Annotated in this window: 99 protein-coding genes, 4 tRNA genes and 6 pseudogenes (2 of these 109 cut by a window edge); 54 read left to right on the top strand and 55 right to left on the bottom strand. The window is 68.2% G+C overall.

Going from position 1 to position 115,343, the window contains the following annotated elements; all coding sequences use genetic code 11:
• The 4 genes from K9U37_RS09740 to K9U37_RS09725 all read left to right on the top strand — a co-directional run.
• Positions 1-458, top strand: the end of a protein-coding gene (locus tag K9U37_RS09740) for a phospholipase C (RefSeq protein WP_243071516.1). The gene continues 1,126 nt to the left of window position 1, outside the view; 458 of the gene's 1,584 nt are visible here — the last part of the coding sequence; the start codon falls outside the window, past its left edge; its stop codon occupies positions 456-458.
• 345 nt (positions 459-803) lie between these two features.
• Entirely contained in the window at positions 804-1,088 is a 285-nt protein-coding gene (locus K9U37_RS09735) for a hypothetical protein (RefSeq protein ID WP_243071515.1), read from the top strand.
• 85 nt (positions 1,089-1,173) lie between these two features.
• Positions 1,174-1,247: transfer RNA gene (locus tag K9U37_RS09730), tRNA-Arg, on the top strand.
• A 341-nt stretch (positions 1,248-1,588) separates the two neighbouring features.
• On the top strand, positions 1,589-1,942 hold the full coding sequence (locus tag K9U37_RS09725) for a VOC family protein (protein ID WP_243073301.1): 354 nt from the start codon (positions 1,589-1,591) through the stop codon (positions 1,940-1,942).
• A gap of 107 nt (positions 1,943-2,049) precedes the next feature.
• On the opposite strand, the gene K9U37_RS09720 is transcribed toward K9U37_RS09725, so the two are convergent.
• The 9 genes from K9U37_RS09720 to K9U37_RS09680 form a co-directional block, all read right to left on the bottom strand.
• Entirely contained in the window at positions 2,050-3,333 is a 1,284-nt protein-coding gene (locus tag K9U37_RS09720) for an HNH endonuclease (RefSeq protein WP_243071514.1), read from the bottom strand.
• A 129-nt stretch (positions 3,334-3,462) separates the two neighbouring features.
• Positions 3,463-4,566, bottom strand: coding sequence for a dihydrolipoamide acetyltransferase family protein (locus K9U37_RS09715; RefSeq protein ID WP_243071513.1), 1,104 nt, complete (start codon positions 4,564-4,566; stop codon positions 3,463-3,465).
• Positions 4,563-5,579, bottom strand: a complete 1,017-nt coding sequence (locus K9U37_RS09710; protein WP_243071512.1) for an alpha-ketoacid dehydrogenase subunit beta — start codon at positions 5,577-5,579, stop codon at positions 4,563-4,565. Before K9U37_RS09710 ends, K9U37_RS09715 begins: the two co-directional genes overlap by 4 nt.
• Before the next feature lies 1 nt (position 5,580).
• Positions 5,581-6,633 carry a pyruvate dehydrogenase (acetyl-transferring) E1 component subunit alpha gene (pdhA, locus tag K9U37_RS09705; RefSeq protein WP_243071511.1) on the bottom strand — a complete coding sequence of 351 codons (1,053 nt, stop codon included), beginning with the start codon at positions 6,631-6,633 and terminating at the stop codon, positions 5,581-5,583.
• A gap of 104 nt (positions 6,634-6,737) precedes the next feature.
• Positions 6,738-7,556, bottom strand: coding sequence for an HpcH/HpaI aldolase/citrate lyase family protein (locus tag K9U37_RS09700; protein ID WP_243071510.1), 819 nt, complete (start codon positions 7,554-7,556; stop codon positions 6,738-6,740).
• Positions 7,556-8,044 carry a MaoC family dehydratase gene (locus tag K9U37_RS09695; RefSeq protein WP_243071509.1) on the bottom strand — a complete coding sequence of 163 codons (489 nt, stop codon included), beginning with the start codon at positions 8,042-8,044 and terminating at the stop codon, positions 7,556-7,558. The genes K9U37_RS09700 and K9U37_RS09695 overlap by 1 nt, the downstream gene beginning before the upstream one ends.
• Positions 8,041-9,204: an acyl-CoA dehydrogenase family protein gene (locus tag K9U37_RS09690; RefSeq protein WP_243071508.1), complete on the bottom strand. Its 1,164-nt coding sequence runs from the start codon at positions 9,202-9,204 to the stop codon at positions 8,041-8,043. Before K9U37_RS09690 ends, K9U37_RS09695 begins: the two co-directional genes overlap by 4 nt.
• On the bottom strand, positions 9,197-11,215 hold the full coding sequence (locus tag K9U37_RS09685) for an acetyl-CoA carboxylase biotin carboxylase subunit (protein WP_243071507.1): 2,019 nt from the start codon (positions 11,213-11,215) through the stop codon (positions 9,197-9,199). Before K9U37_RS09685 ends, K9U37_RS09690 begins: the two co-directional genes overlap by 8 nt.
• Positions 11,216-11,217: 2 nt before the next feature.
• Complete coding sequence (locus tag K9U37_RS09680) at positions 11,218-12,768, bottom strand: carboxyl transferase domain-containing protein (protein ID WP_243071506.1); 1,551 nt, start codon at positions 12,766-12,768, stop codon at positions 11,218-11,220.
• An 84-nt stretch (positions 12,769-12,852) separates the two neighbouring features.
• Here K9U37_RS09680 and K9U37_RS09675 point away from each other — a divergent pair, with 84 nt between their 5' ends.
• Together K9U37_RS09675 and K9U37_RS09670 are read left to right on the top strand one after the other, a co-directional pair.
• Complete coding sequence (locus tag K9U37_RS09675) at positions 12,853-13,491, top strand: SACE_7040 family transcriptional regulator (protein ID WP_243071505.1); 639 nt, start codon at positions 12,853-12,855, stop codon at positions 13,489-13,491.
• A gap of 205 nt (positions 13,492-13,696) precedes the next feature.
• The gene (locus K9U37_RS09670) at positions 13,697-14,437 is read left to right on the top strand and encodes an MmpS family transport accessory protein (RefSeq protein ID WP_243071504.1); all 741 of its coding nucleotides are present in this window, start codon (positions 13,697-13,699) and stop codon (positions 14,435-14,437) included.
• On the opposite strand, the gene K9U37_RS09665 is transcribed toward K9U37_RS09670, so the two are convergent.
• A complete protein-coding gene (locus K9U37_RS09665) occupies positions 14,434-15,738 on the bottom strand; it encodes an MFS transporter (protein ID WP_243071503.1) in 1,305 nt (434 codons plus the stop codon). The genes K9U37_RS09670 and K9U37_RS09665 overlap by 4 nt on opposite strands.
• Positions 15,739-15,774: 36 nt before the next feature.
• Between K9U37_RS09665 and cmrA the strand changes: the two genes are divergently transcribed.
• Entirely contained in the window at positions 15,775-16,581 is an 807-nt protein-coding gene (gene cmrA, locus K9U37_RS09660) for a mycolate reductase (protein ID WP_243071502.1), read from the top strand.
• Here cmrA and K9U37_RS09655 read toward each other — a convergent pair whose 3' ends face one another.
• Positions 16,582-18,162 carry a helicase HerA-like domain-containing protein gene (locus K9U37_RS09655; RefSeq protein ID WP_243071501.1) on the bottom strand — a complete coding sequence of 527 codons (1,581 nt, stop codon included), beginning with the start codon at positions 18,160-18,162 and terminating at the stop codon, positions 16,582-16,584.
• Positions 18,163-18,277: 115 nt separating this feature from the next.
• On the opposite strand from K9U37_RS09655, the gene orn reads away from it, so the two are divergent.
• Both orn and K9U37_RS09645 read left to right on the top strand, forming a co-directional pair.
• Positions 18,278-18,913, top strand: a complete 636-nt coding sequence (orn, locus tag K9U37_RS09650; RefSeq protein WP_243071500.1) for an oligoribonuclease — start codon at positions 18,278-18,280, stop codon at positions 18,911-18,913.
• Between the two features lie 26 nt (positions 18,914-18,939).
• A tRNA-His gene (locus K9U37_RS09645) sits at positions 18,940-19,012 on the top strand.
• 149 nt (positions 19,013-19,161) lie between these two features.
• Here the strand turns inward: K9U37_RS09645 and K9U37_RS09640 are convergent.
• Positions 19,162-19,890 (bottom strand): hypothetical protein, encoded by a 729-nt coding sequence (locus K9U37_RS09640; RefSeq protein ID WP_243071499.1) that lies wholly within the window; start codon positions 19,888-19,890, stop codon positions 19,162-19,164.
• Here K9U37_RS09640 and K9U37_RS09635 point away from each other — a divergent pair.
• Positions 19,885-20,166, top strand: coding sequence for a hypothetical protein (locus K9U37_RS09635; RefSeq protein ID WP_243071498.1), 282 nt, complete (start codon positions 19,885-19,887; stop codon positions 20,164-20,166). The two genes, K9U37_RS09640 and K9U37_RS09635, sit on opposite strands and share 6 nt — an antisense overlap.
• On the opposite strand, the gene K9U37_RS09630 is transcribed toward K9U37_RS09635, so the two are convergent.
• Positions 20,125-20,805 carry a cation diffusion facilitator family transporter gene (locus K9U37_RS09630; protein WP_243071497.1) on the bottom strand — a complete coding sequence of 227 codons (681 nt, stop codon included), beginning with the start codon at positions 20,803-20,805 and terminating at the stop codon, positions 20,125-20,127. The genes K9U37_RS09635 and K9U37_RS09630 overlap by 42 nt on opposite strands.
• A pseudogene (locus tag K9U37_RS09625) lies at positions 20,795-21,173 on the bottom strand (ArsR/SmtB family transcription factor). Before K9U37_RS09625 ends, K9U37_RS09630 begins: the two are co-directional and overlap by 11 nt.
• 119 nt (positions 21,174-21,292) lie before the next feature.
• Here K9U37_RS09625 and K9U37_RS09620 point away from each other — a divergent pair.
• Together K9U37_RS09620 and K9U37_RS09615 are read left to right on the top strand one after the other, a co-directional pair.
• On the top strand, positions 21,293-21,559 hold the full coding sequence (locus K9U37_RS09620; protein ID WP_243071496.1) for an SHOCT domain-containing protein: 267 nt from the start codon (positions 21,293-21,295) through the stop codon (positions 21,557-21,559).
• Positions 21,556-22,251, top strand: coding sequence for a sulfocyanin-like copper-binding protein (locus K9U37_RS09615; protein ID WP_243071495.1), 696 nt, complete (start codon positions 21,556-21,558; stop codon positions 22,249-22,251). Before K9U37_RS09620 ends, K9U37_RS09615 begins: the two co-directional genes overlap by 4 nt.
• A 548-nt stretch (positions 22,252-22,799) precedes the next feature.
• Here the strand turns inward: K9U37_RS09615 and K9U37_RS09610 are convergent.
• Positions 22,800-23,150 carry a heme-binding protein gene (locus K9U37_RS09610; protein ID WP_243071494.1) on the bottom strand — a complete coding sequence of 117 codons (351 nt, stop codon included), beginning with the start codon at positions 23,148-23,150 and terminating at the stop codon, positions 22,800-22,802.
• Positions 23,151-23,598: 448 nt separating this feature from the next.
• Here K9U37_RS09610 and K9U37_RS09600 point away from each other — a divergent pair, with 448 nt between their 5' ends.
• The 3 genes from K9U37_RS09600 to K9U37_RS09590 all read left to right on the top strand — a co-directional run bounded on the left by K9U37_RS09600 (position 23,599) and on the right by K9U37_RS09590 (position 25,337).
• Positions 23,599-23,829, top strand: a complete 231-nt coding sequence (locus K9U37_RS09600; protein ID WP_243071492.1) for a hypothetical protein — start codon at positions 23,599-23,601, stop codon at positions 23,827-23,829.
• 527 nt (positions 23,830-24,356) lie between these two features.
• Positions 24,357-24,782, top strand: a complete 426-nt coding sequence (locus tag K9U37_RS09595) for an MbcA/ParS/Xre antitoxin family protein (protein ID WP_243071491.1) — start codon at positions 24,357-24,359, stop codon at positions 24,780-24,782.
• Positions 24,783-25,337 carry an RES domain-containing protein gene (locus K9U37_RS09590; RefSeq protein ID WP_243071490.1) on the top strand — a complete coding sequence of 185 codons (555 nt, stop codon included), beginning with the start codon at positions 24,783-24,785 and terminating at the stop codon, positions 25,335-25,337.
• A gap of 15 nt (positions 25,338-25,352) precedes the next feature.
• Here K9U37_RS09590 and K9U37_RS09585 read toward each other — a convergent pair whose 3' ends face one another.
• Both K9U37_RS09585 and K9U37_RS09580 read right to left on the bottom strand, forming a co-directional pair.
• Positions 25,353-25,535 (bottom strand): hypothetical protein, encoded by a 183-nt coding sequence (locus K9U37_RS09585; protein WP_243071489.1) that lies wholly within the window; start codon positions 25,533-25,535, stop codon positions 25,353-25,355.
• A 114-nt stretch (positions 25,536-25,649) separates the two neighbouring features.
• Positions 25,650-26,867: a L,D-transpeptidase gene (locus K9U37_RS09580; protein WP_243071488.1), complete on the bottom strand. Its 1,218-nt coding sequence runs from the start codon at positions 26,865-26,867 to the stop codon at positions 25,650-25,652.
• Positions 26,868-26,998: 131 nt separating this feature from the next.
• Here K9U37_RS09580 and K9U37_RS09575 point away from each other — a divergent pair.
• The 3 genes and pseudogenes from K9U37_RS09575 to K9U37_RS09565 all read left to right on the top strand — a co-directional run bounded on the left by K9U37_RS09575 (position 26,999) and on the right by K9U37_RS09565 (position 29,534).
• Positions 26,999-27,071, top strand: a tRNA-Lys gene (locus K9U37_RS09575).
• Between the two features lie 148 nt (positions 27,072-27,219).
• Positions 27,220-28,320 carry a ferritin-like domain-containing protein gene (locus K9U37_RS09570; protein WP_243071487.1) on the top strand — a complete coding sequence of 367 codons (1,101 nt, stop codon included), beginning with the start codon at positions 27,220-27,222 and terminating at the stop codon, positions 28,318-28,320.
• Positions 28,321-28,404: 84 nt separating this feature from the next.
• Positions 28,405-29,534: pseudogene (locus tag K9U37_RS09565) on the top strand (APC family permease).
• A 249-nt stretch (positions 29,535-29,783) separates the two neighbouring features.
• On the opposite strand, the gene K9U37_RS09560 reads toward K9U37_RS09565, so the two are convergent.
• Complete coding sequence (locus K9U37_RS09560) at positions 29,784-30,062, bottom strand: hypothetical protein (protein WP_243071486.1); 279 nt, start codon at positions 30,060-30,062, stop codon at positions 29,784-29,786.
• Between the two features lie 101 nt (positions 30,063-30,163).
• Here K9U37_RS09560 and K9U37_RS09555 point away from each other — a divergent pair, with 101 nt between their 5' ends.
• Both K9U37_RS09555 and K9U37_RS09550 read left to right on the top strand, forming a co-directional pair.
• Positions 30,164-30,367, top strand: coding sequence for a hypothetical protein (locus tag K9U37_RS09555; RefSeq protein ID WP_243071485.1), 204 nt, complete (start codon positions 30,164-30,166; stop codon positions 30,365-30,367).
• 261 nt (positions 30,368-30,628) lie between these two features.
• On the top strand, positions 30,629-30,790 hold the full coding sequence (locus K9U37_RS09550) for a hypothetical protein (protein ID WP_243071484.1): 162 nt from the start codon (positions 30,629-30,631) through the stop codon (positions 30,788-30,790).
• A gap of 141 nt (positions 30,791-30,931) precedes the next feature.
• Here the strand turns inward: K9U37_RS09550 and K9U37_RS09545 are convergent, their stop codons facing one another.
• Positions 30,932-31,159 carry a DUF3618 domain-containing protein gene (locus tag K9U37_RS09545; RefSeq protein WP_243071483.1) on the bottom strand — a complete coding sequence of 76 codons (228 nt, stop codon included), beginning with the start codon at positions 31,157-31,159 and terminating at the stop codon, positions 30,932-30,934.
• A gap of 90 nt (positions 31,160-31,249) precedes the next feature.
• On the opposite strand from K9U37_RS09545, the gene bcp reads away from it, so the two are divergent.
• The 3 genes from bcp to K9U37_RS09530 all read left to right on the top strand — a co-directional run bounded on the left by bcp (position 31,250) and on the right by K9U37_RS09530 (position 32,297).
• Positions 31,250-31,723 (top strand): thioredoxin-dependent thiol peroxidase, encoded by a 474-nt coding sequence (bcp, locus tag K9U37_RS09540; RefSeq protein WP_243071482.1) that lies wholly within the window; start codon positions 31,250-31,252, stop codon positions 31,721-31,723.
• Between the two features lie 97 nt (positions 31,724-31,820).
• Positions 31,821-32,060 carry a hypothetical protein gene (locus K9U37_RS09535; protein ID WP_243071481.1) on the top strand — a complete coding sequence of 80 codons (240 nt, stop codon included), beginning with the start codon at positions 31,821-31,823 and terminating at the stop codon, positions 32,058-32,060.
• A 9-nt stretch (positions 32,061-32,069) separates the two neighbouring features.
• Positions 32,070-32,297: a hypothetical protein gene (locus K9U37_RS09530; RefSeq protein WP_243071480.1), complete on the top strand. Its 228-nt coding sequence runs from the start codon at positions 32,070-32,072 to the stop codon at positions 32,295-32,297.
• 3 nt (positions 32,298-32,300) lie between these two features.
• Here the strand turns inward: K9U37_RS09530 and K9U37_RS09525 are convergent, their stop codons facing one another.
• The 6 genes from K9U37_RS09525 to K9U37_RS09500 form a co-directional block, all read right to left on the bottom strand.
• Positions 32,301-33,674 (bottom strand): MBL fold metallo-hydrolase RNA specificity domain-containing protein, encoded by a 1,374-nt coding sequence (locus K9U37_RS09525; protein ID WP_243071479.1) that lies wholly within the window; start codon positions 33,672-33,674, stop codon positions 32,301-32,303.
• Positions 33,667-35,004 carry a dipeptidase gene (locus K9U37_RS09520; RefSeq protein ID WP_243071478.1) on the bottom strand — a complete coding sequence of 446 codons (1,338 nt, stop codon included), beginning with the start codon at positions 35,002-35,004 and terminating at the stop codon, positions 33,667-33,669. Before K9U37_RS09520 ends, K9U37_RS09525 begins: the two co-directional genes overlap by 8 nt.
• 58 nt (positions 35,005-35,062) lie before the next feature.
• Positions 35,063-36,826, bottom strand: coding sequence for a transposase (locus K9U37_RS09515; protein ID WP_243071477.1), 1,764 nt, complete (start codon positions 36,824-36,826; stop codon positions 35,063-35,065).
• 409 nt (positions 36,827-37,235) lie between these two features.
• Positions 37,236-37,628 (bottom strand): holo-ACP synthase AcpS, encoded by a 393-nt coding sequence (acpS, locus tag K9U37_RS09510; RefSeq protein ID WP_243071476.1) that lies wholly within the window; start codon positions 37,626-37,628, stop codon positions 37,236-37,238.
• 9 nt (positions 37,629-37,637) lie between these two features.
• Complete coding sequence (locus K9U37_RS09505; protein ID WP_243071475.1) at positions 37,638-46,916, bottom strand: type I polyketide synthase; 9,279 nt, start codon at positions 46,914-46,916, stop codon at positions 37,638-37,640.
• 478 nt (positions 46,917-47,394) lie between these two features.
• Positions 47,395-48,117 carry a glycoside hydrolase domain-containing protein gene (locus tag K9U37_RS09500; RefSeq protein WP_243071474.1) on the bottom strand — a complete coding sequence of 241 codons (723 nt, stop codon included), beginning with the start codon at positions 48,115-48,117 and terminating at the stop codon, positions 47,395-47,397.
• Positions 48,118-48,332: 215 nt separating this feature from the next.
• Here K9U37_RS09500 and K9U37_RS09495 point away from each other — a divergent pair, with 215 nt between their 5' ends.
• Together K9U37_RS09495 and K9U37_RS09490 are read left to right on the top strand one after the other, a co-directional pair.
• Positions 48,333-49,688 (top strand): MFS transporter, encoded by a 1,356-nt coding sequence (locus tag K9U37_RS09495; RefSeq protein WP_243071473.1) that lies wholly within the window; start codon positions 48,333-48,335, stop codon positions 49,686-49,688.
• Between the two features lie 29 nt (positions 49,689-49,717).
• The gene (locus K9U37_RS09490) at positions 49,718-51,130 is read left to right on the top strand and encodes a WS/DGAT/MGAT family O-acyltransferase (RefSeq protein WP_243071472.1); all 1,413 of its coding nucleotides are present in this window, start codon (positions 49,718-49,720) and stop codon (positions 51,128-51,130) included.
• Between the two features lie 10 nt (positions 51,131-51,140).
• Here the strand turns inward: K9U37_RS09490 and mgtA are convergent, their stop codons facing one another.
• The 3 genes from mgtA to K9U37_RS09475 are packed head-to-tail and all read right to left on the bottom strand — an operon-like array spanning position 51,141 to position 57,564.
• On the bottom strand, positions 51,141-53,753 hold the full coding sequence (mgtA, locus tag K9U37_RS09485) for a magnesium-translocating P-type ATPase (protein ID WP_243073300.1): 2,613 nt from the start codon (positions 53,751-53,753) through the stop codon (positions 51,141-51,143).
• Positions 53,743-56,034, bottom strand: a complete 2,292-nt coding sequence (ppsA, locus tag K9U37_RS09480) for a phosphoenolpyruvate synthase (RefSeq protein WP_243071471.1) — start codon at positions 56,032-56,034, stop codon at positions 53,743-53,745. Before ppsA ends, mgtA begins: the two co-directional genes overlap by 11 nt.
• A 30-nt stretch (positions 56,035-56,064) precedes the next feature.
• Positions 56,065-57,564 carry a bifunctional aminoglycoside phosphotransferase/ATP-binding protein gene (locus K9U37_RS09475; protein ID WP_243071470.1) on the bottom strand — a complete coding sequence of 500 codons (1,500 nt, stop codon included), beginning with the start codon at positions 57,562-57,564 and terminating at the stop codon, positions 56,065-56,067.
• A gap of 188 nt (positions 57,565-57,752) precedes the next feature.
• Between K9U37_RS09475 and K9U37_RS09470 the strand changes: the two genes are divergently transcribed.
• Positions 57,753-58,736 (top strand): Acg family FMN-binding oxidoreductase, encoded by a 984-nt coding sequence (locus K9U37_RS09470; protein ID WP_372489477.1) that lies wholly within the window; start codon positions 57,753-57,755, stop codon positions 58,734-58,736.
• On the opposite strand, the gene K9U37_RS09465 is transcribed toward K9U37_RS09470, so the two are convergent.
• Positions 58,733-59,368, bottom strand: coding sequence for an SRPBCC family protein (locus K9U37_RS09465; protein ID WP_243071468.1), 636 nt, complete (start codon positions 59,366-59,368; stop codon positions 58,733-58,735). The genes K9U37_RS09470 and K9U37_RS09465 overlap by 4 nt on opposite strands.
• A 121-nt stretch (positions 59,369-59,489) precedes the next feature.
• Here K9U37_RS09465 and K9U37_RS09460 point away from each other — a divergent pair, with 121 nt between their 5' ends.
• From K9U37_RS09460 to K9U37_RS09440, 5 genes are all read left to right on the top strand, one after another.
• Positions 59,490-61,529 (top strand): erythromycin esterase family protein, encoded by a 2,040-nt coding sequence (locus K9U37_RS09460; RefSeq protein WP_243071467.1) that lies wholly within the window; start codon positions 59,490-59,492, stop codon positions 61,527-61,529.
• Positions 61,530-61,542: 13 nt separating this feature from the next.
• On the top strand, positions 61,543-62,520 hold the full coding sequence (locus tag K9U37_RS09455) for a 1-phosphofructokinase family hexose kinase (protein WP_243071466.1): 978 nt from the start codon (positions 61,543-61,545) through the stop codon (positions 62,518-62,520).
• A gap of 119 nt (positions 62,521-62,639) precedes the next feature.
• Positions 62,640-63,506, top strand: coding sequence for a universal stress protein (locus tag K9U37_RS09450; RefSeq protein WP_243071465.1), 867 nt, complete (start codon positions 62,640-62,642; stop codon positions 63,504-63,506).
• Positions 63,507-63,591: 85 nt separating this feature from the next.
• The gene (dosR, locus tag K9U37_RS09445; RefSeq protein ID WP_243073299.1) at positions 63,592-64,239 is read left to right on the top strand and encodes a hypoxia response regulator transcription factor DosR/DevR; all 648 of its coding nucleotides are present in this window, start codon (positions 63,592-63,594) and stop codon (positions 64,237-64,239) included.
• 24 nt (positions 64,240-64,263) lie between these two features.
• Complete coding sequence (locus tag K9U37_RS09440) at positions 64,264-65,997, top strand: sensor histidine kinase (RefSeq protein WP_243071464.1); 1,734 nt, start codon at positions 64,264-64,266, stop codon at positions 65,995-65,997.
• A 4-nt stretch (positions 65,998-66,001) separates the two neighbouring features.
• Here the strand turns inward: K9U37_RS09440 and K9U37_RS09435 are convergent, their stop codons facing one another.
• On the bottom strand, positions 66,002-66,892 hold the full coding sequence (locus K9U37_RS09435) for a universal stress protein (protein WP_243071463.1): 891 nt from the start codon (positions 66,890-66,892) through the stop codon (positions 66,002-66,004).
• A 168-nt stretch (positions 66,893-67,060) separates the two neighbouring features.
• Here K9U37_RS09435 and otsB point away from each other — a divergent pair, with 168 nt between their 5' ends.
• Positions 67,061-71,071, top strand: coding sequence for a trehalose-phosphatase (gene otsB / locus K9U37_RS09430; protein ID WP_243071462.1), 4,011 nt, complete (start codon positions 67,061-67,063; stop codon positions 71,069-71,071).
• Between the two features lie 67 nt (positions 71,072-71,138).
• On the opposite strand, the gene K9U37_RS09425 is transcribed toward otsB, so the two are convergent.
• The 3 genes and pseudogenes from K9U37_RS09425 to K9U37_RS20465 all read right to left on the bottom strand — a co-directional run bounded on the left by K9U37_RS09425 (position 71,139) and on the right by K9U37_RS20465 (position 73,289).
• Positions 71,139-72,161 carry an Acg family FMN-binding oxidoreductase gene (locus K9U37_RS09425; RefSeq protein ID WP_243073298.1) on the bottom strand — a complete coding sequence of 341 codons (1,023 nt, stop codon included), beginning with the start codon at positions 72,159-72,161 and terminating at the stop codon, positions 71,139-71,141.
• Between the two features lie 230 nt (positions 72,162-72,391).
• Positions 72,392-72,946: an Rv1363c family protein gene (locus K9U37_RS09420; protein WP_243071461.1), complete on the bottom strand. Its 555-nt coding sequence runs from the start codon at positions 72,944-72,946 to the stop codon at positions 72,392-72,394.
• Positions 72,943-73,289: pseudogene (locus tag K9U37_RS20465) on the bottom strand (Rv1363c family protein). Before K9U37_RS20465 ends, K9U37_RS09420 begins: the two are co-directional and overlap by 4 nt.
• A gap of 329 nt (positions 73,290-73,618) precedes the next feature.
• On the opposite strand from K9U37_RS20465, the gene K9U37_RS09410 reads away from it, so the two are divergent.
• The 4 genes and pseudogenes from K9U37_RS09410 to K9U37_RS09395 all read left to right on the top strand — a co-directional run.
• The gene (locus K9U37_RS09410) at positions 73,619-74,275 is read left to right on the top strand and encodes a TetR/AcrR family transcriptional regulator (RefSeq protein ID WP_243071459.1); all 657 of its coding nucleotides are present in this window, start codon (positions 73,619-73,621) and stop codon (positions 74,273-74,275) included.
• A gap of 70 nt (positions 74,276-74,345) precedes the next feature.
• Positions 74,346-76,280 (top strand): acetoacetate--CoA ligase, encoded by a 1,935-nt coding sequence (locus tag K9U37_RS09405; RefSeq protein ID WP_243071458.1) that lies wholly within the window; start codon positions 74,346-74,348, stop codon positions 76,278-76,280.
• A 600-nt stretch (positions 76,281-76,880) separates the two neighbouring features.
• Positions 76,881-77,177: a hypothetical protein gene (locus K9U37_RS09400; protein ID WP_243071457.1), complete on the top strand. Its 297-nt coding sequence runs from the start codon at positions 76,881-76,883 to the stop codon at positions 77,175-77,177.
• A 466-nt stretch (positions 77,178-77,643) separates the two neighbouring features.
• Positions 77,644-78,831 (top strand): annotated as a pseudogene (locus K9U37_RS09395) (PE family protein); the annotation flags it as partial.
• A gap of 79 nt (positions 78,832-78,910) precedes the next feature.
• On the opposite strand, the gene K9U37_RS09390 reads toward K9U37_RS09395, so the two are convergent.
• Positions 78,911-79,483, bottom strand: coding sequence for an Rv2240c family protein (locus tag K9U37_RS09390; RefSeq protein ID WP_243071456.1), 573 nt, complete (start codon positions 79,481-79,483; stop codon positions 78,911-78,913).
• 385 nt (positions 79,484-79,868) lie between these two features.
• Here K9U37_RS09390 and K9U37_RS09385 point away from each other — a divergent pair, with 385 nt between their 5' ends.
• The 7 genes from K9U37_RS09385 to K9U37_RS09355 all read left to right on the top strand — a co-directional run bounded on the left by K9U37_RS09385 (position 79,869) and on the right by K9U37_RS09355 (position 86,689).
• Positions 79,869-80,567: an MspA family porin gene (locus tag K9U37_RS09385; protein ID WP_243071455.1), complete on the top strand. Its 699-nt coding sequence runs from the start codon at positions 79,869-79,871 to the stop codon at positions 80,565-80,567.
• A gap of 62 nt (positions 80,568-80,629) precedes the next feature.
• A complete protein-coding gene (locus K9U37_RS09380; protein ID WP_243071454.1) occupies positions 80,630-81,310 on the top strand; it encodes an MspA family porin in 681 nt (226 codons plus the stop codon).
• A gap of 82 nt (positions 81,311-81,392) precedes the next feature.
• Positions 81,393-81,965, top strand: coding sequence for a hypothetical protein (locus K9U37_RS09375; RefSeq protein WP_243071453.1), 573 nt, complete (start codon positions 81,393-81,395; stop codon positions 81,963-81,965).
• Between the two features lie 193 nt (positions 81,966-82,158).
• Positions 82,159-83,148, top strand: coding sequence for a phospholipase D-like domain-containing protein (locus tag K9U37_RS09370; RefSeq protein ID WP_243071452.1), 990 nt, complete (start codon positions 82,159-82,161; stop codon positions 83,146-83,148).
• A complete protein-coding gene (locus K9U37_RS09365) occupies positions 83,141-83,725 on the top strand; it encodes a chromate transporter (protein WP_243071451.1) in 585 nt (194 codons plus the stop codon). The genes K9U37_RS09370 and K9U37_RS09365 overlap by 8 nt, the downstream gene beginning before the upstream one ends.
• On the top strand, positions 83,722-84,267 hold the full coding sequence (locus tag K9U37_RS09360) for a chromate transporter (RefSeq protein ID WP_243071450.1): 546 nt from the start codon (positions 83,722-83,724) through the stop codon (positions 84,265-84,267). The genes K9U37_RS09365 and K9U37_RS09360 overlap by 4 nt, the downstream gene beginning before the upstream one ends.
• A 49-nt stretch (positions 84,268-84,316) precedes the next feature.
• On the top strand, positions 84,317-86,689 hold the full coding sequence (locus K9U37_RS09355; RefSeq protein ID WP_243071449.1) for a lysylphosphatidylglycerol synthase transmembrane domain-containing protein: 2,373 nt from the start codon (positions 84,317-84,319) through the stop codon (positions 86,687-86,689).
• Here the strand turns inward: K9U37_RS09355 and K9U37_RS09350 are convergent.
• The 4 genes and pseudogenes from K9U37_RS09350 to K9U37_RS09335 all read right to left on the bottom strand — a co-directional run.
• On the bottom strand, positions 86,655-87,686 hold the full coding sequence (locus K9U37_RS09350; RefSeq protein ID WP_243071448.1) for a hypothetical protein: 1,032 nt from the start codon (positions 87,684-87,686) through the stop codon (positions 86,655-86,657). The genes K9U37_RS09355 and K9U37_RS09350 overlap by 35 nt on opposite strands.
• 5 nt (positions 87,687-87,691) lie before the next feature.
• A complete protein-coding gene (locus K9U37_RS09345) occupies positions 87,692-88,402 on the bottom strand; it encodes a hypothetical protein (RefSeq protein ID WP_243071447.1) in 711 nt (236 codons plus the stop codon).
• Positions 88,402-88,896 (bottom strand): hypothetical protein, encoded by a 495-nt coding sequence (locus K9U37_RS09340; RefSeq protein WP_243071446.1) that lies wholly within the window; start codon positions 88,894-88,896, stop codon positions 88,402-88,404. The genes K9U37_RS09345 and K9U37_RS09340 overlap by 1 nt, the downstream gene beginning before the upstream one ends.
• A gap of 132 nt (positions 88,897-89,028) precedes the next feature.
• Positions 89,029-89,277, bottom strand: a pseudogene (locus K9U37_RS09335) (hypothetical protein); the annotation flags it as partial.
• Here K9U37_RS09335 and K9U37_RS09330 point away from each other — a divergent pair.
• From K9U37_RS09330 to K9U37_RS20180, 3 genes are all read left to right on the top strand, one after another.
• Positions 89,273-89,590, top strand: a complete 318-nt coding sequence (locus K9U37_RS09330) for a CdaR family protein (RefSeq protein ID WP_243071445.1) — start codon at positions 89,273-89,275, stop codon at positions 89,588-89,590. The pseudogene K9U37_RS09335 and the gene K9U37_RS09330 overlap by 5 nt on opposite strands.
• Before the next feature lie 202 nt (positions 89,591-89,792).
• Entirely contained in the window at positions 89,793-90,269 is a 477-nt protein-coding gene (locus K9U37_RS09325; RefSeq protein ID WP_243071444.1) for a TIGR03667 family PPOX class F420-dependent oxidoreductase, read from the top strand.
• Positions 90,270-90,402: 133 nt separating this feature from the next.
• Positions 90,403-91,548 carry an adenylate/guanylate cyclase domain-containing protein gene (locus K9U37_RS20180; RefSeq protein WP_243071443.1) on the top strand — a complete coding sequence of 382 codons (1,146 nt, stop codon included), beginning with the start codon at positions 90,403-90,405 and terminating at the stop codon, positions 91,546-91,548.
• A gap of 60 nt (positions 91,549-91,608) precedes the next feature.
• On the opposite strand, the gene K9U37_RS09315 is transcribed toward K9U37_RS20180, so the two are convergent.
• The 3 genes from K9U37_RS09315 to K9U37_RS09305 form a co-directional block, all read right to left on the bottom strand.
• On the bottom strand, positions 91,609-92,349 hold the full coding sequence (locus tag K9U37_RS09315; protein ID WP_243071442.1) for an aquaporin: 741 nt from the start codon (positions 92,347-92,349) through the stop codon (positions 91,609-91,611).
• A gap of 261 nt (positions 92,350-92,610) precedes the next feature.
• Positions 92,611-92,850 (bottom strand): hypothetical protein, encoded by a 240-nt coding sequence (locus K9U37_RS09310; RefSeq protein ID WP_243071441.1) that lies wholly within the window; start codon positions 92,848-92,850, stop codon positions 92,611-92,613.
• 115 nt (positions 92,851-92,965) lie between these two features.
• Positions 92,966-93,562, bottom strand: a complete 597-nt coding sequence (locus K9U37_RS09305; RefSeq protein ID WP_243071440.1) for a hypothetical protein — start codon at positions 93,560-93,562, stop codon at positions 92,966-92,968.
• 23 nt (positions 93,563-93,585) lie between these two features.
• Between K9U37_RS09305 and tnpA the strand changes: the two genes are divergently transcribed.
• Complete coding sequence (gene tnpA, locus K9U37_RS09300) at positions 93,586-93,999, top strand: IS200/IS605 family transposase (protein ID WP_243073297.1); 414 nt, start codon at positions 93,586-93,588, stop codon at positions 93,997-93,999.
• 163 nt (positions 94,000-94,162) lie between these two features.
• Here tnpA and phoU read toward each other — a convergent pair whose 3' ends face one another.
• Both phoU and K9U37_RS09290 read right to left on the bottom strand, forming a co-directional pair.
• Positions 94,163-94,828, bottom strand: a complete 666-nt coding sequence (phoU, locus tag K9U37_RS09295; protein WP_243071439.1) for a phosphate signaling complex protein PhoU — start codon at positions 94,826-94,828, stop codon at positions 94,163-94,165.
• Between the two features lie 356 nt (positions 94,829-95,184).
• A tRNA-Leu gene (locus K9U37_RS09290) sits at positions 95,185-95,268 on the bottom strand.
• 76 nt (positions 95,269-95,344) lie between these two features.
• Here K9U37_RS09290 and K9U37_RS09285 point away from each other — a divergent pair.
• Together K9U37_RS09285 and K9U37_RS09280 are read left to right on the top strand one after the other, a co-directional pair.
• Positions 95,345-95,740, top strand: coding sequence for a hypothetical protein (locus K9U37_RS09285; RefSeq protein WP_243071438.1), 396 nt, complete (start codon positions 95,345-95,347; stop codon positions 95,738-95,740).
• Complete coding sequence (locus tag K9U37_RS09280) at positions 95,737-96,096, top strand: DUF3817 domain-containing protein (RefSeq protein ID WP_243071437.1); 360 nt, start codon at positions 95,737-95,739, stop codon at positions 96,094-96,096. Before K9U37_RS09285 ends, K9U37_RS09280 begins: the two co-directional genes overlap by 4 nt.
• A gap of 70 nt (positions 96,097-96,166) precedes the next feature.
• Here K9U37_RS09280 and rdgB read toward each other — a convergent pair whose 3' ends face one another.
• The 10 genes and pseudogenes from rdgB to clpS all read right to left on the bottom strand — a co-directional run bounded on the left by rdgB (position 96,167) and on the right by clpS (position 102,696).
• Positions 96,167-96,778 carry an RdgB/HAM1 family non-canonical purine NTP pyrophosphatase gene (gene rdgB / locus K9U37_RS09275; RefSeq protein WP_243071436.1) on the bottom strand — a complete coding sequence of 204 codons (612 nt, stop codon included), beginning with the start codon at positions 96,776-96,778 and terminating at the stop codon, positions 96,167-96,169.
• 31 nt (positions 96,779-96,809) lie between these two features.
• Positions 96,810-97,589 (bottom strand): ribonuclease PH, encoded by a 780-nt coding sequence (rph, locus tag K9U37_RS09270; RefSeq protein WP_243071435.1) that lies wholly within the window; start codon positions 97,587-97,589, stop codon positions 96,810-96,812.
• Positions 97,590-97,610: 21 nt separating this feature from the next.
• The gene (locus tag K9U37_RS09265; protein WP_243071434.1) at positions 97,611-98,384 is read right to left on the bottom strand and encodes a cyclic nucleotide-degrading phosphodiesterase; all 774 of its coding nucleotides are present in this window, start codon (positions 98,382-98,384) and stop codon (positions 97,611-97,613) included.
• Between the two features lie 57 nt (positions 98,385-98,441).
• The gene (murI, locus tag K9U37_RS09260; protein WP_243071433.1) at positions 98,442-99,263 is read right to left on the bottom strand and encodes a glutamate racemase; all 822 of its coding nucleotides are present in this window, start codon (positions 99,261-99,263) and stop codon (positions 98,442-98,444) included.
• A complete protein-coding gene (locus tag K9U37_RS09255; protein WP_243071432.1) occupies positions 99,260-99,928 on the bottom strand; it encodes a rhomboid family intramembrane serine protease in 669 nt (222 codons plus the stop codon). Before K9U37_RS09255 ends, murI begins: the two co-directional genes overlap by 4 nt.
• A gap of 95 nt (positions 99,929-100,023) precedes the next feature.
• Positions 100,024-100,293: pseudogene (locus K9U37_RS09250) on the bottom strand (MoaD/ThiS family protein); the annotation flags it as partial.
• A complete protein-coding gene (locus tag K9U37_RS09245; protein WP_243071431.1) occupies positions 100,290-100,724 on the bottom strand; it encodes a M67 family metallopeptidase in 435 nt (144 codons plus the stop codon). The pseudogene K9U37_RS09250 and the gene K9U37_RS09245, both read right to left, overlap by 4 nt.
• 29 nt (positions 100,725-100,753) lie before the next feature.
• On the bottom strand, positions 100,754-101,791 hold the full coding sequence (locus K9U37_RS09240; RefSeq protein WP_243071430.1) for a P1 family peptidase: 1,038 nt from the start codon (positions 101,789-101,791) through the stop codon (positions 100,754-100,756).
• On the bottom strand, positions 101,788-102,375 hold the full coding sequence (aosR, locus tag K9U37_RS09235) for an oxidative stress transcriptional regulator AosR (RefSeq protein ID WP_243071429.1): 588 nt from the start codon (positions 102,373-102,375) through the stop codon (positions 101,788-101,790). Before aosR ends, K9U37_RS09240 begins: the two co-directional genes overlap by 4 nt.
• Positions 102,376-102,390: 15 nt before the next feature.
• A complete protein-coding gene (gene clpS, locus K9U37_RS09230; RefSeq protein ID WP_243071428.1) occupies positions 102,391-102,696 on the bottom strand; it encodes an ATP-dependent Clp protease adapter ClpS in 306 nt (101 codons plus the stop codon).
• A gap of 77 nt (positions 102,697-102,773) precedes the next feature.
• Between clpS and K9U37_RS09225 the strand changes: the two genes are divergently transcribed.
• The 3 genes from K9U37_RS09225 to K9U37_RS09215 all read left to right on the top strand — a co-directional run bounded on the left by K9U37_RS09225 (position 102,774) and on the right by K9U37_RS09215 (position 107,624).
• Entirely contained in the window at positions 102,774-104,069 is a 1,296-nt protein-coding gene (locus K9U37_RS09225; RefSeq protein ID WP_308197362.1) for a nicotinate phosphoribosyltransferase, read from the top strand.
• The gene (locus tag K9U37_RS09220; RefSeq protein ID WP_243071427.1) at positions 104,066-106,084 is read left to right on the top strand and encodes an ATP-dependent DNA helicase; all 2,019 of its coding nucleotides are present in this window, start codon (positions 104,066-104,068) and stop codon (positions 106,082-106,084) included. The genes K9U37_RS09225 and K9U37_RS09220 overlap by 4 nt, the downstream gene beginning before the upstream one ends.
• 97 nt (positions 106,085-106,181) lie before the next feature.
• Positions 106,182-107,624, top strand: coding sequence for a neutral zinc metallopeptidase (locus K9U37_RS09215; protein ID WP_243071426.1), 1,443 nt, complete (start codon positions 106,182-106,184; stop codon positions 107,622-107,624).
• Between the two features lie 11 nt (positions 107,625-107,635).
• Here K9U37_RS09215 and K9U37_RS09210 read toward each other — a convergent pair whose 3' ends face one another.
• Positions 107,636-108,361 carry an MspA family porin gene (locus K9U37_RS09210; protein WP_243071425.1) on the bottom strand — a complete coding sequence of 242 codons (726 nt, stop codon included), beginning with the start codon at positions 108,359-108,361 and terminating at the stop codon, positions 107,636-107,638.
• A gap of 121 nt (positions 108,362-108,482) precedes the next feature.
• Positions 108,483-111,065, bottom strand: a complete 2,583-nt coding sequence (glgP, locus tag K9U37_RS09205) for an alpha-glucan family phosphorylase (protein ID WP_243071424.1) — start codon at positions 111,063-111,065, stop codon at positions 108,483-108,485.
• Between the two features lie 181 nt (positions 111,066-111,246).
• Between glgP and K9U37_RS09200 the strand changes: the two genes are divergently transcribed.
• Both K9U37_RS09200 and glgB read left to right on the top strand, forming a co-directional pair.
• On the top strand, positions 111,247-113,334 hold the full coding sequence (locus K9U37_RS09200; protein ID WP_243071423.1) for an alpha-1,4-glucan--maltose-1-phosphate maltosyltransferase: 2,088 nt from the start codon (positions 111,247-111,249) through the stop codon (positions 113,332-113,334).
• A 27-nt stretch (positions 113,335-113,361) separates the two neighbouring features.
• Positions 113,362-115,343: the 5' portion of a 1,4-alpha-glucan branching protein GlgB gene (glgB, locus tag K9U37_RS09195; RefSeq protein WP_243071422.1), read on the top strand. The gene runs 226 nt beyond the window's last position; only the first 1,982 of its 2,208 coding nucleotides appear in the window; it begins with the start codon at positions 113,362-113,364; the stop codon falls past the right edge of the window.

Here is a 115,343-nt window from a genome sequence, read left to right as displayed (position 1 = left end):
TCGACGAACAGCGGTTCCTCGTCGACACGGTCAACCGCCTGCAGCGTCTGCCGGAGTGGAAGGACACCGCGATCGTCATCACCTACGACGACTCCGACGGCTGGTACGACCACAAGGCCGCACCGGTGGTGTCGGCGTCGACGACGTCCGCCGACGCGCTGACCGGCCCCGGGCTGTGCACCGCCCCGACGGCGGCGCCGATCGTCTACCAGGGACGCTGCGGGTACGGCCCGCGACTTCCGCTGCTGGTGATCTCGCCCTACGCGAGAGCCAATTTCGTCGATCACACCCAGACCGACCAGACCTCGATCCTGCGCTTCATCGAAGACAACTGGTCAACCGGTCGCATCGGCGACGACTCACTCGACGCCCGCGCCGGATCGCTGAACGGGATGTTCGACTTCAACCAGCCGCCGCAACCGCCGTTGTACCTCGACCCCCGCACCGGATCGGCGTGAGCCCTCAGGCCACGCAGAGCGGCGGCGGTGACCTGCTCGATCGGACTGCTCGTGCGCGGTGGGACTCCTTGACGCTTAGCCAAGCTAAGGCGTTTGCCCGGTTGGGGGCGGCCCGCGGGCCCTCCGTGTGTGCCGCCCGTCACAACCATAGCCAATTGCGGTCGAACCCAACGGGATTCTTCCGAGCCTTGACGCGCTGACCGCATCGTCACTGGCCGCGCGCCCGCAATTCGACACGAAACGAGGTAGCTCGGCTGCTGCAGCAAAGTGAACGCCGGATGTCCGCGGCATGCCTGCCCGCAACACTGTCAGGAAACTCCAGGTGGATCATCGGACGATTTGTGAATGCTTCTGGAGAATTGGCACCCAGTCGGGCGCAGGCTGAACCGGCTGGCACGCCCCTTCCATCCCAATGACGCCGCCCAGGCCAGGGTGTTTGCCGAGGTGATGAGGGCAGAGATCGCTGAACTCGAGGAGCTCATTGCCATGGCGCAGGTGCGCTGGGCCAACCGCCTGGACGCCGGCCGGGGCAGCTCGCGCACCCCCGAACCGGTGCTGCGGCTGCGGGAAAAGCGTAACGAGGTGCAACGACTGCTGGACGGATTGCAGGTCAGGTTCGCCGCCGTTTGAGGTTGGACTCAACCAGATGTGAAACCGCAAAGACCGCAGGTGCCCGGTTGTGGCTAATTCGCCCGACTAGAATTACCCCCGCGCTGCCTCCGTAGCTCAGTCGGATAGAGCAAGGGCCTTCTAATCCCTAGGTCGCAGGTTCGATTCCTGCCGGGGGCGCAAATTTCGTCGAGAACGCGCCACGGTCGCCCACCTACAAGGCGCTCACCCACAGTCTGGCCAATCGTGCGCCGGTCACCTTCGAGACGGTGTTCAAGCCCGGCTCAGACCCGCTGGTGGTACCGAACCCGGTAGTCCGCCAACAACTGCTGACCCATGTTCCGACGGCGGCTGCCGACGACCTCACTGCGCCTTCGTGCCAGCGGTTCGCGATCTCCGACGATGCGATCATCATCTTCTTCTTCAACCAGGATGGCCTGCTGACCCTGACCGCAGTCGCTACAATCGCGCTGCCAGCCAACCTGTCGGGGGCGCGCTGGCTTCAGCCACAGGAGGCACACGTGAGCGACCATGAAGTCAAGATGATCATCTTGTCCACCGATGACCTGGACGAGTCGATCCGGTTCTACAGCGAGACACTGGGGATGGCGCTGAAGTTCCGTGACGGAACACATTTCGCGGCCCTCGACGGCGGCCCGGTCACGCTCGCTCTCGCCACCGAGATCGACCATCCGATCCCGGGACAGGTCGTCGTCGGCATCAAGACCGCCGACGTCGACGCCGCAGCGAAGGCCGCGGAGGAAAGCGGCGGCGGCATCGTCAAGGGCCCGTACGACGACGCCCACGAGCGTCGCGCCGTCGTCTATGACAACAAGGGCAACGGCATCGTCTTCTACAGCCCGCTCAAGCCCTGAGCAACCGGGCTGCCGGTTGCGTTGCGCCCGAAGCGCCGCCCGCGGGCAGCGTCCATCGAATCACCGGAGTTCAAGGACCTGCTGGCCGCTGCCCAGAAGCGTTGGGGTCAGGCGGCGACGATTTTGAGTAGTTCGCCGTTGAGGTAAATCTCGATTTCGGTGGGCTGCTGGTGGGGTGTGCCCGGGGCCCGTGGGGCTCGGGAGTGGTAACGCGCCCCCGTGGGGGTGGTGAATTCGGTGGTGTGTGTACCGGTCTGATCGATGTCGGCGCTCACCTGCCAGCCGGGGGCTTCTTTGGTGTGGTTGCAGGCCTGGCACATTCCTGCCCCGTTGAGTGCATTGGTCGCACCGCCGAGGCGGTGTGGTGTGGTGTGGTCGGTGTGGCGGATCGGGGCGTCGCAGTAGGGTGTGCGGCAGCGTTGGTCGCGCAGTGCGACGAACTGCGCGAGGCCTTTGGGGAACAGTCGCGCGCGCGAGTCCATGGCCACCAGAGCTCCGCTGTCGGGTCGAGCGTACAGCCGGCGCAGGGTGGCCCGGGAACGCTCGTCAGTGACCGCGTCGCAGAGCATCTTCTGGGCGAGCGCGGAGGGCACCGACCCGTAGCCGGCGATCACCGCGGCAGCGTGTTCGGCCCCGAGGAGGGCTTGATCGGAGATCACCACGTTGACCGCGACTGGCACCGGCACATCAGCGGGGCGGCCGGTGATCCGCTCGAGGAGGGTGTCGGCCATGACCTGACCGCGCGAGCGGCCATCACAGCACAGATCGGCCTGGCGTTTGAGGGCGGCGTACACCGAGACTCCCTGGGCCACCGGCAGCAGCGCGGTCAGGTAGGTCATGGTGTCGGGGGCGGGCCGGATGGTGACGGTGCGCTCGCTGGCCGCTTTGGCGGCGCGCTCGACCACGGCGTGGGGATCGAGTCGGTAGGCGATCGCCTTGGCCGCGGCCACCAAGGCGGCATCCCCGAGACCCTCCAGACCGGCCGGATCGGCGCACAACTCAGCATCCAGACGTGTCCGGTCCTCGACGTCGAGGCAGGCCGACTCGCGCACCAGCAAGGTGGCCCGCCACTCGGAGAGCACCCCCGCCTCGAGCGCAGCCAACGTATGGGGCATCTCGTGCACCAAAGCCTTGGCGAACCCCAGATGCCGCCCACCGCGGGCCGGGCAATCCCGGCGGGCCAGGGCCACCTCGGTGGCTACCCCACGACCGCGCCGGGCAGCCGGCACCCCGGCCGCCGCCTCCGCCGCCCGGCGTGCGCTATCCAACGCCACCGCCAACCGGGCCTGGCCCGCCGCGGCGGCGGCCTTGAGCCGCTCCAACGCGGCAATGCGTTCGACCAGCGCGGACTCTTCCGCACCGGTATCGATCTCCACCGGTGATTCGAACATGTGTTCGACAGTACATCACGCGCCCGACAACTTGGTGGTCTCGCCCGACGTTCGTCGGCGGTCACGCCCAAGCGGTCGGGTCGCCCAGGCAGAGGCCGCAGGCGGCGCTACACGCCCTACCCACGCTCCCTAACAATCCAGCAGTGCGGTCTCCGGCGCCTCGATCAGACCGCGAAGATAGGTGAGGAACGAGGCGACCTGCGCGCCGTCGGCAATCCGGTGGTCGAAGGCGCACGTCAACGTCATCGTCGGCCGCGCCACCACCTCGTCGCCGACCACCACGGCCCGGGGCTTCAGTGAGCCCATACCCAGGATGGCCGCTTCCGGATAGTTGATCACCGGAACGCCTTCGTCGAGCCCGAGGGCCCCGAAGTTCGACACCGTGAACGTCGACCCGCCGAGTTCCGCAGGAGCCAACGTGCCGGCCCTGGCCCGCTCGACGAGGTCGTCGAGGACGGCTGCGAGCCGCCGCAGGGTGAGCGTGTGCGCGTCAGCAACGACCGGGACCACCAGACCCCGCTCGGTGGCCACCGCCACGCCCAGCCGGACCGCCTGATGCATCCGGATCTGCGGTCCGCCTTCGGATTCCATCCATGTGGCGTTGAGCAGCCGATGGCGCGCCAGCGCCAGCAGCAGCATCCGCAGCGTCAGCACGAAGGGAGTGACCTCCAGCCGGTCCCGCAGCCGTAGCAGCGCTGAGCAGTCCACCTGCATGCTGGCGTGGGCATCGGGAATTCGGCTGCGCGACAACGACATTTGAGTGGCCATCCGAGCCCGGACACCCTGTACCGCAATGGTTTCCGCCTCAGGGCCAGCAGCGGCCAGCACGTCCCGGGCAGTGATGATGCCCTCGGCTCCGGAGGGCGCAAGGCCGTGCAGATCCACGGCCAGGTCGGCGGCGAGCTTGCGCACCTTGGGCGCTGTGCGCGGCCGGCGGCTGCGGTCCATGCCGTTGTCGGTTCCGTAGCCGACCAGAACCGGCCTCCGCTGCTCGGCCGGGCCGGTGTCGATGCGCACCAACAGGGTTCCCACGGGCAGCGTTTCACCCTCCGCGCCACCGAGTGCCGCGATGCGGCCGACGTAGGGGCTGGGAATTTCGACCTCGGCCTTGTTGGTCTCGACGGTGCACAGGGTCTGGTTGAGTTCGACGACGTCACCCACCGCGACGGCCCAGTGGGTGATGGTGGCGTCCTGCAGGCCCTCACCGAGGTCGGGAACCAGGAAGTCGCTCATGGCCGTCGCATCACTTTCTCGACGCAGTCAAGCAGCCGGTCGACCCCGGGCAGCCAGATCTTCTCCATCCGCGCAGGCGGGTACGGCGTGTCAAATCCGGTGGCGCGCAACACCGGTGACTCCAGGTCGTAAAACAGTTCCTCGGAGATCCGCGCCGCCAGCTCGGCACCGAAGCCCAACGTGCGCGGCCCCTCATGCATAACCACCGCGCGGCCGGTCTTGCGGACTGATTCTGCGACAGTGTCGAAGTCCAGTGGGCTCAAGGAACGCAGGTCGATCACCTCGAGGTCGCAGTCCGCGACTTCGGCGGCATTGAGCGCGGTGGTGACCAGACCGCCATAGGTGAGCACCGTGACGTCGTCACCGGACCGACGAACCGCGGCCCGACCGATCGCCGGTGCCGGCTCGGCGAAGTCCACCACGTCACGCGCCCAGTAGCGACGCTTGGGCTCGAGATAGACCACTGGGTCGCGGGAGCTGATCGCATGGCGCAGCAGCCAGTACGCGTCCGAGGGAGTCGAGGGCACCACGACCTTCAGCCCGGCGGTGTGCACCCAGTACGTCTCGGTCGACTCCGAATGGTGCTCGACAGCGCCGATCCCGCCGAACGACGGAATCCGCACGGTCACCGGCATGTCGACCTCACCTCGGGTGCGCATCCGGTACTTGGCGAGGTGGCTGACCATCTGATCGAACGCCGGGTAGGAGAACCCGTCGAACTGGATCTCGGGCACCGGGACGAAACCGCGGATCGCCAGGCCGACGGCGATTCCGATGATGGCCGACTCCGCCAGCGGGGTGTCGAAACACCGTTGGGTACCGAAGGTTTCGGACAGCCCCTCGGTCACCCGGAACACCCCGCCCAGCGTGGCGACGTCCTCACCGAACACCAGCACACGATCGTCGGCTGCCATCGCGTCGTGCAGCGCGCGGTTGATCGCCTGGGCCATGGTCACGCTCGTGACCTCGGGCAGGTCGGTCAACTTCGGTGGCCGTTCGATGATCTGGGTCATCTCAGGTCTCCTTCGCCATCTCGGCGAGCAGCTGCTCGCGCTGGGCCGCCAGCAGCGGCGGGGTCTCGGCGTAGACGTGCTCGAAGAGCTCGGCCACGTCCGGGTCCGGGGCGTCGACCACCGCGTCGCGCAGCTCGGCCCGCAACCGTGCCGAGCGGGCGGCGACCCGCTGCTCCAACCGGTCGGTGAGCACGCCGAGGTCCTGTAAGTACTTGCGGTAGCGGGTGATCGGGTCGCGCGCGGCCCACTCGGCGAGCTCGTCGGCGGGTTGGTATCGGGTGGGATCGTCGGAGGTGGTGTGCGGCCCCATCCGGTAGGTGACGGCCTCGATCAGAGTGGGGCCCTCGCCGGCGCGGGCCCGGGCGGCTGCCTCGCTCATCACCGCGTAGCAGGCCAGGACGTCGTTGCCGTCCACCATGACTCCGGGCATCCCGTACCCGGAGGCGCGGTGCGCGATCGACACGGCCGCGTGCTGGCGGCTCACCGGCACCGAGATCGCCCACTGGTTGTTCTGGACGAAGAACACGCACGGCACCTTGTCCACGGCGGCGAGGTTCAGCGCCTCGTGGGCATCGCCCTCGCTGGTGGCGCCGTCGCCGAGGAAGGCCACGGTCACCGAATCCTCGCCGAGCCGCTGGGCGGCCATCGCGGCGCCGACGGCGTGCAGGGCGTGGGTGGCGATGGGAATGGCGATCGGAGCGCAGCATTTCCGGGTGAACTCCAGGCCGCCATGCCACGAACCGCGCCACACCGCGGCCATCTGCCCCGGCGCGATGCCGCGCACCAGGAAGGCGCCGAGCTCGCGATACTGCGGGAAGAGCCAGTCGGTCTTGCGCAGGCAGGCCGCCGCACCGACCTGGGCGGCCTCTTGACCGCGACACGATGCGTAGAGGGCCAGCTCACCCTGCCGTTGCAGGTTGACGAACTCGCCGTCGAGATCGCGGGCGATGACCAGGTTTTCGTAGAGCCAGGCCGAGGTTTCCGGCGGCAGGCGGTAGTCGGAGTCCACTGTCGCGGTTCCGTCCGGTGCGATGTGCTGCACCAACTGACCCATGCCGCCTCCTTGTGGCCACGTCGACGGCATGTTCGGCCGTCACGACCTCAGGTCTGCTCGGTGCGGAGGCGGTCAGAGCAAAATCCGTTGTGGCGGAGTGCCAGCTAACGGCCGGGATCGGCCGAGAGCTGGACGATGCGCTCTGCTCGCCGCAGCACCGGGGCATCTACCATTATGCCCTCGAACGCGAAGACGCCGCGCTCATCGCGGGCGGTGGCCAGCACGTGTCGCGCCCACTGCGCCTGTTCGGCGGTGGGTCGGTACCCCTCGCGGATGACCGCCACCTGGCTGGGATGGATGGCGACCTTGACGTCGAAGCCGACGGCGACGGCGTCGTCGACTTCGACGCGCAGGCCGTCGAGGTTCTTGATGTCGAGGAACACCGAGTCCAGTGCGAGCTTGCCGAATGCCTTCGCGGCCAGCAGGCTCTGCGACCGCACGTGCTGCGCTACCTCGCGATAGGTGCCGTCGGGGTAGCGGTTGCTGGTGCCGCCGGTCACGGCGAAGAGGTCCTCGGCACCCCACATCACCGCGTAGGTGTTGTCCACCCGGGCGGTGTCGGTCACCGCGAGCGCTCCCAGCGGGGTCTCGACGAGCACCACCACGTTCAGGGGCGCCAGCGCGGCCACGTGCTCGGCCGACTCGGTCTTGGCCAGCATCACCGTCGTGTACGCGGTGCGGGCGACGACCTCGAGGTCGCGCTTGTGGTCCTCGGTGGTGGAGGGGTTGACCCGCACCACCGTGCGGGCGGGGTCCAGCCGGGTGGTCAGCAGTGCTTCGCGCGCCGCTTCGCGGTCCTTGGCCGCCACCCCGTCCTCCAGGTCGAGGATGACGACATCGGCTGCGGCCGCGGCTTTTTCGAAACGGTCCGGACGGTCGGCCGGGCAGAACAGCCAGGCCGGGCCGGGGTCGACGAGGGCCATCAGGCGGGCTTCTTCCTTACCATGGTCTTGCGCGTTGCCGTTGCGACGATGTCGCCGTGCTGGTTTCGCGCGGTGTGGGCGAAGGTCACGATGCCCTCGCCCGGACGGCTCTTGGACTCGCGCTTGTCGATCACCACGGTTTCGGCGTACATGGTGTCGCCGTGGAACAGCGGCTTGGGAAAGGCGATCTCGGAGAACCCGAGGTTGCCGACGATGGTGCCCTGGGTCAGCTGGGCCACCGACAGACCCACCAGCGTGGACAGCGTGAACATCGAGTTGACCAGCCGCTGGTTGAAGGGCGGCAACGCGTCGGAGAACGCCGCATCCAGATGCAGCGCCTGGGTATTCATGGTCAGCGTGGTGAACAGCACGTTGTCGGCCTCGGTGACGGTCCGGCCTGGGCGGTGCAGGTAACGCACCCCGAGCTCGAACTCCTCGTACCACAGCCCGCGCTGCTCGACGACCTTCTCCTCGGTGGCCTCGCTCATGCGACGCCCAGCTCGCGCGCGATCAGCATCAGCTGCACTTCGGTTGTTCCTTCGCCGATTTCGAGGATCTTGCTGTCGCGGTAGTGCCGCGCCACGGTGTACTCGTTCATGAATCCGTACCCACCGTGGATCTGGGTGGCGTCGCGGGCGTTGTCCATGGCGGCCTCGCTGGCGATCATCTTCGCGATCGCGGCCTCCTTCTTGAACGGCTTGCCGGCCAGCATCAGAGCCGCGGCGTCGTAGTACGCGGTGCGGGCCACATGGGCGCGGGCCTCCATCCGGGCGATCTTGAACTCGATGGCCTGGAAGCGCCCGATCGGCTGGCCGAAGGCGGCGCGCTCCCTGGCGTACTTGACGCTCTCGTCGACGCAGCCCTGCGCCGCACCGGTGGCCAGCGCGGCAATCGCGATGCGTCCCTCGTCGAGGATGCGCAGGAAATTGGCGTAGCCGCGGCCCCGCTCACCGAGCAGGTTCTCCTCGGGGACCCGGACGTCGTCAAACGTGAGCGGATGGGTGTCGGAGGCATTCCAGCCGACCTTGTCGTAGGCCGGTTCGGCGGCGAATCCCGGTGTAGGAACCGGCACCAAAATCGAGGAGATCTCGCGTCGGTCGCCGACGGTTCCCGTGACGACGGTGACGGTGACCAGTTTGGTGATGTCGGTGCCGGAGTTTGTGATGAACTGCTTGGAGCCGTTGATCACCCAATGACCGTCGTCGAGGCGGGCGGTGGTCTTGGTGGCGCCGGCATCGGTGCCGCCGCCTGCCTCGGTGAGGCCGAACGCCCCCAAGGCCGCACCGCTGGTCAGCTGCGGCAGCCAGTGCTGTTTCTGGGCCTCGTTGCCGAACCGGTAGACGGGCATAGCGCCCAGCGACACCCCGGCTTCCAGGGTGATCGCCACGCTCTGGTCGACCTTGCCGAGTTCCTCGAGTGCCAGGCACAGGGCGAAGTAGTCACCGCCCATGCCGCCGTACGCCTCCGGGAACGGCAGGCCGAACAGGCCCATCTCGGCCATGCCGGCCACGATCTCGTAGGGGAAGGAGTGCTCGGCGTCGTGTTTGGCAGCGACGGGGGCGACCGCGGTGCGGGTGAAATCGCGCACGGTCTTGGCGAGCTGCTCGTATTCGTCGGGAAGGGTTCCCGTGGACAGGAAGTCACTCATCGGACGTTGCCTTCTGTTCTTCGGCGGCTATGACCTTGGCCAGCAACTGGCCAACCTTGACCTGATCGCCCACGGCGACCAGAAGTTCCACCACACCGTCGACCGGCGCGGTCAGCGAATGCTCCATCTTCATCGCCTCGACGGCCACCACGACCGTCCCGGCGGACACGGTATCACCGTCGGAAACACCCACGGCCACAACCGACCCGGGCATCGGGCTGACCAGATCGGCATCCCCGCTGTGTTCGTCGTCGGGCCGCACCGGCGCCTCGCGAACCTCCTCGACCAACACCGAGCGACCCTCACCGGCCAGCCAGATCTGATGACCGGAGCAGGCGACGACGTAGGCGGCACGGATGCCGTCGATGGTCACCGACAGCACATCGCCGTTCAATCGAGCTGACAGGGAACGACTTTCGCCGTCTTCGACCCGTGCAGCGGCGCGCTCGGGGTTGCCGGTGACGTGCACGTGGTCGGTGCGCGCACCAGAGCGCAGCCGGAAACTGGTGGGCGCCGGTTCGCCGAGGCGCCAGCCCGTCGGCACGTCCCACGGGTCGGCACCGGCCCGGGACCACAATTGCAGCCAACGATAGGCCGCAGCTGCGATGAACACGTCGTCACCGGGCGGCTCGGCGGTGAACACGATGCGGTCGATGATGCCGGTGTCGAGCCGGCCGGCGGCGACGTCGTCATCGGCGAGCAGGAACCGCAGGAACTCGACGTTGGTGCCGACACCGAGCACGGCGGTGCCCGACAGCGCCCGGTCCAGCGATCGCAGTGTGGCAGAGCGGTCCTCGCCGTGGGCGATCACCTTCGACAGCATCGGGTCGTAGTCACTGCCGATCGTCATCCCCACCGACAGGCCGGAATCCACCCGCACGCGTGGATTCAACCCCGAGTCGCTCCGCTCCTGCCCGCCGGACGGTTCCAGCAGGCCGAGTACCGGGCCGCCGGTCGGCAGGAACCCGGCAGCGGGGTCCTCGGCGTACACGCGTGCCTCGATCGCGTGCCCGTCCATTGTGATGTCGTCCTGGCGGGCATGCAGTTGCTCCCCCGCCGCGATGCGCACCTGCCATTCGACGAGATCCCATCCGGTCACCATCTCGGTGACCGGATGTTCGACCTGCAAGCGGGTGTTCATCTCCATGAAGAAGAACTCGTCGGGCCGGTCGGCGGAGACGATGAACTCGACTGTGCCCGCGCCGACGTAGTCCACACTCCGCGCGGTGTCGCAGGCCGCGGCGCCAATGCGGGCGCGGGTGGCGCCGTCCAGCAGCGGTGACGGTGCCTCCTCGATGACCTTCTGATGGCGGCGCTGCAGACTGCACTCACGCTCGCCGAGGTGCAGCACGGTGCCGTAGGTGTCGGCCAGCACCTGGACCTCGATGTGCCTGGGCTGCAACACGAACCGCTCGAGGAACAGGGTGTCGTCGCCGAACGCCGCGCCGGACTCGCGGCGTGCAGCGGCCAGGGCGGCGGGCAGTTCGGCGGCGTCGTCGACGCGCCGCATGCCCTTGCCGCCGCCGCCTGCGGACGGTTTGACCAGGATCGGGAAACCGATGTCGCCGGCCGCGGCGATGAGCTCGGCGTCGGACAGACCGGGCCGGGCGATCCCGGGAACCACGGGCACTCCGAACGCGGACACCGCGGCCTTGGCCGCGATCTTGTCGCCCATGGTGCGGATCGCACCGGACGGCGGCCCGATGAACGTCAGCCCGGCTCGTTCCAGCGCGGCGGCGAAATCGGCGTTCTCCGCGAGGAATCCGTACCCGGGATGGACGGCCTGCGCCCCGGTCCGCAGGGCCGCTGCCACCACGGCGTCGATGTCGAGGTAGCTCTGCCGGGCCGGCGACGGCCCGATGCGCACGGCCACGTCGGCCTCGGCGACGTGACGGGCGTCGGCGTCGGCGTCGCTGTAGACCGCGACGGAGCGGATGCCCATGGCCCGCAGCGTGCGGATGACGCGCACGGCGATCTCGCCCCGGTTGGCGACAAGGACACTGGTAAACATCGTCACATCCTGAAGACGCCGTAGGACACCGGTTCGACGGGTGCGTTGGCGGTGACCGAAAGCGCCAGTCCCAGAACTGTTCTGGTGTCGGCGGGATCGATGACGCCGTCGTCCCACAACCGGGCGGTCGAGTAGTACGGATTGCCCTGGTGTTCGTACTGGGCGCGGATCGGGGCCTTGAAGGCGTCTTCCTGCTCGGGTGTCATCTCGCCGCGCACGGTGGCCAGCACCGATGCGGCCTGTTCGCCGCCCATCACCGAGATCCGGGCGTTGGGCCACATCCACAGGAAGCGCGGCGAGTAGGCCCGCCCGCACATCGAGTAGTTGCCTGCACCATAGGAACCGCCGATCACCACGGTCAGCTTGGGCGCCCGCGCGCAGGCCACTGCGGTCACCATCTTGGCGCCGTGCTTGGCGATGCCGCTCGCCTCGTAGTCGCGGCCGACCATGAAGCCGGTGATGTTCTGCAGGAACACCAGGGGCACCGTCCGCTTGTCGCACAGCTCGATGAAATGCGCTCCCTTGAGCGCAGATTCGCCGAACAGCACGCCGTTGTTGGCGACGATGCCGACGGGATGACCGTGGATGTGGGCGAACCCGGTGACCAGCGTGGTGCCGTACTCCGCTTTGAACTCGGTGAACTCACCACCGTCGACGATGCGGGTGATGACCTCGTGCACGTCGTAGGGCACCCGCGCGTCGACCGGCACCACGTCGTAGAGCTCGTCCTGATCGGCGATCGGGTCGACAGCCGGGCGGACATCCCAGGGCCGTTGCTCGCGAGGGCCCAGCGTGGCGATGATGCGGCGCACGATGCGCAGCGCGTCGCGGTCGTCATGAGCCAGGTGGTCGGTGACGCCGGAGGTCTTGGAGTGCAGCTCGCCGCCGCCGAGCTCTTCGGCGGTGACCACCTCGCCGGTGGCGGCCTTCACCAGCGGCGGGCCACCGAGGAAGATCGTGCCCTGGTTGCGGACGATCACCGCCTCGTCGCTCATGGCGGGCACATAGGCTCCGCCTGCGGTGCACGATCCGAGCACGGCGGCGATCTGCGGAATGCCCTGCGCGCTCATGGTGGCCTGGTTGTAGAAGATGCGGCCGAAGTGCTCACGATCCGGGAACACCTCGTCCTGGCGGGGCAGGAACGCGCCGCCGGAGTCGACGAGGTAGATGCACGGCAGCCGGTTCTGCAGCGCGATCTCCTGGGCCCGCAGATGCTTCTTGACCGTCACCGGGTAGTAGGTGCCGCCTTTGACCGTGGCATCATTGGCCACGATCATGCACTCCCGCCCCGAGACGCGGCCGATGCCGGTGATCATCCCGGCGGCCGGGCACTGGTCGTCGTACATGCCGTCGGCGGCCAGCGGGGCGACCTCCAGCAGTGGACTGCCCGGATCGAGCAGACCGTCGACCCGGTCGCGCGGAAGCAGCTTGCCGCGCTCGACGTGGCGCTCGCGGGCGCGTTCGGGTCCGCCGCGCGCGGCCTCGGCCAGTTTGCAACGCAACTGCTCGACGAGCTGCAGGTGCGCCTGGCGATTCGCAGCCGGTGAAGTCATCGAGGTCCCGTCGCAATTGAGTTAATGACGACTAACTCGTGTTAGGTTAGAGAAGATTAACCGAAACGTCCAGAGGTGGGTCCCATGCCAGAAGCAGCCACACGGCGCAGTCGGCAGAAGTCGGACCGCCGCGATGCCCTGCTGGCTGCCGCGGAGCGGCTGATCGCGGAGAAGGGCTACCTGGCGGTTCGGCTCGAGGACATCGGTTCGGCGGCCGGGGTCAGCGGGCCGGCCATCTATCGGCACTTCCCGAACAAGGAAGCGCTGCTGGTCGAACTCCTGGTGGGCATCAGCACCCGCCTGCTGGCCGGCGCGCAAGCAGTCGTCGCCGAAGCGCCGGACCCGGCCGCCGCACTGGACGGCCTGATCGAGTTCCACCTCGACTTCGCACTGGGTGAGTCGGACCTGATCCGGATCCAGGACCGAGACCTCGACAACGTGCCGGCCGGGGCGCAGCGGCAGGCGCGCCGGGCGCAGCGCAGTTACGTCGAGATCTGGGTGAGCGTGCTGCGCGACCTGGACCCGGCACTCGACGAGTCCGACGCCCGCCTGATGGCGCACGCCGTCTTCGGGCTGCTGAACTCGACCCCACACAGCACGAAGCCCCTGGCGGCCAAGGCGGCCGACCCGGGGCGTTCACGCGACGTATTACGGGCGATGACGGTAGCCGCCCTGTCCTCGGTCGGCCACCGTCACCCCCGCACGATCGGTCAATACCAATAGCGGCATCCCGCCACCGGGCGGCCCACCCGCGCGCACGCTCGGGGCGAACACCGCGATTCCCTCGTCGAGCAGCAACGGGAAGATCTCGCTGTACCCGGGCCGCGCCTGCCTCTCGGGCCCGCCGCGCAGATAGATCGTCGCGCCGATCGGCTCGACGTACGGAGGTGGACGGTACAGCCGGGTAGCCTGCAGGCATGAGGTGGGAATGAACGATCCTACGCAGCAGGCCGGTAACGGTTATCTCCAGAACCCGGACCCCGCCTACGCCGGGCAGTACTACGGCTACGGCGCGCCCTCCTCCGGCCAGGGTTACCTGCCGCCGCAGACTCAGCCCACCGAGCAGCTGCCGACCTACTGGCAGCAGGGCGGCTACCCGCCGGCCGAACCGCCCCAGCCGCCACCCGGCCCCCCGAAGTCGCCGCGCTGGCTGTGGATCCTGGCCGCGGTGGCGGTGCTGTTGGTCGTGGGGCTTGTCATCGCCCTGGTCATCGTGACCAGTTCGTCGAGAGAGTCGACGGTCGCGGTGCCGGTGCCGCCGGTCACGGGGACCAGGACCGCTCCCTCGATCCCGACGACAACCAGCCGGATGCCGCTGCCGACCACGTCGCAGTCGCCGCTGCCGACCACCACCGAGGCTCCCGGCACGCCGGTGCCCCCGGTTGAGACCAGCAGCCCGACCGGCACCGACACCGTCGTCTACAACGTCGACGGTGACGGGCGGGCGATCAACATCACCTACGTCGACACCGGCGGCGTCATGCAGACCGAGTTCAACGTGATGCTGCCGTGGAGCAAAGAGGTCAGCCTGTCGGCACCGGCCCGGAACTCGGCCAGCGTGGCCGTGGTCAACGTCGGGCGCGACGTCACCTGCAGTGTGACGGTCAATGGTGTTCAGGTGCGCCAGCGCACCGGCCGCGGCCTGACCATCTGCACCGGCGCCGCCTAGCGCGGCACCCGCACCGCCAGCATCCCGAGCAGGCCCGCCGCCAGCACCACGCACAGGCCGCCCAGCCCGGCCCGGTCGCTGCCGAACGCGTCGACGAACACGAAGAACAGCCACGGCGCCAGGAACGCCACCGCACGCCCGGTCATGGTGTAGAGCCCGAACGCGACCGCCTCCTTGCCGTGGCTGGCCATCCGCAGCAGCAGGGTGCGCGCCGCCGACTGAGTGGGCCCGATGAACATGCACAGCAGCAGGCCGCACACCCAGAACGCGACGGGTCCGGAGAGGCTCAGCAGCGCGATGCCGACGGCGATCATCGCCGTCAGCGAGCCGACGATGACGGGCTTGCCGCCGACCCGATCGTCGAGGTGGCCTCCGATCACCGCGCCGGCCGCCGCGACCGTGGAGGCGAAGACGCCGAAGATCAGCACATCGGACTGCGAGATGCCGTACACACTGACGCCCAGCACCGCGCCGAAGGCGAACACCCCGGCCAGTCCGTCCCGGAACACCGCGCTAACCACGAGGTAGTAGACCAGGTTGCGGTCGCGGCGCCATTCGGCCCGCAGGTCGGCCCATAGCTGCCGGTATCCGCCGAGCAGCCCCACGCCGCGCAGCGTGGGGTCGGCGGCGGGGACGAAGGTGTGGGCGACCACCAGCAGGGGCAGGGCGAAGACGGAGAACCAGCCGGCCGCCAGCAGCATCGCCGCGCGGATGTTCTGGCCGTCGTCGACCGGGATCCCCAGCAGCCCGCGGCTGGGGCCGCTGCCGGTGATGAACCCGAGGTAGATCAGTATCAGCAGCGCGACACTGCCCAAGTACCCGGCGGCCCAGCCGAGCCCGGAGATGCGTCCGGAGTTCTCCGGGGTGGTCAGCTGTCGAAGCATCGCGTTGTACGGCACACTGGCCAGATCGCCGCAGGCCGCGGTGAAGGCCAGCAGCACCAGGCCGACGGCGAAGTAGGCCGGCTCGGCGCGGATCAGGCTCATCGCCGCGGTGGAGAGCACCGCCAGAGCGGTCAGGATCGTCAGCGCTGCCCGTCGGCGTTGCGGTGCCTGCACCAGCACACCGGTGACCGGCGCCAGCACGGCGACCGTGAATCCGGCGATGGTCAGCACGCGGCCCAGCCAGCTGGCCGGTGAGGTGCCGCCGGCGATGTCACGGCCGACGGTGCTGGTGAGATACACCGAGAAGACGAAGGTCACGACGATAGCGATCATGCCGGTGGAACCGCAGTCCCACAACGCCCAGGCAAGGACTTTCGACCGGCTGGCTGAAGTCGAAGCCGGCCGGGGGCTGCTCATGCTGGCCAGCGTATCGACTCCCCCTACGATTGCCGCATGCCAGTCCCCGCCCCCTCGCCGGACAGTCGAGCCGTCGTCACCGGAGCCTCCCAGGGCATCGGTGCGGCGCTGGCCACCGAACTCGCCGCCCGCGGCCACAGCCTGATCATCACCGCACGCCGCGGCGAGGTACTGACCGAACTGGCCGAGCGCCTGACCGAACGCCACGGCGTCGCGGTCGAGGTGCGCGCCTGCGACCTCGCCGACCCCACCGCTCGCACCGCCCTGGCCGACGAACTGGCCGATCGCAACATCTCGATCCTGTGCGCCAACGCGGGCACCGCGACCTTCGGTCCCGTGGTCAAGTTGGACCCGGCCGGCGAGAAGGCACAGGTTCAGCTCAACGTGCTCGGCGTGCACGACCTGGTGCTCGCGGTGCTGCCGGGAATGCTGGCCCGCAAGGCCGGCGGCATCCTCATCTCCGGCTCCGTGGCAGGCAACTCACCCATCCCGAACAACGCCACCTACGCGGCGACCAAGGCGTTCGCGAACACGTTCAGCGAGTCATTACGCGGCGAGCTGAAGGACTCGGGCATCCACGTCACCCTGCTGGCGCCCGGTCCGGTGCGCACCGAGCTGCCCGACCCGGCGGAGCAGTCACTGGTGGAGCGCTTGATCCCGGACTTCCTGTGGATCGATACCGAGTACACGGCGCGGATCTCGCTGGATGGCTTGGAGCGCAACAAGATGCGGGTGGTGCCGGGCCTGACGTCGAAGACGATGTCGGTCGCGACCGGTTATGCGCCGCGCGCCATCGTCACGCCGATCGTCGGCGCGGTGTACGGGAAGCTCGGCGGGGACTAGTCAGCGCCGACGTCTGCCGGTACCGAAGATGCTGCGGGTGATCTCGCGGCCGATGACGGTGCCGGCCGAGCGCATCGCGCTCTTGAACGCCGGGCTGTTCATCACCTGATCGAGCACGCCGGGCTCGGCCTTCTCGACCCGCTTGGGCATCGGCGGCAGATCGATTCCGGTGGGCAGGATCGGCGGCAGGTCGGTGCCGTCGACCTCCTCGAGCGGGGGCGCCATCTTGGCCGCCAGCATCTCGTAGGCCGACTCGCGGTCGACGGTCTGGCCGTACTTGAGAAACCGCGGGCTGGCCTGCGCGGCGGCCCTGATGTAGTCCGGGCCGATGGTGTCCATCAAGGACTTCGGCGGGCGCAGTCGGGTCCAGGCCACCGGGGTCGGCGCGCCGCGTTCGGACAGCACCGTCACGATCGCCTCGCCGATGCCCAGTGCGGTGAGATCGGTGGCCAGATCGTAGAACTGGGTCTTGGGGTAGGTGCGCACCGTCTTGGTCAACGCCTGCTGGTCGTCGGGGGTGAAGGCGCGCAGGGCGTGCTGGATGCGGGCACCGAGCTGGGAGAGAACGTTGTTGGGCACGTCGGTGGGCAGCTGCGTGCAGAAGAACACGCCCACCCCCTTGGAGCGGATCAGCTTGACGGTCTGCTCGACCTGTTGGAGGAAGGCCTTCGAGGCGTCGGTGAACAGCAGGTGCGCTTCGTCGAAGAAGAACACCAGCTTCGGCTTGTCGACGTCACCGACCTCGGGCAGGTAGGTGAACAAGTCGGCCAGCACCCACATCAGGAACGTGGAGAACATCACCGGCCGGGCGGCTTGGTCGCCGAGCTCGAGCAGGCTGATCACGCCGCGACCCTCCGCGTCGACGCGCAGCAGATCGGCCGGGTCGATCTCGGGCTCGCCGAAGAAGGTGTCACCGCCCTCGGCATCGAGGTTGACCAGTGCCCTCAGGATGACGCCGGCGGTCTGCGACGAGACGCCGCCGATGGTCTTGAGCTGCTCCTTGCCCTCGTCACTGGTCAGGAAGGTGATCACCGAGCGCAGATCCTTCAGGTCCAGCAGCGGCAGCCCCTGCTGATCGGCCCAGTGGAAGATCAATCCGAGGGTTGACTCCTGAGTTGCGTTGAGCCCCAATACTTTCGACAACAGGATGGGACCGAACGCCGAGATCGTCGCGCGCAACGGCACGCCGATTCCGCCGGTCCCCAGCGACAGGAACTCCACCGGGAACGGCGTGCCCGCCCAGCTCTCGTCACCGGTGTCCTTGGCGCGCTGGGCGGTTCGCTCGCTGGCCTCCCCCGGCCGGGACAGACCGGACAGGTCGCCCTTGATATCGGCCATCATCACCGGCACCCCGGCCGCGGAGAGCTGCTCGGCGATCACCTGCAGCGTCTTGGTCTTGCCGGTGCCGGTGGCGCCGGCCACCAGGCCGTGGCGGTTCATCATCGACAGCGGGATGCGGACCTGTGCCGCGGGATCGACCGCCCCGTCGACGAGGACCGACCCGAGTTCGAGCGCCTGCCCGGTGGTGGCGTAGCCGGCGGCGATCTGCTGAGCAGGGGTCGCGGTCGAATCGCTCGTCATGGCCCGATCCTCCGTGGTTACTCGCGTGTTGGCCGCTAAGACACTACTTGGCATCGCCGCCCGGGGACGGGCGGAACGGGTGGCCGGTCCCCCGGCGGGCATACAGTTGAGCGCTGTGCGTGAAGAATTGGTGTGGATCGACTGTGAAATGACGGGCCTGGATCTGCGGACCGACCGTCTCATCGAAATTGCTGCCCTGGTGACCGACGCCGAACTCAACGTGCTCGGCGAGGGCATCGACGTCGTCATCCACGCTGACGACGTCGCGCTGGACGGCATGATCGAGGTGGTCGCACAGATGCACCACCGGTCCGGCCTCACCGAGGAGGTGCGGGCGTCGTCCATCGACGTCGCCGCCGCCGAACAGCTGGTCCTCGACTACATCCGCAGCCACGTCAGGCAGGCCAAGACCGCGCCGCTGGCCGGGAATTCGATCGCCACCGACCGTGGTTTCATAGCGCGGGACATGCCCAAACTGGACGATTACCTGCACTACCGGATGATCGACGTCAGCTCCATCAAGGAGCTGTGCCGGCGCTGGTACCCCAAGATCTACTACGGACAGCCGGAGAAAGGGCTCGCACACCGTGCCCTGGCCGACATCCGGGAGTCGATCCGCGAGCTGAAGTACTACCGCCGTACCGCGTTCGTGCCGCAGCCGGGGCCCTCTACCAGCGAGATCGCGGCGGCGGCCGCGGAGATCGACGTCTCCGACGGAACCGATTCGGCTCATCAGCAGGAAAGCGGCTAGTATCGACGGGCCGGTTTCCGGCAATGGTGGCTGTAGTTCAGTTGGTAGAGCACCAGGTTGTGATCCTGGCTGTCGCGGGTTCGAGTCCCGTCAGCCACCCAGATGCGGAAAGCCGCTCCCGTGCAGGTGGGGGGCGGTTTTCCGTTTTGCCGGAACACCGCTCCCGACTCCCAATGCGCTATCCGATGGGCTATCCGGTTCTCATGCGCTATCCGGACCGGCGCCAGGCCGGGACCACCACGGATCACTTACGCCCCGCGCAGTCCCCCCGTTCCCGGCCAGTAGCCGAGGCGCCGCTGAGCGGTGCTTCGCGGCGGCGACTCCCGCCGCAACTCCTCCACTGTGGCGGCGTCGACCTCGATCCGCACCTCGGCCACCGGAGCCAGGCGAACGCGGGCCGCGTCCAGGCAGGTGTAGACCGTGCTCTGCCCCATCAGGTGCGGAGCCGTGTCGAGCCGCACGAGACCTACCTTCTCCCAGTACCGTGCCAGGCGGTTCTGCGCCTGCCGCAGCTCCCTCTTCGGGAGGTCCTGCCCGCCCGGCGGCGATGGGTGGGTAAGGACGAGCACGTCCCTCCCGAACGTCATCGTGTTCACGATCTCCGCCACCGCCCACGCCCCGAGGTCGTGTCCGCGGACCGCCGGGTGGAGGTGAGTCTGGTCGAGGAGCAGGATCCCGGCGGGGCAGGCCGACTCGAATTGCTCCTGCAGCCTCTCGACGACGAAGTCGCCGTCGAAGAGCGGCGCGAATTCCGCTGTGTCGCCGCTGATCGCATCCAGCAGCTCTGGGAGGTCGCCGCACAGCCGCGCGGTGAGAAAGGTGAGGGTGCCGACGGTGAGGCAGTCCGCGTCCTCGTCGTCGGCGTCGTGCAAGGTCACCGCCGCGTCCCATGAGATCGCGCCGGTGTCGGGGAATGCACCGGCCTCCGCCGGTACACCGCCGTAGTTGGTGACGCGGGGATAGACCAGGGTGTGCATCTGCCCATCATCGCCGACGCCGCGGCTACTGTCAGCACCGGCAACGCCGCGCTCCCTGCCAGCGAGGCGTTGCCGGTGCAGATTCCGGATCTCGTTGCCGTGCAACGGATCTTGCATTTGCGTCCCGCTCTGCCCGCCTCGAGCGTGGGCTTCAACGCGACGATTCGTTCGTCGCCGACTACCGCCAACGGCTGGTGGCCGCCTGAGTCCAAGGTCCGCGATTCCGACATTGCGCTAGTCGCAACAGCCCTGGGCTTCGCAGGAATCGGCGGCTAGAGGGGTTGGGCCGCAGCAGTTTCGGCCTCGCCAGGCTTCCATGCCTTCGCGCGCTGCGACGGCGGCGATCACCAGGCCGGCGATCGGGTCGGCCCAAGACCATCCGAACAGGCTGTTGAGCCCCAATCCGACGAGCAGGACCGCGGACAGATAGGTGCACAGCAGGGTTTGTTTGGAGTCGGCTACCGCGGAGCGAGATCCGAGTTCACGTCCGGTGCGGCGCTGGGCATAGGACAGCAACGGCATCACAATCAGGCTGACCGCAGCCAGCACGATGCCCACCATCGAAGGCCGGGGTTCGGCGTACCCGAACAGCGCCCGCACCGATTCGACGGTGACGTAGGCCGCGAGGGCGAAGAACGACAGCGCGATGATCCGCAGTGTGGCTTTCTCCCGGGCCTCGTGGTCGGGCGTGGAGAACTGCCAGGCCACCGCCGCCGCTGAGGACACCTCGATCAGCGAGTCCAGGCCGAACCCGATCAGCGCGGTCGAGGACGCCTGCGCCCCAGCGGTGAGCGCGACCGCAGCCTCGATCACGTTGTAACTGATCGTCGCTGCCACCAGGAACCGGATCCGGCGGGTCAGGACCTGTCGCCGATCGGCGTCGACCGCGACTGCGGTGGGGTGGTCAACACTCATCGGAATCCTCGGTGCAACTGTCGATTCCGTAGGCGGAGCACAGGGCCACGGCCTGTCCGGTGGACTGCAGCACGGTCTCGGCGCTGGCCAGCAGGTCGATCAGCGCGGGCTGGGACAGCCGGAACACTGAGGCCCGGCCGACTGGTTCGGAGTCGACCAGGCCGCACTCTTTGAGGCAGGCCAGGTGCTTGGAGACGGTGGACTGGGCCAACCCGACTTCCTCGACCAGCTCGCCGACCCGGGCCTCCCCGATGGTCAGGCGGCGCAGGATCGCCAGCCGGGTGGGATCACCCAGCGAGCGGAACAGGGCGGGCCGCCGGCGCTAACTCCACCTTCGTCACCGCACCAGACACCACAGGGATCGCCATTGGGCGATGTTATCGACATTTAGTGACATTTGGGCGGAATGGGCGCATGCTGGAGAGATCGGGGGTTACCCCCCGGGGTTTACCCGCGAATGGGGTTGGTGATGTGCGGTAATGGCGGTATGTGGCACCACGGCTACGGCGGCTGGGGTTGGGGTAGTTGGATTCTGACCGCGATGGTCCTGACCCTGTTCTTCGCCCTGGTGATCACCGCGATCGTGGCGGCGGTGCGCTACCTGGGCGGTCCCGGACACCACCACGGACCCGCGGCGCACGGCGCACTCCCGGGACGCAGGCCCGAGGACCTTCTCGCCGAACGCTTCGCCCGCGGGGACATCGACGACGAGGAATACCGGCGCCGCGTCGCACTGTTGCGGGAACACCATTGAAGCCGCACCTGCGCACCGGCCTGCTGATCGGTGCGGCCTCCCTGGTCCTCGGAATCGGCACCACCGCCGCGATAGCCGGCGCCGGAGCAGGATCCGGCTTCGCCCCGATAGCTGGCCCACCCGGCTTCAGCGGACCGATGCCCGCCCAGCCCGCACCCTGCACCCCACCCGCCCTGGCCGGAGCGATCGTGGACGCGACCGTCTCCGACATGGGCGGCATGATGGGTCCCGGCATGAACGGGGGCCCCATGACGGGACCGGGCGGCACGATGGGCCCGGGCATGAACGGGGGCCCCATGATGGGCCCGCAAGGACCGTCGCCCCATAGCCCCGGGATGGGCATGGGCATGATGCGCCTGACCATCAACCCGACCTCGGTGCCCGCCGGCCAGGTCTCCCTGCGGGTCGCCAACAACGGCTGGCTTCCACACGAAGTCATCGTCATGCCGCTAGGCCCCGGGCAAAACCCCGGCCAACGGCCCATCGGCAACAACTGGGAAGTCGACGAAACCGGCAGCCTCGGCGAAGCCGCCCAAACCTGCGGTGCCGGCGAAGGTGACGGAATCGCCCCCGGAACCATGGGATGGACCACCCTGACCCTCAACCCCGGACGCTACGAACTGCTCTGCAACATCGCCGGGCACTACGGCTCAGGCATGTACACCGAACTCGACGTGACACCGGCGAGATAGTCAGGCCCTCATGCAACTCGCGGTGGATCGCGTCTCCGACGTCCCTCGCCCCCGCCATTGGGCTGCTCTGCCGACTTGTACGACATACGTCAACTCCGTGCCATGCGAGATCCAACGCGTCGATCGAACCGGCTCGTCCCCGATGAAGACGGGACTAAGCAGACGCCGCAACAACCGAATTCGCGGCAGATGCCATCGGCCGTGACTGGAGCCGGATTCCCTAGGGCATTGTCGTTTCCCATGAGCTTGGGACCAGTGTGACCTGATTTTGCCAGGGTGATGGGACCACCTGGATCGCCAGTTATGGGACCACCGGCGCGTCGCGTCGGTGGTCTCTTCGTTTGTTCGTTCGATCGCTGTGACAGTTCAAGTCACGTCATCAGCTAATCGTCGCTGGTAAACGCCTTGCCATACGGGAGACACGCCCTCGATGCTCAACGTGTTGAGCGGAGGCAACCACATGACCGCAGGAGGGGCCGGCGGCAACTACGCCGCCGGATTCAATGTCCTCGGCGGCACCAACACTGTGAAAGCAGGCCCGGGACCGCTTAACTCATCGGGCCCATCTCGTCGGGCATGGGCGCGTCGCAGCGTGCCCGGAAGTCGGCAGCCGGCCGCCTGACGGCCTCTATCTGGTCTCGAATGTCAGGATTGGCCTGTAGATAGTTGGCGACCTCGGTGCGCATCTCATCCCGGGACTTGCCTTTGAGGCCGGTGAAGAAGGCGTTCACATCAGGATGGGTGAAGAGGTACACCGACATACCGGCGTTGACGCCTGACAGGACCTGGGTGAGATCGGCTGCCGTGCAGTTCGGTTCGTCGGCGGCGGCAGTTGCCGCACCGCCGAGGAGTGTTGCGCCGGCGATGATGCCGGCGCCGATCAGGCTTCGCAACAACATTCGGGTGCTCCTTAACGAAGGTAGATGTTGGACATGGCGCGCTCAACCGCGCCCGGGTCTGCCGGGTCGGCCAGGGCCACCGGGACCGCCTGGACGGTTTGGGGGGATGGGAAGGATGACGTCGAGATCCCATCCGTCGTCGCAATACCAGGGATCGGAGCAATAGCCCGGGTAGACCGGGCCGGCTTGCGGTGGGGTAGGCCCGCCACCGCGCACGTCGCCCTGCGCACAGATCGTTGCATAACCGGCACCGTCACAGTCCGCCGAGGCGGGTGTTGCCGACACGAGGCTTCCGGGCACCAGCGCGATGACGATACCGAATGTTAAGTAGCACTGAGGTTTTCGCACGGACGCTGCCTCGATTCCCCCGGTGGGGGGCCGTCGCGGTCATGTTGATCGTGGCAAGTCCCCCGAACTTGTTATTTGTGTAGTTTAGTGCCGCCGGTCCGTGCTTGTCGGCCAACCCCGAATCGACAACCCCCGACCCGGCCACCCCGCCGACCTCGCCGCACACGCCGACTGGCGACCGGTCACCCTGACCCGCTACGGCCACACCGACACCGTCGAGATCGCCCTGTGCGACACGATCCGGTACGGCCCGTTCGGTACCACCGCAGGCCGCACCGTCCTGATCCGCGACCCCGCCGCCGACACAAGTTTCACCGATTTTGGTGATTAGGGCTTTCGGGTCCACGTCACCCGGCACTTTGATATCCCCGACTGTCTGCAAGTGCACCGGTGCATTCTTCGGATCCTTGGGCTCGTCGTCACACCACGCGGTCTGGCCTGAACTGGGATGACCCGTGCAATCGACGACAGTCCCTGCTGGCAAGACAGCTAGCGTTCGTTTGAGATGGCCGATGATCGCGTCCTGGGCCTCCTGCTCACTCTGCGGCACAATCTCTTTCACAGACCACCCGGGCGGTGGCGGCGGTGCTGATGTCATTGCCGGACCTCCTAGTTCGGTTGCGCCAGTCGGTACGGACGGCCAAGCGAGCCACCACACCCCCCCGGAAACGGCACCTGCAAGGCACAGTGCGGCAACCGCTCGCCCGACGGGTAGCAATCGCGATGTCATCGGCTGCACGCCTTTCCTATCCATTCGGCACGATCTGCGGTGGAGGTTGGCCGGCGATGATCGCTCCCATTTTGCGCCGCACCGGGTTCCCGGTGCTGCCCACGGAGGAAATTGGGTAGAGTTGCGGCATGGCTACCGAGAGGACTGGCGCCACCGAGCACGCGGTGAAAAGGGTGGCGGCCGGCGCGCCGGTGAAGAGGAAGGCGGGCCGAGTCCCCGCGGATGATCCGCTGTCGGCGCAGCGGGTGGGGTATCTGACCGAGGTGTTCTCGCGGGCTGAACTGGCGAGGCTGGTCGGGGTGAGCGCGTCGCAGACCTCCCGTTGGGCATCAGGTGAGGAGAGGCCCGGCCCGGCCGCCGCGCCGGCGCTCATTGATCTCGAACACATTCTTGCGCGGGCGCGGCTGGTGTGGGGCGGTGAGTCGGCGTTGGTCTGGCTTGGAAGCGGCAACGCTTTCCTCGGGGGCGCACGACCGCTCGATGTGCTGCGCACCGAAGGCCCCGCCCGGGTCCTGGAGGCACTCGACGCCGAGATGTGGGGCGGTGCAGCCTGAGTGCTGGTCTACCGGGTCCTTCCCTTCCTCGAGGCGGCGGGGGCTGGTAAGCCGGGACACCCGTTGTATGAGCACCGCCCGCAGCGCGGCGGTCGGGCCGACCACCCCGACTACTACGTCTGGTACCTGGCCCGCCAGGCTGACGCCGCCTGCGGGGAGACGTTCGGAAATCTGTCGCTCTGGACCGACTCGATGTTCGATTTCCCCGCTGTGCCCGGCTCGCGCAGGACGTTGGGGGTGTACAAGCTGCCCGATGATCTACGTATCTGCGACCTCGACGATCCGCGCCGCCTGGTGGAGTTGGGGCTGCGGCCGACGCAGGTGGTCGCCCGGAATCTGGCGATCACCTCAGACTGGGCGCACCGCATCTGGTCGCAGCGATCTGAGGCCGTCGACGGCCCGAAATGGCAAGCGGTGCAGTGGTGGTCCTTCCACCGGCCGACCTGGACGGTGATCGCCAGCTGGGAACGGCCCACGCTCGTTGAACTGCAGCGGCTCGACCTCGACCACCCCGCTGTTGTCGCGGCGGCCGAGAGCCTCAGCCGGCCGCTGTAGTCCGGCTTCCTTTCATCACCACCGCAGGCGCGCCGCCGTTGCAATTGAAGCCGCCTCCTTCTTTCCGGTCGCCTTCGCCGCAGCCGGCTTCCGGCCCATGCCCGGCCGCCGGGCCTCATCGCCGATCTCGATCCGGTCGGCGATGAACCGGTCCAGCTCGTCGCGATGGATGTATGGCGTGCGCCCGATCCGGGACACGACCAGCTCCCCCGCGTAGACCGCTTTGCACACGAAGGTCGCCCCTTTGCGGATGTAGCGACCTGCTTCGACGACCTCACTCCGTGGCTCAGCTGGGGCGAGGGTCCTGAGCCGTCAGGCGTTGGCGTTGCCCGCTTTCCACTGCTCCCACGGGATGTTCCAGTCGCCGAGGCCTTCGGTGCCCGAGAGCGAGGAGCCCACGGTGTTATGCACCTCGACGACGTCACCGCGCTTGGTGTTGTCGAAGAACCACTGCGCGTTGCTCGGGCTGACGTTCAGGCAGCCGTGGCTGACGTTGGAGTAACCCTGGCTGCCCACCGACCACGGCGCGGAGTGCACGTAGATACCGCTGTAGGACATCTGCGTGGCCCAGTCGACCTCGGTGCGATATCCATTGGGCGAGTTGGACGGAACCCCGTAGGTCGACGAATCCATGACCATGTGGGAGAAGCGGTCCCCGACGATGTAGACGCCGTTGTTGGTCGGAGTGCTGTTCTTGCCCATCGAGATCGGCATGGTCTTGATGACCTCACCGTTCTGGCGGATGGTCAGCGTCTTGGTGTCATCGTCGGCGGTGGCGACGACCTCGTCGCCGATGGTGAAGTGCGACGTCCGGTTCTCCTGGCCGAACAGCCCGTCGCCCAGATCGACGCCGTAGGTGTTGACCTCGACGTCGATCTTGGTGCCCGGCTTCCAGTAGTTCTGCGGCCGCCAGCGCACCTCGCGGTTGTTGAGCCAGTAGAACGCGCCCTCGACGGGCGGGTCGGTGGTGACCTTGATCGCGCGTTCGGCGGCGACCCGGTTCGGGATGTTCTCGTCGAACCGCACCGCCACCGGTTGTCCGACGCCGACGACCTCACCGTCACCGGGCAGCAGGTAGGGCACGGTCAGGCTGTCCGGCGAGTAGGTCTTGAAGGTGAGCTTCTCGGTGGTGACACCGCCGAGGCCCAGCGACTGGGCGCTGATGGTGTAGCTCCTGTTGTAGCCGAGAGGCTCGGTGGTCTGCCACGTCACGCCGTCCGGGCTGAGCTGGCCGGCAACCTGCTCACCGGACCGGTTGACCATCGTCACCGACCCGAGGACTCCGCCGGTGGCCGTCACGGTGACCGGCTTGTCGACTGCGACATCCACGGCGCCGTCCTTGACCGACGCCGTCAGCTGCGGAACGAGCAGGTCGCTGTACGGCGTTCCCTTGTCGGCGATGACCTTCGCCGGAGCGGGCGCCGCGTCGTTGTCGCAGGCGGTCATGCCGAGCAGCAGTGCCGGTATCAGGGCGAGCACCGCCAACCGGGTCCGAGACCACCGGCGGTGTGCCGAACCGACCTGCCCCATACGGCGCTCTACCTCGCTTGCGGTGGGATTGCTGGGAGTGTCTGGCAACAGTCTAAGGGCACCCTGACTTCGTGGCGACCGGGATTTCGTCCCATGGCGGCTGGCCTGTTATTCTCGCTGTCGCGGTTCTCGCGCCGTTAGCTCAGTTGGTAGAGCAGCTGACTCTTAATCAGCGGGTCCGGGGTTCGAAACCCTGACGGCGCACAACACCACTTCCCTGCCTCGGCGGGGATTTTGGTGTTTTTGGGGCACCGCAGGGCCGCCCGCCACCGTTGACGGCGCTGCCAAACTCTGAAAGTATTGTGACGCACGTCATATGACTATCTGGTCGGACCTGGCAGGGGCGGCAGCTATGACCACCCGGGACAAGTACACGCAAGTACCCGAGCCGTACTCGTGGGAGGTGCCCAGCGTCGGTGACGCCCGCTTCACGTGGGAGTACGACGAGGGGCGCGCCCGGCTGCTGTCGCTGTACCAGAAGGGCAAGGACAAGCAGTGGGACGCCCAGTCGCGCATCGACTGGTCCTTGGACGTCGACCCTACGAACCCAGTAGGGGTACCCGACGAGTTCCAGCCGCTGTTCGGCAGCCCGGCGTGGGACGCCGCGGACGAATCGCGCCGCGCTGAGTTCCGCCAGCACAACGCGGCGTGGAACTTCTCGCAGTTCCTGCACGGCGAGCAGGGCGCGATGGTGTGCGCGGCCAAGATCGTCGAAGTCGTCCCTGACATGGATGCGAAGTTCTACGCCGCCACCCAGACCATGGACGAGGCCCGGCACGTCGAGGCGTTCTCCCGCTTCCTCCAGGAAAAGGTCGGAATGGTCTACCCGATCAACAAGAACCTCACCGCGCTGCTGGGCGACACCCTGCGCGACTCACGCTGGGATATGCCATACCTCGGCATGCAGGTTCTCATCGAGGGGCTCGCGCTCGCCGCCTTCGGGGTGCAGCGGGATCTGGCGCCCGAGGGATCGCTGACCAAGCAACTGCTCGCCTACGTCATGCAGGACGAGGCCCGGCACGTCGCCTTCGGCCGAATCTCGCTGAAGGACTACTACTCCGCACTGACCGACGCCGAGCGCGACGAGCGTGAGGAGTTCGTCGTCGAGGCCTGCTACCTGATGCGCGACCGGTTCCGCGGCGAGGAGGTCTTCGAGACGCTCGGTCTCGACGTCGAGGAGTGTGCCGAGTGGGTGGATCACTCGCCGCTGATGATCCAGTTCCGTTCACACCTGTTCAGCCGGATTGTGCCGATTGTCAAGGACATCGGGCTGTGGGGTCCGAAGGTGCAGAAGGCGTTCATCGACATGGGCATCCACGAGATGGCCGGCTTCGACATCGATGCGCTGATGAAGGCCGATGAAGACCAGGCCGAGCAACTGGACACGTCACACGCCGAGATGGCCGGCCGGGCCCTCGAAGTCGACCAGGCGATCGCCGCGGGCGCCGGGTAGCCGAATACTCCGATAATCGGCTCGCCGCACGGCTAGGTTGAAAACATCTGTCGCGGCGCAGGCAGCGACGGCGGGATGCCCGAGATGACGGAAGTTTCGCCGAACGCACCCGATGCCGACGAGTTGTACGAGGACGGCGGCTACGAACCGGAACTCAAACGAACGCTGGGATCGTTCCAGATCTTCGCGGTGTCGTTCGCGTTCATCTCCGTCGCGGTCGGGATCTTCGGAACCTACGACGACGTTTTGCAGGACGCCGGACCGGTCGGCATCTGGCTGTGGCCCGTCGTGGCGGTCGGCCAGACACGATCGCGCTTTTCATAGCAGTGGTGGTCACCGGCGAGGGCTCGGCCAGCAATCTCACCTCTCGCGGTATCGCTGATGGGGCTCCCGACTATTTCTCTCTCGGTGGCGGCCTGATGGCGGCGATGATCATGGGTATCGCAACGCTGGTCGGCTTCGACCCCGCGGCGAACATGGCAGAGGAAGCGAAGGACCCGTTCCGCAGCGTGCCGCGCGCGATCGTGGGATCGGTTGTCGCGGCGGGCCTTCTAGGCATGGTGTTCGCCGTCGCGCTCACCATCGCCATCAAGGACATTCCCGCTGCCACCGCCACCAACTCGCCCGTCGCGATGATCCTGCACGACCAACTGGGTGTGGTGGTGGAGCGCTCGCTGCTGGTGGCGATCGTGATCGCCTTCTTCGGGGCCGGGATGGTCACGCTGGCCACCTGTGCGCGAATGGTCTTCGCGATGGCGCGCGACGACCGCTTCCCGGCGCCCAAATTGATGCAACGGGTGAGTCCCCGCACGCACACCCCGATCCCCGCGACGGTCCTGATCGTCGTGCTGGGAACCATCCTGATGATCGCACTGCCCGGCAACGCGCTTCTGATGCTGCTCACGGTGGGCGGTCTCACCGGAGCAGTCCTCTACGGCGGAATCATCGTGCTCTACCTGGCGGTGCGAAAGCGGTTGGGACGCCAGGAGGATGCCTTCGACATCGGCCGGTTCGAGATGCCGGTCGCCATTGGCGCCTTGGTGTGGTCGGCGATCGTGGTGGCCATCCTCATCTCGCCCCCGGAGGCACGCACGGCGGCCTTCATCGCGCTCGGTATCCTGCTCCTCGGCGGGCTCTACTTCGCGTACCTTTTCGTCTCGAACCGCGAAGTACTGGACACTGAACCCGGCGACATCGATGTCTTCGAACACTGACTCACTGACGGGTCATGTTGTCCGGCAGGGTGATCCGGACTACCCGGAGGCCAGCGCCGGCTGGAACCAATTGTTCTCCAGCCGTCCCGAAGCGGTGGTGTTCTGCGCCGAGACGCAGGATGCGGCTTCGGCCTCCTCACCCGCCGATTCGGCATGGCATCGGACAACCTCGTCGCCGACGAGCACAACAACACGGATCTGCTGTGGGCGCTACGTGGTGCGGGCAACGGCAATTTCGGCGTCGTCACGTCACTGACGTACGCGATCCACCCCCTGACGCAGGCCACCAACATCACCGCGAGGTGGCCCGGCCTCGACGACCTGCCAGCGGTGTTCGACGCGTGGCAGAGCAGGGCCCCGTACACGGACAATCGCCTCACCAGCCAACTCGAGATTCGCCGCGGTGAGGTCATGCTTGGTCGGCGCGCTCACCGCCGGGTCAGAGGCCGAGGCGATGCAGATGCTGGCCCCGATCCTGTCGGTCGGCACACCCGACGTCGCGACGAAGGACGCGAACTGGGCCGACATCTACGACCGGGTTCCAGATCCCGACCGACCACGAACCAGCGAACTGGAAGTTCCAGTCGCAGTTCATCTCCGAGCCGTTCCCGCCCGAGGCGGTCAACATCGTGGGTTCGTTCATGTCGGCGGCGCCGACTACAGCCAAGGCGTTGGGTGTCGACGACATCGTCGACGTCGTGGTGCCGGGGGCGGTGATGCCGGAATTTCTGCGCCGGGCGCGCGATCTGGCAGTGGTTGAGGGCGCGACCATGAGCGGTTGCGGGCACGGGCGGAATCCTCAACCCCGGGGTGGTGTTCGCGTGACCGTCTGACAGACGTTGCCAGCCGTTCTCCGCTGCCCCCTCCCACACAGTTTGGCGCAAGTCGCTGCACGACCCGTCACCACCCCCACGAGGCGACCGCCTGACCAGCATTTATTCATGCTACCCGGTAGCCGGGCAGATGCAATGCCGTCGAACAGTGAGCCTGTGGACTGCACCGATACTCCCGATGATGTTATAGTTCGAGTTAGCTGACTTGATCCGGGCGCAGGGCTCGGGCCAGCATCACATGACGCAGTGAGGACTTAGCCAATGGCGACGGAAGGGCCCGCCCGCCATCCCGAGCGCGAGGTAGCTCTGCAATCCCCCACGTCGTTTACTGCTGTGCACGTTCACAGCTGCAGCCGGCTCGGCCTGCATGCCAACCCGCCGGGTTTCCGGCTGTCCTTCGGTGACTGGCTGCGCCGCCGCTGAGAGTCAGCTCCCACCCCACCGGTTATCTGACACTGCTCGGCACGATGTACCCCGGAAACCTCGCCCTCGGACCTGGTGCTGGGTGCGGCCCGGCACCCGGGGAGGCGTGGACGGCAGCCAGCGAAGCGTCATCGAGCTCGGCTAGCCGTTCCGAACCTTGCGGATCACCAGCACCACGGTCACCGCGCCGACCCCGGCCAGCGTCGCGGCCACGGCGGGCTTCTTCACGAAGCGCAGCACTGCGGCCTTGAAGTCGTCGGCGAGGCGTTGGGGATTGGTCCGCTCGGCCAGCGAGTCGACGGTCAATGCCAGCCGATCGCGCGCCGAGTCGATCTCGGCCTTGATGACCTCGGGGTCCCGGTCCACCACTTCCGCCCTCCAAACTGCCGCCCTGCCGAACTACCCTAGATCAGCCCGGGTCAACCCGGCGCACCGGTCGTGGTCGAGAAAGGACACGAAGTGACCGACACAGCACGCCTCGAGGTTGGCGACAAAGCCCCGGCGTTCAGTCTGCCGGATGCCGACGGCAAGACCGTGAAGCTGTCCGACTTCAAAGGCCGCAAGGTGATCGTGTATTTCTACCCGGCCGCGATGACGCCCGGCTGCACCAAGCAGGCCTGCGACTTCCGGGACAGCCTGGCCGAGCTGACCGGGGCCGGCGTCGACGTCGTGGGCATCTCTCCGGACAAGCCGGAGAAACTGGCCAAGTTCCGGGACCGCGACGGCCTGACCTTTCCGCTGCTGAGTGACCCGGACAAGAAGGTGCTTGGCGAGTGGGGTGCCTACGGCGAGAAGAAGATGTACGGCAAGACCGTGCAGGGCGTCATCCGCTCGACGTTCCTCGTCGACGAGAAGGGCAAGATCGAGGTGGCCCAATACAACGTCAAGGCCACCGGCCACGTCGCCAAACTGCGTCGTGACATCGATCTCTAGGCCGGCACCGGCGGCCGGGGACCTATTGCTCTACCTCGGGCTCGGGCATCCGGACAATGCTGTCGTCAGGCAATGTGACGGTTGAAGGGGGTAGAACATGGGGCGCGACATCTTCAAGTTCCTGTGCGGGGCGGCGGCTGCGGGCAGTCTCGGCCACGCTGGTTATGCGGCGGCGACCGCGCGAGGCACCATCTCGGTACCGGTCTGGCGAGGCCGGGAATGGGGCGTCGGCAAGATGCTGATCGAAGCCGTGATCTACGGCGCCATCAGTGTTGCCCTCGGATACCTCGCGTGGCGCCCGCAGCCGCACGAGTTGCTGCAACTGACAAGCCCGTAGGGCGTCGCCGTGCGCAAGCGTGAGGTGTACAAGTTCCTGTGCGGATTCCTCGCCGGCGCGGGTGTGGTCCACGCGAACGTGGGCATCGCGATAGCGACGGGAATGTTCAACGAGCCGCGCTATCTGGGGCACACGTGGAGCGCCGCGTCGCTGTGGATCGGGGCTGCCCTCTACCTGGCCGTCAGCGTGCTGTTCGGCTGGCTCGGCTGGCGAGGGCCTGGCAGCGAAAGAAGCTGAGCCTCAGAGATCGAACAACTGGTTCGGCCTGGGAACCGTTGCCTGCCAGCCGAACTCGCGGTCCAGCCGGGTGCGTAGGGTGTCGGCCGGCTGCGGTTCACCGTGGACGACGAACACCTTTCGCGGCGGCGCCTGGAACCCGCCGGCCCAGCGGACGAGTTCGTCGGCGTCGGCGTGCGCCGACAGCATCGCCAGGTTGGCGACCTCGGCGTTGATCGGGACCCACTCGCCGTAGATTCTGACGTAGCGCTCGCCGGCGGCGATCGCCGCGCCGCGGGTGCCGGGCACCTGGTAACCGGTGACCATGATCGTGTTGCGGGGGTCCGGACCGAATGCTTTGAGGTGGTGCAGGATCCGGCCCCCGGTGGCCATGCCGCTGGCCGAGATCACGATCTTCGGCTCGGTACTGGCCGAGATCTTCATGGACTGCCCGGCTTCTCTCGTGTACACGGCCATCGCGCACATCCACTCGTAGACCTCCGGCGCCAAGCGGTGATCGTCACGATAGGTACCCAGCAGGTCGCTGGCGTTGATCGCCATCGGGCTGTCCAGATAGACCGGCACCTCCGGCAACCGGCCGGCCTCACGCAGCTGCCACAGGTAGTAGAGCAGCGTCTGGGCCCGGCCCACCGCGAACGCCGGAACCACCACGGTGCCGCCACGTTTCACGGTGGCGGCGACGACGTCGGCGAGCACGTCGGCGGGGTCGGCACGATCGTGCAGGCGATCGCCGTAGGTCGACTCGATCAGCAGGTAGTCCGCGGCCGAGACTGGGTCCGGGTCCAGCATGACCGGGTCGTCGTAGCGGCCCAGGTCGCCGGTGAACACGATGCGCCGGCCATGCCAGGCCAGCTCGACGGTCGCCGCCCCGAGAATGTGTCCGGCCCGGCGGAACATCAACACCGGCCCCTCGCCGGGCAGACTGAACTCCTGCCCGAAGGGGTGGGTGTCGAATAACTCGATCGCCCGGCGGGCATCCTCGCTGTCGTACAACGGCAACGCGGGGTGATGCTTGCTGGCCTTGTGCTTGTTGAGGAATGCCGCGTCGCGCTCCTGCAGGTAGGCGCTGTCACGCAGGATGATCTCGCCGACGGCGGCGGTGGCCTCGGTGCACACGATCGGCCCGCTGAAGCCGTCGCGCACCAACCGCGGCAGGTACCCGGAGTGATCAAGATGGGCGTGCGAGAGGACCACCGCGTCGATACTTTCCGGCTCGACGGCCAAAGCTGCCCAGTTGAGCTCGCGCAGGTTCTTCACGCCCTGGAACAGGCCGCAGTCCAACAGGATTCGCTTGCCTTCGGCTTCAAGAAGATGTTTGGATCCGGTGACGGTGCTCGCCGCGCCCAGACAGCGCAGGGTCAGGGCGGCGTTAGCCACGTGACGCCCCCAGCTTCCCCAGCAACAGCGCCTCGGTGGTGGCGGCACGCTCCAGCACGCCCAGATGCAGGCTCTCGTTGACGCTGTGCGCCTGGGTGCCGGGATCCTCCACACCGGTGACCAGGATCGTGGCCTCCGGGAAGGCCGCAGCGAACTCGGCGATGAACGGGATCGACCCGCCCATGCCCATGTCGACGACGTCGGTTCCCCAGGCCTGGCGGAACGCCGCCCTGGCCGCCTCGTACACCGGCCCGGTCGCGTCGATGGCGTAGGGCTGGCCGATGTCGCCCGGTGTGACGGTGGCTCGCGCGCCCCACGGAGTGTGCTGTTCGAGGTGGCGGCGCAGCGCGTCGAGGTGGGCCGCGGCGTCACCGCCGGGTGCCACCCGCATGCTGACCTTCGCACTGGCCCGCGGGATGAGCGTGTTGGACGCCTTGGCGATCGGTGTGGTGTCGATGCCGATCACGGTGATCGCCGGTTTGGCCCACATACGTTGTGCGACTGTGCCGGAACCGATTTCGCGGACACCGTCGAGCAGGCCGGACTCGGCGCGCACCCACTGCGGACCGCGGTCGACGTCCGCGGCGCTGGATTCGTGCAAGCCAGCCACCGCGACGTTGCCGTCGTCGTCGTGCAGGCTGGCCAGCAGTCGCACCAGCACGCTCAGCGCGTCGGGCACCACCCCGCCCCAGAGCCCGGAGTGCAGGCCGTGGTCGAGGGTGGCGACCTCCACCACGCAGTCGGCCAGTCCGCGCAGCGACACCGTCAGCGCCGGGATGTCCGGTGTCCAGTTGTCCGAGTCGGCGATCACGATCACGTCGGCGGCGAGCTTGTCTTTGTGGGCGGCCAGCAGCCGGCCCAGCGAGGGCGAGCCGGATTCCTCTTCGCCTTCGACGAATACCGTCACCCCCACCGGGGGTGCACCGCCGTGCGCGCGGAAGGCCGCCAGATGGGTGGCGATGCCGGCTTTGTCGTCAGCACTACCCCGCCCGTAGAGCCGGCCGTCGCGTTCGATCGGTTCAAACGGCGGCGAATTCCATTGCGAGGCATCACCTTCGGGTTGTACATCATGATGGGCGTACAGCAGGACGGTCGGCGCGCCGGGCGGCGCGGCGTGGCGGGCGATCACCGCGGGGGCACCGCCCTCGCTGACGATGTCGACCGCCTCGAAACCGGCCGCGATCAGCAGGTCGGCGACGGCCCGCGCGCTGCGGTGCACCTCGTCGCGCCGGGCCGGGTCGGCCCACACCGATTCGATGCGCACCAGGTCCTCGAGATCGGCGCGCACCGAAGGCAGCACGGCCTGCACACGCTCAACGAGATCACTCATGCCGACGACGTTAGCGCCGATTTTCACTCAGCGAATTGACCCTCATTTTGATGCCTGCTCATGCGAACTCGTAGCGCACGGTGCGGCCGCCGAGCCAGGGGACGGAGGTGGTGGGCAGGTTGGCTTGGCGCAGTACGGGTGAGTAGGTGCGCCGGTCGAGGCGGACCACGATCTGGTTGCCGTGGTTGAGGATGTGCCCGCCGGTGGACAGGAACCGGCGTTGCAGGGTGTCGGGGGTGGCGGTTGCGTAGCCGGGGATGCGGCGGCGCAGGGCGGCGCAAAGGGTGTGGGCAAGGACGGTGAGCACGACGTCGAGGTCGATGTTGAGGGGGACGGCTCCGGTGAGGGAGTCCAGGTGGAAGGAGCGGATCGCTTCGGCGAGGCGTTGCTCGATGTTCATTCTGCGGGAGTAGGTCTCGATGACCTGTTTGGCGGGCATCGAGTGCTGGTTGGTGATCAGGATGGTGGGCTCGTCGTGGCCCAGGCCGGCGACGGCGAGTTGACGCAGCGTGCCGGGGTAGGTCGATAGTCGCGCGGCGGGGTCTTCGATCATCTGGACGCGGCGGGTTCGGCCGCCGGCGCGGGCCACGGTCAGCTTCGTCCAGGCGCTGGTGGGTAGCGCGTGCAGGTGGGCGGTGAGTTTGGGGGTGCGGGCGCGCAGGGTGATGAAGCCGATGCCGCGCTGGGTCAGTTCGCCGAGCTGGGTTTGGGTGGTGACCTTGGAGTCCATGACGAGCAGGGCGGGGTGGGTGCCGGTGACGGTTTTCCAGTGCTCGGCGAAGTCGAGGACCTCGTTGTTCTGGGTGGCTTTGACGAGGTCGGCGTTGGCGTAGAGCAGGGCGTGGGAGTCGGCGTCTTCGGCGAAGAAGGTCAACACGCTGCGGGTGCGTTGCGAGCGTGAGGGCACGTAGTGTTTTTCCAGCGCGGCGTCCTCACCCCAGTGCATGACGGCATGGAAGTCCAGGTTCAGCACCTCGCCGGTGGCCAGGCCCGCGGCGACGGAAGCCTTGTCCAACGCGGTCAGGAACTTCTTCTGCTTGGCGTGTTGCAGGCGGTAGGAGTACGTGGTCAGCGCGGTCGTCTTGGGCAGGGCGGTGAGCCCGGTGAACAGCGCGGCGCCGGGGTCGGCGGCCAGATCGTGCACGTGGGAGACACGGCGGGTGCCGGTGAGCTTGACCGCCAGCAGAGCGAGCAGGTAGTTGATCGCGGGGATGTCGCGGGTGCCGGGGTAGCCGGCGGCGGTGACCAGTGCGGGCAGGTCCACGGCGAGCAGGTCGGGCAGCACGAGCAGCAGCCCGGCCATCCGGGTGGGCGCGTCGGTGGGCAGCTGGGCGTAGTCGTCGGCGGCCAGTGCGCGGGCCCGGGGCAGGTCTTGGCGCCGGGGGCCGCCGCGGGCGGCGTCGGGCCGGCGCCAGATCCGGGGTAGGCCGGCCTCGTTGATGACCTCGCTGATCCCGGTGCGGTTCAACCCGATGCCCTCGGCGGCCAGCTCGGCGGCGATCTCATCGATGGAGTACCCCTGCGCGCGCAGGGCGATGATCCGGGTCCGGGCGGCGTCTTTGCCGGGTGCGGTCTTGGGGCCGGGACGGGCATCGAGGAAGAAGTTCTTCGCCCCGGCGCGGAAGTCGGCCACCGCCGAGTGCAGCCCGGCGGTGGTGTAGCCGAACCGCTCGGCTACGGCCGCGGCGGGTTCACAGTCGAGCAGATAGGCCCGCAATGCCTCGTAGCGGGTCTGCGGGCCCACGGCGGGGACGGCGAAGAACTCGCCACCCACCCGGGCTGCTTGCGGGGCATTCGCTGACTGGTCGATACTGATAGTCAACCGTGCTCGGTCACGGCGATCAAGGACCTGCGAACGCGTGTCGCCCGACTCGGGGGTTGATCGCGCCAGAACCCTTGAAATAGCAGCAATGTAGTTCCAGTTGCCGTCGGTTGACATTCGGGTCCTTCGACCGGATGGGATCAGTGCCAGCCGGGTATTAACTGATCAGTCAGCGATATGCCTTCACTATGTCGCGCCGCGATCACATCACCGCGCACCGAATCGCCTTGCTACGCAACCCATCCAAACCTGGCGACGCCATCAGCTACGATCTGCGCGAACCCACGATCAGATAATCACCGCTCCGCGAAAATCGGCATTAGCGGGTCGCCCTCCCCCGGCGAGCAGACACAAAAGCACCCGACACGCCGAGGACAAGGGAACATTTGCGTCTGCTCGCGGGAAGAGGTCAAGCCGTCTCGAGGATGGCCACCGCGGCGGCGGTGTCGCCCTCGTGGGTCAGCGACACGTGGATGGTGACATCGGCCAGGTGCTCGGCGATGGCGCCCGTCAGCCGGACCTTGGGCCTGCCCCACATGTCGGTGACCACCTCGATGTCGCGGTGGATACCCTCCGGCAACACCGGACGCTGGGCGAACCGCGATCCCGACCAGGCCTTGATCACCGCCTCCTTGGCGGCCCAGCGGGCGGCCAGGTGCCGCGCCGCGACCGAGCTCTTGTCGGCCGCGTCGCGGCGCTCACCCGGGGTAAACGTCTCGGCGAACACCGTTCCCGGCTGGCCGACCTGCTCGGCGAATTCGGGAATGGAGACCACATCGATCCCCACCCCGACTATCGCCACGAGCAGACCTTATCGCGCGTATACGTCGTCATCGCCCAACCGCGACGCCGGGTCGAGCAGCATCGCCGCCTCCTGGCGCTTCTCCGGCGCATCGTGGTCGAACCGGCGATCGGCGGGCTTCTCGTACATCGGCCGTCCACCGGCGATGGCCGAGGCCAGCCGGCGCTGACCGGCCAGCACCCGCTCCTGGGCACGCTTGGTGTAGTCCGCCCGCTCCTGCTCGCTCAGCGAGGCCAGGAATGCCTGCGGGTGAACCAGCGCAACCAGACCCGACACGTGACCGAAGCCCAGGCTGGTGACCAGGCCCGCCTTGAGCGGGAACTTCTCGCCCAGCCGCAGGGTCTCGCGCGCCCAGACGAAGTGGCCGGAGGTGGCCAGCTCGTCGTCCACGCAGTCCAGGCTGCGGTTCGGCGGGATGACGCCGTCACGCAGGATCTGGCACAGACCCATCATCTGGAACACCGCGGCACCACCTTTGGCGTGGCCGGTGAGGCTCTTCTGCGACACGACGAACAGCGGCGCCCCTGCCGAGCGACCCATCGAATCGGCCAGCCGCTCGTGCAGCTCGGTCTCGTTGGGATCGTTGGCCAGCGTGGAGGTGTCGTGCTTGGAGATGACCGCGATGTCGTCGGGACCAACTCCCAGCTTGGCCAGCGAACGCGCCAGCACCGACTCCTTGCCGCCGCGGCCGGCGCCCAGCGCGCCCAGCCCGGGCGCCGGGATCGAGGTGTGCACACCGTCGGCGAAGCTCTGCGCGTAACCGACCACGGCCAGCACCGGCAGACCCATCCGCAGCGCCAGGTCGCCCCGGGCCAGCAGGATCGTGCCGCCGCCCTGGGCTTCCAGGAAGCCCAGCCGGCGCCGGTCGTTGGAGCGGGAGAACTTCGAGTCGCTGATGCCCTTGGCACGCATCGTCTCGGTGTCGGCGGTGGCCGCCATGTCACCGAAGCCGATGATGGCCTCCAGCGTCAGGTCGTCGAAACCGCCTGCCACCACCAGTTCGGCCTTGCCGAGGCGGATCTTGTCCGCACCCTCCTCGACCGACACCGCCGCGGTGGCGCACGCGCCGACCGGGTGGATCATCGAGCCGTAGCTGCCGACGTAGGACTGGATGACGTGCGCGGCGACGACGTTCGGCAGGACCTCCTGCAGGATGTCGTTGGGCTTGGCCCGACCGAGCAGGTTGCCGTGGTACATCGTCTGCATCGACGTCATACCGCCCATACCGGTGCCCTGGGTGCAGGCCACCAGGCTCGGGTGCACCCAGCGCATCAACTCCTCGGGGGTGAAGCCGGAGGACAGGAACGCGTCGACGGTGGCGATGATGTTCCACAGCGCCACGCGGTCGATCGAGCTGGCCATGTCCGGCGTGATGCCCCAGACCGTCGGGTCGAAGCCGGTCGGGATCTGAGCACCCACCGTCCGCGACAGCTTGGTCTTGCGCGGCACGCGGATCTCGGTGCCCGCCTTGCGGATCACCTCCCAGTCCGACGAGTCCGGCGCGGGCCGGGCAACGGTGTGCTCGGGGTCGAACTCGACGAACGCGCGTGCATCGGCCTCCGAGGAGACGACGAAGCTGAAGTCCTTGTCCAGGAAGACACTGACCAGCAGCGGTGAGGCGTGGTCGGGGTCGATGGCCCCGTCGTCGACCAATGCGCGGATGCCGCAACGCTCGACGACGGCGTCGTGATACCGCTCGACGAGCTCGGACTCGTCGACCAGCTCGCCGCTCGCGGTGTCGTACCAGCCCGGCTTCGGATCGTCCTCCCACTTGATCAGGCCTGTGGTCCAGGCAAGTTCGAGAACACCGGCGGCCGACAGTTCGTTGTCGACCTCCATCTCGAAGCGGGTGCGCGACGAGCCGTACGGGCCCAGTTCCGCGCCGCCGACGATGACCACCAGGTCAGCCGGGTCGACGTCGAGGTCGGCCCATGCCGGTGGGGTCGAGGCGGTGTAACCGCGCGGCGGGGACGGCAGGGCCGCGATGGTGCCGGCGGCCGGCTCGTCGCCGGAGGCATCCGCCGATTCGGCGGCCATCTCCTCGCGGGACTTGGCGGCCAGCTCGGCCATGTCGAGCTCGACGTCGCCGAGACCACCGGTCAGGTCGACCTTCAGCGGCGTGCGGGCGGCGGCGACCTTGGCCTCGACGGTGCACAGGTCGAGCAGCATCGCAGCCATCTCGGCCGTGGTGTAGGTGGTGACCCCAGCTTCCTCGACCGCGCCGACGATGGCGTCGTTGTGCCCCATCAGTCCGGTGCCCTTGGTCCAGCCGATCAGCGCGTGGGCGAGGCTGACCCGCTGCGCCCAGGACGACTCGGCGTTCCAGCGGGTGACCACCGCGTCCAGTGCGGACTTCGACTCGCCGTAGGCGCCGTCACCGCCGAACATGCCGCGGTTGGGCGAACCGGGGAGCACGACATGCAGACGCGAGGCGATGTCACGCTCGGCGCCGATGGACGACAGCCCACCGATCAGCCGCTCGACGGCCCACAGCAGGACCTTCATCTCCATCTCCGAGCGTGAGCCGGCCTCCGAGAGGTCACCGGCCACCCGCGGCGCCGCGAACGGGAACAGCAGCGTCGGGTTCTGCGCGTCTTTGACGTGAATCGACTGCGGCCCAAGGCTTTCGGTCTGCTCACTGCCGACCCACGACACCAGGGCGTCGATGTCGGCGTAGGACGCCATGTTGGCCGGGACCACCCACAGCGACGCGCCGTAGCGCGCGTGGTCGCGGTAGACCTTCTTGTAGAAGTCCAGCCGGTCGTCGTTGAGCCTGGAGGTGGTCGCGATCACCGTCGCGCCACCGTCGAGCAGTTGGCCGACCACCGACGCGGCGATCGAACCCTTGGACGCACCGGTGACCACGGCGACCTCGTCGCTGTAGCGACCCTTGGCGGGGTTCTCCGCACCGGCGGCGATCCGCCCGAACAGCGAGGCGTGGATGGTGCGCCCGGCGGCAAGCGCCTTGCCCTGCCACCAGCCGGCCTGGGTGGCCACCACGTGACCGGCACCCTCGAAGCGCTCCGAGAGCCGCGCCCAGTCGGCGTCGATGTCACCCTCGTCGGCCAGCCACAGCTTGACCAGATCCTCACGTGCGCTGGCCCAGCGGTCGTCGAGCAGCACCGCCTTCCGAGCGTCGAACGACGGTGCGACCAACCGCGGCCAGTCCGAGCCCAGCTCGGAGGTCACCAGGTCGATCAGTTCGGCGTCGCTGGCAGCCGGCAATGCGGTGACCGGGGTGTCCAGGCTGAGCTGGCCCAGCACCAGGCGCGCGGCCGTCGCCAGCACACCGTCGCGGCCGGTGACCTTCTCGGCGAACTCACCGAGCGCGGCCGAGTCGACCACGCCACCGCCGGCGGCACCGGCCGACGGCAGCGACACCGCGACGCCCTTGCGGGCCGCCACCGAGGCGACCGCGACATCGATGGCCCTGTCCACAGCGCTGGCGTCGGCCAGCGCACCTTCGTGCAGGCCGCCCAGCGAGCCGCCGCGAACACTGGTGCCCTCACGGGTGCCCAGCGCGAGCTCGGCGGTGACGTGCTTGACCCAGCCGTCGCCGAGCTCCCACGTCTTCTTGATCCGCTCGGCGATGGCCGCCGGCCGCTTGCCGGACGGGCCGAGCACCGTGCGCAGCTGATCGTTGATGGCATCGGAGAGCACCGGGCCGAACGGCTTGTAGGTGCGGGCCAGCTTGGAAACCTGACCCTTCAGCGATGCCAGGTCGGCCTCGGCGGCACCGTCGATGGCGCCGAGGTTGAGCTCCGAGCCCAGGTCGACCAGCAGCTGGTTACGCCGCGAGGACGCACCGTCGGTGATCGACTCGATGGAGTCCAGCGGCTCGATCTGGTCGATGCGCATCTTCGCGCTCAACGCGATGAGCGCCAGCGTGGCATCACCCGCGTCGAAGGCGATGTCGTCCGGGCGGGGGCCGCCGGAGGGCGCGGCCGCCGGGGCCGGCGCGGGCGCGGCCTCCACCGCTGCGGGCTCGGCGGTCGCGGATTCCGCCGGGGCGGCCGGCTCGTCCTCCGACTCGGGGTCGGTGTCGGTGGCGAACAGCACCGCGGCGTCACGCTCGGAATTGAGCACTTCCACTGTGCTGTGGGCGTATTCGGGCAGCTTCAGGGTGTTGGTCGCCAGGCCGGCGACGGTCGGCGCGGATTTCACGCCGATCTCCACGAAACGCTCGACGCCCAGACCGCCGGCAGCCTCCTCGATGAACAGCAGGTCCTGGGTCTCGATCCAGCGCACCGGGCTGGCGAACTGCCAGGCCAGCAGTTCGACGACGATCTTGCGGCACAGCGCACGCGGCTTCTCGTTGCGCCAGGTGTCGTAGTCGGCGAGGACCTCGTCGAGCGGCTCGGCGGGCACCAGGTCGCGGATCTCCTGGACGAAGTCGCGATCCAGCGTGAACGGCCGCGGCACCAGGTTCGGGATGTAGCGCCCGACGATCAGTGCCGGGTCGGCGTCCTGCGGCATGACGCGTTCCAGCGCCCGGCGGAAGTCGTCGACGCCGACCCGCAGCACGTTGGAGTGGAACGGCACGTCGATGCCGGGAACCAGGATGAACGAGCGCCTGCCGCCGGAGATCTCCCGACGCCGCTCGACCTCCTCCTCGAGCGCCTCCAGACCGCGCACCGTGCCGGCGATCGCGTACTGCGAGCCACGCAGGTTGAAGTTCACGATTTGCAGGAATTCGCCTGTGCGCTCGGCAATTCCGTCGACGAAAGCCTTCACCTCCGCGTCGGGCAGGTCGATCTGCGACGGGCGGATGGCGGCCAGCCGGTAGTTGGACCGGCCGAGCTCGTCGCGCGGCACGATGTCGTGCATCTTGCTGCCGCGGTGGAACACCACCTCCAGCAACGCCTCCAGCTCGTAGACGCCGGACACGCACGCCAGCGCGGTGTACTCGCCGACGGAGTGACCGCAGGCGATCGCGCCCTCGACGAACGCGCCCTGCTCACGCATCTCGGCGACCTGCGCGGCCGCCACGGTGGCCATGGACACCTGGGTGAACTGCGTCAGGTATAGCACGCCTTCGGGGTGCTGGTAGTGCACGCCGGCGGCGATGAGGCTGGTGGGGTTGTCCCGCACCACGTGCAGCACCGAGAAGCCCAGGGTGTCGCGGGTGAACTTGTCGGCGGTGTCCCACACCTTGCGGGCCGCCTTGGACCGGGCGCGGACCTCCATGCCCATGCCCTTGTGCTGGATGCCCTGGCCGGGGAAGGCGTACACCGTCCTGGGCGCCGCCAGCCGGGCGGTGGCGCTCATGACGAGGTCGCTGGCCCCACCACTCCCCCCAGTCGCTTCGCTCCCGCCCCGCCGGACCTTGGCCGTAACCTCCAAAACCTCTGCGCCCAGGTCGATTCCGACCCGGTCGACCCGGAAGTCGATCTCGTCGCCGGGCTTCACCATGCCCAGGAAGCGGGCGGTCCAGCCGATCAGCTTGGCCGGCGGGACCGGCTTGCCGTCGGTGGCGGTGACGACGTGTTGGGCCGCGGCCGACAGCCACATCCCGTGCACGATGGGCGAATCGAGGCCGGCCAGCAGCGCGGCGGCCTGGTCGGTGTGAATCGGGTTGTGGTCACCGGAGACCACGGCGAACGGCCGCATGTCGACCGGGGCGCCGATGGTGACGTCGCGACGACGACGACGCGGGGTGTCGGTGGCATTCTCCGAGACCGCTCCCCCGGCGCGCACCGGGTCGGTCAGCTCGGCCGGACCGGTGCGCCCGCGGATCGCAAAGCGCTCCTCGAGCACGGCCAGGATGAGACCGTTGGCGTCGGTGACGTTGACAGTGACCGGGACGACGCGGCCGACCTCGGTGTCGGTGGCCGCCGAAGCCGTTGCGGTGACAGTCAATTGGGCCTTGTCCTTGGGCAGCGGCTTGAGCAGCCGTGCAGCGTGGTCGAGGTGTACCAGGCTGAGCAGACCCTCGACGACCGGGAAGCCGGTATCGGTGACCGCCGCGCCGATCGCCGCGAACACCGCCGGCCAGCAGTGGCCGACCAGCGCGTCGGGAACCACGGAAAGCGTTGGCGCCAAAGGCGCTCCGAAGGTCGCCGTGACACCGGTGTGGTCGGCGACCCGCTCCGGATCCCACTCGACGCTCACCGTGGTGGAGCCGTTGACCACCGGCGGCAGGGCGTCGGGCCCGTCGACCCCGGCGGCGATGGCCAGCACCGCACGCATCGCGGCCGCAGCATCCTCGGTGCGGACCACCGGAGCTCCGCCGTCGACCACCGTGGCGGGCAGGGTGAAGGCGATGTCGATCCAGGTGCCCGACAGCGGGACGCTCAGGACCACCCGGTCAGGCCCGGTGACCTCCAAGCGCGCACCGGTGGAATGGTTTGTCGCAGAACGGTTGTCATGGGCAATCCACGCCGATGGCGCGGCGATACGGTGCACCGGGTTGGTCGCGGTGCGACCGGCCCACAGCACGTCCGGGGAGTCCAGCACGATGGTCAGCGGGCCGGCCACATCGGTGCGGACCTGCAGCCGCGAGGCCACCGGGGCGGGCGACGCACCCGAGGCCAGCACCTGGTCGACGGCGGCCTTCTCGAAGCGGTCGAGCAGCTCGCCCACCGGTTCGTCGACGCGGGTGATGCCGGCGACAGCCGCGGTACCCGGGATGACGCAGACCTGGTCGGCGGTGTAGCGGGAGTCGTGGGCCTGCCACAGCGAGTCGCTGCGCCACCAGCGGCGGACGTCCTTGTCGATGACCGGCACGAAGTTCACCGGCTTGCCCGGCGTCTTGCACAGCTGGATGAAGAACGGGACATCGGCGGGATGCAGCAGCACCGACTCGGCATCGGGATAGCGGGCAACCAGCGCGGCGATGGCCTGATCGGGGTTCTCCAGCAGCCACTCGCCGTCCGGCGAGGCCGCGTCGAACAGGGTCTCGATGGTGCCGCTGTCGACGGGATTGAGCCGGGCCTCGGCGCGCTGGAGCATCTGGGCGAACCGGTCGCGCCAGGTGATGTCGAGCCACGGCGAGTCGTCGCTCTTGGTGTCGGCGGTGGAGTCGCCCGCGCCGATCGCCAGTTCGACGTAGCGCCGCAGCCACTGCAGGTAGGTCATGTCTGCGACGTCGCCGAAGTACGGCTTGGCCGTCGTTGCCATCGCGGCGATGATCTCGTCACGGCGGGCCGCGACCGCCTCAGCGTCACCGGCGACCTCGTCGAGCAGCCGGCCGCAACGGGAGGCGGCGTTGTCGATCTCGTGGATGTCGGCCCCGAGCTGGCTGCGCCCGGATGCCATGCCGTTCACCGCTTTTCCGGCGCCGACCCACTGGTCGGCGCCCACGGTGTCGACCAGCAGCTGCTTGACCGCCGGCGAGGTGGTGGCCTCCAGGCACGCCATCGCCGCGGTGCCCACCAGGATGCCGTCGACGGGCATCAGCGGGTAGCCGTAGGCCTCGGCCCAGCGGCCGGACAGGTACTCCGCGGCACGCTCGGGCGTGCCGATGCCGCCGCCGACGCAGACCGTGATGTTGGACCGGCCGCGCAGCTCCGAGTACGTGCTCAGCAGAAGGTCGTCGAGGTCCTCCCAGGAGTGGTGACCACCGGCGCGACCGCCCTCGATGTGGACGATGACCGGCTTGGTGGGCACCTCGGCGGCGATCCGGATGACCGAACGGATCTGCTCGACGGTGCCGGGCTTGAAGCACACGTGGGCGATGCCGACGGTGTTGAGCTCGTCGATCAGCTCGACGGCCTCTTCGAGTTCGGGGATGCCGGCGCTGACCACCACGCCGTCGATCGGCGCGCCGGACTGGCGGGCCTTCTGCACCAGGCGCTTGCCGCCCAGCTGCAGCTTCCACAGGTACGGGTCGAGGAACAGCGAGTTGAACTGGATCGCCCGGCCCGGCTCGAGCAGGGTTTCGAGTTCGGCGATGCGCTTGTCGAAGATGGCCTCGGTGACCTGGCCGCCGCCGGCGAGCTCGGCCCAGTGCCCGGCGTTGGCCGCCGCGGCGACGATCTTGGCGTCGACGGTGGTCGGCGTCATACCGGCCAGCAGGATCGGCGAGCGGCCGGTGAGCCGGGTGAACTTCGTCGACAGCTTCACCGAGCCGTCCGGCAGGGCGACCACGGACGGGGCATAGCTCGACCACGGCTTGGCCACCTCGGGCACGGCGCCGACGGTGAACAGGTTGCGCTGGCCGCCGCGGGTGGCGGCAGGCACGATGCCGACGCCGAGGCCGCGGATGACCGGGGCGGTGAGCCGGGTCAGGATGTCGCCGGGGCCCACGTCCAGGATCCAGCGGGCGCCCGCGTCGTGCAGGGCGGTGACCTCCTCTACCCAGTCGACCTGCTGGACCAGGATGGCGTCGGTCATGGCGCGGGCCAACTCGACGTCGAGGCCGACGGCCTCGGCCCAGCGGGCCACGATGTCGATGCCGTCGGACAACCGCGGGCTGTGGAAGCCGACCTCGACCTGAACGGGGTCGAAGACCGGATTGAACACCGCGCCGCCACGCAGCTTGTTCTTGCGTTCGGCGGCCTCGGCCTCGGCGACCTGCTCGCAGTACAGCTCGAACCGGGACAGTTGTTCGGGGGTTCCGGTGATGACGACCGAGCGACGGCCGTTGCGGATCGACAGCACCGGAGGAAGCACGGTACGGACGTCCTGAGCAAACTCCTCGAGCAGCTCGTAGATGCGCTCGGGCTCGGCTTTGGTCACCGACACCATCGGCGGACGGTCACCGAGGATGGAAATGCCACGCCGGCGGGCCACCAGGGTCCCGGCGGCGCCGATCAGTTGGGCAAGCGCGAGCAGCTGGACGTCCTTGGCGCCGGCGGCCCGCAGCGCCTCGACGGCCAGCACGCCCTGCGAGTGCCCTGCCACGGCCACCGGCGGGTTGGCGGTCAGGTCCAGACCCTGGCGGGCCAGAGCGCGCACGGCGGCGATCTGGGTCAGCAGGACGCCGGGCACCGAGACGGCCGCGGAGGTCAGTTGCTTGGCCGCGGGAACCGGCTCGTCGGCGGCCAGCCCGCGGACCCACCGCAGCGGCTCGAAGCCGATCGGGCGGACGACGACGAGTTCGGCGTCGACCGGCTCCAGCAGCAGCTCGGCCTCACCGGCCAGGGTGGCCAGCTCGGATTCGATGCCGGCTGCGGTCACCAGCTCCTCGAGGGTCTCCAGCCAGGCGCTGCCCTGTCCGCCGAACGCCGCGGCGTAGGGCTCGCCGGCGTTGAGACGGTCGACCAGTGCGTGGGTGGTGGTCTCCTTGGCATCGCCGCGCCGTGAACCATCACCCATGGACAGCCTGTCGTGCTCGTGGATCGTCACCTTGGTCTCTCTTCCTCAATGCTCGTCGTCGTCGCGTTTCGCTTCGTGTGCCTGGGCGATTCCCCGTCGAATCACGGCGTCCGGCGCGCTCCCCTCGTGCAGTGGGTCAGCGGAGCACCGGATGCACTAAGAGTGGCATAAGGACAAGCATCATTTTCCTGCGGATATGGGTTACTGACGAGTACTACGCGCCGGTAACAGGGCCGCGGGTAACGCACCGTCGAACGGGCTCCCGGAAGAACCGGGACAAACGTCCTGCTGGCAGGTGGTTACGCTCGAGTAGGACCAACTGCGCTGATCAAGGCACGATTGTTATCGAATCGTTATCTAGGAATTTCCTGTCAGCCGAGATCTGCACGTCGTTCCGGCCAAGCACTTGCTCGGTTTTTCAGTCCACGACCATTCACCAAAATGGCGTCTCCGAGTTTGCGGGCAAATCCTTACTTGCCGGTAACATTTTCCGACTTTCGAATTCTTCTCAGTCCCACTGACCGAATCGGGGCTGGATGATGTAGTTCAGGTCGACGCCCACGCCGGCAACCTTGCGCTTGTCGATCTCGACCTGGTGCAGGTGTGCCGCGGGATGGGTGTACCCCTTCGGCGACCCCCAGTTGTGCTGCCAGAACCACGACCCGACGCCGTCCTGGAGCGCCCAGTCGATGGTCTTGGAGTTGGCGTACACACCGACCCGCTGGTGCCCGATCACCGACTCCCACGACTTCAGATACGGCGCGACCAGCTGCTTGTACTGGTCGTAGGAGGGATCGTCGTCGATGGAGACGTAGATCGGTGCGCCGATCGGACCCCCGGCGGCGGTGTGCAGCTGCCAGCCCCGTTTGGCGTGGGTGATGCCGGCCGCCGCGCCGCCGAGCCAGTCGGCGGTGTCCTGCTTGCCGAACTGGTAGTTGGACACGATCTTCAGTCCGGCCTGGTAGAGGTCGCGGGCCTCGGGCAGCTGAATCGGCTTGCCCAGCATCCAATCTCCACCCGGGCGGCGGTCGGAGACGTAGCGGATGGCCCCCATCGCGCCGGACGCCTTCAGGTCAGCGGCGCTGATGACGCCAGCGGCATAGTCCAACAGCACCCCGAGGGGTGCGGCGGACGCCGTCGAGGGTGTGAGCGCCGACATCAGAGCTCCCAGACCCAACGCGGCCGGGGTTGCGGCGGCAAACTTCAGCACGTCGCGGCGCGACACGGACACGCGCCTCAGAATATGACAACTACCCCATAGACCACATCATCGACACTGGTCACATCTGTATCACTTCGCGATAGGCCCAGATGTTGCGCGCCGCGACCCCTGACACGTCGGCCAGCTCAGACTGAACTTGGGTCGCCAGGAGATGATCGAGGGCAAGTCGTGTCAGCGCTGCCACGGGTCATCGATGAAGTGGTCGAAGAGGGAAGGCGAGGGCGGTGCGGGCCTGGATTGTCTGGTCGACGGGACTGCTGGCCTACGTCGTGGCCGTCCTGGACCGAACCACGATGGGCGTCTCCGGCCTCGACGCGGCCAAGCGCTTCGCCGCCAGCCCGGGCGTGCTCTCGACGTTCGTCGTCCTGCAGGTGATCGTCTACGCCGCCGCTCAGATCCCCGCCGGGGTGTTGCTGGACCGCTTCGGCTCCAAGGTGATGATCCTGTCCGGGGGCACCCTGATGGTCATCGGCCAGCTGTCGCTGGCGTTCACCGAATCGCTCCCCACCGCGATCGCGGCGCGTGCGGTGGTCGGACTGGGTGACGCCTTCACCTTCATCTCGGTCCTGCGTCTGGTCCCCTGTTGGTTCACCGTCCGCCAGATCCCCCTGGTCACCCAGTTGACCGGCATCTCGGGTCAGCTCGGCCAGGTGCTGTCGGCCGTCCCGTTCCTCGGCCTGCTCATCGGCTCGGGGTGGACGACGGCCTATACCTCGGTCGCAGCGCTGGGCGTGCTGTCGCTGGTGCTGACCCTGCTGCTGGTCAAGGACACCCCCAGCGGCGCCGTCGTGCGCAGGCCGGTGAGCGGACTGCGCGAAACCCTGGGCGGCGTCAAGACAGTGTGGATGCGGCCCGGCACCCGGCTCGGCTTCTTCACACACATGGGCACGCAGTTCTCGGTGACCGTCTTCGCGCTGATGTGGGGTGTTCCGTATCTGACTGTGGCGCAAAATCTTTCGCGCAGCGCGGCGGGGACGCTGCTGATTGTCTCGGTGGTGTCGGCGATCGTGTCCGGTGTGGTCATCGGCATTCTTACCGGCCGCCACCCGCACCGCCGGTCGTGGCTGGTGCTGGGCATCATCGCCAGCAACGCCCTGATGTGGACGGTGGTGCTCGCGATGCCGTCACCGACCCCGCACTGGCTGCTGGCGGTGCTGGTCGTGGTGATCTCGGTCGGCGGTCCGGGCTCGATGGTCGGCTTCGACTTCGCCCGCACCTTCAACCCGCAGTCGACGCTGGGCACCGCCCAGGGGGCGGTGAACATGGGCGGCTTCCTGGCCTCGCTGCTGGTGATGCAGGCGATTGGCGTGATCGTCGGGGCGGCCGGCGGGTACTCGTTCGGGTCGTTCCGCCTGGCGTGGTCCGTGCAGTACGTCGTCTGGGCGGTGGCCGCGGTCGGCATTCTCGTCACCCGCAAGAAGGCCCGCCGCACCATCGGCGACATCGAGGAGAGCAGGTACCTGCTGGAGTTCTTCAGCGACACCGAACTCGAGCCGGTCGACGGCCCGCGCCGCTCGTCGATAGCCCCTGAGCCGGGGACTTCCGGCCCTGCTGTTCCGTCGCCGGACGCGACACACTGATCATGACGGGGGTTGCGGGAAGGCCGGCGATGGCAGAGCATCTGACGACATTGGATGCGGGTTTCCTGCAGATCGAGGACGCCGACCACCACGTGAGCCTGGCGATCGGCGGCGTGGCCGTACTGGCGGGCCCGACCCCCGAGTTCGACGAAGTACTTGAGACCATTGGCGCGCGCTGCCTGTCCAACCCGCGCAGCACCCAGGTGCTGCGCACGCACCCGCTGGACCTCACCGCACCCGAGTGGGTCGACGACCCCGACTTCGACCTCGCCCGGCACGTGCGCCGCGCCGCGCTGCCGGCGCCGGGTGACGACGTCGCGCTGTTCGCCGAGATCGCCACGATCATGGAACGGCGGCTGGACCGCGAGCGCCCGCTGTGGGAGTGCTGGGTGATCGAGGGCCTGGCCCAGAACCGATGGGCGCTGCTGGTCAAGGTGCATCATGCGCTGGCCGACGGTATCGCGGCCAGCAATCTGCTGACCGGTCTGTGCGACGACACCGGTGTCACCACCTTCGCCAGTTCCATCGGCGCTGCCCGCCACCCGGCGCGTCGGCCATCGCTGCCGGTCCCCAGCCTCAACCCTGTTGACTGGATCAACGAATCGGTCCGCTGGACCCGCTCGGTGGGCAAGGTTGCGCTGCGGGCCGCCGGCGGTGCCGCCGGGATCACGGTCAGCCTCCTGCGCCCCGCTGCGCGCTCGTCGTTCACCGGGCCGATCGGGGATCTGCGCCGCTACAGTTCGGCGGCGGTGTCGCTGCACGACGTCGAGGAGATCGCCCACACCTTCGGGGTGACCATCAACGACGTCGCGCTGGCAGCGGTCGCCGACAGTTACCGCACCGCCCTGCTGCGCCGCGGCCAGCAGCCGAGAGCGGACTCACTGCGCACGCTGGTGCCGGTGTCGGTGCGCGCCGCCGACGCCGGGGACACCTCCGACAACCGGGTGTCGCTGATGCTGTCGTTGCTGCCGGTCGACCTGGCCGACCCCCTGGCGCGCCTGCGCACGGTGCACACCCGGATGGGTGTCGCGAAGTCCAGTGGCCAGCGACAGGCCGGCAGTCTGCTGGTCTGGGCCACTAGCCTGCTGCCGTTCCCGGTGACCGCGTGGACGGTTCGGCTGCTGTCCCGGCTGCCCCAGCGTTCCGTCGTCACGGTGGTGACCAATGTGCCGGGTCCCCGCACTCAGCTGACGGTGATGGGCCGCACGGTGGTTCGGTTGCTGCCGGTGCCGCCGATCGCGGCCGGCTTCCGCACCGGCATCGCCATCCTCAGCTATGCCGACGAGTTCACCTTGGGGCTGCTCGGCGACTTCGACGCCGCACCGGACATCGACGAACTCGCCGCCGGGATCCAACGCGGCATCGACCGGCTGGCCCGGCTGGCCAAGTCCAGCGGGCGTGCTCGCCGCAACGGCAGCCCGGTGCTGTCGTCCAACGGCTGACCGAGCGACCTCAGCTCCGCTGCGGTAGCCGGCCGCCGTGGCTGAATCGTGCTGCGCGCCGGTGAATCCGGTGCTCGCGCCCGCGAGTCCTGAGCACCGCGCCGGGTGCCCGGATGGGCTCGGCGTAGAACACCACTTTGGTGATCTCCACCAGCACCAGGTACGCGACGACGAACAGCGCCAGCGCACCGAAGAACTGCCACGGCAAAGGGGTGAAGCCCAGTGCATGCGCCAACGGCGAGATGGTCAGCACGATGCCGATCACGATCACCGAGAAGGTGGTCAGGGTCAGCAGAGCGCCGGGACGGCTGCGCAGGAAGGGAATTCGCCGGGTTCGGATCGCGAAGATGATCAGCGTCTGGGTCGCCAATGACTCCACGAACCAGCCGGTGCGGAACTCGACCGGCCCGGCGTGCAGCACGCCGAGCATGAGCCCGAAGGTCAGGAAGTCGAACAACGAGCTGATCGGACCGAACGTCAGCATGAACCGCCGGATGAAGGCGATGTTCCAGTGCGATGGGGCGTGCAACTGTTCCTCGTCGACGCGGTCGGTCGGGATGGCCAGCTGTGAGGTGTCGTAGAGCAGGTTGTTGAGCAGGATCTGGCTGGGCAGCATCGGCAGGAACGTCAGGACCGCCGAGGCGGCCGCCGCAGAGAACATGTTGCCGAAGTTGCTCGACGTCCCCATCAGCACGTACTTGATGGTGTTGGCGAAGATCCGGCGGCCCTCGGCGACTCCGGTGGCCAGCACGCCGAGGTCCTTCTCGAGCAGCACCACGTCGGCGGCGTCCTTGGCCACGTCGGCGGCGGTGTCGACGGAGATGCCGACGTCGGCCGAGTGCAGCGCGAGCGCGTCGTTGACGCCGTCGCCCATGAACCCGACCGAGCGCCCGGTGCGGCGCAACACCGTGATCAGCCTGGCCTTCTGCTCCGGGGAGATCCGGGCGAACACGGTGGCCGACTGCGCGGCCGCCTCGAACGCGGCGTCGTCGAGGGTGTCGAGCTGCGCGCCCGTGACGGTGCCCTTCGACGCCAATCCGAGGTCTGCACAGACCTTTTCGGCCACCTGCGGATTGTCGCCGGTGGCCACCTTCAGCTCGATGCCCAACGCCGCCAACTGTTCCAGGGATGCACGGGCGGCCTGCTTGGGCTGGTCGGCGAACACCAGGAAACCGTCCAGGGTCAGGCCGGTCTCGTCGGCGGCGGTGACGGTGCTCAGCTCGGGTGCCGGCCGGCTGGCCACCGCCACCACCCGACGGCCTTCGGCGAAGAGCCGGTCCAGTGTGGGCTGTGCACCGGCGGGCACCGCGACGCAGTGCTCGAGGACCTGCTCGGGGGCACCCTTGACGATCAGCAGCCGGCTGCCGGCGTCGTCGACCAGCGCCGAGGTGGCCCGTCGAATGTGGTCGAACGGCACTTCGGCGAGCCGGCGGGCGCCGGCGGTCACCACCTGCCGGCCGGCCTCGGACTCCCACAGCGCGGCGTCCAGCGCGTTGGCGCTGGTGCCGCCGACGGCCAGGTCGACGTCGGTGGCCAGCATGCCGTGCCGCAACACCGTGTCGCTGGCCGCGCCCGCCGGATCGACCGCCTCGATCAGGGTGATGTGCCCCTCGGTGAGGGTGCCGGTCTTGTCGGTGAGCAGGATGTCGATGTCGCCGAGGTCCTCGATGCACACCAGACGTTTGACCAGAACCTTGAGCCGGGCCAGCCGCCGTGAGCCGGTGGCCAGGCTGGTGCTCACCACCGCGGGCAGCAGCTGCGGGGTGATGCCGACGGCGATGGCGAGCGCGAAGAGCACCGAGTCGATCACTGGACGACGCAGCAGCAGGTTGGTCACCAGGATCAGGACGGTCAGCGTGATCGCCACCTGCAGCAGCAGGTAGGAGAACCGGCGCAGGCCGATCTGGAAGTCGGTCTCGGGCTGACGCTCCCCCAGCCCGGCGGCGATCTTGCCGAACTGCGCGTCGGCACCGGTGGCGTAGACCACCGCCGTCGCGTCGCCTGCGCTGACGACGGTGCCCATGAAGGCCAGATCGGTGGCATCGGCCAGCGCGGTATCCGACGGTGCGGGCTCGGGCGACTTCTCGGCGGCGGTGGACTCACCGGTCAGGATGGACTCGATGCATTCCAGCCCGTTGCCCGTGATCAGCCGGACGTCGGCGGGAACCAGTTCACCCAGCGTCAGTTGGATGACGTCGCCGGGCACCAGGTCGTTGACGTCGAGCTTGGCGTAGTGCCCGTCGCGGCGCACCAGCGCGGTGTGGCGAACCCAGGAGTGCAACGCGGCGGCGGCACGTTCGGCGCGGTACTCGTTGAGGAAACCGAGGCCGACGCTGACGGCCAGGATGATGCCGATGATGACGGCCTGGGTGGAGTCGCCGAGGAAGAACGACACCACCGCGGTCACCGCGAGCAGCATCAGCACCGCGTTGTTGAGTTGCCGGCGCAACACCGCCCAGGCGCTGACCCGATGTGTCCGAAGCGAATTCGGCCCCACCCGGGCCAGCCGGGCAGCCGCCTCGGCGCTGGACAGTCCCTCAGCGGAGGTGTCCAACCGCCGCAGCACGTCGGCCAGCGGTGCGCCGGCGACGGCTGCGGCGGTCAGCGTGGGGTCATCGCAGATCGCTGTCACGGCCCCGGGCGGATTCGAGTAGCAGACGCCGCTCAGCGGCGGCGACGTTGCGCCGCGTCTTCTGCGCGACGTCAGGGGTGACCGAGATCGACGTGATGCCCGCGCGCACAAGGTGTTCGGCGAAGTCCGGCCGGCTCGACGGCGCCTGGCCGCACAGCGAGGCGGTGATGCCGAGCTTGCGCGCAGTGGTGATGATCCGGCCGATGGCGTCGAGGACCGCGGCGTCGGACTCGTCGTAGAGCTCGGCGCACAGGTCGGAATCACGGTCCACCCCGAGCACCAGCTGGGTCAGGTCGTTGCTACCGATCGACACACCGTCGATGCCCATGCCGACATACTCGGGCAGCCAGTACACCACCGAGGGGACCTCGGCCATCACCCAGCGGTGCAGGCCGCGCTGGCGGCCCAGCGGGCTGGCGTCGACCAGCTCGAGGCACTTCTCCAGCTCCCACTTGGTGCGCACGAACGGAATCATCAAGTGCAGGTTGGGATTCTGCTCGCGAACCCGGGCCAGCGCCTTGAGTTCGAGGTCGAAGAGATCCGGATTGCTGATGTACCGGTAGCACCCGCGAAAGCCGATCATCGGGTTGTGCTCTTCGGGCTCGTACAGGTCGCCGCCCTTGAGGTTGCGAAACTCGTTGGTGCGGAAGTCCGATGCGCGATACACCACCGGCCGCGGGGCGAACGCGGCGGCCACCCGGCCGACGGCGCCGGCCAGCGAGTCGACCAGGCTGTCCTGCTCACCGTGGGCGATGAGGTCGCGCGGATGCCGGTTGTGCAGGGCGTCTTCGAGGATGAGCTCGGCACGCAGCAGTCCGACGCCGTCGACGTCGAGTTCGGCGGCCTGCTCGGCTTTGTCGGGCATGGCGACGTTGACGTAGACCTTGGTGGCGGTCACCTCTGCGGCAACCGCTGTCACCGCACCGGGCTGGGCCACCGGGGCGGTCTGTGCCCCGCCGGTGGTGCGACCGGCCAGCACCCGGCCGTGGGTACCGTCCACCGTGACCACGGTGCCGTCCTTGAGGTCCTTGGTGGCGGTGCGGGCGCCGACGATGCAGGGCACCCCGAGCTCGCGGGCGACGATGGCGGCGTGGCACGTCATACCGCCGGTGTCGGTCACAAGGGCCGACGCGCGGCGCATGGTGGGCAGCCAGTCCGGGTTGGTCATCTGGGCCACCAGCACCTCACCGTCCTGCAGCCGGCCGCCGTCGGCGACATCGAGCAGGACGCGGACCGTGCCGGAGGCCTCGCCGGGCACGGCGGGCAGACCCTGCACCAGCACGTCGTGGGTCTCCGGAACGGGCTTGCCGACCCGGTGCAGGGTGGTGATCGGGCGGGTTTGCACGATCCAGGTCTTGCCGTCGGCGATGGCCCACTCGGTGTCCTGCGGCGAACCCGCGTGCCGCTCGCTGCGGACCGCGATGTCGGCGATGGTGCGCACCTCGTCGTCGTTGAGCACCGGGGAGTCGGCCTCGGCCTCGGAGAGCTGGACGGTCTGGTCGGTGCCGTCGGCGCCGCGAACGATCTTGAACGACTTGTGACCGATTCGGCGGGAGATGATCTCGCCGGTCTCCTTGGAAACCACGTAGGTGTCGGGCTCCACCGATCCGGACACCACGACCTCGCCCTGGCCGAAGGCGCCCTCGACGACCACCCGGTCGGTCTCGTCGGTGGTCGGGTCAGCGGTAAACGCCACACCGGAGCGCTCGGAGGCGATCATCTGCTGGACCACCACCGCCATCGCCGGGTCGGCGCTGAAGCCGCGGCTGGCCCGGTAGGCCACCACGCGGGCGCCGAACAACGACGCCCAGCAGCGCTGCACCGCGTCGACCACTTCCGCCTCGCCGGAGATGTTGGTGAAGGTGGCGTTCATACCGGCGAACGAGGCGTCGGCGCCGTCCTCACCGGTGGCCGAAGATCGAACGGCGACATTGACATTCGAGCCCATGGCGCGGTAGGCCATGACGATGCGCTCGCGCACGTCGTCGGGCATGCCCGCGTGCAGAACCAGCGCCCGCATCTTGTCGCACATCTCGTCGAAGCGGCCCGGCTCGCGGGCATGCAGCATCGTCTCGCGGTGGGCGGCGTTGAGTTCGTCGGCCACCCCCGCGGCCGCCATGGACTCCAGGTAGCTAACGCGAAGGACCACGAATCCGGGCGGAACGGGGAGCCCGGCGGCCACCATCTCGCCCATGTTGGCGCCTTTGCCACCCGCCTCCTCGGCGTCGGCCATCCTCAGGCCCGCAATATCTTCGACGTAACGGCTCGGCATCGGGTTCCTCCAGCTGTGGTGCGGGACTGCTCAGGTGGACAGGCGGCAGATCTGGAGCGCCTCGGCCAGGGAATCGGCCGGTGCGCGGGTGGTGTCGAGGCGGTGCGCGCCCGTCCAGACGCCGTCTTCGCGGTTGGCGATTGCGGTGGCGATCTCCGGAGTCACCTGCGAGGTGGTCGCGGTGCGGGTCCGGATCCGGGCCACGCTCGCCTCAAGCGGCGCGGCGCAGGCGAATTCCACTGTGCCGGTAGCGGCCTGCTGCGCCACCTGCCGGGCACGCTCGCGGTGCCGCGGGTCGCCCCAGGTGCCGTCGAGGATCACGGTGCGCCCCTCACACAGGCTCAGATGGGCGCGCCGCAGCACACCGTCGTAGACGGCGTCGATGTTCTCCGGCGTGTACAGGCCCTGGTCCAGCATGCCGGGGTCTCCACTCAGCTCGCCCAGGCGCACCATCTCAGCTCGGACATCATCTGTCGAGATCGCCACAGCGCCAAGGCGTTCCGCCAGCGCTCGGGCGACCGTGGTCTTGCCGGTGCCCGGTCCGCCGCCGACCAGGATCAGCCGGACCGCGCCGGTGCGCAGATGGTCACGGGCGATCTCGAGGTGGCGCCGGGCGTCGTCGGCCGCACCGGCGACGCCCTGGCCGTGCCTAACGCAGTCCACCTTCGCGCGCACGACCGCGCGGTAGGCGATGTAGAAGTGGCGCAGCGAGGCCGGTGCGTCGTCGCCGGCCAGCCGGGTGTAGGTCTGCATGAAGTGCTCGCCCAACTCCGGGTGGCCGAGGTATTCGAGGTCCATCGCCAAAAACGCCGCATCGTCGACGGTGTCGACGTAGCGCAGGGTGTCGTCGAACTCCAGGCAGTCCAGCAGTTCGGGGCCGTCGTCGAGGCAGAAGATGTCGTCGGCCAGCAGATCGGCATGGCCGTCGACGATCCTGCGCTCACTGATGCGCCGGGAGAACAGCACCGAGCGCCCGGCGACGAAGTCGATTGCCAGCCGCCGGGTTTCAGCGACCGCCTCCGGATCGAGCCCGGGAACCAGACCCTGGGCATAGCGCTGCAACTCGTCGAGGTTCTCCTGCCAGCGGCCGGTGATGGCGTCCACCCGCGCCTGGGCGTCGACGTCGCGCCCGCGGGAGGCGCCGGCGTGGAACTGCGACAGCACCAGCGCCACCGCCGTCAGGTGGTCCTCGACCGGCTCACCGCGGCGCACCAGAGTGGCCAGCCGCCGCTCGTCGGGATGGCGACGCATGACGATGACAGGTTCGGCCAGCCCGCCCGGTTCGGCGAAGTGGGCGATACCCAGGTAGCTGTTCGGGGCCAGCCGGCTGTTGAGAACGACCTCACGCGCGCAGGCGTGCTCACGGCGGTCCAGGGTGGAAAAGTCCAGGAAGTCGGTGACCACCGGCTTCTTGACCTTGTAGGCCCGGTCCCCGACGAGGAAGACCATGCCGGTGTGGGTCTCGGCGACCTGGGGGTGAGGAGTGGCACCCGATGGCGCAGGCGCGTCGTTCATCGGTGGCAATCCCATGCCTCGATCCTTGCTCGCCAACAGCGGGGACACAGCGGTCCTACGGCCAGTTCGGCTGGGTGCAAAATCCCCTCGCCCAGAGTACAACGACCCTCGGCCCCCGGCCCGGCGCAACGGGTGACTTCCGGCCCCTGTTCTCGCGCCGCAACGGACCTATCGTTGAGATGGACAGAAGGCGGTGGTTGACCGTGGCCAAGGCGGCACTCGATCCCCAGGTGGTGGCGAACGCGGTGGAGTTGGCGTGCCGCGCGCCGTCGGTGCACAACAGCCAGCCGTGGCACTGGGTCGTCGAGGGCGGCGCCCTGAAGCTGTTCTTCGAACCGCACCGGGTGCCGCATGCCACCGACCTCAGCGGGCGCGAGGCCGTCATCAGTTGCGGGGCCGTCCTCGACCATCTGCGGGTGGCCGCCGCGGCGGTCGGCTTCCAGGCCGACATCGAACGCTTCCCCAACCCCAACGACCTCGACCACCTCGCCACGATCTGGTTCAGCACGCTGCAACTCGTCACCGACGCGCACCGCGCCCGCGCGGACGCCATCCTGGACCGGCACACCGACCGGCTGCCCTTCGCACCGCCACCGTCCTGGGCGGCCTTCGAGCCGGTGCTGCGCAGCACCATCGACACCGACAAGGCCGTGCTGCACGTCCTGCCCGACACCGTGCGCCCCCAGCTGGCCGAGGCATCCCGGCTGACCGAGGCGCTGCGCCGGTACGACAGTTCCTACCACGCCGAATTACGTTGGTGGACGGCACCTTACGAAGTGACCGATGGGGTCCCGTACAGCGCGCTGGTGTCGGCTTCCGAACGCGACCGGGTCGACGTCGCGCGCGAATTCCCGGCCAGCGAGCATCCCGACCGCAGGCCCGAGATCGACCACGACCGCTCCACCATCCTGGTGCTGTCCACCTACGGTGACAGCCGCCGCGACGCGCTGGGGTGCGGCGAGGTGCTCTCCGACGTCCTGCTGGAAGCCACCATGGCCGGGCTGGCGACCTGCACCCTGAGCCACCTGACCGAGCTCGAGGCGAGCCGCAACATCATCCGCGCCCTCATCGGCGGCGGATACGAGCCGCAGCTGCTGATCCGGATCGGGCGGGTGCCGTCGATCGCGCAGGTAGCGCCCGCCACGCCGCGCAGGCCGCTGGCCGACGTGCTGGAGTTCCGCGGCTAAGCCGCGCGCCAGGCCTGCTCGGCGCGCCGCTTGATGCCCAGCAGCATGCCGCGGGTCATCAGCGACACCACCGGGCCGGACAGCTCAGCTCCCAGTACCTCGCCCGGCAACCGCATCCGGGTCCGGCTGCGCACCAGCAGCCGGCAGCGGTCCTCCCAGCGCGGCATGACGTGGAACGACCACACGCCGTCCCAGGGCAGCTGTCCGGGCTCCGGACGCAATACGATGGACTGGCCGTCCACGATCTGCGCGACCGGCAGTGCCAGACCGTCACGCAGACCCATCCAGCCCCGCGGCACCAGCCGGATGACGTCGCCGACGGCCAACTGCTGCCATTCGGGGTGAATCCGGTCGGCGTTGCAGTACGTCAGCCCGACGAGGTTCTCCAGTGACTCGTAGCTGTACAGCCCGCCACGGTCCTGGCCCATCTGGACCAGCCACGGCCAGACCGCGCTCGCCGGTGCGTCGATCCAGATTCCCTCCGTGGTCTGCACGGCTGGCCGGCCGACGAGTTCGTCACCGGGAAGCGGGGTTTCGCACTCCTCCTTGGAGGTACCCCAATTGCGGTAGAAGCGCCGCGCCGCGTACAGCCCGGCACCGGCGACCACCGAACCGACCACGCCCTTCCACATGCCGCCAGTCTGTCGCAGATCCCCGGCCGGCCGTAGGGTCTTCTGCCCTCAACCGAGGACTTCGGTCCCTACCGGTGGACTCTGCCCGAGTGGTCGGATCGAGACGAAGCTAGGGGGCATCATGACACGATCCACCGGTATCCACCGCCAACAGCCGCGACGGGTGTTCAGGGACCGGCACGAGGCCGGGCAGGTGCTCGCAGCTCTGTTGCAGTCGTATCGCGGCAGACCCGATGTGGTGGTGCTCGGCCTCGCCCGCGGCGGCATCCCGGTCGCCTATGAGGTCGCGAGCTCGCTGGGAGTCCCGCTGGACGCCTTCATCGTTCGCAAGCTCGGCGCACCGGGGCACGAGGAGTTCGCCGTCGGGGCACTGGCCAGCGGAGGACGCGTGGTGGTCAACGACGACGTGCTGCGCGGTCTGCGGATCACCCCCGAGCAGTTGCGCGAGATCGCCGAGCGCGAGGCCGAGGAACTGATCCGGCGGGAAGCCGCCTACCGGGAGGGCCGCCCGCCGCTTGAGGTCACCGGCAAGACCGTGATCCTGGTCGACGACGGACTGGCCACCGGGTCCAGCATGCTGGCCGCGGTGCAGGCGCTGCGCGAGTCCGAGCCGGCCGAGATCGTCATCGCGGTGCCTGCGGCGCCGGAGTCGACCTGCCGTGAGTTCGCCGGAATCGTCGACGACGTGGTGTGCGCGTCGATGCCGACACCATTTCTGGCTGTCGGAGAGTCGTTCTGGGACTTCAGCCAGGTCGGCGACGACGAGGTGCGCGACCTGTTGTCGCGGCCGACGGTGGGGAAACCGGCGCCGGCCGCCGGGCAGCGGGCGGCGGACCTTGTCGCGCGCGCCGCGGTCGACGCCCCAGGTGGCGTGCCACCCGCCGAGCTGCTCGACGACCTGATCGGCGATGCCCGCATCGTGCTGATCGGCGAGAGTTCACACGGCACCCACGAGTTCTACGAGGCCCGCGCCGAGATCACCAAGTGGCTCATCGAACACAAGGGCTTCAATGCCGTCGCCGCCGAGGCAGATTGGCCCGACGCCTACCGGGTGAACCGCTACGCGCGGGGACTCGGGGACGACAACACACCAGAGGAGGCGCTACGCGGGTTCGAGCGGTTCCCGGCGTGGATGTGGCGCAACTCGGTGGTGCGCGACTTCGTCGGATGGCTGCGCTGGCACAACGGTCGCTGCGCGGCCGACGACCGCAGGCAGACCGGCTTCTACGGGCTTGACCTCTACAGCCTGCACCGCTCGATGCAAGAGGTCATCGCCTACCTCGACACCGTCGATCCCCGGGCGGCCGAGCGGGCCAGGGCCCGCTACGCGTGCTTCGACCACTCCTCGGGCAACGACGGGCAGGCCTACGGATACGCCGCCGCGTTCGGCGCCGGCCCGGTCTGCGAACGTCAGGCCGTCGAGCAACTGGTGGACCTGCAGCGCAATGCCCTGCACTACCTGGGTCCCGACGGCCGGCTCGCCGAGGACGAACTGTTCTACGCACAGCAGAACGCGACGACCGTGCGCAACGCCGAGGCCTACTACCGCGGCATGTTCCGCGGCCGGGTCACCTCGTGGAACATGCGCGACAAGCACATGGCGCAGACCCTCAACGCGCTGCTCGCCCATCTGGATTCACAGACCTCTGCTGAACCGACGCGAATCGTGGTGTGGGCGCACAACTCTCACGTCGGAGACGCACGCGCCACCGAGGTGTCGGCGGACGGCCAGCTGACCATCGGACAGCTGGCGCGCGAGCACTACGGCGCGGACTGCCGGTTGATCGGGTTCTCCACCTACGGCGGAACGGTCACCGCCGCCAGCGACTGGGGCGGCATCGCCGAACGCAAGGTGGTGCGCCCGGCGCTGGCGGGCAGCATCGAGGAGCTGCTGCACGAGACCGGCAAGACGTCGTTCGTCGTGGCCATGCACGACGGCTCGCCGGCCGCCGCGGCGCTGGAGGCGGTGCGGCTCTCCCGCGCCATCGGGGTGATTTACCTACCGCAGACCGAACGCCAGAGCCACTACTTCCATGTCCGCCCGGCCGACCAATTCGACGCGATGATCCACATCGACCAGACCCGCGCGCTGGAACCGCTCGAACCGACCAGCGTGTGGATCGCCGGGGAAACCCCGGAAACCTATCCGAGCGGCCTGTAGGCGAAGGGAATCGATGAACGAGCTCCACGCTGTTACCGGGCGTCGCATCGTCACGTTGACGATGAACCCGGCGCTGGACATCACCACCAGCACCGACGTGGTTCACCACACCGACAAGCTGCGCTGCTCGCCACCTCGATACGACCCCGGCGGCGGCGGCGTCAATGTCGCGCACATCGCCGACGTGCTCGGCGCGTCGGCAACGGCGATCTATCCGGCCGGCGGTTCGGCAGGCGACATGATCACCCGGCTGCTCACCGCCGAGGGAGTATCGGTGCATCCGATCCACATCGGCGGAGCAACTCGGGAAAGCCTCACCGTCAACGAACGCAGCACAGAGCGCCAGTTCCGGTTCGTGCTGCCGGGCCCGGAACTCACGCTGGCCGAACAGACCGAATGCCTGCTGCAGCTGCGCCGCGCGGCGGCGTCGGCGGCCATCGTGGTGGCCAGCGGCAGCCTTCCACCCGGGGTTCCGCCCGACTTCTACCAGCAGGTCGCCAATGTGTGCGAGGAGATCGGCGCCCTGTTCTTCCTGGACACCTCCGGTGGCGGCCTCAAGCGGGTGAATTCCGGGGTTTTCCTGCTCAAGCCCAGCGTGCGGGAACTGCGGGAGTGCGTCGGCCGCGACCTGGTGACCGAGTCCGAGCAGATCGCCGCGGCTCGTGAGTTGATCGGGCGAGGTTGCGCGCGCTACATCGTGGTCTCCCTGGGCGCTCAGGGTGCCTTGCTGGTCACGCCGGACAGCGCGCACCGCTTCCCGGCGATCCCGGTGCCGGCCGGCAGCGGAGTGGGCGCCGGCGATGCCATGATGGCCGGCATCGTCGTCGGCCTGACTCGCGGCTGGCCGCTGGCCAAGGCCGTCCGGCTGGGCAGCGCCGCGGGCGCGGCCAAGCTGCTGACTCCAGGCACGGCGCCGTGCACCCGAGACGACACCGAACGGCTCTTCGAGCGGGCCGGACAACCGGTCGACATCGACCTGGTGGCCGGCTGACCCCCCGGCTCGGATTACGTTCGGAGCTCAATCGAGGACTTTGTGCCCTGAGAGTGGCCACGCGCCACCGCTAGCGTCGGCACAATAGGAGTGCCACCCCTGGGGAAAGTCCGAACACCATGGCTCAATCGTTCACACCGCCGTCGATCGTCGTCGGCATCGACGGATCGCGCGGTGCCGTGCGGGCCGCGGTGTGGGCAATCGACGAGGCGCTCAGCCGCGACATCCCGTTGCGCCTGATGTACGCGAACGAGCCGCACGAGTCCGATCCGGCCGACCCGCAGGAGCAGGAACGCCGGCTGGCCAGCGCAGAGCTGGCGGTGCGCTATGCGGCCAACGCCGTCGAGGCCACCGAGCGGCAGGTCAAGGTCGAGATCGAGATCGTCCACAGCAAGCCGACGCCCGCGCTGATCGAGGCGTCGCGCTCGGCGGCGATGATCTGCGTCGGCGCGGTAGGGCTCAAGCATTTCGACCACAACCGCATGGGTTCGACCGCGATCTCGCTGGTCAGTTCCGCACACTGCCCGGTGGCGATCGTTCGCGGGTCCGACCGCACCGCCGCGGAGCCGGGCTGGATCGTCGTCGAGCTCGACGAGTCACCCGACAGCGCGGCTGTGCTGCAGTGCGGCGTGGAGGAGGCCCGGCTGCGCGGCGCCCCGCTGCGGGTACTGGGCTCCTGGCAGTCGCGCTACACCGACGTCCACGACACCCATGCGGTGGCCGACGGCAACCGCATGGTGCGCGCCCAGCTCGACCGGCGGATCTCCCGTTGGAAGCACCGCTACCCCGACCTCGACGTCCGTCCGGTCGCCATCCACGGCAGTGTACTGAACTATCTGGCCAAGCACGGCGACTCCATCCAGCTCGTCGTGGTGGGTGCCCGCAACGCCGACAGCGTGGAGGAACTGCTGGGCCCGACCGGATCGGCGGCCCTACACAACACCGATTGCTCGGTCCTGGTTGCCGACCGGCAACGGCTGTTGTGACGATCCCGACCTAACTGCGGATATCGTTGCCAGAGTGGGTGCGGAATACTTGCCGCAGCCTGTTGCCGACCCGGAAGGCACGCCAATGGTCACGGTCTTTCTCGTCGACGACCACGAAGTCGTCCGTCGTGGACTGATCGATCTGCTGTCCGCCGACCCCGAACTCGATGTCATCGGTGAGGCGGGATCGGTGGCGCAGGCGCTGGCCCAGATACCGGCGTTGCAGCCCGACGTCGCCGTTCTCGACGTGCGGCTTCCCGACGGCAACGGTATCGAGTTGTGCCGCGACCTGCTGTCGAAGATGCCCGACCTGCGCTGCCTGATGCTGACGTCGTTCACCTCCGACGAGGCGATGCTGGACGCGATCCTGGCCGGTGCCAGCGGATACGTCGTCAAGGACATCAAGGGCATGGAACTGGCCAGGGCCATCAAGGACGTCGGCGCGGGCCGTTCCCTGCTGGACAACCGCGCCGCGGCGGCGCTGATGGCCAAGCTGCGCGGCGCGGCCGAGCGCTCCGACCCGCTGTCGGGGCTGACCGAACAGGAACGGGTGCTGCTCGGCCTGCTGGGCGAGGGCCTGACCAACAAGCAGATCGCGGCCCGGATGTTCCTTGCGGAGAAAACTGTCAAGAACTACGTGTCCCGGCTGTTGGCGAAGCTCGGCATGGAGCGGCGCACCCAGGCCGCGGTGTTCGTATCCAAGCTCGGTCAAAGCCATCACCCCGAAGAGTGAACCGGCCAGAAACAATCTGGCACGATGGAGGTCGTGACCGGCAATGTCGGCTCGGAGGGGGACCACAAGACCGCGTCGCCGCTGCGTGACACGTTGTCGCAGCTGCGTCTGCGCGAGTTGCTCGCGGAAGTCCAGGACCGGGTAGAGCAGATCGTCAAGGGCCGCGACCGGCTCGACGGCCTGGTGGAAGCCATGTTGGTGGTGACCTCAGGACTCGAGCTCGACGTCACCCTCAAGACCATCGTGCGCACCGCGATCGACCTGGTGGACGCCAAATACGGGGCCCTGGGCGTGCGCGGCCGCGCCCACGAGCTGGTGGAGTTCATCTACGAGGGCATCGACGCCGAGACCCGCGAGCTCATCGGTCCGCTTCCCGAGGGCCGCGGCGTGCTCGGCCACCTGATCGACGAGCCAAAGCCGATCCGCCTGGACAACATCATGCAGCACCCGGCCTCGGTCGGGTTCCCGCCCAACCATCCGCCGATGCGCACCTTCCTCGGTGTTCCGGTGCGGATCCGCGACGAGGTCTACGGCAACCTCTACCTGACCGAGAAAGCCGACGGACAGCCGTTCAGCGAAGATGACGAGGTCCTGGTCGAGGCGCTGGCCGCCGCGGCGGGCGTCGCTATCGACAACGCGCGGCTCTACGAACAGTCCCGGGTCCGCCAGTCCTGGATCGAGGCCACCCGCGACATCGGCACCGAACTGCTCGGCGGCGCCAACCCGGCGCGGGTCTTCCGGCTCATCGCCGACGAGTCGCTGGAGCTCACGGCGGCCGACGCCGTGCTGGTCGCGGTCCCCACCGACACCGAGCTGCCGACGCCGGAGGTCACCGAACTCATCGTGGTGGAGACCGCGGGAGTGGCTGGGGCGGCCCGCTCGGCGGAGCCGATCACAGTGGCCGCAAGCGTCATCGGTGAGGTGTTCACCGGCCGGACCCCGCGCCGTTTCGACGTCATCCCCGATCCGCTCGACGTCATCCCGGAAGCCGGGCCGGCCCTGGTGATCCCGCTGCGCACCACCGAGACCGTGGCTGGCGTGCTGGTGATCCTGCGCCGCCGCGGTGCGCAGATCTTCACCGACGAGCAGCTCGAGATGATGGCCGGCTTCGCCGACCAGGCCACCCTGGCCTGGCAGCTGGCCAGCACCCAGCGTCATCTGCGCGAGCTCGATGTACTCTCGGACCGCGACCGCATCGCGCGCGACCTGCACGACCACGTCATCCAGCACCTGTTCGCCCTGGGGCTGTCGTTACAGGGCACCATCCCGCGCGCACGCTCGGCGGAAGTGCAGCAGCGGCTGGCCGACACGGTGGACGAGTTGCAGGGTGTCATCCAGGAGATCCGGACGGCGATCTTCGACCTGCACGGCGGCGCGGCGGGCACCACCCGGCTGCGCCAGCGCCTCGATGAGGCGATCGGCGCCTTCGCCGGGTCGGGCCTGCGGACCACGGTTCAGTACGTCGGGCCGCTGTCGGTGGTCGACGCCGGCCTGGCCGACCACGCCGAGGCGGTGGTGCGCGAGGCGGTCAGCAATGCGGTCCGCCACTCCCACGCCCGCACGCTGACCATCACGGTGCGCGTCGAGGACGAGTTGCTCATCGAGGTCGTCGACGACGGCCGCGGCGTGCCCGCCGATGTCACGCCCAGCGGGCTGACCAACCTGAGGCGGCGTGCGGCCGAGGTCGGCGGCGACTTCAGCGTGGGCGACGCGCCGGGCGGCGGCACGGCACTGCGTTGGACCGCGCCGCTGCCCTGAACCCCTACGAGGGGGTGCGGGCCACGATGACGGGCACCCGCACGCCGTAGATCACCGCGGTGCTGACCGAGCCGAGCAGCATCCCCGCGAATCCACCACGGCCGTGGCTCCCGACGACCACCAGCTGTGCGGACTTGGACTGCTCGATGATCTGCCGCGAGGGGCGGTCGGCGACGACCACCTTGTGCACCGGCACATCCGGATAGCGTTCGCTCCAGCCAGCCAGCCGCTCGCTGAGGGTCTCCTCGCCGAGGGCCTGCATCGTCGACCAGTCCACGCCGGGGAACTCGAACACCCCGGTGTCGTTCCAGGCGTGCACGGCAACCACGTCGATACCGCGAAAACTGGCCTCCTCGAACGCAATCGACGTGGCCAGCTCCGAGGCGGGCGAACCGTCGATGCCCACGACCACGGGCGCTTTCGACGGGTGCGCCATCAGTGGGTCCTCGTCGTGGATGATCGCCACCGGACAGTGCGCATGATGCGCCAGGCCGGTGCTCACCGAGCCGAGCAGAGTACGCGCCAGGGCACCGCGCCCGCGGCAGCCGACCACCACCAGCTGCACCTCCTTGGTCATCTCGACCAACGTGGGCACCGTAGGGCCGGTGACCATCTCACTGGTCACCTCGACCGGGTGATCCTTGGTGGCCTCGGCGACCGTCTCACGCCCAGCGTCGAGGATCTTCTGACCCGCCTCTTCCTGCCACTGCAGATACCCCGGCGGCATGGGTACCTCGGGGAAGGCCATCACGACCGGTGGGTTGAGGATGTGCACCAGCTTCAGCGGCGCATTGCGCAGTGCGGCGTCGCGCGCGGCCCAGTCGACGGCGACCTTGGACTCCGGGGATCCGTCCACGGCGACGAGGATTCCGCGATGAGTTGCGGGAGTTGACATTTCATTCTCCTTCTCGTGCGTTTCGCGCCTGCATGCCACATATTGTCGGTCAGAGTTCGCCAGCTACGACGCTAGGTCTGCCGGTCCGTTTGATCATGAGGCCTTGGTCCCCTACCCCATGGCCACAAGGCCCTGATCGCACCCGATCGGGTATGGCAGGGTCGTGCCATGGCCACCAAAGGTTCGTTCGGCGTTCGCAGCGGCGTCGTCGACCGCGACGGCCCGGACATCGGCTTGCCCGTGACGATCGATCCGCGCTTCCACGACGCCGTCCTGTTCGACCTCGACGGCGTGATCACCGACACCGCATCGCTGCACCAGGCGGCCTGGGCGCAGATGTTCGACGAGTTCCTGGGGCGGCGCGCCCCCTCGGCTGCCGAAAATCACGATGCCTTCACCCCCGCCGACTATCGGCATTTCATCGACGGTAAACCGCGCTACGACGGAGTGCGGGACTTTCTGGCATCTCGGGGCATTTCGCTGCCGTGGGGCACACCGACCGACGAGGCGCAGGACACCGTCTGCGGGCTGGGAAACCGCAAGCAGCGGCTGTTTCTGGCGAAGCTCGCACAGGGTGTTCCCATCTTCGAGTCCACCGTGGCGCTGGTGCGCCGGCTCAACGCACTCGGCGTCGGCACGGCGGTGTACTCGGCCAGCCGCAACTGCAAGACGGTGCTCGAGTCCGCGGGAATCGACGGGCTCTTCGCGGTCCGCGTCGACGGTGTGACCGCCGACGAGCTCGGCCTGCCCGGAAAGCCTGACCCTGCGGTGCTGCTGGAAACCGCCCGCCGGCTGGGCGCGCGGCCCGGCCGCTGCGTGATCGTGGAGGACGCCGAGGCGGGCGTGGCGGCCGGGCGCGCCGGCGGATTCGGGCTCGTCATCGGGGTGGACCGCACCGGGCAGAGCGATGAGGACCTGCTGCGTTGTGGCGCCGACGCGGTGATCGGCGAACTCGCCGACATCACCGTGCGCGCCATCGACCGCCAGATGTCGGCGCTGCCCGACGCGCTGCTGTCCTTCGGCCAGATCGCCGGTGTGGTCTCCGCCCGCCGCCCTGCCCTGTTCTTCGATTTCGACGGCACGCTGTCCGAGATCGTCGACGATCCCGCCGCCGCCACCCTGGTGCCCGGTGCCGACAAGGCACTGCGGGCGCTGGCCGCGCTCTACCCCGTCGGGGTGCTCTCCGGTCGCGATCTCGCCGACGTCCGCGATCGCATCGCGATTCCGGGCCTGTGGTACGCCGGCAGCCACGGGTTCGAGATGGTCGGCCCCGACGGCACCCACCGCGAGAACGAGGTCGCCGCGGCCGCGGTGCCGGTACTGGCGCAGGCCGCAGAGGAGTTGAACGCCGAACTCGCCGACATTCCCGGAGTCGCGGTGGAACACAAGCGGTTCGCCGTCGCGGTGCACTACCGCAACGCCGGGCCGGGTGCCGACGCTCCGGTCACCGCCGCCGTCCACCGCGCCGGCGCCAAGCACGGGCTGAAGGTGACCTCGGGCCGCAAGGTCGTCGAACTGCGGCCGAATCTGGACTGGGACAAGGGCAAGACGCTGGACTGGATCGTCGACCAGGTGACCGGTCAGGAGCCGCTGCTGGCGATCTATCTGGGCGACGACCTCACCGACGAGGACGCGTTCGACTCGGTGTTGCACGACGGCATCGGTATCGTGGTGCGCCACAGCGAGGACGGCGATCGGCGCACCGCGGCACGCTACATCCTCGACAGCCCCGAGCACGTCCGCGACTTCGTCGAGCGGCTTGTGGAGCAGTGCGATGTTGATCGCCAAATCCTCTCCAGCCCTTGGTCTTTCACGTTCGGCGGCTACATTCCCGGACAGGAACGACTGCGCGAGGCGCTGTGCACGGTCGGCAACGGTTGCCGCGCCACCCGGGGGTGCGCCCCGGAGGCCGACGCCGGCCCGTATCACTACCCCGGCACGTATGCCGCGGGCCTGTACGACCGCCTCTACGACGAGGTGGCCGGTGTCCGCATCGACAACGAGAGCCTGGTGAACCTGCCGAACTGGCTGTCGCTGAAGTTCCGTATCGACGGCGGCGAGTGGTTCGACATCGATTCGGCCAAGGTGCTGTCCTACCGCCAGAGCTTGGACCTGCGGCAGGCCGAACTGACCCGCGAGTTCCGCTTCCGTGACCCCGCAGGGCGAACCTGCAAGGTCATGCAGCGCCGGATCGCCGCGATGCACCTTCCGCACGCCTGCGCGCTGGAGACCACCATCTGGGCCGAAGACTGGTCGGGCACAATCGAATTCCTGTCCGTCATCGACGGCGACGTCCGCAACTCCGGTGTCGAGCGCTACCACGCCCTGTCCAGTGACCACCTGGTCGCCACGACGACGCGGGAGCTGTCCCCGAACTCGGCGTTGCTGGTCTGCGAGACCGTGCAGTCCCGCATCCCGATCGCTGTCGCCGCGCGCACCACGCTGTGGCGCGGTGACGCGCCGCTGGAGGCCGAGGCGCGGTTCGTCGACGAAGTGCGCCGAACCGGTCACGATTACGTCGTCTCGCTGACACCCGGAGATTCGGTGACGGTGGAGAAGATGGTCGCCATCTTCACCGGCCGTGACGATGCCATCTCCGAGCCAGGCGATGCCGCCGCGCGGCTGCTCAGCGGACTCGGCCGCTACGGCGACCTGCGCGACGGGCACGTGCGCGAGTGGGCCCACCTGTGGGAGCGGTTCGACATCGCCTTCGAGGACAACGCCGATGCGATGCGCGTGGTACGGCTTCACCTGCTGCAGCTGCTGCAGACGGTGCCCAACCACGCCGTGGATCTCGATGCCGGACTGCCCGCCCGCGGTCTGCACGGTGAGGCCTACCGCGGCCACATCTTCTGGGACGAGTTGTTCGTGTTCCCGGTGCTCAGCCTGCGCTCCCCCGCCAGCACCCGCTCGCTGCTGCGGTACCGCTACCGGCGCCTGCCCGAGGCCCGTCGCGCCGCGCGGGAGGCCGGCTACGCCGGGGCGATGTTCCCCTGGCAGTCCGGCAGCGACGGTCGCGAGGAAAGCCAGAAGCTGCACCTCAATCCCAACTCCGGGCACTGGAATCCGGATGCCAGCGCGCGCGCACACCACATCGGAATCGCGGTGGCCTACAACGTCTGGCAGTACTACCAGATCACCGGCGACCTGGAATACCTGGTGGAGAACGGCGCCGAGATGCTGGCCGAGATCGCCCGATTCTGGGTCAGCCGCGCCGAGTTCGACGAAGCGCTGGGCCGCTACGTGATCCGCGGTGTCATCGGGCCCGACGAATTCCACTCCGGCTACCCCGACCGGCCCTTCGACGGCATCGACAACAACGCCTACACCAACGTGATGGCGGTGTGGGTGATCGTCCGTGCGCTCGATGCGCTCGACGCGCTGCCGTTGCGCGACCGGCTGGACCTGATGGAGACCCTCGGCATCCACGGCCGCGAGCTCGCCACGTGGGACGAGGTCAGCCGCCGAATGTACGTGCCCTTCCATGACGGCGTCATCAGCCAGTTTCAGGGCTATGACCAACTGGCCGAACTGGATTGGCACGGCTACCGCCGGCGCTACGGCAACATCCAGCGCCTCGACCGGATCCTGGAGGCCGAGAACGACAGCGTCAACCGGTACAAGGCCTCCAAGCAGGCCGATGTGCTGATGCTGTTCTACCTGCTGTCCTCCGACGAGTTGCGCGAACTGTTCGCCCGGATGGGCTACCGGTTCACTCCCGAACAGATTCCCAAGACGGTGGACTACTACCTGCACCGCACGTCACACGGCTCGACGCTGAGCGGAGTGGTGCACGCGTGGGTGCTGGCCCGTGGCGACCGTGAACGGGCGATGCGGTACTTCCAGCAGGTGCTGATGTCCGACGTGGCCGACATCCAGGGCGGCACCACCGCCGAGGGCATCCACATCGCCGCGATGGCCGGCAGCATCGACCTGCTCCAGCGCTGCTTCACCGGCCTGGAGACCCGAGCCGACCGGCTGATCCTGAACCCGATGTGGCCGGAAAGCCTCGGCGCCCTGCGGATGCCGATCTACTACCGGGGCTATCGGCTGCACCTGACGATCCGCGGCCGCAGCGCCGAGGTCAGTGTCGACCCCGCCGACCAACCCGCCATCGAGATCGAATGCCGCGGCAACGTGCAGACCCTCACCCCGGGGACGACGCTGCGGTTCGCGTAGGCGCCGGACAAGGATGCAGCGCTCGCTGCTGGTGCGGCCGCCGCCGTCGCCGTCGCCGACCAGTCCGCTATCCCGCCTGGCTGACCGCGTCCGAGCCGACGATGAAGTGCCCGCCGTTGAGCCAGTCGGCGACATCGGGAACCGGCCGTCGCGGCGTGGCCGGCAGCGGGTCGGCGTTGACCGCCGCCCAGCCCACCCGCAGCAGCATCTGCGGATAGCCGCTGGTGCCGAACACGTCGGCGCGCACCGCGTCGCGGGTCTCGGCAATCTCCAGCGGTTCGGTCACCGGGCAGGACGACAGGCCCATCGCGGTGGCCGACAGCAGCACCAGGCTGGTCGCCTCGCCGGCTCGCAATCGGGCCATGTCGTCATCGGTCTCGGTGCCCAGGGCGAGCATGACGGCGTTGTCCTCGGCGGCCGACGTGTGCGACGGCTGCTGGAGGGCCGGCCCGGCGAAGACCCGGGCCGGGATCGTCGCGCGGGCGTCAGTCAGCGGGGTGTTGCCGGCCGGGACGCCGGCCACCGACCCGTAGCGCCCGCTCCAGGCATTGAGTTCGGTGAGGTAGTCGGTGTCGCTGGCGTGCTTGGCCACCGATTCGGCGACGATCGCGTTGAGCTGGGGCAACAGATCGATCTGGCGCAGCATCACCCCGGCCCGGGCGGCGCGAGCACCCATCAGCGTGATATCGCCGATGGGCACCGGCCACGAGCTGTAGTTGCGGCGGTCGGTACGCCGCCGGGCGATGGCGGCGGCCAGTGTCACGTCGAGCTCGCCGGGCGACTGCGGAGCCACCTGGATCGAGGCCAGATGATCACGGTCATCCGGGTTCGGGAAGCGGCGGATCTTCGCCTGCCAACCGAGGGCAGCCAGTGCGACGGTGGCATGGTGCAGCGCGGCGCCGCAGCTGATCAGCAGGTCGCGGCGGTCCGGATCGGTCCTCGGCAGATGCCGGCTGGGATCGGCATACAGCTGCAGGGTCTGTGCGCCGACCCGCCAGTGCCACGGCTGCGAATTGTGGACCGAGGGGGCTCGGGTCGCCAGGCTCAGGACGGCGCGCACAGTTACGGGATCGGGAAAATGCGCGCTCATGTCGTTCTTGCCGCCTTCTCTGGTCGCTTTCACATGACACTGTCACCCAAAATGCGTCATCGACGACAGAGACGTAAGTCCTCATCTGTGGGGACTTGTGCAGCCCGAACGGGGTCTTTGCTTCGGGCGGGTCCCGCAGGTCACTGGGCTCTTTCCACGAGGCCTGCCCGCAGCTCGGGACTGGCCGAGACCTCCTCGCGGTCACCCTGTTCGTCGCTGACGCGTTGCGACTAGACCGGATTGAATTCGGAGATCAGCCAACGGCCGTCCTGCTCGACCAGGGTCACCATCACGCTGCTGGGGGCCAGGGCCGGGTCGGGCCGGTCCTTGCTGGTGGTCACCTGGTTGACGAACACCAGCACCACGGCGCGATCGGGTTGCATCTCCGAGACCGCCGCACGCGCGACGGTGGCTTCGGTCTTGACGCCCTTCTGCTTGGCCCCGGGAGCCACGATCTTGTCGGTGAAGTCGCTGTAGTTCTTGACGAACTCACCAGTCAGGTGCGACTTGGCGTTGGCCAGGTCCTCGTCCAGTGTCTCGGGGCCGTAGGAGAGCAGTGCGACGGTGCCGTCCCGGGCGGCGTCGGTGGCCCGCTGCCGGGCTGCGGCGTTGGTCTGCTGATCCGGGCGGTAGATCCGCCAGTAGACGCCGCCGGCGGTGCCGGCCGACGCCACCAGCAGCGCCGCGAGCACGGTCGTCAGCCAACCGACGCGCCTGCGACGCCCCGTCGGCTCGACGGACGATTCGTCGGCGTCGGTGGCAGGGCTGGTCTTTTCATCATTCACGGCACGAACTCCACGTTCGACATCTTCAACTTGCCCCCGTCTCGCGTCATCGTCACGCTCATTCGCCACGCCCGCGGATCCTGACGAGCGCCGTTGGAATTGGTCACCTGTGAGGACGCCGCCAGCAACACCACACCCGTGTCACCGTTCTCGCTCTCCAGCGCCGCGGCGCTGATCTTGCCGACGGTCACCGCCTTGGACTGCTCGGCGGTCGTCACGAAATCGTCCGCGCCCTCGGTGAAGTCACGTCCTGCGCCAGCGCCTCGGCTTGGGCAGCCTCTGCCTCGGCCAGTTCGGCCTTCACCTCCGAGACGGCGTCGTCGCGATTGGCCTCAGGTGCCATGCCACCCTTTCATGTCGCGCTCCTCCTCTGATCAGACCAAGCATCCCGCCCGGCGATGACCAAGGCGACATCAATGCACCAAGGTCACGGGTTCGCCGGTGGGCCGACCCGGGGCCCGAGCAGAAGGGGACGATCAACGTGCAGTGGGCCAACCCCGACGAGCGGGCAATGGCGACTGCCACCAGCGGGATGTCGAAGTTCCCGCCGAACTTTCACTGCGTGCTGGCTTCGCGTCAGGACTGAAAATTTAATTCTCCCGCTTGAGAGTAGTACTCTCTTGCCGTGGGGTTCGTCGGATCGGCTCGCAACGGCTCATACAAAGTCCTGCGGTGAACAGCCCCAGCGAAGAACCCGCCTGGAAACAGCGCGCGGTCGAGCGGTCCATCAGGACCGCCAAGGTGCGCGCCGGGCAGCGCGGTCAGCGATTCCTCGACGCCGCCCGGGCGATCATCACCGAGAAGGGCAGCACCGACTTCACCGTCCAAGAGGTGGTGGACCGGTCCCGGCAGTCACTTCGGAGCTTCTACCTGCAGTTCGACGGTAAGCACGAATTGCTGCTGGCACTGTTCGAGGATGCGCTGAGCCGCGCCGCCGACCAGATCCGCGCCGCCGCATCGGCCCAGAAGGACCCGCTGGAACGGCTGAAGGTGGCCGTCACGCTGCTCTTCGAACTGTCCCGCCCGGACCCGACCTCGCGCCGGCCGTTGGTTACCGACTTCGCCCCGCAGCTACTGATCTCGCACCCCACCGAAGTCAAGGTCGCCCACGCTCCGCTGGTCGCCCTGTTCTGCGAACTGGTGGAGGACGCCGCGAAGGCCGGCGAACTGCGTAAGGACGCCAATCCCCGCCGGTTGGCGGCGATGACTACGCAGGCCATCATGTTCATCGCACAATCCAGCGGTGCGCCCGACGACGACAATATGCACACCCCGATCAGTGGTGACGAGGTCTGGACGTTCTGTTCGCAAGGCTTCGCCCGGCACTGAGCCGAGAACGGCGTTTTCGCCCGGAGCAGCTGCGCCCATATTCGCAGGTAGAAGCAGTGAGAGGAGCATAGTGTCGCGCACTGACGGAGCCACGGGCACCGAGCCGCAGTGGAAGAAATTCGCTGCCACCACGGCCGCACACCACGGCGCGCCCACCGGGGACTACCCGGCGCTGTGGCAGTGGTCGGTCGATCACCCGGCACAGTTTTGGCGCGCGGTGTGGGAGCACTTCGACGTTCGGGCAGCCACCGGTCCCCAAGCCGGTGACGCGGGCATCCTGGCCGAGGCCGCCATGCCCGGCGCCCGGTGGTTCCCCGGCGTCACCTTGAACTACGTCGACCAGATCCTGCGGCACACCTCGCGCACCGGCCCGGCGATCGTCGGCGTCGACGAGGACGGGACCCGCACCGAGATCGACTGGGCCGACCTGCCGGGCCGCATCGGCGCGGTGGCCGCCGAACTGCGCCGCCTCGGCGTCGGCCCCGGCGACACCGTCGCCGGATACCTGCCCGACGTGGCCGAGGCGATGGTCGCCTTCCTGGCGACCGCGGCCATCGGCGCGATCTGGTCGGCATGCGGGCAGGACTACGCCCCGCGGGGCGCCGCCGCCCGGTTGGCCCAGCTGGAACCCAAAGTTTTGTTCAGCGCCGGCGGGTACCGGCTCAATGGGCGCTGGGTCGACAAGCTTTCCGACACCGCGGAATTAGTGGGTCTGCTCGGCGGCGTGCACCTGGTGCTGCTCGACGGTGAGGCCTACCGCGACCTGATCGCGCGGCCCGTCGCACCCGAGGTGACGCCGGTGCCGTTCGACCATCCGCTGTGGGTGTTGTTCAGTTCCGGCACCACCGGCCGGCCGAAGGGCATCGTGCACGGCCACGGCGGTGTGATCCTCGAGCACCTCAAAGCCGCTGGGCTGCATGCCAACCTTGGCCCCGGCGATGTCTTCTTCTGGCAGACCGCGCTGAGCTGGATGATGTGGAACTTCCGGATCGCCGGACTGATGTGCGGTGCCGAGACGGTCTGCTACAGCGGTCATCCGCTCTACCCGGACGCCGACCGGCTGTGGCAGGTGGTCGAAGACGAGCGGGTCACCTACTTCGGCACCAGTCCCGGGCATCTGCTGGCATCCCGCAAAGCCGGTCTGCACCCCGGCGCCGAACACGATCTGAGCCGGCTGACCACCATCGGCAGCACCGGCTCACCGCTGCCGGCCGAACTGTTCGAGTGGGTGCACACCGAGGTCGGCGAGCACGTCGCGGTGTCCTCGATCAGCGGCGGGACCGACGTGGTGACGGCGTTCGCCGGTGGGACGGCAGGCGTACCGGTGATCCCCGGTGAGCTGGCCACGCGTTATCTCGGCGTGGCCCTGTACAGCTGGTCGCCGCAGCGCCGGCCGCTGGTCGGCGAGGTGGGCGAGATGGTGATCACCACTCCGATGCCGTCCATGCCGGTCGGGTTCTGGAAGGACGATGACGGATCGCGTTACCGCGCGGCATATTTCGATCATCGCTGGGCCGACGGGGTTGCACTCAACGTGTGGCGGCACGGCGACTGGGTGACCGTCACCGAGCGCGGCTCGCTGATCATCCACGGCCGCAGCGACGCCACCCTCAACCGGCACGGCATCCGGATGGGATCGGCGGACATCTACGAGGTAGTCGAGGCCCTCGATGCCGTCACCGAAGCCTTCGTGCTGGGTATCGACGGCCCCGACGGTGCGTACTGGATGCCACTGTTCATCACCGTCGCCGAGGGGCACCAACTCGACGACGCGCTGGTCGACACCATCCGGTCGGCCGTCAAGACCAAGCTGTCCCCGCGCCACGTGCCCGACGACGTCATCGCCGCGCCGGGCATCCCGCACACCCGCACCGGCAAAAAGCTCGAGGTGCCGGTCACCGCGATCATGACCGGACACAGCGACGTGTCGCTGGATCCCCGCTCGATCGACAACCCGGACCTCATCGACTGGTACGCCGAACAGGGCCGCCAGCACCGCTGGTGAGCTCTTGCCCGGGGAATCCGCAGAGGATCACCGCGTTGGTCTCCGTGGCGGCCTGCCGCAGTTCCCGGGCCGTGGCCGTAGCGGGCGCGCGATCCGAGCGGTCCCTCGCCGAGCAGACGCAGACTCGCACCGCAAGGGCGAGAATCGTGCGATTCTCCGTCTGCTCGTCCCGAAGCGCGCACTTGGATCGGTCGTCTGCATTCGACGGCAGCGGCGGTGGGAGGCGACATGATCAAACTCGAACTGCCCTGATCGCGCCGGAGCCGGAGACCGAAGCGCCGACGCTGAAGGTGGTGTGGGGTGGGTTCACCAACAGCGACGGCACTGAACGCTGCAATGCTTTGCTAGGCTGTGCGGCTAGGATCGCCCGCATGCCCAAGCTGACCGCCGCGGACGACTACGCATCGACCACTTACGAAACGCACTCTGCGCCAGGAGGGCTTTCACGCTTGGTAGCACCCCTGGCCTTGGTGATCGCTCTGGTCGCTGCCGCCGGCGCCGGATGGGCGCTGTTTTCGGCCCGCTCCGAAAAGCAAGTCCCAAACCGCCGAGGCGCCGGCCGGTGACCCGAAGGCGAACGCGTGCAGTGCGTTCACGACGGTGACCGCCGCGGTCACGCTGCAGACCCACGGTGACGCAGGCCCCGAACCCGCCGGTGTCCTGGCCGTGGCCGCCAATGCTCGGCTCGCCATGGCCGGCGGTGCGACCTACCTGCTGGCCCGAACCGGCCCCGGCACCCCGAAGGACCTGTCGGACGCGATTCACAGCTTTGCCAACGGCCTGCAGGACATCGCCATGAACGCCCTCGCCGGAGTCGGCAACGAAGACCCGGCCCAGACTGCCCGGCTGCGTGACGCGGAGGCGACGAACACCCGGATCGCCGAGCTCTGCAAGTAGCGGCTGAGATGGGCGTTAGATATTTCGAGTTCGCCTGGCGTTTGCCCGGTGTTCGACCCTGAGCCGCATAGCCGCACTTGGATTTGCTACGCAGTGACAACTCGCCGCATGAGACGGCTGTACATCCTCGAAGGGGACCAGGAAATTGGCCAAACACCGTAAGAAGTCGCCCCGCGGCGTTGTTGCGCCCGCATTCGTCACCACCGGCGTCGCCGGTGCCGCGATGGTCGGGGCCGGCTTCCTGATGGCTTCCACCGACACCTCAACTCCAATGGCCGCGCCGGCCATCAAGCTGGTCAACACCCAGTGCGCGCCGGGCTCGGCCTTCTGCGGCCTGGCCAGCGTCTCCGGCTCCGCCTCGGCAGTGCCGACCGGACCGACGGCGTCGGCGACCGCCGCGGCGACCGGCGATCTCATCGGGGTCTTCATCGGCGACGGCACCGCCGACCGCCCGAACGGCGGGATCCTGTTCGGCAACGGCTACAGCTTCTCCGCCGTCGACGTCGGCACCGCGAGCTGCGGCGCCGGTGCGGCGTGCAACGGCGGTAACGCCGGCCTGTTCGGCAACGGCGGCAACGGCTACAACGGCGGCGACGGCGGCAGCGCCGGGCTGTACGGCAGCGGCGGCAACGGCGGCAACGGCATCGCCCTGGTCAATGGCGGCAAGGGCGGCAACGGCGGCAACGGCGGACTGATCGCCGGCAGCGTGCCCGGCACGCTGTTCGGCGGCGGCGGCGGCAACGGTGGCAACGGCGCCGCCGGCGCCGCCGGCGGCAACGGCGGCAACGCCGGAGCGCTCGGCGGTAGCGGCGGCAAGGGCGGCGACGGCGGGGCCAGCACGACCGCCGGTCTTGCCGGCGGCAAGGGCGGCAACGGCGGCGATGCCGCGATCGCGGCCCTCCTCGGTGGCGGTACTGCTGGCGCCGGTGGCGCGGGCGGCGCCGGCTACGGCGCTGGTGCCGCTGGCACCGACGGCGGTGCTGGCGGCGCCGGCGGCAACGGCGGCTTCTACGGCTCGGCGGGGGGCGGCGCCGGTGGCGCCGGTGGCGCCGGCGGCGCCGGCACCGCGACCGGTGGTAACGGCGGTGCCGGTGGCACCGGTGGTACCGGCGGCCTGGTGTCCGGCAAGGGCGGCGCGGGCGGTGTCGGGGGTGTCGGCGGTGCCGGCGGAACCGGGGCCGGCGGCAACGGCGGCAAGGGCGGTAGCGGCGGCGCCGGCGGCGCCATCGGTAACGGCGGCGCCGGCGCCGCCGGTGGCGATGGCGGCACGAGCACCAACGCTGCCGGCGGTAGCGGCGGTGCCGGTGGCACTGGCGGTCTGGCCGGTAGCAACGGTGGCGCGGGCGGCCCCGGCGGTAAGGGCGCCACGGGCGCAACCGGCGGTACTGGCGGCAACGGCGGGGCCGGCGGCTTCGGCGGCTTCAGCGGTGGCCCCGGCGCCAACGGTGGCAACGGTGGCGACGGCGCGACGGCCGGCACCGGCGGCAAGGGCGGCGACGGCGGCAATGGCGGCGGCAGCGTTCTCAACGGCGGCAACGGCGGCGCCGGCGGCAAGGGCGGCAAGGGCGGCGCCACCAACGGCCAGCCCGGCACGCTCGGCGGAGGGTCGCTCGGAGGCCGTCCCGGCACGGGGGGCACTGGCGGCGCGGGCGGGTAACAGCGTCGACTAACCAAGGAATCGCCCCCTCCGACAGGAGGGGGCCGATTCCTTGGCGGGTAGCTAAACCCAGAGACTAGGCATGTGCGCCATTGAGCGCACAAGCCATCTGCGCATTGTTCGCGTCGGTGTTCATGTCGTTGGCAGTCGAATTCAGCGAATCACCACCACCACGAATCCCCATGATCACCAACAGCTTTGCGGCGTGCAGCGACCATGATCGCATGGGTGCTGCGACATCATCAGGCAGCCCGGGTGTGGATGCCGCCGACATTGCCGCAGCGGCGGCCTCCCGCAGTGCGGTACGCCCGATGACATTCGAATTGGCCACGTTCGGATCTTGGTAGTTCACGCTGTTTCCGTTGCCGGCGGTGTTGTACGCGAAGTCCTCGTAATTCGTCGCAGCGAAGTTCAGCGCCGCACCGAATTGCTTACAAGCGTCCGACACCGCGCTGAAGGTCGACACGTCCGGCGGCGGTGCGTCCAGCGGCGGCGCCGGCGCATTGACCGAAGCCGGGTCGGGCGCGGGCCCCGGCGCATTGGTCTGCGCATCTGGGTCAGCAGATGCAACAGGGATGGTAAACAATGCCGACGCGGATACCAGCAAAGAGGCAGTCAGCGCCCGCCCGCACAACAGTGATGTTCTCATCGCTTCCTCCTGGATCGTGGGCTCCCCCGAACCGTCCGGCTGGAAGTTCCAAACCAGCCCCACCCGAAACCTGTGACGTCAGGGTTCCGCAGGGTCAGGACAGAGAGATGATTAACGGGATATCTGTCGTGATCGTGAACGGACAACGAACAACAGGCGCCGCCGAAGGATCCATCGAGTGTCCCCTTCACCAGCGCCGCACGCAGTTGGTATCACCCTGAGACCGAATCAGACCCGTCTGACGGCGGATGGGAGGAAATGACGCCCGGTAGACGGTAATCAGGCGGGAATTGTTGGCGCGGTGTTAACCGTCGCGACACCCGCCAACTCAATGATTCTTCCGAACGAGATAGTGGATATCAACGACGAGAGGCGCCAACACGACATGTTGAAACGCTTTGCCGCACTGGCTGGAGTATGCCTGCTGGTTCAGACGGGAGCGGCTCCGCTCGCGCTCGCCGACCCGCCGGCTGATCCCAACGTGGCACCTGTGGCCAACACAGAACCGGCGCCCGGCGGCCCCGCGGGACCGATACCCTCCGCTGCGCCCGGAGTTCTCAAGACGCCCGACGGCTGGGTTCTCAACGTGTCGGGTAAGGACGAGTCCATGGAACCCGTGGCCTCCCTGACCAATTCGCCGTGGTCACGTGAGTACCTGGTGGACGGAACGTTCACCGCCTCGGTGACCGGTGGCGGCAGCACCAAGCTGGCCGGTGGAACCTTGGAGGCCGGCTACCAGATCGGTTGCGGCATAGTCCAGGACGACATCGAGTCCATCGCCAGCGCGGGCGTCACCCCGGGAGTCGGCATCCCGCTGGTGAGCGGCTCGCTGCTGCCCATCACCCTTGGGCTCTCGGCGTCCTACCAGATGAAGATCGACCTCAAGCCCGGCACGGTGAATATCGTTCCGGTCGGCAAGAAATCGTTCAAGGGCACCGCCCCGCGAATCTCCATCACCGGGTACCGAATCAAGATCGACGGATGCGCGGGCCAGTCCTTCATCCGCTCGTACGCGACGTTCACCAGCTCGACCGACAACACCGATGACGTCGTGACCTACCTCGGCGTCACCAAAGCTGTTTAACCACCGATCAATCATTTCTCACAGAAATTTCACGAGTGACAGACGGAAGGCGCCGACAGGATATGTTGCATCGCTTTGCCACTGCGGCTGCAGTTTGCATGTTGATCCCGATGGGAGCGACCCCGCTCGCATCGGCGGAACCGGCCGACCCGGCGCCGCCCGTCGCTGACGTAGGCGCTCCCCCACCACCGGACAACGGCGCCGTCGCCTCTGAGGTTCCCGGTATCGCCAAGACACCCGACGGCCGGACATTGACCGTGGTCGCCAAGGACGAGACCCAGCTGCCGGTGGCCCCGCTGACGACCTCCCTGTCGGCTCGCGACTGGCTGGTCGGCGCCACGTTCACGGGTACCACCACCGGTTCGGTGGCGGGCGGCACGCTCGAGGCCGGCTACCAGGTCGGCTGCGGCGTCGAAATGGACAAGGTCAAGCTCATCGGCTCGATCGGCGCCAGCTGGGGCGGCCCAGGCCTCAGCGCCACGGGACTTACCCTGGCCCCGGGTATCAGCTTCCCCGTCCAAGGCCAGATCGAGGTCGATCCCAGACCGGGAACAATCACCAACGTCGTCGTCGACAAGAAGTCCTTCAAGGGCACCTCTGCCCGAGTCACACTCAAGGACATCCACATCAAGATCGACAACTGCGTCGGCGCATCATCGCTGCGCTCGTATGCGGTGCTGACCAGCTCGGGCACCGACGCCGACGACATCGTCGCCTATTACGGCGTCACCAAAGTCTTCTGACACGGAGATGCGCCGGATACGCAGAACATTCGTCAAGGGTGCGGCCACAGCCGTACTCGCTGTTGGGGTGGCGGTCACCTCCATGTCGACCGCCGCCGCCGACGACCCGCCGCCGGTCGATCCGGCGCCGCCTCCTCCGCCCCAGCAGGGGCTCATTCCTCCGGCGGCGACCATCTCGGACTCGCTCAGCGGATTCGCCAACTACATCGCCGGCGACGCGGGCCAGCAACTGCTCCTAGGACAGACGCCCGTCCCAGCCCTGGCGGGCAGCGCACCCGCGGCCCCGCCGAACGTCGACATCCTCGCCGGCACCCAGCTTCTGATACCGCAGAACTACGGGATGCCAACCCCTGATGAGACGTCGCCATACCAGCTGGGACCGGGCGCGGACGGCCCGTTCGCCCGCGTGAATCAATTCAAGGGCGTTCACGCCATGCTGCACGGCGCATTGGGTCGCATGCCGGCCGATCAACTCGGCCAGCCGCTGCCCGGAACGGCGCCGCCGCCGGGCACCAACATCCCGGCCGGGCCCGAGCAGTTCCTGCCCGATCCGGCGGCACCGCCTCCTCCCGGAGCACCCCCGGTGCCGGGCGCCCCGGTTGCCCCCGCGGACCCGGCACTGCCGCTACCACCTCCCCCGCCTCCGGCCGGCTGAGCGAATCCTCGCCGCCGGTCGCGGCATCGTCACCGCGACAGCCGACTACGGCGTGACGAGGATCGAGGCCCGGACTCGGGTTCGGCCTGGCAGAGCCGGCCGAACCCGCACCAGCCCCGTGAGTGCGACGCGTGCGCAGCATTCACCCGACGGCAAAGTGCCGAGGAGGTTCTGCTGCTAGCATCCGAAACCTATGCCTGCTAACGCCCCGCGCGTGATCGTCGAGCCCGACGACGGCATCGAGTCGGTTCGCGAGTTCATCATGACCGCGCAAAGCTCTTTGCTGATAAAGCAATTCACGTTCACCGAGCCCAGCCTGATCGATGCGGCCATCGACCGGAAGAGGGCCGGAGCGGATGTCCGGGTCATGCTGAATCCGCAGCGCTCAGGCGGTGACCGGGCCAACGACGAAAGCTACGACAGGTTCAAGGAAGCCGGTATCGACGTCCAGTGGTCGAACCCGAAATTCTATGTGACACACGAGAAGTCGATCGTCGTCGACGAGCAGGCCGCGATGGTGGCCACGTACAACCTGATGATCAAGTACTTCACCATGACCCGCGACTACGGGATCATCACCCACGACCCGCTGCACGTCCGGCAGATCGTCGACGTGTTCAACGCCGACTGGGAACATCGCGATTTCACCCCCAGCACATATGAGGGCCTGCTGTGGAGCAACTCCAATTCGCGCTACCACATGGCGCGTTTCATCGACACCGCGCAGTCGCACCTCTACATCCAGCACCCGAAGTACGTCGACGCGGTGATCCTCGACCACATCGCCGCGGCGGCCGACCGCGGCGTCAAGGTGAAAGTCCTTTGCGGCGGCAAACACGGCATCAGCGAGTGGGACATCCTCGACACCTTCGCCTCACTGCGCACACTGCGCAGATTCGGGGTCAAGGTGCGCAAGCAGAAGAACCTGCGGGTGCACGCCAAGCTGCTCGTCGTGGACAAGCAACGCGCCCTGGTGGGCTCGATGAACATCGACCGTAGCGCCTTCGACCTGCGTCGCGAACTCGGCATCATCATCGACGACCCGGCCGTGGTCAACCGCCTCATCGAGGTCTTCAAGAACGACTGGAGCAGCTCGAACGAGTACGAGCCTCCGGATCCGCTGGATCACGCCGCGCCCGCCGAGACCGACTTCCCGCACGATGCGGACCTGGTCCATGAGTGAGCCGGGCGCGGACCTGCAGAAGGTGTCGCTGCCGGAGATCGCGCTGTCCTTCAACCACATTGCGCTGGCGTCGTTCGGCGGCGGGCTCTCGGCGTGGTCACGTGAGATCGTCGTCGTGCAGAAAAAATGGATGACCGAGGAGGAGTTCCTCAGCGCGATGACGATGTGCCGCATCGTCCCGGGCGCCAATCAGGTCAACCTGGCGGTGTTCGTCGGCACCAAGCTGAAGGGCATGGCGGGCGCGGTCGCCGCCCTGATCGGTCTGTGCCTGGTGCCCGTGACGATCATCCTCACGCTGGGATTCGTGTACTTCACCTTCAAGGAGGTGCCTGCGGTCAAAGGCGCGTTGCACGGCGCGTCGGCCGCCGCCGTCGCGCTCACGTTGACGATGGTGATCAAGACCGGGCACAAATGCCTGACCGGGGGGATGCCGATCGCGCTCTCCCTGGCCGCCTTCGTCCTCAACGGCATCCTGCGCTGGCCATTGCTGGAGGTCCTTGGCATCCTGGCCCCGCTCAGCCTGATCTGGGCGTGGCCCCGCAAGACCGGGAAGCGCGCCGAGGCAACCGAGGCATGAAGACCTACCTGGCCCTGATGGGGATGTTCGGGTCGCTGTCGCTGCTGTCGATCGGCGGTGGCAACACCGTGCTGCCCGACATGCACCTGCGCGCGGTCAGCGGCCATCACTGGATGACGAACTCGCAGTTCGCCGACATCTTCTCCATCTCGCAGGCAGCCCCAGGGCCGAGCATCCTGATCGTCGCCCTCGTCGGCTACGCCGCCGGGCTCGGTGTCGCCGGGGTGGCGGGCGGGATCGCCGGTGGCCTGCTGGCAACGGTGGCGATGGTCATCCCGGCGGCGACGCTGATGTACCTGATCACGCTGTCCTGGCAGAAGGCCCAGAAGTCCAAGCTGCGCTACGCGGTGGAGAAGGGCTTCGCCCCGCTGACCGTCGGGTTGATCCTGGCCACCTCGCTGGTGATGAGCAAGGCCGCCGACCACGACTGGCGGGCCTATCTGATCACCGGCGTCGCCACGCTCATCTTCGTGCGCACCACCACCAACCCGCTGATCGTGGTCGGAGCTGCCGCGCTGCTGGGCTACCTCGGCGTCGTCTGACCAGCAGTCAATGAGACCTCCCCGCAACAACTCGGGATAAGTTTCAGCGATGCGAGTTGACGGGCGGGAGATCACCGTTGCGGGCAGCCTGCTGCAGCCGCTGACCCGCCGGACCAACGACATCGTCCGGCTCGCGCTGGCCGCCCTGTTCCTGGCCATCGTGATCACCAGCTCACTGATCACCCGCAACGACTGGGTCGGGCTGGAAAAGTCGGTGTCGCGGATCGTGGGCGTTCTCACGCCCACCCAGTCGAATCTGGTCTACCTCGCCTACGGTATCGCGATCCTGGCGCTGCCCTTCATGATCCTGGTCGGCCTGATCGCCGCCCGGCAGTGGAAGCTGCTCGGCGCATACGGTGCGGCCGGGTTCATCGCGGTGCTCTCGCTGTCGATCTCCGGAAACGGGATCGCTGCGCCGCGCTGGCACTTCGATCTCTCCGAGCGGCTGTCGACCACGCTGTCGCAGTTCCTCGACGACCCCCGGTGGATCGCGATGCTGGCAGCGGTCCTGACCGTGTCGGGTCCATGGCTGCCGGCCCGGTGGCGACGTGGGTGGTGGACGCTACTGCTCGCGTTCGTTCCGATCCACCTCGTCGTCAGTGCGGTGGTCCCGGCCCGCTCCCTGCTCGGGCTGGCGGTGGGCTGGTTCGTGGGGGCGCTCGTCGTGCTGGTCGTGGGTACCCCGGCACTCGAGGTGCCGCTCGACGGCGCGGTGCGGGCGCTGTCCCGGCGCGGCTTCGTGGTCGACACGCTGACGGTGGTGCGCCCGGCCGGGCATGGTCCGCTGGAGTTGTCGGCCACCAACGACGCCGGTGCGCACGTGGTCCTGGAGATGTACGGCCCTTACCAACGCGGCGCCGGAGCGTTGCGGCAGTTCTGGCGCTGGCTCATCCTGCGCGACGCGGAGACCGCACCACTGCAAGCCTCGATGCGCCGCGCCGTCGAGCACCGCGCCCTGATGACCATCGCGGTCGGCGACCTCGGCGTCGCCAACACCACAACCATGGCCGTGGCCGCGCTGGATCGGGGCTGGACGTTGTACGCCCACACCCCGCCGCTGGGGACGCCGATCGCCGAAGCGCCCGACGACGGTCTGGTGACCAGCGTGTGGGGATCGCTGGGGGTGCTTCAGCGCCACCAGGTCTCGCACGGCGACCTGCGGTTCAAGGAGATCACCGTCGATGCGGGCAAGGCGCTTTTCGGCGGATTCAGCAACTCCGAGTACGGCGCGTCCGACGAGCAGCTGCAGTCCGACATCGCCCAGCTGCTGGTGACGACGACCACCCGGTTCGGGGCGGCGGCCTCGGTGCGGGCCGCCGTCGACGTGCTGGGCAAGGACAGCGTCCTCAACGCCTCACGCCGCCTCACCAAGTCGGCGGTACCGGCGCGGCTGCGCAAGTCCGTCGACGATCCCAAATCAGTCATTGCCGCAGCGCGCGACGAGGTCAAGCGGCAGACCGGTGCCAACGAGATCAAGACCGAGACCATCACCCGGTTCACCCGCAAGCAGGTCATCCAGCTGGTGCTGCTGGTGGCGCTGGTCTACGTCGCCTATCCGTTCATCAGCACCGTGCCGATCTTCATCAGCGAGCTGCGCAACGCCAACTGGTGGTGGGCTCTTCTCGGTCTGGCGGTGTCGGCCTCGACGTACGTCGGTGCAGCAGCGGCATTGTGGGCGTGTGCGTCGGGGGTGGTGAGCTTTCGCAACCTGGTCATCATGCAGTTCGCAAACACCTTTGCCGCGACCACCACCCCGGCCGGTGTCGGCGGCCTGGCGCTGAGCACCCGGTTCCTGCAGAAAGCCGGCCTGGGCACCATGCGGGCCACCGCGGCGGTCGCGTTGCAGCAAGCCGTGCAGGTGATCACGCACGTGACACTGCTGATCTTCTTCAGCGTCGCCGCCGGAGCAACAGCCGACCTGTCGCACTTCGCGCCCAGCACCACCCTGCTGTATTTGATCGGCGGCGTCGCTCTCGGGGTGCTGGGGACGTTCCTGTTCGTGCCCAAGGCACGGCGGTGGCTCGACACCGCGATCCGGCCGCAACTGCAGGAGGTCAGCACCGAACTGCTGGACCTCATCCGCGAGCCCAAGCGACTTGCCGTGATCGTACTCGGCTGCTCCACAACAACTCTCGGCATGGCACTGGTGTTGTGGGCCAGCATCGAGGCGTTTGGCGGCGGCACCAACTTCGTGACGGTCACCATCGTGACGATGGTCGGCGGCACGCTGGCCTCGGCCGCGCCTACCCCCGGTGGTGTGGGCGCGGTGGAGGCCGCACTCATCGGTGGCCTGGCGGCCTTCGGTGTGCCGGCCGCCGTCGGGGTGCCGGCGGTCCTGCTCTACCGGGTGCTGACCTGCTGGCTGCCGGTCTTCGCCGGCTGGCCGATCATGCGGTGGCTGACCGGCAAGGACATGATCTAGACGCGACCGAGCAGAGCCGGGTTGTCCGACCGTTCCTAGACACTGAGCGAAACTGAGTTTCGCCCAGTGGGCGGCCCCTGGGCGGCCCCGAACGGTCGTGGGTCGCCTGGATTCTCGCCGTGGTCCTGTGAGCACGTCCGGTCTTGGCGCCTGTCGGCAGCCGGTTGCCTCGTGGGGTGGCGGGTTTCCTGGGTGCTCGCCGGGTTGCCGGGGTTGTCCGGGTGTCGCGGTTGTTGACCCGGGTCGCCTCCGCTGGGGCGGGCGGGTTCGTGTTCACGCGACGCCGGGCCCGGTGACCGAGTCCGCGTCTGCCGATCACCAACGCGGCTGCGTGGTGTCCGGAAGTCTGGGGGTGATGGGTTTTCATGGGGGCCAGCCAGTGTTGGGCTGCCCATTTCGAGGTGTAGGCGGGGTCGACGACGATGATCGCGAGCCCTGTGTTTGACGCCATCTGGGTCAGCCGGTCCCGGAACTTGGCGGTGGGGATGCCGGCGATCTGCCGGCGGAACCGGCGGCCCTTTCGTCCTCGGCTGGGCCGGTTGCCGGTCTTCTCGCGGCCCTGTGTTCGGGCGTCGGCGAAGTCGAGGTTTTCGATCACGATCGCGCGGGCGCCGACCGAGTGAGCGTGGGTGAGCAGGTCGGTGATCGCAGCCCGCAGCCGGCCGTCACGAGCCGTAGCCGACTGTCCTGTCAGATCGAGGTCGAGGGTGCGGGGAGTACCGAGGATGTTGCCGTCCGGGCAGACGCTGGTGACGGCGAGGTGTCCATCGTTGACATCGACCGCCACGACCGGGTGTTGACGCAATTCGTCGAGCGACGGTGCAGGGGACGGTGCGGTCCTCCAGGAGGCATCCACATACCAGCGCCCCGATTCGGGGTCGCAGCTGATGTCGTAGCGGACCGCCCCAGTGGCGGTCTGTGCGGCGACCTCCTCACCGCGGTAGGTGAACTCGACTGGACACGAGAGCCGGTACCGGCCGTGGGGACGGTTCGCCAAGTGTGTCAGCGGAGGAGTTTCAGTTCCAGCCACCGCTCATCGGGGTTCCAGCGGATTGTTTCGTTGCCCCATGCTTTGTCTTTTTCCCCGTCAGCGGTCAGGAACAACCGCGCCGCCGCCCACTGTTGGCGCCATTGCTGCACCGTCAGCCCCGCGTCGTCGAGGTTATTCCGTTTGTGCAGCAACGCTTTCCCGCCCCGAACCACATGAACGGTCCCGGCAATCAGGTCGGCGTCGACCGCGTCCAGACGCGTGGTGAGCGTGTGCAACCGGACTGTCTTCGCGTGCCGCTCCGACTTGCTCGCATACCCGCGTACCGCCTTCTTGCCGGTGCCGACCTTGTCGCCGACCGGGGCAGCTAAACGGGTAGTGATGGTTCGTATCCGCGCGGCGAGGCTGGCGCGTTGCGCCCACAGGTTCTGTTCGGCCAACCGGTACTGGTCCTCGCTGGTGCGGGTGATCGCCCCCGCCCACCGCGACGACGACTCGCTCGTTAACGTCTTCTTCCGCTTCTGACGCGACCGCGCTTTACCTTTCGCATCCAACCGGCCCTCCCGGCACCGCGCGGCCAGGTCACGACCCGCAAGCGATCCCAGTAACCCACCAACTTGGGTGAGTACCACCGCATCGGTGTCGTTGACGCGCAACCGGGTCCGTACCCGTGCACCAGACGGTGCAGCGGCGACAAACGGATCAGCAATCGCGCGTAGGTTCATCAGTGGTATATCTCCTGGCGGGCGCACTCCGCCGCGAGATACGGGTACTGGCCGACGATAGCGTGGAGCACCCGCTCACGGATGAGCTGGCGGGCCTCGGTGACACCGACCCTGCCGGTCACACTGTCCAATAACCGGTCGTAGTCGGTCTCGACGTGACGCAGGTAGTTGACCGCCCACCGCTCCAACACAGCGGGATCGGCCGAGGCGACGGTGGCGGGATCGTGGTTGTAGTAACCTCTTTCGGCCGCGTGCCATTCTGACTGGGCGTTACGGTTGGCGACCGCCACTCCGAACAGCGTGTCCTTCGCCAAGCGAGGAATCCGGATCTCGACCGCGTTGATCTGTGCGGTCAGTTCCGCGCGAGAGGCGTTCATCCGCTCGCTTTGTTGAGCCGACGCCTTCGCCCGCCGCTCCCTGGTCTTGTCAAACCACGTACGCCATTGCTCACCGCGCTCGGCGGCCTCCACACGAGGCAGGTCGTAGAGGCGCATTTTCGGACCACTGCGATAATTCGGGTTCGCCGCCAGGGCATCCGGCTCGCCCAGGAACCGTTTGACAGCGCCATCGGTCCATCCCGATGTTTGAGCGTGGACAGCGTGACACGCTCGATCTTCTCCGCGGTCTTACTCATGGCCGCCATCATTCCCCCGGTCACCGACAAACGCGGCCGGTCCGACATCACGCTGCGCGCAGCCGACGGCTTTGATCGCCCGGTTTCGGGCACTGCGCCGACCATAGAGTCGGGCACAGAACGACGTGAGCACCTCCACCATGTCGCGCACCAGATCATCGGTCACCTCGCCGGCATCGAGCACCACCAAGCTGCGGCCGTGCGCCATCCGTCGATCCGTCGGTTCTCCGGCCGGTGTGCGCTTCGCATTCGGTGACCCGGCCTGGGGCCTGAAGGGGTTTCGCAACACCCACATGGAGGCCAGCCACGCCCGTCGCGTCGCCACCCCGAGCGGCCCGCGCGCTGAGCAGTTGGCCCGCTACCGCGACGTCGCCCTGGCGGCGCTGGCCAGCGTCGACCACGCCCAAGCCGTGTCCTTCGTCGACAGGGTGCTCGGACCCTTGGCCGCCGACGACGAGACGACCTACCGGGTGGCGACGACCCTGGCGGTGTATCTGCAGGAGAACCGCAGCCCCGCGCGGGCAGCGTTACCGGGACTGTCCGCCGACTTGTGACGCCGGCACGATTGGCCGGCTGGGTTCAGGGTTCGAGCCGGGCGGCGCCCAGACGACCACTGTTCTCGCAACGTTCATCCATCGCGAAGTCACAGCTGCGCGCGATGCGCTAACCTCCCCGCGTGCTGAACGAAGAGAGTGCCGCGGTTGACCTACTTTTGCCGCACACGACGGGCTCGGACACGTCGCTCGCAGGCACTCCGTGAACTCGGCTGACGACGAACTCGACTTCCGAGGGGTGGGCGGGCATCTGACCGAAACGTCCTTCGCGGCCGCCGATCTCACCCACGAGATCACCCGGAAGCTCAAGCGCGACCGCTACGCCTGGCTCACCACCGTGGCACCCACGGGAATACCCGCACCGATGCTGGTGTGGTTCAGCTTCGACGGCACCTACGTCACCGTCTACACCCGGCCCCATGCCAGCCGAGTAACCCATGTGTTCCAGCACCCCGAGGTGAGCGTGCACCTGGAATCCGATGGATTCGGCGGCGGTATCGTCATCATCGGCGGCAAGGCTGCAGTCACCGCTGAAAACGTCGACCCCAGGGATGACAACGGCTTCTGGTCCAAGTACCACATGGAGGCAGAAGCAATAGGCCTCAGCGCGGCGATAGCGTCCTACAGCGTGCGGATCACCGTCACGCCGACAACACTTCGGACGACCTTCCCAGGGTAGCCACTCCCGTCACCGACCCCACCGCGGTGCCGGTCTGTTCACCTGAAGTTCAGAGAAGCAGAGCTGAAGCGTCAGGTGCCGTGCCGGAGAGTCACTTCACGTGGTGGATTCGGTGCACGGTTCGGCCAGTCTCGTGGCGCGAATCATCGAACTCGGGGCGGCCGGGGTCAATGAACTCGCCCGGCTGGGCAGCAGCAGCCTGCTGGCGGCACTCCTGGCCCGGCTCGGGCTCCTGAACGCCATCGAGGCGGACCTCGAACCAGAAGCCCAAGTCTCCCCGGCGGAGGTGATCACCCGGGGACTGCTGGCCGGGGAGGGCCGCTATACCCGGCTGGAGGTCGCCGAACAGGCCGGTGTCGACCTCGATGAGGCGCGACGACTCTGGCGGGCATTGGGGTTTCCCGAAGTCGGTGATGAGCAGCGGGTGTTCACCAGCGCGGACGTCGCCGCCCTGACCGATGTGGCCGGACTGCTTGGCGCCGACATCGTGGACGGCGACGGGCTGGTGGAACTGGCCCGCCCCCTGGGCAATCTGATGTCACGCCTGGCGGCGGCGCAGACGAGTTTCATCTCCGAGGTGCTGGGAGCGCGAATCGCGGCCGGCCGAAAGGTTGAGGACCCACACTTGTCCGACGACCTGGCGGCCCAAGCCCTCATCACAACTCGAGAATTGTTGCCGGTGCTGGAGCGGGCCACGGTGTATGCCTGGCGTCGGCATCTGGCCGCCGAGGTGGGGCGGGCGTTGTTTCCCGACGGATCTGGCCTGGACGTCTCCGCCGAGAGCCGGCAGGCAGCGGTGGGCTTCATCGACCTGACCGGGTACACGCGGCTGTCGCGCAACGTTGACCTCACCGAGCTGGCGAGGGTGCTCGATCGGTTCGAAACGGCCGTGCTCGACACCGTCGTCGCCCACGGTGGGCGGGTGATCAAGAACCTCGGCGACGAAATCCTGTTCGTGATCAACGATCCCGCCTCAGCCGCAGAGGCTACCATGCAGTTGTTGGACATGTTCACCGTCGACGACACCCTGCCGCAGATGCACGCCGGGCTGGCGTTCGGGCCGGTGCTCGAGCGCGGTGGTGACGTGTTCGGCCCCGTGGTGAACGTCGCCGCCCGACTGACCAGCCTCGCCCGCAAAGGCACCATCCGGGTCGACCAGGCGATGGCCACAGAGCTGGCCGACGCCCAGCAGTTCACTCTGTCGGTTCGTGCGCCGCGTCGCGTGCGCGGCTACCTCCAACTCCCCAGCTACCGTCTGCGGCGAGCACACATGCCCTGAAATTGAGCGAACGCTGTTTGCGTCCAGGGCCTTTCACCCTGACGCGCCCAATCCAATTGCTTACACGGTGTCGCTGAGGTCTTCGTGAGGGACGACGACGTCGTCGGCATCGGCGGCGATATCAGGGAACAGGGTGGCGATAAGCGCCAAACCGACTGCGGCGCCGATGATTTGGGCACCGATGAAGCCGGGGACTGACCCTGGAGCGATGCCGGCGAAGGTGTCGGAGAACATTCTTCCGATCGTCACGGCAGGGTTGGCGAACGAGGTGGAACTGGTAAACCAGTAGGCCGCGCCGATGTAGGCGCCGACGGCCGCAGCCGAGAGTGCGGCGCGACCGGTGCGGGCCAGGGCAAAGATCAAAGCGATGAGTCCAGCCGTGGCTACCACTTCACCGACCAGGTGACCGGTGGTAATGCGATCCTTCGTGGCGATCTCGAACACTGAGCGGTCGAACATCAGGTTGGCTAGCCACGAACCGGCGATGGCGCCGGTGATCTGGGCCGCCGCGTAGGCGAGAGCGTCCCCGCTGCGTATCCCGGTGCCAGCCCGCCGCCCCAGCAGCCAGTCCGACGCAGTCACAACCGGATTGAAGTGGGCGCCAGAAACGGGGCCGAACAGCAGGATCAAAACTGCGAGCCCGAAGACCGTGGCCGTCGAGTTTTCCAACAGCTGCAGCCCGACATCGTTGGGGGATAACTGGGCAGCTGCGATGCCCGAACCCACCACGACGGTGACCAGCAACCCGCTACCAACGAACTCTGAGAGAAGACGCCGGGGCAGAGCGGCCGTGTGGGTCATTCAACCGTCGTTTCAGCCATTGACGGTTCCGGGTAGCAGCTCTGCGATGAGCTCATCGACGCGGGCAAGCAGGGCTCGCCCTCAGGAGACGGTGACATCGGCACAGGTCTATATTGATGCTTATCGAATCAGTCGTCAACTGCGGGCCCGAGTGTCCGGCCGGGAAAGTTCGCCTTCGGTGTCGATGCCCGAGCTACTCGGCGCCCAACCACGAAGTGGTAGAAGCGAATTGAGCCGTGTCGGCCCGAGAGGGCGTCTAATCTAACTAGCGGGCTCCTCGTCCGGCAAGCTCGGCTCTGGTGATGGCCCCGGCTCATCGTCCTCCGACTCCCACAATTCGTCCTCCTCCACCAGCTCCGCGGTGACCTCGGCAGAAACGACGAGCGAAAACGCCTGTGCAAGGTTGAGCAACTTCGAGTCACTGGCTTTTGGGGCTTGGTCCCTTATGGCTTTAAGTAGTTCCTTGGCGGCGTCGTTGGCCAGTTCGATGAGGTCAGCCATGATTGTTTCCTATCGCGCTCGTTGTCGTAAATAGTGCGGCAGGATCGACCCTAGTCGTGTCCCTGCAGCCGCCGGGGCCACTTCGCCGGTCGGTCGCTTACTGGTCAGAGACGATTCACCGGCGGGCATTCCGTCCCCACTGCAACCCGACCAACCGCCCAGCATCATCGGTGTTCGGCCGCAGCGCACCATTGCCGTCCTTGGCCGCCACCGAATGCAGACCGCGCCGGGCGTTCTTGAACCGCGGCTTGCCCTTCTTGCCGACGTGCCACTGGCGCACCGCATCAAACGCTCGCGCCCCCAGATTCTGGGTCTCCTGCGCCGGCAGATGTTCACGCACCCACGACTTGCGCAGCGACGAGGCGAATGACTGTGCGGCATCGGCGGTGAACCCATGCGCGGCCTGCACCGCCCCAAAGGCGGCACCACGCCTCTTACGCTCGGCGGCCGTGCGTCGCGGCAATTCGCGCGCCGCCTGCCAGGCCGGATCGGCCTTCACCGCGCGGCTACGCCCGATGAACTCGCCCAGCACCGCGTTATACACCCGTACCCCGGTGAAGAACCGAGTGCCGATCTGGCGGCACTGCGCCCCCGTCGGCCGCAGCGGCCAGGACCGCACATGGGTGGGCGCGCCCTTCGGGCGTTTACGCGCACGCGGCTTGCGCACCGGCTCGGCGGCCGGTGTCGGCGCCATGCGATAGGCCTTACCCACAAGCTCAACCGTAGAGGTGACCACTGACACAAACGACGTATCGCCGTAAACGGCACAGCGTGTCGCTGCTGCACGCCCACCTCGTCTTCGTAACCAAGTTCCGACGCAAACTGTTCACCGATCCAATACTCACCTTCGCCGAAACCACCATGCGTACCGTGTGCGCCGAGCTCGATGTCGAGTTGGTCGAGTTCAACGGTGAGGCCGACCACGTGCATGTGCTGGTCGCCTATCCGCCCACGCTGGCGATTTCCGTTCTCGCGCAGCGGCTCAAGGGCCGCACCGCGTACGCGGTGCGACGCGAATTCACCGGCGCGTGTGTTCGCGCCCGCATGCGCGGACACCTGTGGTCGCCGTCCTACTTCGCCGTCTCCTGCGGCGGCGCACCCTTATCGATCATCAAGCAATACATCGACGGCCAAGCCCGACCTCTCTGAACGCCGGGCTACGCCCGGCGACACACGGGATGGGCTCACCCCGCCATAAATGGCGAGGCTTGCGCCCAAGAATTCGGTCAAGGGGCGCACCGGCGGCACAGTCGCGATTTCGTTCGCGCCCACCGCGGCGAGTCGTCGAGCAGCCTCCTGCGTCAGCGTGCTGTCAGTAGGTGGAGATGTCTTCCTCGGCAGGCAGTGTTCCGGTGGCGACGAAGATGACGCGGCGGCCGACCTCGACGGCGTGGTCGGCGAAGCGTTCGTAGAAGCGCCCGAGTAGCGCGGTGTCGACCGCAGCGGGTACACCGTGCTGCCAAGTCGGACTCATCAGCAGGCCGAACAGGCGGCGGTAGAGGTCATCCATCGCGTTGTCCTCTTCGCGCAGACGGGCGGCCGCCGCTGGGTCAGGGGTCAGCAGAACCTGTCGGGCGCTCTCACCGAGCTCGACGGCGAGCCTGCCCATATCGGCGAAGCAGTCACTGACCTCGCCGTACACCACGTGGTCGGGGTAGCGCAGTCGGGCGATCTTGGCGACGTGCACCGCCAGGGCATCCATGCGTTCAACGTCGCCGATGATCTGGATCGCACTGAAGACCACCCGCAGGTCACCGGCCACCGGCTGTTGCAGCGCCAGCAACGCGAAAGCGGCTTGCTCGGCTGTCGCCCGCAGCGCCCCCATCTGGTCGTGGTCGCTGATGACCTGTTCGGCTGCAGCTAGGTCGGCATCGAGCAGCGCCTGGGTTGCGCTCTTCATCGACAGCCCGGCCTGGCCGCACAGCTTAGCGAGCTGGCCAGTCAGCTCATCGAGTTTCTCGTGAAACACGGTCCGCATCGAAGAAATCTCCCATCGCGCACATTCCCGCACTCAAGGCGGCACAGTCAAAATTGGTCGCCATCATCATCGGTCGTCATCGGTCGCCCGCCGCCGATCCGCGTCGATGTTCCGATGATGTTCGCCCACCGTTCAATGACGAGCGTGTTGGTCTGACGCCAGAACACGACGGCCTGCGGACACTTGGCGTTCACTTTGTGATCCCGAGTCGTTCAGCGGCGGCGGTAGGTTCTCCAGCGTCAACGCAGTGGCGGAATCCGCGTCCGACGATTGACGCATAACGAAGCAATCCATCGCGATCGCATTGCCGGCGTGTGGCGACCAACATGTTCAGCGACGCGACTCAATCGTAATCGTGCGGGCGGAGGGACTCGAACCCTCACGCTCTTTCGAGCACGGGCACCTAAAGCCCGGGTGTCTGCCAGTTCCACCACGCCCGCGGACGCACAGATTCTAGCCTTGCGGCGCGACGATCCTCTCGGTGATGCGACCCATCTTGCACGGTACCGTCGTGGTGTGTCCACGACCCGCCGCCGCAAGTATGCGCTGATCCCTTTGGTGATCATCGCGGCCGGCGGCTGCCTGGCGCTGGGCTGGTGGCAGTGGACCCGGTACGAGTCGACGTCGGGCAGCTTTCAGAACCTCGGCTACGCCTTGCAGTGGCCCGCGTTCGCGGGCTTCTGCATCTACGCCTACCGCAAGTTCGTCCGCTACGAGGAAGCCCCGCCCCAGCAGCCCGCGGCAGCAGCGGCCGTCACCGAGATCCCGGCCGGACTTCTGCCAGAACGCCCAACGGCTGCAACACAATCCGCTGTCCAAGATCCCGCTCTGCGGGAGTACAACGCCTATCTGGCCGAGCTCGCCAAAGCCGATGAGGCGAACGACCATCACCAGAATAGGACCGCTATATGAGCGCACCCGACACCCCGGAGGCACACGCCCAGCCGATCGTCCCGGTCGAGAAGCTCCGCACCGCCCTCAACGGCTACCGGGTCATGGCGTGGACGACCGGTATCTGGCTGATCGCGCTGTGCTACGAGATGGTGATGAAGTACATCGTGAAGGTGGACAACCCGCCGAGTTGGATCGGCGTGGTGCACGGCTGGGTGTACTTCATCTACCTGTTGTTCACCGCCAACCTCGCGGTGAAGGTCCGCTGGCCGATCGCCAAGACCATCGGCGTGCTGCTGGCCGGCACCATCCCGCTGCTGGGCATCATCGTCGAGCAGGTACAGACCCGCGACCTCAAGGCCCGGTTCAACCTCTGATCTGCTGGCGGATGAGTCCCGTCACGGGAGCGTCGCCACCGGCCCGGCTCGCGACGTCGATCGCGGTGCCTCAGCCCGCCAGAGCGCGCAGCGCCGGCAGCAGAAGGGCCAGCGCTCGGCCGCGATGCGACACCGCGTCCTTCTCTGAAGCGGTCAATTGCGCGGCGCTGCGCGTCTCGCCCTCGGGAACGAAGACCGGGTCGTAGCCGAAGCCCCCCTCGCCGCGCGGCTCCCGGGCGATCGCCCCGGGCCATACCCCACGCACCACCACACTGTCGTCGTCACCGGGACCGTAGACCAGCGCGCACGCCGACGCGAACGCCGCCGCGCGGCGTTCGTCGGGAACGTCGCGCAACTGGGCCAGCAGCAGTGTGTAGTTGGCGACGTCGTCACCGTGGGCACCCGACCACCGCGCCGAGAGCACCCCAGGCATCCCGTTGAGTGCCACGACTTCCAGTCCGGAGTCGTCGGCGACGGTCGCCAGCCCGGTGGCGGCGTAGGCGTCGCGCGCCTTGGCCAACGCGTTCTCCTCGAACGTCGCCCCGGTCTCGGGCGCCTCGTCGAAGGGCGGCACGTCGTCGAGGGACACCAGGGTCAGCCCGGAGACGCCGGCGGCGTCGAGGACGCGGCGCAGTTCGGCCAGCTTCTTGCGATTGCGGCTGGCGACCACAACGGTGGTCACGCGCCGGCGACGACGGGGAGCGGCGCCATCGTCAGCTGCCGAACGCCTTCTTGGCCGGCGGCCCTTCGGGCAGCACGCCGGGATAGGGCTGCGCCAGGACCTCGCGTTGGATGGCGAACAGCGTCTCGCAGCCGGCGAGCGCCACGTCGAGCATCTTGTCCAGCGTCGAGCGCGGGAACGTCGCACCTTCCCCGGTGCCCTGGATCTCCACCAGTGTTCCGGTGTCGGTGGCCACCACGTTCATGTCGACCTCGGCGCGTGAATCCTCCTCGTAGGGCAGATCCAGGCGCACCCGACCGTCCACCACGCCGACGCTCACCGCCGCGATCGCGCACGACAGCGGCTTGGGGTCAGACAGTTTGCCCGCGGCGGCCAGGTAGGTGATGGCATCCGACAGTGCGACGTAGGCCCCGGTGATCGCGGCCGTGCGGGTGCCGCCGTCGGCCTGCAGCACGTCGCAGTCGATGGCGATGGTGTTCTCGCCCAACGCTTTCAGGTCGATGCAGGCCCGCAGCGAGCGGCCTACCAGCCGGCTGATCTCCTGGGTGCGCCCACCGAGGCGGCCCTTGACCGACTCACGGTCCGAGCGAGTGTGGGTGGCACCGGGCAGCATTGCGTACTCGGCGGTCAGCCAGCCCTCCCCTGAGCCTTTACGCCAGCGGGGCACGCCCTCGGTGACGCTGGCCGTGCACATGACCCGGGTTTCACCGAAGCTGATCAGAACCGAACCGGCCGGGTGGGAGGTGAAGCCGCGGCTGATGGTCACCGGCCGCAGTTCGTCGTCAAGCCTGCCGTCTTGTCGTCGTGACACCTGGCAACACTAGCCGAGCGGTCAGGACCGGCGGACGTCGATGCTCTCCCCGCAGACCACGGCGTGCATCGGACCGTCGAACTCGGCCTTGGCCTCGCTGATGACGTCCTCGCGCGACGTCCACGGCGGGATGTGGGTCAGCAGCAGTTCACCGACACCGGCCCGGTTGGCGACCTGCCCCGCCTCGGTGCCCGACAGATGCAGGTGCGGCGGACGCTCCGGGGCATGCGTCCAGGAGGCCTCGCAGAGGAAGACATCGGCGCCGGTGGCCAGCTCGACCAGCGACTCGCACATGCCGGTGTCACCGCTGTAGACCAGCGTGGCACCCGACGGATCGGTGATGCGCATCCCGAACGACTCGGTCGGGTGGGTGACCAGCTTGGGCAGCACACCGAGCGCACCGACCTGGACGGGCTGACCGTCGATCCAGTGCCGGATCTCGAAGAGATCGGAGAAGTCGTCGAGCTCACCGCCCCGCGGGGAGGACGCCGCCGCCAGCCGGGTCCAGGTATCGCTCGGCCCGTATATGGTGCCGCGGCCCTTGGCCGGTGTCGGGTGGTAGCGCCGCCACACGAACAGGCCGGGAAGGTCCAGGCAGTGATCGGCGTGCAAATGCGACAGCAGGACGTGAACGTCGTTGGGGTCGGCATAGCGCTGCAGCGCACCGAGCACGCCGCCACCGAAGTCGAGCACGAGCGGCGGGGTGTCAGGAGCGGTCAGCAGGTAGCCGGACGCCGGCGAATCGGGCCCGACAACACTGCCGGAGCAACCGAGGACGGTGATTCGCACAGCCACAAGCTTGCCATGCCCGGCTGCCCCGAGAGGAGAACTTCGCGGCTTTGACCTTGAGAATCACTTCTGAGCGCCGACGTGACGCTGAACAGGTTGGACACCCGTGATCGCCGGTCCCAGGAAACGCGACGCCAGAACGAGGAACGACTCCGGGTCACCGGTCGCCTCGAAGACCCGCGTCGCCGGCGGAGCGTCGTGCGGGCGCAGCAGGTCGCGTTCGGTCAACACGCGCAGCAGATCCTTCGCGGTCTCCTCGGCGCTGGACACCAGAGTGACCTCGTCGCCCATCGCCAGCTGGATCAGCCCGGACAGCAGCGGGTAGTGCGTGCAGCCGAGCACCAGAGTGTCGACCTGCGCGCGCTGCAGCGGCTCGAGGTAGCCCTCGGCGAGATTGAGTACCTGCCGTCCGCTGGTGACGCCACGCTCGACGAAGTCGACGAACCGCGGGCAGGCCGCCGCGGCGACGTCGACGTCGCGGGCGGCGGCGAACGCGTCCTGGTAGGCGCCGGAGGCGATGGTGGCCTGAGTGCCGATCACGCCGATGCGCCCGGTGCGGGTGGTGGCCACCGCCCGACGGACGGCCGGCAGGATCACCTCAACGACGGGCACGTCGTAGCGTTCCCGGGCGTCGCGCAGGCAGGCCGACGACGCGGTGTTGCACGCGATGACGAGCGCCTTGACCCCCCGCTCGACGAGGTCGTCGCCGACGGCCAGGGCGTGCGCGCGGACATCGGGGATGCTCAGCGGACCGTACGGTCCGTTGGCGGTGTCGCCGACGTAGATGATGTCCTCGTCGGGCAGTTGGTCGATGATCGAACGCGCGACGGTCAGCCCGCCGACGCCGGAGTCGAAGATCCCGACCGGCGCGAAGCGGTCGCTCATGAGGTCAGGCGCGGCAGCTGACCGGCCTTCTTGCGTTCCCTGGCCGTGCGTTCCGGGCCGGACAGCCAGTAGGCGGCGAGCACGCCGGCGATCGCACCGCACAGATGGCCCTGCCAGGACACCCCGCCGCAGCGGTCGAGTTCGGGGACCGCGCCCCACAGCACGCCGCCGTAGACCAGCAGTACCACGACGCCGGTGACGATCCACCAGATGTGCCGGGTGAACCAGCCGAACACGAGCAGGAACGTCAGCCAGCCGAAGATCAGCCCGGAGGCGCCGATGTGGTTGGTCTCCAGCCCGCAGCCGACGTTGCCGATCAGCCAGGTGCCCAGGCCGCCGACGATCCAGATGATCGCGGTGGCCCACACGAACCGCGACATCCCGGCCAGCGTGACCAGGAAGCCCAGCACCAGCGCGGGCACGGTGTTGGCGGCCAGGTGCTGCCAGCTCCCGTGCAGCAGCGGCGCGAAGATCACACCCCACAGGCCGTCGGTCTCCAGGGGCCGGATTCCGTTGCGGTCCAGGGAGTGGTCGGACAGCTGGTCGACGAGTTCGATGAGATAGAGCAGCACCACGAACGACACGATGGTGGCGCCGCCGACCTTCCAGGCAGGCGCCTTGGGCTCGGGCGGCGGGGTCGCCGGATAGCCCAATGGCTGGTTCATCCGCTACCCATCCTCCGACGTCATGCCCAGAGCTGGCCGTCCAGCGCCTCCTCTGCATCATCCAGGCTACCGGCGTAGGCACCCGGTCGACAGGCGCCGCCTGCTACGGCGGGCAGGATCGTCACGGAGTCGCCGTCGGCGATCTGCGTGCCCAGCCCACCGGAGAACCGGACGTCCTCGTCGTTGACGTAGATGTTGACGAACCGGTTGAGCTTGCCGCCATCGACCAGCCGCTCGGAAATACCCGAGTAGTTGGCCTCGAGGTCGGCGATCACCGCCTCCAATGTGGAACCGGTCGCGCTGACCCGCTTTTCACCACCGGTGTGGCTGCGCAGGATGGTCGGGATGGACACGGTGACAGTCATGGGCGCCTTTCGGATGGCTCGTAGCGGTCGACGATGGTGACGGGTTCCTCGGTGACCACACCGTCTTGGATCCGGTAGCTGCGGAGCTCGTGTCGCTCCGGATCGCGGGTGGAGACCAGGACGTAGTGCGCGTCGGGTTCGGAGGCATACGCGATGTCGGTGCGGCTGGGGTAGGCCTCAGTCGCGGTGTGCGAGTGGTAGATGACAACGGGAACCTCGTCGTCGGCGTCCATCTTCCGCCACACCTTGAGCTGCTCGCCGGAGTCGAAGCGGTAGAACGTCGGCGACCGTTCGGCGTTGAGCATCGCGACGTGCCGCTCCGGGCGATCGGACCCGTCCGGCCCGGCCAGCACACCGCACGCCTCGTCGGGGTGATCCGCGCGGGCGTGGTCGATCATGGCGTCGACCAAGTCGGCACGGATCACCAGCACGGCGGAGGCTCCTCCTTGCAGCGCCTCGTTCAGTGGGCGTTCGCCCCGAACGCTCCGGGCGACATGTCGCGGTAGGTCGGTATTCCAGCCACCTGCTCGGCAGCCATCACAGCGACCAGTACCGCGCGCGCCAAACAGTCTGCCCCCGCGGCACCGAGCGAGGCGACCAGCTTGGTTTCCGGTGACATGGCGACCGGGGTGTCCGGGTCGGGTTCGACGACGACGCGACCGGTGGCCAAAGCGAAGACGGTGTCGCCGTCCAGCGGGGTGTGGGCCGGCCGGATGGTGTGGGCCAGACCGTCCTGGGCGGCGACGGCGAAGCGGTGACAGGCCGCCGGTGACAGCGCGGCGTCGGTGGCGACCACCGCGATGGTGGTGTTGAGCGCGTTGAGTTCGCCATCGCGGGCCGCCAGCGCGGCGATCTGCTCGGCGGGCGGTGCGACCAGCCCGAACTCGGCGATCAGGTGGGCCATCCACGGCAGGCCGGTGGCGGGGTCGATGACATTGCCCGCACTGTTGACCGCGACGACGGCGCCGACGGTCACCCCGGAGTCCAGGGTGATCGAGGCGGTACCGAGGCCGCCCTTGAGCACCCCGGCGCGGGCGCCGACACCGGCTCCCACGGTGCCCACGGCGACATCCGCCCCGGCTGACGCCGCTGCCCGGTAGCCGAAGTCGGCGGTCGGCCGGCACGCCCAGCCGCCGACGGGAAGATCGAAAATCGCCGCGGTTGGAACTATCGGCACCACGCCGCCGTCCATCTTGACGCCGCGGCCCTGCTCCTCGAGCCAGGTCATCACCCCGTCGGCGGCGGCCAGGCCGTAGGCACTGCCGCCGGTGAGCACCACCGCGTCGGCATGCCGGACGCTGTTGGACGGGTCGAGCAGGTCGGTCTCGCGGGTGCCGGGTGCGCCGCCGCGGACGTCGACCGCCCCGACGGTCCCGCTCGGAGCGATGACGACGGTGGTGCCGGACGCCCACCCCGAACCGAGCGTCGCGTCGGCATCGAGGCGGTGGTGCTGGCCGACCAGAATGCCCTCGACGTCGGTGATCGCGCCTGCGCTCATCGGATGGGCTTGCCCATCAGGCCCAGCACCAGATACTCCTGCAGCACGGTCAGCCACTGGTAAACGTCGAGATGCCCGGCCAGCGGATGATCGGCGGGAAGACGGTCCGGGCCATCGGGACCGATCTCCAGCATGGTGCCCAGCGCCAGTCGCACGTCGTTGACCGCCGAGACCCAGGCGTTGGCGTCGGCCTCGGTGAGCTCGAACCGACCGCCGTCGTCGGGCAAGGTATCCAAAAGCCGTTGTGCAGCAGCCTTTTTCGCGTCAATGATGTCCGGCTCGTGCAGGCCACGCAGCGCACCGTTGAGACTCTCGGCGGCCGCCGAGCCGGCCGGGTGATCACGTTGGGGCTCGAAGAAGTCGGGTAGCAGCCGGCGCATCGTCGCGTCCTCGGGCGGCTGGGAGTGGCCGGTGCGGATCCCGGTGATCTGGGTCAGCGGGTCGGACGGGGCCGCCGCCTCCCACTCGTCGAGCATGCCCTGCACCGAGGTCACCATGTTCTTCAGCAGCGCCGCCTCGTGCGGAGCCAGAGCGGACCGGAAACGGGGACCGTCAGCGGTGTCGACCCGCTTCCATTTGCGCACGAATCAGCGCCGCGCTCAGCGGTCCTGCTGCATGGTGGCCCACAGGCCGGCCGCATGCAGTTTGGACACGTCGACTTCCATGGACTCGCGGCTGCCCGACGACACCACCGCCTTGCCCTCGTTGTGGACCTGGAGCATCAGTTTGGTTGCCTGAGGCTCGCTGTAGCCGAACAGCTTCTGGAAGATGTAGGTCACGTAGTTCATCAGGTTCACCGGGTCGTCCCAGACGATGGTGACCCACGGGCGGTCCACGACGTCGTCGGGTTCAGTTGCCTGCTGCCCGCTGGTGCCCGGCCGGGTCGGTGCTGCTGACGCGCCCATGGGTCCAAGGATAGCGAGCCGACGCAATCTCCCGACGTCCGCGCTCCCGGTGTCGCGTCAGCCGATACCGTTGCCGTGTGACGGCCGCGCTGCTGACCGACAAGTACGAGCTGACGATGCTGTCGGCGGCCTTGCGGGACGGGACCGCCGCGCGCCGTACCACCTTCGAGGTCTTCGCCCGCCGCCTGCCGGAGGGCCGCCGCTACGGCGTGGTGGCGGGCACCGGCCGGTTCCTGGAGGCGTTGACGGAGTTCGTCTTCGACGACGGCGCGCTGGACTCGCTGAGCTCGTTTCTCGACGCGGCCACGCTGGACTACCTGCGTGGCTTCCGATTCAGCGGCGACATCGACGGTTACGCCGAGGGCGAGCTGTACTTCCCCGGGTCGCCGGTGCTCTCGGTCACCGGCACGTTCGCCGAATGCGTGGTGCTCGAGACATTGGCGCTGTCGATCTTCAATCACGACACCGCGATCGCCTCGGCAGCCGCCCGGATGGTCAGCGCGTCCGCGGGCCGACCGCTGATCGAGATGGGATCGCGGCGCACGCATGAGCAGGCGGCGGTCGCCTCGGCGCGTGCCGCCTACATCGCCGGGTTTGCCGGTACGTCCAACCTCGAGGCGTGCCGCCGCTACGGCGTGCCCGCGCTGGGCACCAGCGCTCATGCGTTCACGATGCTGCACACCGGCGCCGACGGCCCGGATGAGAAGGCCGCGTTCCGGGCTCAGGTCGACGCGCTGGGGGTCGGCACCACGCTGCTGGTCGACACCTATGACGTGATCGTCGGCGCGGCCAACGCCATCGCCGTCGCGGGTACCGGGCTCGGCGCGGTGCGCATCGACTCCGGCGACCTGGGTGTGCTGGCCCGGCAGGTTCGCGCCCAACTCGACGAGCTGGGCGCCACCGGCACCCAGATCGTGGTGTCCGGCGATCTCGACGAGTACTCGATCGCAGCGCTGCGCGCCGACCCCGTCGACACCTACGGCGTGGGCACCTCGGTGGTCACCGGCTCGGGCGCACCGACGGCCAGCATGGTCTACAAACTGGTCGAGGTCGACGGACTTCCGGTGCAGAAGCGCAGCAGCCACAAGGAATCTCATGGCGGACGCAAGGCCGCGACACGGCTGTCCCGGCCCACCGGCACGATCACCGAAGAGGTGATCCACCCGGTCGGCGAACCCGTCGAGAGCGCCGAGCCGGCACGGCTGCTGACGGTGCCGCTGGTGCGGGGCGGCCGACTGCTGGCGACGCCGGATCTCACCGCGGCCCGCGAGCGGGTGGTCGCCGGACTGCACAGCCTGCCCTGGGAGGGCCTGGCCCTGTCCCGCGGCGAACCCGCGATCCCGACCCGCCAGGTAACGGCGCGCCGACGGTGAGCGCTGAGGAATTCCCGCCGGTCGCCGAGCTGCTGGCCACCGCGGTCGCAGCACTGGGCGGCAGCCAGCGTCCTGGCCAGGTGACGATGGCCGAGGCGGTGGCGCACGCGCTCGAGTCCGGGGAGCATCTCGCGGTGCAGGCCGGGACAGGGACGGGAAAGTCGCTGGCCTACCTGGTGCCCGCGATCGCGCGGGCCATCACCGCGGAGTCACCCGTGGTGGTGTCCACCGCCACCATCGCCCTGCAACGCCAGCTCGTCGACCGCGACCTGCCCCGGCTGGTCGACGCGCTGGCCGATGCCCTGCCCCGTCGGCCGCGGTTCGCCCTGCTCAAAGGCCGACGAAACTATCTGTGCCTGAACAAGATTCACGGTACTCCCGACACCGACGCCGACTCCTCTCAGGTGGAGCTGTTCGAACCGATGGCGGCCACCGCGCTGAGCCGTGACGTGGCCCGGCTGACGGCATGGGCGTCGTCGACCGAGACCGGCGACCGCGACGACCTCACGCCGGGGGTGGCGGAACGATCCTGGTCTGAGGTCAGCGTGTCGGCCCGCGAATGCCTCGGGATGGCGCGCTGCCCCTTCGGCGCGGACTGCTTCGCGGAAAAGGCCCGGGCGGTGGCCGGTGACGCCGACATCGTGGTCACCAACCACGCACTGCTGGCCATCGACGCGATCGCGGAGGCATCCGTGCTGCCCGAGCACGAGTACGTGGTGGTCGACGAGGCGCACGAGTTGGTGGACCGGGTGACCTCGGTGGCCACCGGCGAGCTCACTCCCGCGCCACTGGGTGTGGCGACCCGGCGCATCGCCCGGCTGGTCAGCCCGGAGCTGAGCAAGCGGATGGAGGCCGCGGTCGCGACGTTCTCCTCGGCCATCCACGACGCGGAACCGGGCCGGATGGACTATCTCGACGCCGAGTTGGCGACGTATCTGACCGCCCTGCGTGACGCGGCGAACGCAGCGCGCGCCGACATCGACCCGTCTCCGCGTGACCCCAGGACGGCCCCGGCGCGCACCGAGGCGATCGCCGCGCTGAGCGAGATCGCCGACACCGCCGCGCGGGTGCTGGACTCGTTCGTGCCAGCGATACCGGACCGCACGGATGTGGTGTGGCTCGATCACGAGGACAGTCCGGGGGGCAGGAGCGCGGCGGCTCGGGGATCGACGGGTGCAACGATGCGTCCGGTGCTGCGGGTGGCGCCGCTGTCGGTAGCCGGCCTGATCCGCGGCCGGCTGTTCGACGCCGCGACCGCGGTGCTCACGTCGGCGACGTTGACCATCGGCGGTTCGTTCGATGTGATGGCCGCCGCCTGGGGGCTCGCCGACGGACCATCCTGGCGCGGGCTGGACGTCGGCTCACCATTCGAACACGCCAAGTCCGGGATCCTCTACATCGCGGCGCACCTGCCGCCGCCGGGCCGCGACGGCACCGGTTCGCAGCCGCAACTCGACGAGATCGCCGAACTCATCGAAGCAGCCGACGGACGCACCTTGGGCCTGTTCTCGTCGATGCGCGCCGCGAAAGCCGCCGCCGAGGCGATGCGCGCGCGCCTCGACACCCCGGTGCTGTGCCAAGGCGACGACAGCACCGCCGCGCTGGTCGAGCAGTTCGCCGCCGACCCGCAGACCTCGTTGTTCGGCACACTGTCGTTGTGGCAGGGCGTCGACGTGCCGGGTCCGTCGCTGTCGTTGGTGCTCATCGACCGCATTCCCTTCCCGCGACCCGACGATCCGCTGCTGACCGCCCGGCAGCGCGCGGTGGCGGCGCGGGGTGGCAACGGCTTCATGGCGGTGGCGGCTGCGCACGCGGCCCTGCTGCTCGCCCAGGGTGCGGGCCGGCTGCTGCGTCGGGTCGACGACCGCGGCGTAGTGGCGGTGCTGGACTCCCGGATGGCCACCGCCCGTTACGGTGGCTATCTGCGGGCTTCCCTTCCGCCGTTCTGGACCACCACCGACCCGCATCGGGTCAAACAAGCACTTCAGCGCCTTCGCGGCGGCGCTCCCGGATGATCGGCGACCGGCCCGTCCGCGCCGCACGGCACTATTGTGGTAGCGAACTTCCACACCGGACCCCGCCGGTCTTCGGCGCTGCAGAGAGGTAGCACTCGTGCGTCCACGACACCTGCGACGTCTGCTCGCCGTCGCCGGTGCCGCGGTGGTGCTGGCCGGCTGCGGCACCACCGTGCAGGGCAAACCGGTGTCGATCTTCGAGGACCCGTTCAAGGTGGCGGGCCTGCAGGCCGTCGACGGCGACAGCGGGTTGCGCTCGAACGCCGAGAAGCCCACCCGCGAGGTCACCGACGGTGACGGCGGCAAGGACGACGAGATCGCCGCGCAGTCCGTCAGCGATCTGGAGACCTTCTGGCAGGAGGCGTACAGCCAGACCTTCGACGGCAAGTTCCAACCGGTCAAGGACCTCATCTCCTGGGACCCCAACGGCTATGCCGGCACGTTCTGCGACGAGAGCACCGACGGCCTGATCAACGCCGCTTTCTGCGAGGACGACAACACCATCGGCTGGGACCGCGGCGTGCTGCTGCCCTCCCTGCGGCAGGCCAACGGCGACATGGCCATCACGATGGTGCTGGCCCACGAGTACGGCCACGCCATCCAGAAGCTGGCCAAGCTGAACAAGAAGGGCACCCCGACGCTGGTGGCCGAGCAGCAGGCCGACTGCTTCGCCGGGGTGTACATGCGGTGGGTGGCCGAGGGCAACTCACCACGCTTCACGCTGTCCACCGGCGACGGGCTGAACAACCTTCTGGCGGCGATGATCTCGTTCCGCGACCCGCTGCTCAGCCAGAACGACTACTACAGCACCGGTGACGAGCACGGCTCGGCCTTCGAGCGAATCTCGGCGTTCCAGTTCGGATTCACCGATGGGGCGTCGTCGTGCGCGGCGATCGACGCCGCCGAGATCGGCCAGCGTCGCGGCGACCTGCCTGTCGAACTGCAGTCGGACCAGACCGGTGAGTGGCCGGTGAGTGAGGAGTCGACGAGGGCGATTGTCGACGCGATGAACATCCTGTTCTCTCCGAAGAACCCGCCTCACCTGATGTTCGACGCCGCCTCGGCATCGACCTGCCCGGACGCCCGGCCCAGTCCGCCGGTGTCGTTCTGCCCGGCCACCAACACCATCGCGGTCGACCTGCCGGGGCTGGAGAAGATCGGCGCGCCGAACGAGGGCCAGGACAACGTGCTGGTCCAAGGTGACAACACCGCCTACTCGGTGGTGGTGTCGCGCTACATGCTGGCGCTTCAGCATCAGCAGAGCGGCCTGGTGCTCGACAACGCAACGGCCGGGTTGCGCACCGCGTGTCTGACCGGGGTGGCCACCACGAAGCTGTCAGAGGAGGTCACCACCCCCGACGGCAACACGGTGGCGCTCACTGCCGGCGACATCGACGAGGCGGTGTCGGGGCTGCTGACCAACGGGCTGGCCGCCAGCGACATCAACGGTGAGACGGTGCCGGCCGGGTTCTCCCGGATCGATGCGTTCCGGATCGGCGTGCTGGGCGATCAGGAGCGCTGCCTCAAGCGCTTCCCGTGACGACCGTGGGGTCAGATTTTCTTGGTCACGCCGTACCAGGACAGGATCGCCTCGCCCTGGTCGGTGGATTTGGTGAGCGTCGCGTAGGAGCGGATGAACGACTCGCCCACGCAGCCGTCGATCTTGACGTGGAAGTTGCTGATCGACACCCACGGCGCGGGGCCCTTGTATTCCTTCTTGGTCACCGGGAAGACGTTGATGATGCCGGGCTTGAGGCCGACGGTGATGCCCCCGCCGATGTTCCCGCCGACGGCGGGCAGGACTCCGTCGGGCAGCACTCCGGGGAAGGCCAGGCCGAAGTTGCTGACGGACGGGCCGATGCCCGCGGTTCCGGTCAGCGTCACACCGTTGGAGGTGCTCATGTCGATGCCGCAGCCGATCTGGTAGCCGACCTCGAAGACGCCCTTCGGGGAGTCGCCGCTGCCGCTGAGCGCCCCGTTGTAGACCCCGCCGACGATGTACTCACGCGACGAGATCGCCGTGGTCAGCGGGGCCACCGGCATCTGGATCTCGTCCTTGGCCGAGACCGTCAACGTCCAGCCGTCGGGTGATTTCGTGGTGGCCGGCGAGGTGGACTCGACCCTGCCATCGTCCACCGGCACTGCGGCGTCGGGAACTTCGGCCGAAACCGGCGTGGCCGCGTCGGGAGCTGTGGGATCCGGGTCGGCCCAAGCCGGCGCCGACGTAACGAGCAAGGAACCAACCAGCGCCACAGCGGCTGCACCACGTACAAACACTGCCCCGAAAGCCTTCCCGGCGCGCCGTTGGTCCGCCTCGATGATGGACCGGCCGACACTCCTTCAGGGAACCTACATGCGGCTCCCTTTAGGCTGCTAACCGCGTCTGGAGCCGTCAGCGTTACGCCAGAGCCACCAGGCCCAATTCGTTGTCACCGGCCAACAGGGGGTTATGCGGCAGCACCCGCACGGTGTAGCCGACCGATCCGGCCACCGGAAGTGGCGTCGTGGTGGAGAAGATCTCCGTGTCGCCGTCACCCGATCCGGTGTGAACCATGCCCACATAGGTGGGCTCCTGTAGGACGTCGGCGGCGTCGACTCGGCCCAGCACGGCCTGCACCGCGACCTCGTCGGGCTTCAGGCCGGCCAGTTGCACGGCCGCGGTGAGCGTGAGCTGCGACCCCAGCACCGGGGTGTCCGGCAGACCGGTGCTGTCGACATCGGTGATGGTGACCTTCGGCCAGGCCTCGCGCGCCCGAAGGCGGTATGCGGTCAGCTCGCGGGCGACGCCGAAGGGCAGGCCATCGATCGGCTGGACAGTCCGGCGCAGCGACTGGGCGGCCGGGGCGTAGTACTTCTCGGTGTAGTCGCGCACCATGCGCGATGCGAGCACCTTGGGGCCCAGCGACTGCAGGGTGTGGCGGACCATCTCGACCCAGCGGGTCGGCACACCGGTGCCGTCGCGGTCGTAGAACTTCGGGCCCACCGATTGCTCCAGCAGGTCGTAGAGCGCGGCGGCCTCCAGATCGTCGCGGCGACCTTCGTCGGCCAGTCCGTCGGCAGTCGGTATCTCCCAGCCGTTTTCGCCGTCGTACCACTCGTCCCACCAGCCGTCGCGGATGGACAGGTTCAGCCCGCCGTTCAAGGCGCTCTTCATGCCCGACGTGCCGCACGCCTCCAGCGGTCGCAGCGGATTGTTCAGCCACACATCGCAACCCCAGTACAGCAGCCGCGCCATCGACATGTCGTAGTCGGGCAGGAAGGCGATGCGATGCCGAACCTCGGGCCGGTCAGCGAACTTGACCACCTGCTGGATGAGGGCCTTTCCGGCGTCGTCGGCGGGGTGCGACTTACCCGCGACGATCAGCTGAAGCGGCCTGTCCGGGTCGAGCAGCAGCGCCTCGAGCAGCTCGGGGTCGCGCAGCATCAGGGTCAGGCGCTTGTAGGTGGGAACCCGCCTGGCGAACCCGAGCGTCAGCACGTCTGGATCGAAAGCCGTTGCAATCCAGCCCAATTCGGCCTCTGACGCACCGCGTTCCAGCCAGGAGCGGCGCAGCCGCAGTCGCACGTCGTCGACCAGCTTGGCGCGCAGCTGCGACCGGATCCACCAGATGTGGCCGGGCTCGACCTCCTGCAGGCGTTCCCACACCTGCGGCTCGCGCAATGCCTCGGCGGAACCCGCGAGCTCGCGGCCCAGTTCCAGCCACTGCGGAGCAGCCCATGTCGGGCCGTGCACACCGTTGGTGATGGAGCCGATCGGAACCTCTGCAGGGTCGAAACCGGGCCACAGTTCGTCGAACATGTGGCGGCTGACCCACCTGTGCAGCAGCGACACCCCGTTGGCGCGCTGCGCGAGCCGCAGGCCCATGTGCGCCATGTTGAACATCAGCGGGTCGTCCTCGGCGCCGAATGCCAGCACGCGTTCCACCGGAACGCCGGGCAGCAGTCCATCGGGACCGTCGTCGCCGAGATAGCGCTGCACCATCTCCTCCGGGAACCGGTCGATACCCGCCGGCACCGGTGTGTGGGTGGTGAACACCGTGCTGGAGCGCACCACCGTCAGCGCGGTGTCGAAGTCAAGCCTGTCCGAGGCCATGAACTCGCGGATGCGCTCGACGCCGAGGAAGCCGGCGTGGCCCTCGTTCATGTGGAACACATCCGGCGCGGGCAGGCCCTCGATGGCGGTGTACGCGCGGATGGCGCGCACGCCGCCGACGCCGGCCAGCAGCTCCTGCTTGATGCGGTGCTCCTGGTCGCCGCCGTAGAGCCGGTCGGTGACGTTGCGCAGATCGTGCTCGTTCTCCGGGATGTCGGAGTCGAGCAGCAGCAGTGGAATCCGGCCGACCCGGGCCACCCATACCCGGGCCCGCAGCTGGGCGGACTCCGGCATGGCCAGCTCGACGAGCACCGGCGCACCGGCGGCGTCGGTGAGCAGACGCAGCGGAAGGCCCTGCGGGTCCAGCGACGGGTAGTTCTCCCGCTGCCAGCCGTCGGCGGTCAGCGACTGGCGGAAGTAACCGGACCGGTAGTGCAGGCCCACCGCGATCAACGGCAGGCCGAGATCCGAGGCTGACTTGAGGTGGTCACCGGCGAGAATGCCTAGGCCGCCCGAGTAGTTGGGCAGCACTCCGGCCACGCCGAACTCCATCGAGAAGTACGCGATGCCGGTGGGCATGTCGGCCGGATTGTGTTCCTGGTACCACATCGGCCTGGCCAGGTAGTCGTCGAGATCGGCGGACAGCGCGTCCAGACCGGCGAGGAATGCCTGGTCGCCGGCCAGCTCGTCAAGGCGCGCGGGGTTGACCGCCCCCAGTAACGCGACCGGATCCTGACCAGCCTGCCGCCACAGTGCGGGGTCGATCGACGCGAAGAGATCCTGTGTCGGTTTGTCCCACGACCACCTCAGGTTGGTGGACAACCGGCCGAGCGCGGAGAGCCGCTGGGGCAGGTGGGCACGGACCGTGAACCTACGCAGCGCCTTCACGGGTCCCAACCTTAGCTGAGCGCGCCAGCCGCGGGTGCGCTTCTTCCACCCGCGCCGGTCGGCCCACTACGGTGTGAACAGAGCGTGATGCGGTTACCCCGAGAAGGCACGAGAGCGACAGCACGACGAAACCGGCGCGGCACAGGCCACGTCGTTACGAGTCACGAATGGAGTGGTTTGGGTGCCCGGTCGTATCGAGATCGATGACGTCGCGCCCGTTGTGTCCTGCGGTACCTATCCGGCCAAAGCGGTCGTCGGGGAGGTGGTCCCGGTGTCGGCGTCGGTCTGGCGCGAGGGCCACGACGCGGTAGCCGCTACGTTGGTCGTCCGCTACCTGGGAGCGGCCTATCCACAACTCGGACAGCACCCCGCCCGGCGGGTCAAGGCGCTCGAGGGCGGGGAGGTGGCCGCGCCCGGCCCAGCCACCAGCCGGATCAAGCCGCAGCTGTACGCGATGTCGACCGGCCGTACGCCGGACCTGTTCCACGGCCAGTTCGTGCCCGACCGGGTGGGCCTATGGACCTACCGGATCGACGGGTGGGGCGATCCGATCGCGACATGGCACCACGCCGTGACGGCCAAACTCGACGCCGGTCAGGGTGAAACCGAACTGAACAACGATCTGCTGGTGGGAGCCCGGCTGCTGGAGCGCGCCGCCACCGGCGTTCCCCGCGACCGCCGCACGCCGCTGCTGCACGCCGCCGCGGCGCTGCGCGAGCCGGGCGATCCGGTCACCCGTGCGGCGCTAGCGTTGTCGCACGAGGTCACCGGCCTGCTGGCGCAGTATCCGCTGCGGGAACTGATGACCCGCGGCGCCGCCTACGGCGTGTGGGTGGACCGCCCGCTTGCCCGGTGCAGCGCCTGGTACGAGCTCTTTCCGCGGTCCACCGGAGGGTGGGACGCCGGGGGCAGGCCGGTGCACGGCACATTCGCCACCGCGGCAGCGGCGCTACCGCGGGTCGCCGCGATGGGCTTCAACGTGGTCTATCTACCGCCGATCCATCCGATCGGCAAGGTGCACCGCAAGGGCCGCAACAACGCCGTGACCGCCGAGCCGGACGATGTGGGCTCGCCGTGGGCCGTCGGCAGTGACGAAGGCGGCCACGACGCACTGCATCCCGACCTCGGCACGATTGAGGACTTCGACCGGTTCGTCGCCGCCGCCCGGGACAACGGTCTGGAGGTGGCGCTGGACCTGGCGCTGCAGTGCGCGCCGGATCACCCGTGGGCCAAGAACCACCGGCAGTGGTTCACCGAGCTTCCCGACGGGACGATCGCCTACGCGGAGAACCCCCCGAAGAAGTATCAGGACATCTATCCGCTGAACTTCGACAACGATCCGGCCGGCTTGTACGACGAGGTGCTGCGGGTGGTGCGGCACTGGATGGACCACGGGGTCAAGATCTTTCGGGTCGACAACCCGCACACCAAGCCGCCGAACTTCTGGGCCTGGCTGATCAGCGAGGTCAAGTCTGCCGACCCCGACGTGTTGTTCCTCTCGGAGGCCTTCACCCGACCGGCGCGACTGTACGGTCTGGCCAAACTCGGCTTCACGCAATCGTATTCGTACTTCACCTGGCGTACGGCCAAGTGGGAGCTCGAGGAGTTCGGCCGCCAGATCGCCGAGCACGCCGATTACGCGCGGCCCAACCTGTTCGTCAACACCCCCGACATCCTGCACGAGAGCCTTCAGCAGGGCGGTCCGGGCATGTTCGCGATCCGGGCCGTGCTGGCCGCCACCATGGGCACGTCGTGGGGCGTCTACTCCGGCTTCGAGCTCTTCGAGCACGTCGCAGTCCGCGAGGGCAGCGAGGAGTACCTGAACTCCGAGAAGTTCGAGCTGCGGCCCCGCGACTTCGAGGCGGCGCTGGCCGAAGGACGCTCGCTGGAGCCATTCCTCAAGCGCCTCAACGAGATTCGCCGCGTCCATCCGGCCCTGTGCCAGATGCGCACCATCACCTTCCACCACGTCGACAACGACGCACTGCTGGCCTACAGCAAGTTCGATCCCGTCACCGGCGACACCGTGCTGGTGGTCGTCACCCTCAACGCGTTCGCCGCCGAAGGGGGAACCTTGTGGCTGGACATGCCCGCATTGGGTATGCACCCCTATGACCACTTCTGGGTTCGGGACGAGATCACCGGGGAGGAATACCAATGGGGGCGGTCCAACTTCGTACGCATCGAACCGGCCAGAGCCGTCGCACACATCCTGAACATGCCATTGATTCCCGCCGAGCAGCGCGCGGGTCTGCTTCGGCGCGTATGACGCGAACGAGAGGAGCCTAGGGGACAAATGACGAGATCCGAAGAGCTCGCCAGCCCTTACCTGGCGCCGGACCCCGGAGATCTGGCCCGCCTGGTGGCCGGGGTGCACCACAACCCGCACGGCATCCTCGGTGCGCATGAGTACGACGACCACACGGTGATCCGCGCGCTGAGGCCCCACGCACTCGAGGTGGTGGCCCTCGTCGGCGGTCAGCGGTATCCGTTCACCCGCATCGACTCCGGCCTGTTCGCGGTTGCCCTGCCGTTCACCAACCTCGTCGACTACCGACTGGAGGTCAGCTATCCGGGTGCCGACGGGAGACCGGTGACGAACACCGTGGCTGACGGCTATCGGTTCCTGCCGACCCTCGGTGAGATCGACCTGCATCTGTTCGCCGAGGGACGACACGAACGGCTGTGGGAGATTCTCGGCGCGCACCCGTGCTCGTTCACCACCGCCGACGGCGTGGTAGACGGTGTGTCGTTTGCGGTGTGGGCCCCGAATGCCAAGGGCATCAACCTCATCGGTGAGTTCAACCACTGGGACGGCAATGATGCGCCGATGCGCGTGCTGGGCTCCTCGGGGGTCTGGGAGTTGTTCCGGCCCGGCTTCCCCACCGACGGCCTCTACAAGTTCCGCGTACATGGCGTCGACGGCTCGGTCACCGACCGTGCCGACCCGTTCGCGTTCGCCACCGAAGTGCCGCCGCACACCGCCTCGAAGGTCTCGGTGTCGAACTACACCTGGGACGACGCCGAGTGGATGGCCCGGCGCGCGACGGTCAATCCGGTCTTCGAGCCGATGAGTACCTACGAGGTCCACCTCGGCTCCTGGCGCCCGGGGCTCAGCTACCGCGAGCTCGCTGAGCAGCTCACCGAATACGTCGTGGCGCAAGGCTTCACCCACGTCGAGTTCCTGCCGGTCGCCGAGCATCCGTTCGGCGGGTCGTGGGGCTATCAGGTGACCTCGTACTACGCGCCGACGTCGCGGTTCGGCTCCCCCGATGACTTCCGGTTCCTCGTTGACGCGCTGCACGCGGCGGGCATCGGTGTGATCGTCGACTGGGTGCCCGCGCACTTCCCCAAGGACGACTGGGCGCTGGGCCGCTTCGACGGCACCGCGCTCTACGAGCATTCCGATCCGCGCCGCGGTGAGCAATTGGACTGGGGCACCTACGTTTTCAACTTCGGCCGGCCCGAGGTGCGCAACTTCCTGGTAGCCAACGCGCTGTACTGGCTCCAGGAGTTCCACATCGACGGCCTGCGGGTCGACGCGGTGGCCTCGATGCTCTACCTGGACTACTCGCGACCGGCGGGCGACTGGACCCCGAACATCTACGGCGGCCGGGAGGACCTCGAGGCGGTGCACTTCCTGCAGGAGATGAACGCCGCCGTGCACAAGGCCGCTCCGGGCATCGTCACCATCGCCGAGGAGTCCACCGCGTGGCCGGGTGTCACCAGGCCCACCAACCTTGGTGGCCTTGGCTTTTCGATGAAGTGGAACATGGGGTGGATGCACGACACCCTGGACTACATCAGCCGCGACCCCATCTATCGCACCTATCACCACCACGAGATGACGTTCTCCATGCTGTACGCGTTCAGCGAGAACTACGTGCTGCCGCTCAGCCATGACGAGGTTGTGCACGGCAAGGGCACACTGTGGGGACGCATGCCGGGCAACGACCACGTCAAAGCCGCCGGGCTGCGCAGTCTGTTGGCCTACCAGTCGGCGCATCCCGGCAAGCAACTGCTGTTCATGGGGCAGGAGTTCGGGCAGCGCGCGGAGTGGTCCGAGGAGCGCGGGGTGGACTGGTACCAGCTCGACGAGAACAGCTACTCCAACGGTGTGCAGAAGTTCGTCGCCGACATCAACCAGATCTACCGCAGCCGTCCGGCGTTGTGGAGCCAGGACACCCGACCCGAGGGCTACTCGTGGATCGACGCCAATGACTCGGCCAACAACGTGCTGAGCTTCCTGCGTTATGGTAGCGACGGTTCGGTGCTGGC

It is taken from the genome of Candidatus Mycolicibacterium alkanivorans (genome assembly GCF_022760805.1).
Classification (GTDB): domain Bacteria; phylum Actinomycetota; class Actinomycetes; order Mycobacteriales; family Mycobacteriaceae; genus Mycobacterium; species Mycobacterium alkanivorans.
This window is presented reverse-complemented; position numbering and strand designations above follow the sequence as displayed.

What these genes read in the sequence shown, in the direction of transcription:
- K9U37_RS09735 (WP_243071515.1), top strand. Translation starts at nt 804, where the DNA reads ATGCTTCTGGAGAATTGGCACCCAGTCGGGCGCAGGCTGAACCGGCTG.
- K9U37_RS09720 (WP_243071514.1), bottom strand. Translation starts at nt 3,333, where the DNA reads ATGTTCGAATCACCGGTGGAGATCGATACCGGTGCGGAAGAGTCCGCG.
- K9U37_RS09715 (WP_243071513.1), bottom strand. Translation starts at nt 4,566, where the DNA reads ATGAGCGACTTCCTGGTTCCCGACCTCGGTGAGGGCCTGCAGGACGCC.
- K9U37_RS09710 (WP_243071512.1), bottom strand. Translation starts at nt 5,579, where the DNA reads ATGACCCAGATCATCGAACGGCCACCGAAGTTGACCGACCTGCCCGAG.
- pdhA (WP_243071511.1), bottom strand. Translation starts at nt 6,633, where the DNA reads ATGGGTCAGTTGGTGCAGCACATCGCACCGGACGGAACCGCGACAGTG.
- K9U37_RS09700 (WP_243071510.1), bottom strand. Translation starts at nt 7,556, where the DNA reads ATGGCCCTCGTCGACCCCGGCCCGGCCTGGCTGTTCTGCCCGGCCGAC.
- K9U37_RS09695 (WP_243071509.1), bottom strand. Translation starts at nt 8,044, where the DNA reads ATGAGCGAGGCCACCGAGGAGAAGGTCGTCGAGCAGCGCGGGCTGTGG.
- K9U37_RS09690 (WP_243071508.1), bottom strand. Translation starts at nt 9,204, where the DNA reads ATGAGTGACTTCCTGTCCACGGGAACCCTTCCCGACGAATACGAGCAG.
- K9U37_RS09685 (WP_243071507.1), bottom strand. Translation starts at nt 11,215, where the DNA reads ATGTTTACCAGTGTCCTTGTCGCCAACCGGGGCGAGATCGCCGTGCGC.
- K9U37_RS09680 (WP_243071506.1), bottom strand. Translation starts at nt 12,768, where the DNA reads ATGACTTCACCGGCTGCGAATCGCCAGGCGCACCTGCAGCTCGTCGAG.
- K9U37_RS09675 (WP_243071505.1), top strand. Translation starts at nt 12,853, where the DNA reads ATGCCAGAAGCAGCCACACGGCGCAGTCGGCAGAAGTCGGACCGCCGC.
- K9U37_RS09670 (WP_243071504.1), top strand. Translation starts at nt 13,697, where the DNA reads ATGAACGATCCTACGCAGCAGGCCGGTAACGGTTATCTCCAGAACCCG.
- K9U37_RS09665 (WP_243071503.1), bottom strand. Translation starts at nt 15,738, where the DNA reads ATGAGCAGCCCCCGGCCGGCTTCGACTTCAGCCAGCCGGTCGAAAGTC.
- cmrA (WP_243071502.1), top strand. Translation starts at nt 15,775, where the DNA reads ATGCCAGTCCCCGCCCCCTCGCCGGACAGTCGAGCCGTCGTCACCGGA.
- K9U37_RS09655 (WP_243071501.1), bottom strand. Translation starts at nt 18,162, where the DNA reads ATGACGAGCGATTCGACCGCGACCCCTGCTCAGCAGATCGCCGCCGGC.
- K9U37_RS09640 (WP_243071499.1), bottom strand. Translation starts at nt 19,890, where the DNA reads ATGCACACCCTGGTCTATCCCCGCGTCACCAACTACGGCGGTGTACCG.
- K9U37_RS09630 (WP_243071497.1), bottom strand. Translation starts at nt 20,805, where the DNA reads ATGAGTGTTGACCACCCCACCGCAGTCGCGGTCGACGCCGATCGGCGA.
- K9U37_RS09620 (WP_243071496.1), top strand. Translation starts at nt 21,293, where the DNA reads ATGTGGCACCACGGCTACGGCGGCTGGGGTTGGGGTAGTTGGATTCTG.
- K9U37_RS09610 (WP_243071494.1), bottom strand. Translation starts at nt 23,150, where the DNA reads ATGTTGTTGCGAAGCCTGATCGGCGCCGGCATCATCGCCGGCGCAACA.
- K9U37_RS09595 (WP_243071491.1), top strand. Translation starts at nt 24,357, where the DNA reads ATGGCTACCGAGAGGACTGGCGCCACCGAGCACGCGGTGAAAAGGGTG.
- K9U37_RS09580 (WP_243071488.1), bottom strand. Translation starts at nt 26,867, where the DNA reads ATGGGGCAGGTCGGTTCGGCACACCGCCGGTGGTCTCGGACCCGGTTG.
- K9U37_RS09570 (WP_243071487.1), top strand. Translation starts at nt 27,220, where the DNA reads ATGACCACCCGGGACAAGTACACGCAAGTACCCGAGCCGTACTCGTGG.
- K9U37_RS09560 (WP_243071486.1), bottom strand. Translation starts at nt 30,062, where the DNA reads ATGTCGGCCCAGTTCGCGTCCTTCGTCGCGACGTCGGGTGTGCCGACC.
- K9U37_RS09550 (WP_243071484.1), top strand. Translation starts at nt 30,629, where the DNA reads ATGGCGACGGAAGGGCCCGCCCGCCATCCCGAGCGCGAGGTAGCTCTG.
- K9U37_RS09535 (WP_243071481.1), top strand. Translation starts at nt 31,821, where the DNA reads ATGGGGCGCGACATCTTCAAGTTCCTGTGCGGGGCGGCGGCTGCGGGC.
- K9U37_RS09520 (WP_243071478.1), bottom strand. Translation starts at nt 35,004, where the DNA reads ATGAGTGATCTCGTTGAGCGTGTGCAGGCCGTGCTGCCTTCGGTGCGC.
- K9U37_RS09490 (WP_243071472.1), top strand. Translation starts at nt 49,718, where the DNA reads ATGGCAGAGCATCTGACGACATTGGATGCGGGTTTCCTGCAGATCGAG.
- ppsA (WP_243071471.1), bottom strand. Translation starts at nt 56,034, where the DNA reads ATGCCGAGCCGTTACGTCGAAGATATTGCGGGCCTGAGGATGGCCGAC.
- K9U37_RS09475 (WP_243071470.1), bottom strand. Translation starts at nt 57,564, where the DNA reads ATGGGATTGCCACCGATGAACGACGCGCCTGCGCCATCGGGTGCCACT.
- K9U37_RS09465 (WP_243071468.1), bottom strand. Translation starts at nt 59,368, where the DNA reads ATGTGGAAGGGCGTGGTCGGTTCGGTGGTCGCCGGTGCCGGGCTGTAC.
- K9U37_RS09460 (WP_243071467.1), top strand. Translation starts at nt 59,490, where the DNA reads ATGACACGATCCACCGGTATCCACCGCCAACAGCCGCGACGGGTGTTC.
- K9U37_RS09455 (WP_243071466.1), top strand. Translation starts at nt 61,543, where the DNA reads ATGAACGAGCTCCACGCTGTTACCGGGCGTCGCATCGTCACGTTGACG.
- K9U37_RS09450 (WP_243071465.1), top strand. Translation starts at nt 62,640, where the DNA reads ATGGCTCAATCGTTCACACCGCCGTCGATCGTCGTCGGCATCGACGGA.
- dosR (WP_243073299.1), top strand. Translation starts at nt 63,592, where the DNA reads ATGGTCACGGTCTTTCTCGTCGACGACCACGAAGTCGTCCGTCGTGGA.
- K9U37_RS09440 (WP_243071464.1), top strand. Translation starts at nt 64,264, where the DNA reads ATGGAGGTCGTGACCGGCAATGTCGGCTCGGAGGGGGACCACAAGACC.
- K9U37_RS09435 (WP_243071463.1), bottom strand. Translation starts at nt 66,892, where the DNA reads ATGTCAACTCCCGCAACTCATCGCGGAATCCTCGTCGCCGTGGACGGA.
- otsB (WP_243071462.1), top strand. Translation starts at nt 67,061, where the DNA reads ATGGCCACCAAAGGTTCGTTCGGCGTTCGCAGCGGCGTCGTCGACCGC.
- K9U37_RS09425 (WP_243073298.1), bottom strand. Translation starts at nt 72,161, where the DNA reads ATGAGCGCGCATTTTCCCGATCCCGTAACTGTGCGCGCCGTCCTGAGC.
- K9U37_RS09390 (WP_243071456.1), bottom strand. Translation starts at nt 79,483, where the DNA reads ATGAGAACATCACTGTTGTGCGGGCGGGCGCTGACTGCCTCTTTGCTG.
- K9U37_RS09385 (WP_243071455.1), top strand. Translation starts at nt 79,869, where the DNA reads ATGTTGAAACGCTTTGCCGCACTGGCTGGAGTATGCCTGCTGGTTCAG.
- K9U37_RS09380 (WP_243071454.1), top strand. Translation starts at nt 80,630, where the DNA reads ATGTTGCATCGCTTTGCCACTGCGGCTGCAGTTTGCATGTTGATCCCG.
- K9U37_RS09375 (WP_243071453.1), top strand. Translation starts at nt 81,393, where the DNA reads ATGTCGACCGCCGCCGCCGACGACCCGCCGCCGGTCGATCCGGCGCCG.
- K9U37_RS09370 (WP_243071452.1), top strand. Translation starts at nt 82,159, where the DNA reads ATGCCTGCTAACGCCCCGCGCGTGATCGTCGAGCCCGACGACGGCATC.
- K9U37_RS09365 (WP_243071451.1), top strand. Translation starts at nt 83,141, where the DNA reads ATGAGTGAGCCGGGCGCGGACCTGCAGAAGGTGTCGCTGCCGGAGATC.
- K9U37_RS09360 (WP_243071450.1), top strand. Translation starts at nt 83,722, where the DNA reads ATGAAGACCTACCTGGCCCTGATGGGGATGTTCGGGTCGCTGTCGCTG.
- K9U37_RS09355 (WP_243071449.1), top strand. Translation starts at nt 84,317, where the DNA reads ATGCGAGTTGACGGGCGGGAGATCACCGTTGCGGGCAGCCTGCTGCAG.
- K9U37_RS09345 (WP_243071447.1), bottom strand. Translation starts at nt 88,402, where the DNA reads ATGAACCTACGCGCGATTGCTGATCCGTTTGTCGCCGCTGCACCGTCT.
- K9U37_RS09340 (WP_243071446.1), bottom strand. Translation starts at nt 88,896, where the DNA reads ATGCGCCTCTACGACCTGCCTCGTGTGGAGGCCGCCGAGCGCGGTGAG.
- K9U37_RS09315 (WP_243071442.1), bottom strand. Translation starts at nt 92,349, where the DNA reads ATGACCCACACGGCCGCTCTGCCCCGGCGTCTTCTCTCAGAGTTCGTT.
- K9U37_RS09310 (WP_243071441.1), bottom strand. Translation starts at nt 92,850, where the DNA reads ATGGCTGACCTCATCGAACTGGCCAACGACGCCGCCAAGGAACTACTT.
- phoU (WP_243071439.1), bottom strand. Translation starts at nt 94,828, where the DNA reads ATGCGGACCGTGTTTCACGAGAAACTCGATGAGCTGACTGGCCAGCTC.
- K9U37_RS09280 (WP_243071437.1), top strand. Translation starts at nt 95,737, where the DNA reads ATGAGCGCACCCGACACCCCGGAGGCACACGCCCAGCCGATCGTCCCG.
- murI (WP_243071433.1), bottom strand. Translation starts at nt 99,263, where the DNA reads ATGAGCGACCGCTTCGCGCCGGTCGGGATCTTCGACTCCGGCGTCGGC.
- K9U37_RS09255 (WP_243071432.1), bottom strand. Translation starts at nt 99,928, where the DNA reads ATGAACCAGCCATTGGGCTATCCGGCGACCCCGCCGCCCGAGCCCAAG.
- K9U37_RS09240 (WP_243071430.1), bottom strand. Translation starts at nt 101,791, where the DNA reads ATGAGCGCAGGCGCGATCACCGACGTCGAGGGCATTCTGGTCGGCCAG.
- clpS (WP_243071428.1), bottom strand. Translation starts at nt 102,696, where the DNA reads ATGGGCGCGTCAGCAGCACCGACCCGGCCGGGCACCAGCGGGCAGCAG.